105 protein-coding genes (2 of these 105 running past the window's edge) are annotated in these 115343 nt (G+C 50.9%); 79 read left to right on the top strand and 26 right to left on the bottom strand.

The genetic code is table 11. The features are described 5' to 3' along the window. Positions 1 to 198, top strand: the 3' end of a protein-coding gene (locus H6624_07060; protein ID MCB9084086.1) for a sodium:solute symporter family protein. It extends 1305 nt beyond the left edge of the window; 198 of the gene's 1503 nt are visible here — the last part of the coding sequence; its start codon lies beyond the left edge, outside the window; it ends in the stop codon at positions 196 to 198. A gap of 3 nt (positions 199 to 201) precedes the next feature. After that, on the top strand, positions 202 to 546 hold the full coding sequence (locus tag H6624_07055; GenBank protein ID MCB9084085.1) for a hypothetical protein: 345 nt from the start codon (positions 202 to 204) through the stop codon (positions 544 to 546). A 9-nt stretch (positions 547 to 555) separates the two neighbouring features. On the opposite strand, the gene H6624_07050 is transcribed toward H6624_07055, so the two are convergent. After that, the gene (locus H6624_07050) at positions 556 to 1893 is read right to left on the bottom strand and encodes a GAF domain-containing sensor histidine kinase (protein MCB9084084.1); all 1338 of its coding nucleotides are present in this window, start codon (positions 1891 to 1893) and stop codon (positions 556 to 558) included. Positions 1894 to 2107: 214 nt separating this feature from the next. On the opposite strand from H6624_07050, the gene H6624_07045 reads away from it, so the two are divergent. The 4 genes from H6624_07045 to H6624_07030 all read left to right on the top strand — a co-directional run bounded on the left by H6624_07045 (position 2108) and on the right by H6624_07030 (position 6511). Further along, positions 2108 to 3520, top strand: coding sequence for a hypothetical protein (locus tag H6624_07045; GenBank protein ID MCB9084083.1), 1413 nt, complete (start codon positions 2108 to 2110; stop codon positions 3518 to 3520). 147 nt (positions 3521 to 3667) lie between these two features. Continuing rightward, a complete protein-coding gene (gene arsS / locus H6624_07040) occupies positions 3668 to 4687 on the top strand; it encodes an arsenosugar biosynthesis radical SAM protein ArsS (GenBank protein MCB9084082.1) in 1020 nt (339 codons plus the stop codon). Between the two features lie 58 nt (positions 4688 to 4745). Further along, positions 4746 to 5795 (top strand): methyltransferase domain-containing protein, encoded by a 1050-nt coding sequence (locus H6624_07035; protein ID MCB9084081.1) that lies wholly within the window; start codon positions 4746 to 4748, stop codon positions 5793 to 5795. After that, on the top strand, positions 5795 to 6511 hold the full coding sequence (locus H6624_07030) for a DUF2064 domain-containing protein (GenBank protein MCB9084080.1): 717 nt from the start codon (positions 5795 to 5797) through the stop codon (positions 6509 to 6511). The genes H6624_07035 and H6624_07030 overlap by 1 nt, the downstream gene beginning before the upstream one ends. On the opposite strand, the gene H6624_07025 is transcribed toward H6624_07030, so the two are convergent. Beyond that, a complete protein-coding gene (locus tag H6624_07025) occupies positions 6469 to 6807 on the bottom strand; it encodes a histidine triad nucleotide-binding protein (GenBank protein ID MCB9084079.1) in 339 nt (112 codons plus the stop codon). The genes H6624_07030 and H6624_07025 overlap by 43 nt on opposite strands. 131 nt (positions 6808 to 6938) lie before the next feature. Here H6624_07025 and H6624_07020 point away from each other — a divergent pair, with 131 nt between their 5' ends. The 6 genes from H6624_07020 to H6624_06995 all read left to right on the top strand — a co-directional run bounded on the left by H6624_07020 (position 6939) and on the right by H6624_06995 (position 14483). Continuing rightward, positions 6939 to 7808 (top strand): alpha/beta hydrolase, encoded by an 870-nt coding sequence (locus tag H6624_07020; GenBank protein ID MCB9084078.1) that lies wholly within the window; start codon positions 6939 to 6941, stop codon positions 7806 to 7808. A gap of 161 nt (positions 7809 to 7969) precedes the next feature. Beyond that, positions 7970 to 8836, top strand: coding sequence for a hypothetical protein (locus H6624_07015; protein MCB9084077.1), 867 nt, complete (start codon positions 7970 to 7972; stop codon positions 8834 to 8836). 194 nt (positions 8837 to 9030) lie between these two features. Next, positions 9031 to 10287, top strand: a complete 1257-nt coding sequence (locus H6624_07010) for a hypothetical protein (GenBank protein ID MCB9084076.1) — start codon at positions 9031 to 9033, stop codon at positions 10285 to 10287. A gap of 529 nt (positions 10288 to 10816) precedes the next feature. Further along, entirely contained in the window at positions 10817 to 11893 is a 1077-nt protein-coding gene (locus tag H6624_07005; GenBank protein MCB9084075.1) for a hypothetical protein, read from the top strand. Positions 11894 to 11987: 94 nt separating this feature from the next. Then, complete coding sequence (locus H6624_07000; GenBank protein MCB9084074.1) at positions 11988 to 13838, top strand: hypothetical protein; 1851 nt, start codon at positions 11988 to 11990, stop codon at positions 13836 to 13838. Between the two features lie 18 nt (positions 13839 to 13856). Next, on the top strand, positions 13857 to 14483 hold the full coding sequence (locus tag H6624_06995; GenBank protein ID MCB9084073.1) for a hypothetical protein: 627 nt from the start codon (positions 13857 to 13859) through the stop codon (positions 14481 to 14483). Positions 14484 to 14732: 249 nt separating this feature from the next. Here the strand turns inward: H6624_06995 and H6624_06990 are convergent, their stop codons facing one another. Together H6624_06990 and H6624_06985 are read right to left on the bottom strand one after the other, a co-directional pair. Then, on the bottom strand, positions 14733 to 15740 hold the full coding sequence (locus H6624_06990; protein ID MCB9084072.1) for an IS110 family transposase: 1008 nt from the start codon (positions 15738 to 15740) through the stop codon (positions 14733 to 14735). Positions 15741 to 15913: 173 nt separating this feature from the next. Then, positions 15914 to 17566 carry a 4Fe-4S dicluster domain-containing protein gene (locus tag H6624_06985; GenBank protein ID MCB9084071.1) on the bottom strand — a complete coding sequence of 551 codons (1653 nt, stop codon included), beginning with the start codon at positions 17564 to 17566 and terminating at the stop codon, positions 15914 to 15916. A gap of 310 nt (positions 17567 to 17876) precedes the next feature. Between H6624_06985 and H6624_06980 the strand changes: the two genes are divergently transcribed. Then, positions 17877 to 18923, top strand: a complete 1047-nt coding sequence (locus H6624_06980; GenBank protein MCB9084070.1) for a hypothetical protein — start codon at positions 17877 to 17879, stop codon at positions 18921 to 18923. Between the two features lie 83 nt (positions 18924 to 19006). On the opposite strand, the gene H6624_06975 is transcribed toward H6624_06980, so the two are convergent. Together H6624_06975 and H6624_06970 are read right to left on the bottom strand one after the other, a co-directional pair. Next, positions 19007 to 20164 carry a patatin-like phospholipase family protein gene (locus H6624_06975; protein ID MCB9084069.1) on the bottom strand — a complete coding sequence of 386 codons (1158 nt, stop codon included), beginning with the start codon at positions 20162 to 20164 and terminating at the stop codon, positions 19007 to 19009. 22 nt (positions 20165 to 20186) lie between these two features. Then, a complete protein-coding gene (locus tag H6624_06970) occupies positions 20187 to 20696 on the bottom strand; it encodes a response regulator transcription factor (GenBank protein ID MCB9084068.1) in 510 nt (169 codons plus the stop codon). A gap of 136 nt (positions 20697 to 20832) precedes the next feature. Here H6624_06970 and H6624_06965 point away from each other — a divergent pair, with 136 nt between their 5' ends. Continuing rightward, entirely contained in the window at positions 20833 to 21375 is a 543-nt protein-coding gene (locus tag H6624_06965) for a hypothetical protein (GenBank protein MCB9084067.1), read from the top strand. Positions 21376 to 21460: 85 nt separating this feature from the next. Continuing rightward, complete coding sequence (locus H6624_06960; protein ID MCB9084066.1) at positions 21461 to 22123, top strand: peptidylprolyl isomerase; 663 nt, start codon at positions 21461 to 21463, stop codon at positions 22121 to 22123. Positions 22124 to 22140: 17 nt separating this feature from the next. On the opposite strand, the gene H6624_06955 is transcribed toward H6624_06960, so the two are convergent. The 3 genes from H6624_06955 to H6624_06945 all read right to left on the bottom strand — a co-directional run bounded on the left by H6624_06955 (position 22141) and on the right by H6624_06945 (position 25839). After that, a complete protein-coding gene (locus H6624_06955; GenBank protein ID MCB9084065.1) occupies positions 22141 to 22800 on the bottom strand; it encodes a hypothetical protein in 660 nt (219 codons plus the stop codon). 163 nt (positions 22801 to 22963) lie between these two features. Further along, positions 22964 to 24403, bottom strand: coding sequence for a HAMP domain-containing histidine kinase (locus H6624_06950; GenBank protein ID MCB9084064.1), 1440 nt, complete (start codon positions 24401 to 24403; stop codon positions 22964 to 22966). Positions 24404 to 24417: 14 nt separating this feature from the next. After that, entirely contained in the window at positions 24418 to 25839 is a 1422-nt protein-coding gene (locus tag H6624_06945; GenBank protein ID MCB9084063.1) for a response regulator, read from the bottom strand. Between the two features lie 477 nt (positions 25840 to 26316). Here H6624_06945 and H6624_06940 point away from each other — a divergent pair, with 477 nt between their 5' ends. From H6624_06940 to H6624_06925, 4 genes are all read left to right on the top strand, one after another. After that, complete coding sequence (locus H6624_06940) at positions 26317 to 27732, top strand: fibronectin type III domain-containing protein (GenBank protein ID MCB9084062.1); 1416 nt, start codon at positions 26317 to 26319, stop codon at positions 27730 to 27732. A gap of 117 nt (positions 27733 to 27849) precedes the next feature. Beyond that, positions 27850 to 28227: a hypothetical protein gene (locus tag H6624_06935; protein MCB9084061.1), complete on the top strand. Its 378-nt coding sequence runs from the start codon at positions 27850 to 27852 to the stop codon at positions 28225 to 28227. Positions 28228 to 28254: 27 nt separating this feature from the next. Continuing rightward, a complete protein-coding gene (locus H6624_06930) occupies positions 28255 to 29487 on the top strand; it encodes a hypothetical protein (GenBank protein MCB9084060.1) in 1233 nt (410 codons plus the stop codon). A 110-nt stretch (positions 29488 to 29597) separates the two neighbouring features. Next, positions 29598 to 30023 carry a hypothetical protein gene (locus tag H6624_06925; protein ID MCB9084059.1) on the top strand — a complete coding sequence of 142 codons (426 nt, stop codon included), beginning with the start codon at positions 29598 to 29600 and terminating at the stop codon, positions 30021 to 30023. On the opposite strand, the gene H6624_06920 is transcribed toward H6624_06925, so the two are convergent. Further along, on the bottom strand, positions 30020 to 30436 hold the full coding sequence (locus tag H6624_06920) for a CBS domain-containing protein (protein MCB9084058.1): 417 nt from the start codon (positions 30434 to 30436) through the stop codon (positions 30020 to 30022). The two genes, H6624_06925 and H6624_06920, sit on opposite strands and share 4 nt — an antisense overlap. Positions 30437 to 30538: 102 nt before the next feature. Between H6624_06920 and H6624_06915 the strand changes: the two genes are divergently transcribed. Then, positions 30539 to 31078: a hypothetical protein gene (locus tag H6624_06915; GenBank protein MCB9084057.1), complete on the top strand. Its 540-nt coding sequence runs from the start codon at positions 30539 to 30541 to the stop codon at positions 31076 to 31078. Positions 31079 to 31148: 70 nt separating this feature from the next. Here the strand turns inward: H6624_06915 and H6624_06910 are convergent, their stop codons facing one another. Further along, positions 31149 to 32366, bottom strand: a complete 1218-nt coding sequence (locus tag H6624_06910; GenBank protein MCB9084056.1) for a cation:proton antiporter — start codon at positions 32364 to 32366, stop codon at positions 31149 to 31151. A 151-nt stretch (positions 32367 to 32517) separates the two neighbouring features. On the opposite strand from H6624_06910, the gene H6624_06905 reads away from it, so the two are divergent. Continuing rightward, positions 32518 to 33399: an endonuclease gene (locus tag H6624_06905; protein MCB9084055.1), complete on the top strand. Its 882-nt coding sequence runs from the start codon at positions 32518 to 32520 to the stop codon at positions 33397 to 33399. 3 nt (positions 33400 to 33402) lie between these two features. Here the strand turns inward: H6624_06905 and H6624_06900 are convergent, their stop codons facing one another. Then, entirely contained in the window at positions 33403 to 34431 is a 1029-nt protein-coding gene (locus H6624_06900) for an alkaline phosphatase family protein (GenBank protein MCB9084054.1), read from the bottom strand. Between the two features lie 281 nt (positions 34432 to 34712). On the opposite strand from H6624_06900, the gene H6624_06895 reads away from it, so the two are divergent. The 19 genes from H6624_06895 to H6624_06805 all read left to right on the top strand — a co-directional run bounded on the left by H6624_06895 (position 34713) and on the right by H6624_06805 (position 59862). Beyond that, positions 34713 to 35882, top strand: a complete 1170-nt coding sequence (locus H6624_06895) for a hypothetical protein (GenBank protein ID MCB9084053.1) — start codon at positions 34713 to 34715, stop codon at positions 35880 to 35882. 221 nt (positions 35883 to 36103) lie between these two features. Next, positions 36104 to 39010, top strand: coding sequence for a fused MFS/spermidine synthase (locus tag H6624_06890; protein ID MCB9084052.1), 2907 nt, complete (start codon positions 36104 to 36106; stop codon positions 39008 to 39010). 418 nt (positions 39011 to 39428) lie between these two features. Next, complete coding sequence (locus tag H6624_06885) at positions 39429 to 40229, top strand: zf-TFIIB domain-containing protein (GenBank protein MCB9084051.1); 801 nt, start codon at positions 39429 to 39431, stop codon at positions 40227 to 40229. A 172-nt stretch (positions 40230 to 40401) separates the two neighbouring features. Next, positions 40402 to 41061, top strand: a complete 660-nt coding sequence (locus H6624_06880; protein ID MCB9084050.1) for a hypothetical protein — start codon at positions 40402 to 40404, stop codon at positions 41059 to 41061. A gap of 397 nt (positions 41062 to 41458) precedes the next feature. Then, positions 41459 to 41776, top strand: coding sequence for a four helix bundle protein (locus H6624_06875; GenBank protein ID MCB9084049.1), 318 nt, complete (start codon positions 41459 to 41461; stop codon positions 41774 to 41776). 662 nt (positions 41777 to 42438) lie between these two features. Continuing rightward, positions 42439 to 42966 (top strand): hypothetical protein, encoded by a 528-nt coding sequence (locus tag H6624_06870; protein MCB9084048.1) that lies wholly within the window; start codon positions 42439 to 42441, stop codon positions 42964 to 42966. A gap of 516 nt (positions 42967 to 43482) precedes the next feature. Next, positions 43483 to 44613, top strand: a complete 1131-nt coding sequence (locus H6624_06865; GenBank protein MCB9084047.1) for a hypothetical protein — start codon at positions 43483 to 43485, stop codon at positions 44611 to 44613. 12 nt (positions 44614 to 44625) lie between these two features. Continuing rightward, positions 44626 to 45510, top strand: a complete 885-nt coding sequence (locus H6624_06860; protein MCB9084046.1) for a DMT family transporter — start codon at positions 44626 to 44628, stop codon at positions 45508 to 45510. Between the two features lie 121 nt (positions 45511 to 45631). Next, the gene (locus H6624_06855) at positions 45632 to 46051 is read left to right on the top strand and encodes a helix-turn-helix transcriptional regulator (protein ID MCB9084045.1); all 420 of its coding nucleotides are present in this window, start codon (positions 45632 to 45634) and stop codon (positions 46049 to 46051) included. Beyond that, a complete protein-coding gene (locus H6624_06850) occupies positions 46048 to 46641 on the top strand; it encodes a DUF4423 domain-containing protein (GenBank protein MCB9084044.1) in 594 nt (197 codons plus the stop codon). Before H6624_06855 ends, H6624_06850 begins: the two co-directional genes overlap by 4 nt. After that, positions 46638 to 46916 (top strand): hypothetical protein, encoded by a 279-nt coding sequence (locus H6624_06845; GenBank protein ID MCB9084043.1) that lies wholly within the window; start codon positions 46638 to 46640, stop codon positions 46914 to 46916. Before H6624_06850 ends, H6624_06845 begins: the two co-directional genes overlap by 4 nt. Before the next feature lie 425 nt (positions 46917 to 47341). Beyond that, entirely contained in the window at positions 47342 to 47947 is a 606-nt protein-coding gene (locus H6624_06840) for a DUF4360 domain-containing protein (protein ID MCB9084042.1), read from the top strand. Positions 47948 to 48118: 171 nt separating this feature from the next. Further along, positions 48119 to 49003: a DUF4360 domain-containing protein gene (locus H6624_06835; GenBank protein ID MCB9084041.1), complete on the top strand. Its 885-nt coding sequence runs from the start codon at positions 48119 to 48121 to the stop codon at positions 49001 to 49003. Positions 49004 to 49171: 168 nt separating this feature from the next. Continuing rightward, positions 49172 to 50941: a hypothetical protein gene (locus H6624_06830; GenBank protein ID MCB9084040.1), complete on the top strand. Its 1770-nt coding sequence runs from the start codon at positions 49172 to 49174 to the stop codon at positions 50939 to 50941. A 13-nt stretch (positions 50942 to 50954) separates the two neighbouring features. Next, the gene (locus H6624_06825) at positions 50955 to 51935 is read left to right on the top strand and encodes a hypothetical protein (GenBank protein ID MCB9084039.1); all 981 of its coding nucleotides are present in this window, start codon (positions 50955 to 50957) and stop codon (positions 51933 to 51935) included. A gap of 20 nt (positions 51936 to 51955) precedes the next feature. Beyond that, positions 51956 to 55900 carry an FHA domain-containing protein gene (locus H6624_06820; protein ID MCB9084038.1) on the top strand — a complete coding sequence of 1315 codons (3945 nt, stop codon included), beginning with the start codon at positions 51956 to 51958 and terminating at the stop codon, positions 55898 to 55900. A 67-nt stretch (positions 55901 to 55967) separates the two neighbouring features. After that, entirely contained in the window at positions 55968 to 56879 is a 912-nt protein-coding gene (locus H6624_06815; GenBank protein ID MCB9084037.1) for an AAA family ATPase, read from the top strand. A gap of 2 nt (positions 56880 to 56881) precedes the next feature. After that, positions 56882 to 57820 (top strand): DUF58 domain-containing protein, encoded by a 939-nt coding sequence (locus H6624_06810; GenBank protein ID MCB9084036.1) that lies wholly within the window; start codon positions 56882 to 56884, stop codon positions 57818 to 57820. Continuing rightward, positions 57817 to 59862, top strand: coding sequence for a DUF3488 domain-containing transglutaminase family protein (locus H6624_06805; GenBank protein ID MCB9084035.1), 2046 nt, complete (start codon positions 57817 to 57819; stop codon positions 59860 to 59862). The genes H6624_06810 and H6624_06805 overlap by 4 nt, the downstream gene beginning before the upstream one ends. 10 nt (positions 59863 to 59872) lie before the next feature. Here H6624_06805 and H6624_06800 read toward each other — a convergent pair whose 3' ends face one another. Continuing rightward, the gene (locus H6624_06800; GenBank protein ID MCB9084034.1) at positions 59873 to 61267 is read right to left on the bottom strand and encodes an aldehyde dehydrogenase family protein; all 1395 of its coding nucleotides are present in this window, start codon (positions 61265 to 61267) and stop codon (positions 59873 to 59875) included. A 134-nt stretch (positions 61268 to 61401) separates the two neighbouring features. On the opposite strand from H6624_06800, the gene H6624_06795 reads away from it, so the two are divergent. Next, on the top strand, positions 61402 to 61827 hold the full coding sequence (locus H6624_06795; GenBank protein MCB9084033.1) for a TM2 domain-containing protein: 426 nt from the start codon (positions 61402 to 61404) through the stop codon (positions 61825 to 61827). Between the two features lie 308 nt (positions 61828 to 62135). Here the strand turns inward: H6624_06795 and H6624_06790 are convergent, their stop codons facing one another. Next, positions 62136 to 63098: a hypothetical protein gene (locus tag H6624_06790; protein MCB9084032.1), complete on the bottom strand. Its 963-nt coding sequence runs from the start codon at positions 63096 to 63098 to the stop codon at positions 62136 to 62138. Between the two features lie 212 nt (positions 63099 to 63310). On the opposite strand from H6624_06790, the gene H6624_06785 reads away from it, so the two are divergent. Continuing rightward, positions 63311 to 63712 carry an AgmX/PglI C-terminal domain-containing protein gene (locus H6624_06785; protein ID MCB9084031.1) on the top strand — a complete coding sequence of 134 codons (402 nt, stop codon included), beginning with the start codon at positions 63311 to 63313 and terminating at the stop codon, positions 63710 to 63712. Positions 63713 to 64038: 326 nt separating this feature from the next. Then, positions 64039 to 64719: a hypothetical protein gene (locus H6624_06780; GenBank protein ID MCB9084030.1), complete on the top strand. Its 681-nt coding sequence runs from the start codon at positions 64039 to 64041 to the stop codon at positions 64717 to 64719. Positions 64720 to 64817: 98 nt separating this feature from the next. On the opposite strand, the gene H6624_06775 is transcribed toward H6624_06780, so the two are convergent. Further along, entirely contained in the window at positions 64818 to 65408 is a 591-nt protein-coding gene (locus H6624_06775; protein ID MCB9084029.1) for a hypothetical protein, read from the bottom strand. Between the two features lie 243 nt (positions 65409 to 65651). Here H6624_06775 and H6624_06770 point away from each other — a divergent pair, with 243 nt between their 5' ends. The 4 genes from H6624_06770 to H6624_06755 all read left to right on the top strand — a co-directional run bounded on the left by H6624_06770 (position 65652) and on the right by H6624_06755 (position 69872). After that, complete coding sequence (locus H6624_06770) at positions 65652 to 66335, top strand: rhomboid family intramembrane serine protease (protein ID MCB9084028.1); 684 nt, start codon at positions 65652 to 65654, stop codon at positions 66333 to 66335. Positions 66336 to 66493: 158 nt separating this feature from the next. After that, complete coding sequence (locus H6624_06765; protein ID MCB9084027.1) at positions 66494 to 67648, top strand: FIST C-terminal domain-containing protein; 1155 nt, start codon at positions 66494 to 66496, stop codon at positions 67646 to 67648. A 275-nt stretch (positions 67649 to 67923) separates the two neighbouring features. Then, a complete protein-coding gene (locus H6624_06760) occupies positions 67924 to 68400 on the top strand; it encodes a DUF1499 domain-containing protein (GenBank protein MCB9084026.1) in 477 nt (158 codons plus the stop codon). 2 nt (positions 68401 to 68402) lie between these two features. Further along, complete coding sequence (locus H6624_06755) at positions 68403 to 69872, top strand: M20/M25/M40 family metallo-hydrolase (protein MCB9084025.1); 1470 nt, start codon at positions 68403 to 68405, stop codon at positions 69870 to 69872. A gap of 367 nt (positions 69873 to 70239) precedes the next feature. Here H6624_06755 and H6624_06750 read toward each other — a convergent pair whose 3' ends face one another. The 3 genes from H6624_06750 to H6624_06740 form a co-directional block, all read right to left on the bottom strand. Then, positions 70240 to 72018, bottom strand: a complete 1779-nt coding sequence (locus H6624_06750) for a DUF2207 domain-containing protein (GenBank protein MCB9084024.1) — start codon at positions 72016 to 72018, stop codon at positions 70240 to 70242. Positions 72019 to 72029: 11 nt separating this feature from the next. Beyond that, a complete protein-coding gene (locus H6624_06745) occupies positions 72030 to 72578 on the bottom strand; it encodes a LemA family protein (GenBank protein ID MCB9084023.1) in 549 nt (182 codons plus the stop codon). A gap of 95 nt (positions 72579 to 72673) precedes the next feature. After that, complete coding sequence (locus H6624_06740) at positions 72674 to 75085, bottom strand: PAS domain S-box protein (protein MCB9084022.1); 2412 nt, start codon at positions 75083 to 75085, stop codon at positions 72674 to 72676. Positions 75086 to 75341: 256 nt separating this feature from the next. Between H6624_06740 and H6624_06735 the strand changes: the two genes are divergently transcribed. From H6624_06735 to H6624_06645, 19 genes are all read left to right on the top strand, one after another. After that, positions 75342 to 76262, top strand: a complete 921-nt coding sequence (locus H6624_06735; GenBank protein MCB9084021.1) for a hypothetical protein — start codon at positions 75342 to 75344, stop codon at positions 76260 to 76262. A 114-nt stretch (positions 76263 to 76376) separates the two neighbouring features. Then, positions 76377 to 78545: an acetyl-CoA hydrolase gene (locus H6624_06730; GenBank protein MCB9084020.1), complete on the top strand. Its 2169-nt coding sequence runs from the start codon at positions 76377 to 76379 to the stop codon at positions 78543 to 78545. Continuing rightward, on the top strand, positions 78542 to 79669 hold the full coding sequence (locus H6624_06725; GenBank protein ID MCB9084019.1) for a 4Fe-4S dicluster domain-containing protein: 1128 nt from the start codon (positions 78542 to 78544) through the stop codon (positions 79667 to 79669). The genes H6624_06730 and H6624_06725 overlap by 4 nt, the downstream gene beginning before the upstream one ends. Next, positions 79666 to 80139, top strand: coding sequence for a cyclic nucleotide-binding domain-containing protein (locus tag H6624_06720; GenBank protein ID MCB9084018.1), 474 nt, complete (start codon positions 79666 to 79668; stop codon positions 80137 to 80139). Before H6624_06725 ends, H6624_06720 begins: the two co-directional genes overlap by 4 nt. Further along, a complete protein-coding gene (locus H6624_06715; protein MCB9084017.1) occupies positions 80126 to 80959 on the top strand; it encodes an FAD/NAD(P)-binding protein in 834 nt (277 codons plus the stop codon). Before H6624_06720 ends, H6624_06715 begins: the two co-directional genes overlap by 14 nt. A 3-nt stretch (positions 80960 to 80962) precedes the next feature. Continuing rightward, entirely contained in the window at positions 80963 to 81766 is an 804-nt protein-coding gene (locus tag H6624_06710; protein ID MCB9084016.1) for an oxidoreductase, read from the top strand. After that, positions 81738 to 83096, top strand: a complete 1359-nt coding sequence (locus H6624_06705) for a Ni/Fe hydrogenase subunit alpha (protein ID MCB9084015.1) — start codon at positions 81738 to 81740, stop codon at positions 83094 to 83096. Before H6624_06710 ends, H6624_06705 begins: the two co-directional genes overlap by 29 nt. After that, on the top strand, positions 83093 to 83560 hold the full coding sequence (locus tag H6624_06700) for a hydrogenase maturation protease (GenBank protein MCB9084014.1): 468 nt from the start codon (positions 83093 to 83095) through the stop codon (positions 83558 to 83560). The genes H6624_06705 and H6624_06700 overlap by 4 nt, the downstream gene beginning before the upstream one ends. Positions 83561 to 83567: 7 nt before the next feature. Beyond that, on the top strand, positions 83568 to 83822 hold the full coding sequence (locus H6624_06695) for a hydrogenase maturation nickel metallochaperone HypA (protein ID MCB9084013.1): 255 nt from the start codon (positions 83568 to 83570) through the stop codon (positions 83820 to 83822). Then, positions 83819 to 86128, top strand: a complete 2310-nt coding sequence (gene hypF, locus H6624_06690) for a carbamoyltransferase HypF (protein ID MCB9084012.1) — start codon at positions 83819 to 83821, stop codon at positions 86126 to 86128. Before H6624_06695 ends, hypF begins: the two co-directional genes overlap by 4 nt. Beyond that, the gene (locus H6624_06685; protein MCB9084011.1) at positions 86119 to 86364 is read left to right on the top strand and encodes a HypC/HybG/HupF family hydrogenase formation chaperone; all 246 of its coding nucleotides are present in this window, start codon (positions 86119 to 86121) and stop codon (positions 86362 to 86364) included. Before hypF ends, H6624_06685 begins: the two co-directional genes overlap by 10 nt. Then, positions 86348 to 87463, top strand: a complete 1116-nt coding sequence (hypD, locus tag H6624_06680; GenBank protein MCB9084010.1) for a hydrogenase formation protein HypD — start codon at positions 86348 to 86350, stop codon at positions 87461 to 87463. The genes H6624_06685 and hypD overlap by 17 nt, the downstream gene beginning before the upstream one ends. Continuing rightward, positions 87463 to 88479 (top strand): hydrogenase expression/formation protein HypE, encoded by a 1017-nt coding sequence (hypE, locus tag H6624_06675; GenBank protein MCB9084009.1) that lies wholly within the window; start codon positions 87463 to 87465, stop codon positions 88477 to 88479. The genes hypD and hypE overlap by 1 nt, the downstream gene beginning before the upstream one ends. 617 nt (positions 88480 to 89096) lie before the next feature. Next, a complete protein-coding gene (locus H6624_06670; GenBank protein ID MCB9084008.1) occupies positions 89097 to 89510 on the top strand; it encodes a response regulator in 414 nt (137 codons plus the stop codon). Positions 89511 to 89524: 14 nt separating this feature from the next. Beyond that, a complete protein-coding gene (locus H6624_06665; protein MCB9084007.1) occupies positions 89525 to 90025 on the top strand; it encodes a chemotaxis protein CheX in 501 nt (166 codons plus the stop codon). A gap of 151 nt (positions 90026 to 90176) precedes the next feature. Further along, positions 90177 to 91967 (top strand): chemotaxis protein CheW, encoded by a 1791-nt coding sequence (locus H6624_06660; GenBank protein MCB9084006.1) that lies wholly within the window; start codon positions 90177 to 90179, stop codon positions 91965 to 91967. Continuing rightward, positions 91964 to 92437 (top strand): purine-binding chemotaxis protein CheW, encoded by a 474-nt coding sequence (locus H6624_06655; protein ID MCB9084005.1) that lies wholly within the window; start codon positions 91964 to 91966, stop codon positions 92435 to 92437. Before H6624_06660 ends, H6624_06655 begins: the two co-directional genes overlap by 4 nt. An 8-nt stretch (positions 92438 to 92445) precedes the next feature. After that, positions 92446 to 94098: a hypothetical protein gene (locus H6624_06650; GenBank protein ID MCB9084004.1), complete on the top strand. Its 1653-nt coding sequence runs from the start codon at positions 92446 to 92448 to the stop codon at positions 94096 to 94098. After that, a complete protein-coding gene (locus H6624_06645; protein ID MCB9084003.1) occupies positions 94095 to 95945 on the top strand; it encodes a response regulator in 1851 nt (616 codons plus the stop codon). The genes H6624_06650 and H6624_06645 overlap by 4 nt, the downstream gene beginning before the upstream one ends. A 1-nt stretch (position 95946) precedes the next feature. Here H6624_06645 and H6624_06640 read toward each other — a convergent pair whose 3' ends face one another. Together H6624_06640 and H6624_06635 are read right to left on the bottom strand one after the other, a co-directional pair. Further along, a complete protein-coding gene (locus H6624_06640; protein ID MCB9084002.1) occupies positions 95947 to 97371 on the bottom strand; it encodes an adenylate/guanylate cyclase domain-containing protein in 1425 nt (474 codons plus the stop codon). A gap of 138 nt (positions 97372 to 97509) precedes the next feature. Beyond that, positions 97510 to 98733, bottom strand: a complete 1224-nt coding sequence (locus H6624_06635) for a hypothetical protein (GenBank protein MCB9084001.1) — start codon at positions 98731 to 98733, stop codon at positions 97510 to 97512. 129 nt (positions 98734 to 98862) lie between these two features. Here H6624_06635 and H6624_06630 point away from each other — a divergent pair, with 129 nt between their 5' ends. The 3 genes from H6624_06630 to H6624_06620 all read left to right on the top strand — a co-directional run bounded on the left by H6624_06630 (position 98863) and on the right by H6624_06620 (position 101076). After that, positions 98863 to 99828, top strand: a complete 966-nt coding sequence (locus tag H6624_06630) for a c-type cytochrome (protein ID MCB9084000.1) — start codon at positions 98863 to 98865, stop codon at positions 99826 to 99828. A gap of 140 nt (positions 99829 to 99968) precedes the next feature. Further along, the gene (locus H6624_06625; protein MCB9083999.1) at positions 99969 to 100664 is read left to right on the top strand and encodes an MIP family channel protein; all 696 of its coding nucleotides are present in this window, start codon (positions 99969 to 99971) and stop codon (positions 100662 to 100664) included. A gap of 1 nt (position 100665) precedes the next feature. Beyond that, positions 100666 to 101076 (top strand): arsenate reductase ArsC, encoded by a 411-nt coding sequence (locus tag H6624_06620; protein ID MCB9083998.1) that lies wholly within the window; start codon positions 100666 to 100668, stop codon positions 101074 to 101076. Here H6624_06620 and H6624_06615 read toward each other — a convergent pair. Together H6624_06615 and H6624_06610 are read right to left on the bottom strand one after the other, a co-directional pair. Beyond that, positions 101049 to 101843 carry a tRNA threonylcarbamoyladenosine dehydratase gene (locus tag H6624_06615; protein MCB9083997.1) on the bottom strand — a complete coding sequence of 265 codons (795 nt, stop codon included), beginning with the start codon at positions 101841 to 101843 and terminating at the stop codon, positions 101049 to 101051. The two genes, H6624_06620 and H6624_06615, sit on opposite strands and share 28 nt — an antisense overlap. 6 nt (positions 101844 to 101849) lie before the next feature. Then, entirely contained in the window at positions 101850 to 102608 is a 759-nt protein-coding gene (locus H6624_06610) for a TatD family hydrolase (GenBank protein MCB9083996.1), read from the bottom strand. Positions 102609 to 102745: 137 nt separating this feature from the next. On the opposite strand from H6624_06610, the gene H6624_06605 reads away from it, so the two are divergent. Next, entirely contained in the window at positions 102746 to 103717 is a 972-nt protein-coding gene (locus H6624_06605; GenBank protein MCB9083995.1) for a hypothetical protein, read from the top strand. A 14-nt stretch (positions 103718 to 103731) separates the two neighbouring features. Here the strand turns inward: H6624_06605 and H6624_06600 are convergent, their stop codons facing one another. After that, positions 103732 to 104559, bottom strand: a complete 828-nt coding sequence (locus tag H6624_06600; protein MCB9083994.1) for a hypothetical protein — start codon at positions 104557 to 104559, stop codon at positions 103732 to 103734. Here H6624_06600 and H6624_06595 point away from each other — a divergent pair. Further along, entirely contained in the window at positions 104558 to 104905 is a 348-nt protein-coding gene (locus H6624_06595) for a DUF3147 family protein (protein ID MCB9083993.1), read from the top strand. The two genes, H6624_06600 and H6624_06595, sit on opposite strands and share 2 nt — an antisense overlap. Before the next feature lie 59 nt (positions 104906 to 104964). Here H6624_06595 and H6624_06590 read toward each other — a convergent pair whose 3' ends face one another. The 3 genes from H6624_06590 to H6624_06580 are packed head-to-tail and all read right to left on the bottom strand — an operon-like array spanning position 104965 to position 107659. Then, complete coding sequence (locus H6624_06590) at positions 104965 to 105657, bottom strand: hypothetical protein (GenBank protein ID MCB9083992.1); 693 nt, start codon at positions 105655 to 105657, stop codon at positions 104965 to 104967. Between the two features lie 23 nt (positions 105658 to 105680). Beyond that, positions 105681 to 106541 carry a hypothetical protein gene (locus H6624_06585; protein MCB9083991.1) on the bottom strand — a complete coding sequence of 287 codons (861 nt, stop codon included), beginning with the start codon at positions 106539 to 106541 and terminating at the stop codon, positions 105681 to 105683. Continuing rightward, entirely contained in the window at positions 106541 to 107659 is a 1119-nt protein-coding gene (locus H6624_06580; protein MCB9083990.1) for a hypothetical protein, read from the bottom strand. The genes H6624_06585 and H6624_06580 overlap by 1 nt, the downstream gene beginning before the upstream one ends. A gap of 137 nt (positions 107660 to 107796) precedes the next feature. Here H6624_06580 and H6624_06575 point away from each other — a divergent pair, with 137 nt between their 5' ends. The 8 genes from H6624_06575 to H6624_06540 form a co-directional block, all read left to right on the top strand. Next, positions 107797 to 108615 (top strand): TIGR02147 family protein, encoded by an 819-nt coding sequence (locus tag H6624_06575; protein ID MCB9083989.1) that lies wholly within the window; start codon positions 107797 to 107799, stop codon positions 108613 to 108615. Between the two features lie 71 nt (positions 108616 to 108686). Then, positions 108687 to 111377: a hypothetical protein gene (locus H6624_06570; GenBank protein ID MCB9083988.1), complete on the top strand. Its 2691-nt coding sequence runs from the start codon at positions 108687 to 108689 to the stop codon at positions 111375 to 111377. Between the two features lie 38 nt (positions 111378 to 111415). Then, entirely contained in the window at positions 111416 to 112054 is a 639-nt protein-coding gene (locus H6624_06565) for a hypothetical protein (GenBank protein ID MCB9083987.1), read from the top strand. Positions 112055 to 112213: 159 nt separating this feature from the next. Beyond that, positions 112214 to 112864, top strand: coding sequence for an ATP-binding protein (locus H6624_06560; GenBank protein MCB9083986.1), 651 nt, complete (start codon positions 112214 to 112216; stop codon positions 112862 to 112864). Positions 112865 to 112982: 118 nt separating this feature from the next. Further along, entirely contained in the window at positions 112983 to 113315 is a 333-nt protein-coding gene (locus H6624_06555; protein MCB9083985.1) for a hypothetical protein, read from the top strand. After that, the gene (locus H6624_06550; protein MCB9083984.1) at positions 113312 to 114193 is read left to right on the top strand and encodes a hypothetical protein; all 882 of its coding nucleotides are present in this window, start codon (positions 113312 to 113314) and stop codon (positions 114191 to 114193) included. The genes H6624_06555 and H6624_06550 overlap by 4 nt, the downstream gene beginning before the upstream one ends. 84 nt (positions 114194 to 114277) lie before the next feature. Continuing rightward, positions 114278 to 115147 (top strand): transglycosylase domain-containing protein, encoded by an 870-nt coding sequence (locus tag H6624_06545; protein MCB9083983.1) that lies wholly within the window; start codon positions 114278 to 114280, stop codon positions 115145 to 115147. 166 nt (positions 115148 to 115313) lie between these two features. Continuing rightward, positions 115314 to 115343, top strand: partial view of a hypothetical protein gene (locus H6624_06540; GenBank protein ID MCB9083982.1) — the beginning only. 603 nt of this gene lie beyond the right edge of the window; the window shows 30 of its 633 coding nt (coding positions 1-30); it begins with the start codon at positions 115314 to 115316; its stop codon lies beyond the right edge, outside the window.

Here is a 115343-nt window from a genome sequence, read left to right as displayed (position 1 = left end):
GCCGCCGCAATCGTTGGTCCCTTGGTTCACTTTGGCTTTTATTTCTATCAGGTTCATTTGACCTCTCAGGTGTTTAATCCTGCTGTCTCTGCGTCGATTGGGATTGGTTGTTCAGTTGTTGTCTTGGTAGCTGGAAACTGGCTGCCGCAATTGGCAGGAGGGAAGGCTCCCCAAAGGGCGCGGGCCTTGCGAGGTTAATTTGTGAATTTTCGTCTTAAAGGTGGCGGGGCCCTGGGCTCCGCCCTGATCTTGATTTTTGGCTGGAGTATTTCCGCCGCTGGCTGGGCTGATGAGATGGAATCAGTGGTCGTGATCGGTGGGGCGGAGGCTTTTGACTCTTACAGATGTCCGGTCTTGACGACGGATCTCATTGAAAGGGCCAAGACGCAGAGTCTCGAAGAGGCGCGCAGGGCCTGCTTTTCCGACGAGGTCTACCCACTGCGCAGCTGGGAAGTGACCAGCACTTGTGAAAAGACTGAGTGCTGTTTTGGCGATATCACTTTCACTTTGAGGGTTTTGGCTGAAAGTGAATTCCTCTGTAAGTAAAGACAAGAACTAGGCGGCAGCCTGTTTGTGGTCTTTGGATCTCAGCCAGATAGTCATTTCAGTTCCAGACTTTGTTTCAACGTTCTGCTTCCAGGAACAGATGCCGAGTTCACCACCGAACTTTTTCAGGTAGTGACGGACCTGGATGATACCATAGCCCGTTCCCGACTCACTGAAGGTTCCTTCTTCACTTTGAATCCGAGTTTGGGAGTTGAGAAGGTCGCTGATTTTTTCGGGTGACATGCCGTCACCATAATCACGAACGACAAGCCCGATCATATCTTCGTTCTGCACCTGTTTGATTTCTAAGGTTGCATACTGGGGTGAGAACTTGATGGCGTTGGAGAGAATGTTGCAGACGACGGAGTGGAGGAGGGTCAGAGGTTCACCCAGCACCTGGGTTTCCCGACAGACAGAAGGGTCGATGACCACTTCAAGTCCTTTCATCCTCGCCTTGTCACCCAAGACAAAAAGGGCCTTGTCGAGAATGTCTGCCAGGTGCAAGGGCTGTTGAAAGGAGTGCTGGTCCTCAGCCTGTTTTTGCCCCCAGTCTGTGAAAAGACAGAAGGCTCTAGTTTGTTGCAGCATATTTTTGATCATATCGGCAGCAGTCTGGGCTTTGCCAATAAATCTCATGTCTCCGCGACGATGAATCAATTCACAGGTGGCGGTGATAACATTGACTGAGTTGGCAATGTCGTGGCAAATTCCGCGCAACAAAGCTTTTTGGTTTTCCAACACATCTTGTAGGTCCTGAGTTCGGGTTTTGACCCTCTCTTCCAAAATCTTGTTTTGCTTTTCCAGGGACGACAAAAGTCTGTTGCGCTCCCTGAGGGCATAGGTATTGCCGAGCAAGTCGGCCAGGACTCCCGTCAAATAGGTTTCAGCCTCGGTCCACTCCCGGGGTGCACCCGAATGTTCCAGGCCCAACACGCCAACAATTTCTGGACCGCAGTGGATCATGGAGTAGATGATGGCGCCAACTTGATTGGGCTGAAAGTAAGAGCGGTAGATCTCTGATTGGCCAAATAGTTGAGCCACATCACTGACCACGAGAGATCGACTCTGTAAAAGTTGGCTCAAAACGGGCTGGGCCAGGCCGAGGGGCAGAAACTCTTCCTGGCATCCCACTTGGGGAATTTGGCAGTTGCCACAGACGCGTTTGAGAACCCGGAGATCTGTATCAATCGTCCACACTCTGGCCCGCAACACTCCAAGCGTGGTGGAGGTACTGGCGCAGAGCTTGGCCGCAAAGGCATCAAAGTCTCCGCTGTAGAACTCAACAGACAAAGAGAGCTGTTGAAACAGATCAAAATGTGAACCCGAATCTGGTGTCGATGAAGGCATGATGTTTATGTATCGATCATTTCGCGCGGCGACTGGAGAATAAACATATTTATTTTATTTATCTTGATCCGAGTCACACTAGAAGGATTTTGTTTGAGGACTAAAGAGGGGCGTCTCATTTGGGAATTCTTCAGCATTTGGCTTTGCCGTCCCATTTTGAAACTCAATTTCAGTTAACGTCAAGTTTCCGCTGGCTTCCGACGACTAGGAAAGGATGGACTCTATTATGGATGCCCAGTTCGCCCTGGTTTGCCTTGCAAGCGCGGGTCTAGTTCTTTGTTTAAGGTGGCTGTTGCCCTACCTTAGAGTTCTGCATGTGATTTCCTGGGGAGAACATAAGGGTCGCATCGGGACCTTTGCTCTCCTGCTGGCCGTAGGTCTGCAGGGTCTGATGATGGGCAATGAACAAAATGCTTATTTGGTTTTTGCCTTTGCACCCTACCTGGCAACTCATTGGCTGCGAGAAAGGCGAGGCGAGTTTCCAGGTCAAAGTATTTTTTTGGCTCTGAGTTGGCTGTTGGCGGGGGTTGGTCTTCAGGGTGAAGTGAGTTTTCTCGATCGTCTTGCCCTGCCCGAAGTTCCTTCGGTTATGTTGACGGCTGGTTTGGTGGCCTTGGTGACGACAGGCTTTTCCCGACTGGTTTGTTTTCGTGGGGCAGCCTCCTGGTGGATGCTGGTGGGCCTGCTCAATCTTTCCTTCCTTTCTGGTTCGATTCAGAGCGCGGATCAGTATCTATGGTTTGCCTCTTTGGTTGTGGCCAATGGCTTGTGGTCCGTCGTGAAAAAGCAAGACGACGTGGATTCCTGGGGAGCTGGTTGGCTGGGGTTTTGGCTAGCGACCAATTCCCTGACACTGGAACTGAGTGGCTCAGGAGGACGGGACTTAATTCTGTGGGTGCTCCTCATGGCCATGCCTTTGGTTGAATCCATTTCCGGTTGGAATTGGTCGGGAGGATCGAGGCCTTCCACCGGAGTGTTCAGCTTTATTCCTCATTTGCGAGGAGTGGGCTTTCACCATCGTCAGGCCATTATGTATCTCTGCGGTTTGGGTTTATTCAGTGGATTGACCTCTTGGACTTTGTTGGAAGCCAGGGAAGATCTGCTGTATTCCTTGGTCGCCTGTATGGGGGTCACTGGATTAGGCTTGTTTGTCGGCTTTACCTATCTGATTCGCCACCACAAACAAAACCATGTGGAGAGAATGAGTCAGACTTTACTTCAGCGCTATTTGAACCTTGAGAAGAAGGTAGCGGTGGATATGGATAAGTTCCAGGCGGTGGCCTATGACTTGTTGCCCTATTACCGACGCCTGGAAGAGTTAGGGATTGGTGAAGTTCAGGGATTCCTTCATGATTTTGCGGAATTTCTGCGTCAGAGGCATCCCGAGTATCCTGCCTTGATGGTGGGTTCCTACACCGTATTGGTGGTGGAAGACCGCATTGAACCCCCGGGCCGGTACCTCACCGACCTCAATAGGGACTTCTTTGCCTTTTTGGAACAGCATAAGCTCAGTCCGGCAGCTTCTCCTTCCTATTTTTCCAGTCAATCCAAGCAGTCCCAGTTTTTGGAGCGCTTTGGACATTTGATTGACTCCCGACTCGAAGACCCAGATTCCGAAGTTGCATAAGGGGATTCGTCATGGCGCCCTTTTGGTTGACACGGGTCTGCCCAAGTCATTGAATGGGTGGGAGCCGGGGTGGAGATTTAATTTTTCAATTAATGTAACCATCCAATCGCATATCCGTATTGAGTGAAGAGGAAATTCGTTTCCGAAATGTCCTTGTTTCCAGGAGAATTTGTGGAAAATCAGTTCAGTACTTTGTCATCAGATTTTTCCTCTGTGATTCCTCCCTTTTGTGCGAAGGTAAGTGGGTTGAACCTCGAGCGGCGTCCGCTCAAAACCCTGCAAATCAACCTGGGTAAGCTGTGCAATCAAGCCTGTCTCCATTGTCACGTGGAAGCCGGCCCCAAGCGACCAGAGATTATGCCTTGGTCGGTGATGGCTCAAATCCTGGTGCTATTGGAAAATCAACCCGAGGTGGAAACAGTTGATCTTACGGGTGGTGCGCCGGAAATGAATCCCAACTTCAGGCAGTTTGTCGTGGCATTGCGGGAGATGGGCAAAGAGGTGATCGACCGCTGTAATCTCACCATATTGTTTGAGCCTGGACAAGAGGAGACAGCTCAGTTTTTAGCCAGCCAACGGGTCCAGGTGGTGGCCTCCTTGCCTTGTTACTCCAAAGACAATGTAGATAGGCAGCGAGGCCGAGGGGTTTTCGACAAGAGCATTGAAGGACTTCGCCTGCTCAATGGTTTGGGCTATGGTCAACCTGATTCGGATTTATTACTGAACCTGGTTTACAACCCAGGGGGAGCCTTTTTGCCACCTTCCCAGCAAAAGTTGGAAGTGGACTATAAGCGGGAGCTAAAGGAATTGTTCGGTATTCGCTTTAATCAGCTCTTTGCTCTTGCCAACATGCCCATTCGTCGCTTTTTGTGGGACTTGCAGAGGCAGGGGAAAGAGCAGGAATACATGAACCTTCTTTTGCAGAACTTCAATAGTGAGGCCGCCAAGGGGGTCATGTGCCGGGACCTTCTTTCCGTAGGGTGGGATGGTCAGCTCTTTGATTGTGATTTCAACCAGATGTTGGAATTGCCGGTCAAGGGCCAGGCCAAAACTGTATTTGAATTGGAGAGTTTGAGTCAGATCCACAATCAAGACATTGTTTTCGGCAATCATTGCTATGGTTGCACGGCTGGGGCGGGCAGTTCTTGCGGTGGGGCTTTGGATTGAGAAGGTTGATTTTTATAGCCGAATCTATAGGTGAATTTTTGCCATAAAGGAGCGCTTTGTGTCACAAGATCATACGACTTTGGAGTCAGTGAAGGATTACTACGGGAAGGTTCTAAAGACCAACAAGGACCTGAAGACCAGCGCATGTTGTGTGGGCGAAAGTGTGCCGAGCCATCTGCGTCCGATCATCAAGGAAATTCACAGCGAAGTGAAAGACCGGTTTTACGGCTGTGGTTCACCCATACCCTCACAGTTAGAGGGTTGCACGGTTTTAGACTTAGGCTCCGGTTCGGGGCGGGACTGTTACTTGTTGTCTAAACTTGTGGGCGAGTCGGGACGGGTCATTGGCGTGGACATGACCGATGAACAATTGGAAGTGGCCAGGCGTCACCAGCAATACCATGCGGACCAGTTTGGTTTTAAAAAGAGCAATGTGGAGTTTCATCAAGGTTACATTGAGGACCTGGAAGGAGTGGGGATTCCTTCTAACTCCGTCGACGTGGTGGTCTCCAACTGCGTGTTGAATCTATCGCCAAGCAAAGATCGGGTGTTTCGCGAGATCTTTCGCGTTCTCAAGCCGGGCGGGGAGCTTTATTTCTCTGATGTGTTTGCCGATCGGCGGATTGCCGAGCCTCTGACCAAAGATCCCGTACTTTTAGGCGAGTGCCTTGGCGGGGCCTTGTATATCGAAGACTTCCGGCGTCTGCTGCTGGAAGTTGGGTGTCCGGACTTTAGAGTGGTTTCTTCGAGCACAATGAGCCTTTCTGACCCAGAGGTGGAAGCCAAAATCGGCATGGTAAGATTTTATTCCATGACCATTCGCGCGTTCAAACTGGAGTTGGAAGACCGTTGTGAGGACTTCGGACAAATGGCCACCTACAAGGGGACACTTCCAGAGTTGCCCCACTTTTTTGATTTGGATAATCACCATCACTTTATCGCCGGCAAGCCGATGGCCGTTTGTAGCAATACCGCTCGGATGTTGAGCCAAACGCGACTGAAAAACCACTTCGAAGTGGTGGGCGATGAGTCTACTCATTTTGGTTTATTTGACTGTTCACCACCTGTTGCATTTGCAGGTGATGCAGCACCAGGGAGTTGCTGTTAATGGCAGCATGTGGTCTGGCCGTCTTTGTGAAGACTCCGGGATTTTCGCCACTGAAAACCCGTTTGGCTCGAACTCTTGGTTCGGCCCGGGCCGTGGAGTTTCATCTGCGCTCGGCCTTTGCCATGGAGGCCTTGCTTCACCGCCTGACCCGATTGGAAACGGACCTCAATGTGTTTTGGGCCGTGGCGGAAGCCGATGCCTTGGAGGACCCCTTGTGGCGGGGATTTCCCCGCTTGGGCCAAGGGGAAGGAAGTCTCGGCGCACGTTTGAGTCATGTGTTTGATCAGCTATGGCAAGAGCATGAGCAGGTGATCTTTGTCGGCAATGACTCTCCTCAGGTGAGTTTGGAGGTTTGGCAAGAACTTTTGCAGGAGAGTCAAAACTATTCCTATTACCTTGGCCTTACTGAGGATGGTGGGTTTTACTTTCTCAGTGCCCGGAAAAACATTCCTCCAAGTGTTTGGAATAAAATTTCCTACAGTCAATCAACCACTGCTCGAGCGCTGATGGGTGAGCTCAAGGTTTTGGGTAGCGTGGGTAGCGGATTCATGAGTTACGACGTGGACGAGGGCTCGGATCTTGCGCGCTTGGCACGGGAAAACCGCGTTGGCGGACTTTTGCCTGAGCAAATTGATCTCATCAATTGGGCGCAGGAGATGAGCGAGTTTCTGGCTCAGCCCGGGGGCCAGCCCAGCTGTCTTCCACCCAACAAATGAACATGAAGATGAAAGACAGTCTGGCCACCGTGCTTATTGGTATTGATGACCAGTCGATAGCCATCTTCCTTTAACCCTTCCTCTTGGGCAATATGGGCGGCTTTGATCATCAAGTGTCCCAAAATGGATTGGTCTTCTGCCGAAGCCTCAGCCATTGAAGGGATGGGCTTTTTGGGAATCACCAAAACATGCACCGGAGCTTGCGGAGTGATATCACGAAAGGCGAGGCAGACCTCGTCCTCATAGACGATATCAGCTGGAATTTCCCGATTGATGATCTTCATAAACAGACTCATAGGGCACCTCCAGATGTGTCGTTTAGGGACTCCATTTCAGCATAAGACATCGGGCGGAGTATTTGAAAATCCTCATAAAAATAAAAATGACGCACCGTCAAGAGTGAGCTGGACTAGACCGATAAAGGGGTATGAAATCATCCGGTCCCAATGCCCGTGGCTATATGTATTTTGGGGGTGGGCCGGGGTGGTCGAGTCTTCCCGACCAGAGCATGTTGGCGTCGGCCTTGGGCCGAGGGCAAGTGCGCATGGACTTTTGGGATGAACCTTCGCCCCTGCGACCCGATGGCGATACCTTTTTTACGGATCGCGCCTTTCACAATTGGATGTTTTCCGCCAGCCAGTTTCTCAATGACAGTTTGCCTCGGTACTCCAAAAGAGGGGTGGTGACTCACGGGTTTTCGACTTTGCCAATTCTGAAAATGGTGGAATCACAAAACCTGAAGGTGGATCGTCTGGTGTTGATTTCACCATTCGTAGATATCTATGCCTATCAAAGAAGATTGGTGGAACTGTCGGTTCAGGATTTTTTGCGCTTGAAAGACATCCCTGTGGCCAGTCAACTCAAGATCCTGTTTGAGCAAAGTCATGAGCTCTTTGATCACCCCATGCAGCAGGCTCTGCAGATCGCCTTTCACAACCCCTGCTTATTCGATCACTTTTGGCAGGATCTCAACCATCGCGACGTGTGGTTTATGAACATGGAGGAGAGGGAGTCTCAGCTGGATTTGGTTTCCTGGCAGGCGGTCAACCAGGATCTGGTTCAGGTGGTGGATCGCCTAAAGCTTTTGAACAAGGTGAGTATTCCTACCACCGTGATCCTTGGCGAAAGGGATCACATCGTCAAGGCCCGCGACATCGATGAGGCCTTGTCACCCCTGCTCGAGCATTTTGAAATTAAAATTTTTCCGCGGGCTGGCCACTTTCCTCATTTGGAGAGCCCGGATCGCTTCGTCAGCCATTTAATTGATAGAGCACCATCGGAACTGATGGCCAGCTAACCCCGCTCAGTGAGCCTCATGTCGACAATTGTTTAATATTAAGACAGGGGTGCCTGCTCAGAAGTGTCTCAATTTCAATCAAAATGCCTAGTCAGGGCACACCCATTGCAAATCCTAAAGTTGGGTTGGAGGAGAGTCATAAACGACTCTAGGAGTGTGACATGGGTGTTGAAGGCTTTGGTTGGGCCGAGGGTGATTCTATTGCCTCGGAGAACGCCTTTGAGTTTCTCGATTCATTAATGCCATTGGCAAAACCAAGAGAGCTGGTGCAACGACTGCGAAGTTTGCCTTCGTCAGTGTTGTGGGAGCTGCTTCTCGAAGTGAAGTCTCAGGTGCAGGCATCAGGAGAGCTCAGGTATCTATTTAATTCCCGTAGCTGGAATTATTCCGAGAAGATCTTAGAAGCCGGTTTTGGCTCTGAAATGGTGGCCGGTTCAGTCAGGTCCTACTTTACAGAGAAGAAGTTTTTGGAATTGGCATTTCCCTTCAGGGAATGGGAGCCCGACTACTGGGTGAGAGCCAATAAGGTTTTAGAAGGGGAAATCACCAAAGAACGGGTCTTTGATTTCATTTTGTTAAGGCTGACTCGGGAGTTGACCCATATTAACCCCCAAACTTTTGCTCGGATTTTGCCTTTGATCAAACGAGGTGGATTTCTGGCACTTATTGATCTTGATACCGCGACATTGGCATTTCCGGAGCGGAAACTCAATCTTCTTGAACAAGTGATTCGTCCGGTGATGCCCGGCCTTGAGGCTCACACACCTTTTGATACCAATTGGCTGGACCGGACACCTCTTTTTGTCATCGAAGACCGGCAGGAGAGAATTGAAATCTCAGATCAGGGAGACAAGGAAAACCTGCTCTTGTTTTTGATGTTGCGGATCGAGTGGCGCCGCCGAGCAGTGGGTGAACAGATTCAAGCAGACTTCCTCATCGAAAAACTTCAAGAGTGGTTAGGAACTGCAGGAGAATCAGCCCGCATGAACATCCGTGCCACCCTGCTCGGCCGTCCAAGTTCTCGCTAAGATCTGGTACCAGATGGGCACCATTCTAACACTGTCACTTCATTAAACAGCCTTCCCTCGGGTGAGATTGTTGTCTCACCCTGAGATTCCCATGTGATTGTGGCGCTTTGTCGCAGTTGAAATAGAAGACCCGCAAAAGATTCCTGGCCCTGGTGTTGCACCTTTAGGCCCTTAGGGGTCTTAAGGGGGCAGACATGGGGCAAGGTCATCGGGGGAAGACACAGCCAATATCTTGGGCGCAATTCATCGTCGCCGTCTGGGCGGCAGTTCTTTTTGTGCTTCTCATTCCATTCAATTCCTGTGGTGGTTCTTTCAACAACAAACTCGTCGAGCAAATGGGGAACAACAACTCCACTGGCGGCACCAACGGGCCACCCACAGGTGGCGTTGATCCTGTGTCAGGGGCGGGGATTGCCTCTCGCTATCCGGGAGACGTGGGTATCGAAGGTGACGCCCAAGTTATCTTCGCTGAGAGCTTTGACAACGGAACCTTGAGTGAGCTTCTCAATCGTTGGACGGATGTCAAAAACGAATCCGGAATGAGTCTGGCAGCCGACAGTCCTGGCGGAAGTGGAGGCACACGCGCACTAGAGATGACCCGACTGGGTGGAGGCAACACCGGAGGGCACGTGTCCAAAAGGCTGGATCGCATTGGGGCTGAGAACAACGATAAGCTTCATCTTCGCTATTACATCAAGCTCGACACTCCAGCTCTTGGGCAGAAGACCGGTGGTGGCGGCTCCTACACCAGCTACCTCTCTGGCTCCCATCACCACACAGGAGGGGGGCTTTCGGGTGTGAATCATAACTGCAGTTGGGGGATGGGTCGGGCTGGAATCCGTCCCACAGGTGGGAACTTCACACCCTCATGTCCTTCTGACAGCAACAGCCCCATTTATGACAATCGTTTCTCTGTGCGCCTGGAAATGCGAACAGAGGACAACTTAGACCAGTACGGCTTCCGCAATGACCGCATGGAGTTTTACAACTACTGGATGGGGATGCATCACAATGCCTCCAGTCCCGAATACTACGGCAATAGTTTTGTTGGTGACTATGGTATGCAATACAAGCGGCAAGAATGGGTCTGTGTGGAGATCATGGTCAAAATGAACAACCCGGTTTCATCCCGCAATGGTGAGCTAAAACTGTGGATCAACGGACAATTGATTTCTCATCACTACGAAGGCTATCCAGAGGGCAAATGGCTCCACAGCGCCTTTTTGCCAACGGGAAGCACGGCCTACGAGTGGAATCAGGCCAACTGGTCCTACTCCATGAACCAAATCGCCATCGCCCCCTTTGAAGGCTTTCAATGGCGCGACAACGAGGTGCTCAAACTCAACGTCATGTCCTTGGCCTACTACGTGACCAAAGACACCCAAGGCAATGGCCGAGTTTGGTATGACAACGTGGTGTTGGCCACAGATTACATTGGGCCGGTTCAGTAAAGGTGCCAGGTTCCGAATATGCGTCTCAGTGCGAAAAAAAAGAGGGATAGCTTCCCTCTTTTTTTTCGCACTGAGACGCATATTCGGAATTTGGCATGGTCGTATTTTGGTCTAGATTAAAAATATAGATGATTTATTGATGTATCTCCATAATTGGACCAACTAACATCATAGAATGAGGATCGCGAGTTTAGCGGTGAGGACCTTATCTGGGTTAATTTGCTGTTTCACCCTTCAAGCTGTCGGACAAAGCAGAGACATCGCTGCTAACGGCATGGTTCGCGATTACGAGGGTGAACTACATTCTTGTCGGCAACAGCTTAAGAACTTGGAAAGTCGAGAAGCAGAACGGTTTGACCGACATATGCTGAAAAGATGGGTGCAGGCTGGGTCGGAGGAAGACAGAGATATACCAGCATCGAAAATCCCGGACTCCTGCTTCCCGGTGGTGACTGATACCTTGGAATCGAAGATGGGAGAGCCAGGGAGGACCAGACGAAGAAGATCTCTGGAGTGTTCGTGGATTTCCATGGCGTCAATTTCAAAGATCGATATTGGACAGAGTCCCACTGAAATGTGGCTAACGGTATCGAAGACCCTTATGGTGTTTAACATCAGAGTGCCTCCAGGGTCCCGAGTGCTTCTGCGAGCGGGTCAACCCAAAGAACTCATTCCTTCCAGCACGGTTCAAGTGGAAGGTTTCATGGTAAAGCCTAAGACGCCTGTTCGCTTCGATGATCAAGGTGATGTTGTTGGCTTAAGTCTCGGGAAGGAATTTCGAACTTATGATGGTATGGTAGTTCCAGTTGGAAGTGAATTGATCAAGTCCCAAAGAGGATGGGCCGCCATACTCCCAGGAGGGAAGCCTGTGCGACTCTCGCTTAAACCACCTCGCGAAGATGAGTACGTTCCTCGCGCAGTTCCTAAGTTTGTTCGCATTTCGTCGGTAAATGGCGCTTATCTAAACTTTGATTTAGAGGCGATACGGAAGTGTCGTGAGAATCAATGGTTTGGCCCAATTTTAACTATTTTTGGCAAGAAGGGAATTTCCTATGCCAAATCTCTGGGATACTTTTTTGAATGTAAAACAATTGCACCATACGAAACCCAATGCACCAATTTCCTCCGGTTCGAACTGTTAGAGAACTCCATCCCCGTTGATGTGAACGATATAGTTGCGCACGGCATTTGGGAAAGAAGCCAGGTGAGCTATTCCCTAATTGATTGGCAGGCGGTCAAGGAGGTGCCCTCAGAAAAGCAACGGGTTTTTCAATGTCAGTTTTTTTACGACAGGGAGTCAACAATCAGCAATCTGACGAGACAACCCAAAGTGATGAGGAGACCTCAAACTCTCTTTGCATTTAATCGGCGGCAATCATATTCAGGGCGCTTGTCTCGCCTTAGTGGGGTTAAGGGTACAGATCTGTATGTTGTTGATGATAGGAAATGCCTACTCAATCCAATAACAGGGCAAATGGTAGTGAATGGAGTCGAACTATTCTTTGCTCGTGAGCCCGATTTGGGTGACCGGATGATTGTGTTACAAAAGGGCGATAACGGGTGGTTTTTTGACAAGTATGGTCAAATGAAGGGCTGTCATGATTAGGGTACTTCCGAGCTTCGTATTAGTGGTCTTGTTAGGGGTAGGCGTTCAGAGGACTGAGGCTCAAATTATGAAAAGGCCAGGGGATTGCATTCCCATGGCAAATACCCACTCTAGGGAGTTCGTGGAATCAGATTTTGAAAGCAAAGAGTCCCCTGTGACCTATACTATTTTGGCTCCATCGATGAAGGTTGGTATAGTGGATCTCCCAAAGGGAGTCCAAATCCGGTCTTGTGGATCTTTCGAACAATATTCTGAGTATGTTGGCCACTTTGTAGGAGGGGTACGTTTTAGCTTCGTCCAAGATGGTATCCGCCTCAAGAGTTACTTAGATAAGCCCGACGGGACTACCGAGGTTCTACCGGGAATGAGGTTTCATTCTACTGGTCGAGTTAGTTCGGGAGTGCTGGATCAAGACTTGGTATTGAACCATTTTCAAAGTTGGGAGCGAACTGAAAAGGGCATGGGCAAGGAAAAACCAGCCGTGTTAGCTATGAATACGCCGGTATACTTTGGTCCAGATGGCAAAGTCTATAAAGGTACACTCAAAGAAGATCGATACATCCTATCTCGGCATTTGACTATACTGAGAGCAGTTTTTCCCGGCAATTTATTTAATGATTCCAGATACCAAGATGAGGTTTCATTCTCCGAATATCGGTCTTACGAAAGTAGAGCGCCTTCATTTTTTGGTGATCACAAAGTGTCTGAAATGTTCCCTTTGAGCGGAGGAAAGGAGTTTGAACTCTATACAAGTGAGAAGGTTGCGAATGTCGTAGGACTTCGTTCGGGAACCAGTTTTAAAGATCTTAAAATTGGGAATATTGGAGTCCCAGCGAACAGCGAGTTTGGAGTTACCCCGGCGGGTTTTTTGGAATATGTGAGACCGAGCGCAGATTTGAAAGTTGGTGATAAGGTTTTAGTAAAGGGGACCAAATTTTGGTCAAATACTGGGTTAAATCTTTCCTCCACCTTGGCTGAGTATCCCGTTGATACAAGTAAGGTCTCAAAGATAACCTGCTCAAATGAGAACTGTCTTTTTTTGGTCGACAAGCCCATAGAGGTTGGTGGATTTTTCTTTAAGCCCGGGTGCAAGGTTCGGTATCGCATGTCTGATAAGATCGTCTCTCAGTTTGCTTGTAGTGAGCCCATTGAGTTTCGAAACTATTCTATTGTAAGCTATGGTGCTAGAGCTCATAGAGTTGACATCGAAGCCGTAGATCCCGAGGTTTGGGATACGAAGTTTGAAGGGCAAGTAAAAATCGAATTGAAACCTGCTTCATTTGAGCCAATGCAGATTTATGTTAGAAGTGGGTTTTGGAAATTCAACAAGGTATGGGTTCCAGAGAGTGGGGGCGAACGTCTTAAGAGGGAAAACCTGGTGAGTGCTGATGCTCTTAAGGCCATTGGATTTTTGACAGCTGAAAGGGAAGAGGCAAAGGCCTCTGATTACTTTCAGGTTGGGCACTGGTATCCAATATGTCATCCAGATCAAGAGGTGAGCTCCTTTGATCAGCCTGCTGGCAAGTCACTTTCTAAGTTTGTTTCCTGCGATCAGATCACTCTGCAGACGGACGGTTGGGCAAGTCTTGTTAAGGTGGAAAAGCGCCAGGATGGATGGATCGGAGTTCGCCGTTTTCGCGTCCGCCACGATGGTGAAATGGCGGGTGAAGAGAGACTTGAATGGCTTCAGGAAAAGAACTTGCTTTCTTCTTACTATTTAGAGGTTGGCAACTCGAAGATACCACTGCCGTTCACGAGTTACCCCCAGGTAAAGTCGATAAACGGTGATACAATTACGGTCACTGGAGAAGTGGGATTTTGCTTTGCCGCGATGCCAGCGATTGTCTTAATTACGATGAAGAAAGATGCCTTGAAATCCGTAGATCGCAGTCGAATTGTCATCAAGTTTCTATCTAGTGAGCAGAAGCTAATGTGCCGGACTTAGTCGAAAGGGTTACAAAAGATGATAGTCGGCCAATTCGACTGGATTACCTCTGAGTATTCACTCTTCCAGTATTTAACCAGCCTACTGTTCTTTGTTTCTTTTCCGCTGATATTTGCGAGTCGCCTAGATCGATGGCTAAAGGGAATCTGTGGTCTTGGGATGATATTTCTATCTGTCGATGAGCTGATGATGTTTCATGAATGCGTAAAAATGTCTCGGGTCAATCAAGGGTGTTTGAGATTTCTTCCGGATCCTGTGTTTACTCTCTACTTGCTTGGGGCACTATTTGTGTTTGTTGTTCTGTATTTTCAACTCAGGGATGTTACCGGAAAGGTAAAAGGGCACATCTTTGGAATCCTGGTTTGTGGTTTGGTGAGTCTTTCAATCGACTTTGATTGGTTGGCAATTGGGCCGATTGGCGATGTTATCGAGGAGGTCGGTGAGGCAGGAGTTGCCCTGGGATTGATTGGATTTTGGTGGCGAGTTTCTTCTCCTAGCAGACTTAGTGTGCGGAGGGTTTTTGTGCAGACTCTCGTCGGATTTGTGCTGTGGTTTTCTCTTGCCGCAGGCGTTCAAATGCTGCGGCAAGGTCTGTGCCCAAAGATCTATCTGATTCCGCGGTTACAACCCTTGGAGGTCTATTAGTAAAGGTGCCAGGTTCCGAATATGTCTATGGATCCAGCCTGTTGTGTCAACCGAAGATTGATAAGAAGTGAAGGCAACTTATGTCTATTCGGCTCTTATGGAAGGTAATTCCTAGCCCAGATAATTGATGTTGCTCCCGATCTCCTCATTGCGTCCCTGACCCTGGTTAGGCCTGCATGTTCGTTAGGTCCTTATCGGGAAGAGTCCGACTCTTTTTATCTTCCTTCTGTTGACACGGATTTTGTTTTTCTATGCACATTTATTCATAATCGCCCACATTTGCCTGGCATTTCGGTTAGCTAGGGCCACTGCCGCGACATTGAACCCCTTTTTCTCTACCCACATTAAAAGCTTACTTTGTTCCTGAGTGGGATATTGCTTTTTCACTAAGCTAGCGAGTCTGGCTCGCGCTCCCTGGATCAGCATAGTTCTTAAGCCAATGTCTCCATTTTTCGTTATGCCTCCAAGCCTTGTCCGTCCTCCACTCGAATATTGTCGTGGAACTAGACCTAGGTGAGCAGAGACCTGTCTTCCATTCCTAAAATTACTCGGGCTGCTTATTGTCGACAAAAATCTTGAGGCCACCAGAGGTCCCACGCCTGATATTTCTTCGATAGCCTTGCGGTAGAAATGGCTTTCACTACAGTAATCCCGGATCTTTTTTTCGAGCTCTTCAGCCTTTAGGTAATGGTTACGGCACTCAACGAAGAGTTCATAAATCTCATCTCTTATTATCCCACTGAGTGATGACTCGGCTTCTTCTAGGACCTTGGGAATAACTTTAAAGAATTTAGCCGAACTCGTAGGGACTAAAATGCCAAATTCAAACAGGAATCCCCGGATTTGGCTATTGAGAGCTTTGTAGTCCCTGAGTCTTCGATCTCGCATTTTGTGTAGACATTGTAACTCTTGTTGCCACGGGGATTTTACTCCTACAAAAAGAGCACCTGGCCTTCGGCTAGCCTCCAAAATAGCGCGAGCATCATTACGGTCATTCTTCTGGTGGCTCGCATAAGGCTTTACGTGCTGAGCTGAAATACGAGACGCATGATGTCCCATTTGATTGAGGCGCTGGCAAAGCCAATTTGAACCGGCACAAGACTCCATAAATATTTTCACCGGCTGATGGTTAGCCAAAAAAGAGAGGAGTTTCTTTCGATTAAAAACTTTGTCTATTATGACGCGATTTTGGCTATCTACGCCATAAACGTGGATTTTCTCCTTTGCAATATCAAGTGCGATCGTTGTAGTTGTCATTGTGGATCCTCCTGGTTTTGCATAACGGCTGTTTGGAGCCAAAAAATACCCGATTTATGCTTTTAAGGGTATTCCAGGCTGGATCCATTTATTGCGTCTCAGTGCGAAAAAAAGAGGGATAGCTTCCCTCTTTTTTCGCACTGAGACGCATATTCGGAACCTGGCACCTTTACTTACATCACGGTGTAGTTGGGGCCGCTGCCGCCTTCGCGGGGACGCCAGCGGGGACCGAGAACGTCGGTGGCCTTACAGTCCACACAGTTGGGAGCGTTCACGACCAATTGATCCCCCTGCATTTCATAGACGCCGGCTGGACACATGTGAGTGTAAAAGTCCGCCACGTGAGGGGGAACGTCTTTGCCCACCGCCAGGTGAGAGGGAATATCGTCCCGGGTTTTATTGGCCGAGAGATAAACTGCATCCACCTTGCTGAGGCCCGTTCCCTTTTGCCCTTCAGTCACATCTTTCCACTCTTCACCGTCTTCTTCCTTGTGACCACATCCGCCAGGGAAGGCGCCACCAGTCAGAGTCATCATCGCCGCTTTGGCGCCACCCACATAAAAACCAGATTTAAAGGCCTGGCGCATGTTGCGAACCTTGTAGAGATCTTTGTGAATAACGGAGTCTTTCACCAGTTGATCATAGCCCGCCAATTGAGTGGCACTGGTGTCTTTGGCTTTAAGAGCCTTAAAGGCCGAGCGGGCGGCATAGATACCGGAGAGCATGGCGTAGTGAATACCCTTAAGTGAAGGCACGTTGACCATGCCCACACAGTCGCCGGCCATCAAAAGGCCATTGCCGTGGAGACGCTTGGGAAGAGAGTGAAAGCCCCCTTCGGGAATGGTCTTGGCTCCCCACTCAACAATCTCGCCACCTTCGAAATAGGATTTAAACAGTGGGTGTTCTTTCATTTGCTGAAGCATCTTGTGCACGTCGAGCGCACTCTGGCGGTAATCAAGGCCCACCACCAGACCAAGAGCTGCCATGTCTTCGCCCATGGGGTAAAAGAAACTACCGCCAAAGGCATCTTTGGGGAGAGGCCAGCCCATGGTGTGAATGACAGAATCAGGTGCCTTCTTCAGCCGCCACACTTCTTTGACTCCCAAGGCATAAATCTGTGGTGACTCGGACTCAATGTCTTGCGCCTTCATGTAGGCTTGAGCCAAAGGGCCACGGGTGCCTTCGGTGAGCACCGTGACCTGGGCCATGATGTCCGTTGGCGGCATGTACTGGCCACCGGGCTGGCTGTCGCGATCAAGGCCGGCAGGTGTGGTGCGCACTCCTTCCACGGCCCCATCTCTCATCAACAGTGAATCAGCAGGAAAGCCCATGAGCATATTCACGCCCATCTCTTCCGCTTTTTCGCCCATCCAACGCACGATTTCACAAATGGAGGCCACATAGTTACCCGTATTGTGCATGGTGGGCGGAGTGGGAATGCGAGTCGAGCCGTTTTCGCTTAACATGTAAACCGCATCACCGGGAACGGGGATGCGAAAAGGAAAGTCTTTAGCGTCCATTTCCGGGAACAGCATTTTCAAAGCCATGGGGTTGACCACAGCACCTGAAAGATTGTGACCGCCAAGAGAGCCTGCTTTCTCTAAAACACCAATCTCCACATCGCCAATGCCGCCGCCATTTTCATTGTCTTCTTTGACCAGTTTGGCCAGTTCGATCGCGCCAGCCAATCCTGCAGGGCCAGCGCCGACAAAAACCACATCCATGGGGACGGCCTCGTCGTTTTCTGGAACATCGTGGAGAATCAGTTGATCCCAAGGCAGTTGGTTTTGAAATTTCGCTGGAACAAATCGAGATCCCTTGGCCATGGACGGTCTCCTCTGGGTGAACATCGGCTCATGTGTTGGTATTGGGTCGAATCAGATTCCGGCTAATGTAGGGAAAAGAGGGGGCTTTGTCCACTTTTGAGGCCGCCATTGGGCCATTTTTCCCCGCCTGTTTTGCAATGAGCCAGTTGACCTTTTCTTGGGCATTAAGCATTTGAAATTACAGGGAATCTCAATATGAGACGGTATTTTTTCGCAACTCCTGATGAGCCATGGGGTTTCCTTTCAAGCTGCACGTCAATTCCTGACCACTTCACAATCACGGACAAAATCTCTAACCAGGAGTCTTTAAATGCGTCAGTCCTATTTGCTTGTTCTTATGGCCGGCCTACTGGTCACTGGCTGTAAAGGGATCCAAAACGGATCGACTGGAAACAATGGTGACGAAGCCTTTGATTCTGAAACCTACGGAATTGAAGCCACAATTGATGTGATGAACAAAGCCCACGACGAGTTGGCTGACCAGGGTTCCACTGACGAGGGGAATTTTGTCGCTGCTGATAACAGCATTTCCGTGTTTGCCAACACGCCCGGAAATGAGCCGGCTGACCCGCGCATTCCACTTTGTGGACCGCCCGCCATTGCTCAGGAGTGTCGTTCATCTGATGATGGCCTTTCATTTAAATATAAGGAATACGCTGGCTGCCGAGTGCGTGGTACGCGCTTGATCTTGCGTGGCGCCGTGAAGCTTGAGTTCAACAACGACAGCTGCTCCTTGGATGAAGAGGGCAAAGAAGTGCATCGTACATTTGCCGTGGTGGCCAACCGCATTTTGGGCGGTGCTGCTTCCACTTCAAGTGCTGCTCACCAGAACTATCTTGAAGAGGAAATCGGTGGTGGCCAATTGCTCACCCGTGGGCCTGATTTGGAGAATGGTGAGGAAGAGCCCTCCAGTGTTGACGCCAATGAAAACGCCGCAACACCTACTTGGGCCTATCAGGTCTTGGGTAAGCATGTGCAGTTCTTCAACCGTCGCGCTCGCAAAGTGGCCGATGTGTCGATCTCGACTGAAGGTGCCATCGGCATTGCTGGTAATCGTCCTCGCAGTCCGAATCGGGTGGTCGACGGTGGAACTTTCCGCATTGATCACAACTTGGCCAAGTTCACTGCGCGCTACAGCCCTGAAAATATTGTTTACGAGGCCGACTGCCGTTGCCCCAAATCTGGCGTTCTAAAAGCCAGCTGGACTCGTGGCGATGCCGTTAAAGAGGGCTCCATCGAGTTCCTTGGCTGTGGCAAGATCAAAGTCACCAAGGCCGATGGCACTGTGAAAGAGCGTGAGATCCGCGCCTGCTTGAAGCCTTCCGCTGGCGATGGCGATCCCGCCGCCGGTGAATAAGTAAACTTGATCACGAATTGACAGAGACCAAAACGAGAGAACCTGTCCTTCCCCAACGGGCGTCCCAACCAGGCGCCCGTTTTTTATAAGAACAGGGCCAATTCGGCGGCTCGGGCTTTGGTGTCCTCATAACCGAGGTCCACCAATTCTGAACAGTAGACGGGGTCAAAGAGGAGAAAGCTCAACAGATCTGAAGTCTCTTCCTCGGATCCCAATCCACCCATCAGGTAGCGAATCACTTTAGGCAATCGGTGCCCGTGGCGATGGGCGATTTGCGCGATGTCTTTGGAGGGTCGCAGGTAAAACGGAATCACGGGTCGCAATCCGGCCGGTCCGCCTGGATCGGCGTTCTGCCCTAGGGCCTGATTAATAAAATGCAGGCGCTCCAGGTCGGATTCAATCGCATCCATAAAAATGGCATTCACCAACACACTGGCAATGCGACCTAAGGTGGCGCGCAGGGGTTTGGTGTTCTTGATGTGCACCCGTCTTGAGGTCCGCACTCCCACGACTAAAAGGCGATTAGCTCCCAAGTGGACGGCGGGACTCAATGGTGCCTGGTTTCTCAGGCAACCATCTCCATATTCGCGGCCATCGACAACCACGGGTGGGAAGAAAATGGGAATGGAGCTTGAGGCCATCACATGGTCCAAAGTTAATTCAGCTTGCACACTGTGACGCCGGGCCCGATGCCACATGGGGATTCCCTCTTCGCCTTGGACAAAGGTGATGCCCAAACTGGTGGAATAATCGGTGGCGGTGAGGCTCACGGCATGAAGAATTCCACTCTCAATATTTCTTTGGATCTGGGGAAAGGGAATGGCGTGACGAAGAAGATCTCTCAGAGGGGCTGTGTCCAACAGGGCCATGCTATCTGGGTTGAGCTTTTGGCTGATACCGCCAAAGGACAGGCCACGGATCACCCGGCTGGCATTGCGGGCAATAATGGAATATCGAGTGGAGAAAACCTCATCGGCCTTAAGATTTTGCCACAGGCGACACATGGCCGAGGTGGCCACGTCCAAGTCTTCCATGTGCGAGGCCAAAAAAGCGGCGTTGATGGCGCCGGCACTCACTCCCGAAACAATGCGAAACAAATCGGGCTTGTCCATCTCAATGGATAATTCATAGAGAGCACGAATAACGCCGGCCTGGTAGGCTCCGCGGGCACCACCGCCAGATAAAACCAAACCCACACAGTGTTCAGCGGGATCTTTAATGTGACCTCTGACGATTTCCATCTTGGAATTGATAATACCCTAATTAGTCGACTTGAGTAGATGGAGAGAGCAGGTCTTCAAGAAAAAAAGCCGCCAGATCGGCCCGGCCACCCAAATTGGATTTGCGATACACCTGGCTGCACTGCTGGCGGACGGTTTTCTCACTGGTCTGGCGTAGATCGGCGACCTCTTTGGTGGAAAAACCTTTGATCAACAGGTAGGCCACTTCCTTTTCTGCATCAGTCAATTTCCAGCGGTCCATTTGCCGATCAATGGTGGTTTGCAGGCCTAGGGCGTACTGCTTTGCCTCTTTCCGGTATTCCTCATTGAGCGAAGACAAGTGCTTCAAATCTTGGCGCAGTTGGCTGGCTTCCGTGCGAACCCGCAGCCATTGGCGGAGGATCAGGACAAATCCCAGACTGGTTCCGGCTAGGAGAAGGCTTTCCAAGGCAACGTGGAGTCCCCAGCCCGAGGATTGAAGGTCTTCATAAATGTCCCACCCGGCCAGCAGGGTCACCAGTCCCAAAGTGACAAGAAGCAGTGGTTTTTCCATATCCCACAAATGCCTCACGTCCGCATTTAAGTCACTGAAAATGTTAGGTTTTTTGTGTCAGGCAAAGGTCGGATAGCGAAAATCTGGAAAAGAGCCAATATGGAGGCACAGGGTCCATAAATAAAGGAGGGACACCATGTTTGACCTACCGCTTCACCCGATCATTGTCCATTTCCCCATCGTCTTGGGGCTTTTTCTACCCGTCGTCCTCGTTGCCATCCTTTGGTTGCAGAAAAAGGGTCGGGCAGAGAAGGGGAGCTGGTGGGGGGCGGTCGTCATCAGTTTTCTTTTTTTGGCCTCGGCCATTGTTGCCAACAAAACCGGGGAGGGGGACGAAGACCGGGTGGAAAAGGTCGTGGCCCACGACATCATTCATGAGCATGAAGAAGCCGCAGAGTCCTTAGTGGTCCTGGCCGGAGTGGTATTTCTGCTGACGGTTGGCGCCACCGCTTGGCCCAAGGGTGGCGAGCATTTGAAGTGGGTGGCCGTTTTGGGATCGCTGGTCGCAGCCGCAGCCCTGGTGCGCACAGCCCATTTGGGAGGTGAGTTGGTCTATAAACATGGAGCTGCCAATGCCCATGTCAAAGGCAGCGGGGCAGGGGCCACACCCTCATTGGAGCGCGAGGACCATAAGGATCATGAGGACAAATACGAAGAGTCCGAGGACCACCACGACTGAGGGGTGTGTCAAGTATTGGCCGACTGGTCAACAGTCGCTAAATTGTTTCCTTATCCATAAGTGAACTGGATGGAGGAGAGAAAACATGAAGCGACTACTTGTGAGTTGTTTGGCCGCTGCCGTGTTGGCAGCCCCGGCTTTTGCGGCAGATTCAGCAGCCAAGGACAAAAAAGCGGAAACAACAGAGACCAAGAAAAAAGACACTAAAGGAAAGGCGGCAAAAGTGGGACAAGCACCCGAGCAGTTTAAAGTGACGTTTGAAACAACCAAAGGCAAGTTCGTGGTGGAAGCCCATCGGGATTGGTCACCCAAGGGTGTGGACCGCTTCTACGAAATGGTCCAAGAAGGCTTCTTCAAGGACATCGCCTTTTTTCGCGTGGTGAAGGGCTTCGTGGTCCAGTTTGGTATTCACGGCAATCCGGATGAGTCTTCCAAGTGGAAACAAAAGGTCATCACCGACGATGCAGTGAAGGAATCCAACAAATCAGGGTATTTGACCTTCGCCACGGCTGGTCCCAACACCCGCACCACTCAGTTGTTCATTAATTTGAACGACAACACCAACCTGGATCGCATGGGGTTTTCTCCTTTTGCCAAAGTGGTGGAAGGCATGGATGTGGTGAACAACATCAACGGTGAGTATGGTGAGCGGCCCAACCAGGGTGCTATTCAGTCTGAGGGGAATTCCTATTTGAAGAAGACCTTCCCCAATATGGACTACATCAAGACAGCGAAGGTCGCCAAGTAATCGGCGTCGTCCAGGTTTTATTGAAGGCGGTAACGGGCACGGAGAGTTCTTCTCTCCACCAGCCCACCGCCTTTTTTTGTTTCGGCCATAAGAACAAACTCAAATTCCTCGGCTGAGATCTGAACCAAATAGAGGTCGCCTCCAGCCAGGCGGCGGTTGTCCATTTCGCGGCGAATTTGACTGACCGTCCAACTCTCAGGCTGGTCCAAACGGCCGCCCAAGTGGACGATGTCGTTTTGGTCCATTTCCACATTCAAGCCCCGTTTGCTGTCGATCACCCAGGTGAGGCGGGGGTCAATCTGCAGTTCCAGGGGAAAATCAATCTGTGCTTCCAGGTGGCCAGAGCCAAAGCCAAGAGAGCAGGTGAGAGCCGTTGTTGCGTTCCCAGTCTGGTCGACTTGGTCGGCAATGAGAACGCCTGAACGGGTTTTACCGTTTTCTTTCAACGACACCAACAGCTGGCTCCCTTGGTACTCGTAGCGGCCAGGACTGAGGTGATCTGGGAGAACTAAGCTTCCCCCGAGGGCTTCCATTTGCGTCAGTTCACTTTGGTTACAATCGCGGAATCGACTGCCGGCCGGCGATCGATCACTGGGCGATTCACTACATGAAAACAGGGCCAGGGCCGCCAAAGACAACACGAATCTCTTTATCCCCAAAGATTTGCTCAATTCCAAAAATTTTCCCCTCGAACAAGTGATCATCACGCCTACAGGAAGCATGGCCTATCATTGTTAAAAGCAAGGGGTCAAAGGGGCAACTGGAGGGTCTGGGTGAGACGCCATAATGCCTTGAATATAAACAGCAAAATCGGTGTGAAAAGATTTTTAGCGCATGAAGTCAGGAGGATTTGAGGAGGGCGTCCACATCCAGGGATTCGCTCTCGGGGGAGTCCAAATCCTCCGCTGGGCGCACGGGGAGTTGAAGGACAAAGCAAGGATTCTCGCCGGAATTCTCCAGCTTCAGACTGCCCTGGTGGCGCTGGATAATCATGCTGGCCATGATCAGCCCGGGGAATTGGTCCCGATGGTCGGAAGAGGTGGTAAAAAAGGAGTCATTGATATTGGCGATCATTTCGTCGCTCAGCCCTTCACCAGAAAATCTAATAAAGAGTTCGACCGAGTCTTGCTCGTCGGCCCAACTGACTTCAACGGTGGCACCCAGTTGACTCTTGGGTATCTTGGAGAGGGCAAATTCAAACAGGTGAAGGATGGCCTGAAATACCTGATACTTTCGGCAGTGGACAGGCAGTCTGGCTGAACTTGGGTCTTGAACCAAGGCCACCTCTTTTTTGTGCATTTGCGGTAGTACAATTGCGAGAACCTCGGCTAGGATTTCCTGAATAGAGGTCTCCTCAATCGGGTCGTTGCCGGAAGTGTAATGAAGATTGCGCAGCATTTGGGTGATGCTGGTGATTTTTTTGACGGCTGAGTCCGCCCGGTCGGTCATCTTTTTGAGTTTTTCCGGGTCCAACTTGTTTCTCTCCACCAACATATTGATCATCTCCATGGCACCCAGAATGGTGGTCAGTGGGGAGTTGATTTCATGGGCGAGTGTTCCAGCCATCTGGCCAATAGAAATATTCTTTTCCACCTCAAGGCGCTGCTGATTGGTGGAGTGAATCTCCTCTTCATAAGAACGCATGGAACGAAAGATCACCGCCACTGGCAGGACAAGAAGCAGCAATGAGGCACACTCGGTGAACACACCGATAATCTCGGCCGTGGTCGGCGAGAGATCATGGGGCCTGAGGTGATAAACCCATGCAATGGGTCCGGCTTGACAAAGAAAATAACCGAGGACGGCCAGGCCACTGGTGGCAACGAGGGAGCGCCTCTCGTGGAGGGTGAAAAGCAAAAATGGAATGACAGCCATCGGGAAATAGATCAGCTGAATGTTGTACTGAGGTCCCCACATCTGCACCGAGATGCCAATCAAAAACAGCGCATAGGTAAAAAACAAGTGGCGGGCCAAAAGATGGCGGCCACCGTGACTGAGGACCATGGAGGCCACGGCCACCAGGATTCCGGTTTCCGTAACAAAGGCGAGGACGTGAGCCCCAAAATAGGTGTAGAGCAATCCATAGGCCGTGCAGTAGAGGACCATGATCATGCATAGGAGATTCCCCATGCGGATGCGGCTCTTGAGTTGGGGGGATTTGGAGCCTTCAGTTCCAGTGGCTAGCAGCCATTGAAAAAGAGTCACAAAATCAGTTCCCCACTGGCTCAGGCGAGAGCGAAAGTCGAGAGGTTTAGGTGCATGGACAGAGGCTTCAATCATGGATTGTTCCCGTATCAAGTTCCTGTCAGTCCCAACTTACCCTGGCCGTACTTTTCAAACTCTTTAGGAATTTCCACACCAAAGGCCTTCATTAGGCCCGCCAATGCATGACGGTCGACTTCTTCCAACTGGTAATCCAATATCTCTTGAATGGCCTCTTTGGGCTCCATGGGAGCTTTGTGTTGGGGCCCTTTGACCACCAGGTTACTAAAGATGTTGGCCAAGGAAAGGACCTTAGCGAGTGGATGAATCTTGTGCACTGTCAACCGAGCTGGGTAGCCCTGGCCATTGCAGTATTCGTGGTGTTGAGAGACTGCCAGCACCACATCTGATGGCATTTTGGGCATCTGCAAGAGTATGTTTTTGCCCCGAACCACGTGGGTTTCCAAGGTCTTGATCTCATCTTCGGTCAGGCTCACTCGGTTTTTCTCCAACAGCTGCCTGGGGATTTCCTTTTTTCCGATGTCGTGAAAGAGCCCCGCCATCACCAGTTTTGATTTTGTCGGCAGCGAGGTCCACGCCATCTTTTGCGCAATCAGGGCTGAATACACACTCACCGCGATCGAGTGGGCATAAAGGGCATCTGAGTGGGTGTTGAGCATATCGAGTAAGCTATACAGATCGTCGTCTTCAGTCATCATGGACAAGGTTGAACCAACCAGAGTGTGGGCCACCTCAGCCAGCTCTTGGCTCACTCCATTGACATTGGTCTGCTCTAAAATGACTTCGGTGGAGTGCTTAAGGAGCTGCATCTTTTGCGCCTTTGAAATGCCCCCACCTGCTTTAGCAATGGCCGTGGTCACTTTAAGATTGAGGCCCACGTACTTGGCAAAATCCTCTTTGGGAATGTAAAGGTAATTGAGACCCCTTTGCTTGTAGGCCTCCACTCGTGGCCGATCCAAAGTGGTGCCGGTGCGGGCCACTTTTAAGTACTTCTTGGGCGACAGGCGCACATAAAGATCCGTCTGTAGGCTGGAGCCCGTGACAAAGTCTTCGAGCCACACTTTGCAGAATTCCGGGTCACGGCCCATTTCGTCATCTTCACCAGCTCCCTTATTGGCAGGGTTCAAAACAATATCAAGGGCCGCCAGGAGCTCAGAGGGCTTAAAGGGCTTGGCAATAAAGTCATCGCAACCGAGATCCACGGCCTTTTTGGTTTGAATGATCTCGGCAATACCTGTCATCAGAATAACGGGAGTGAAGTTGTCCTTGTTTTTCACGTGTTCGAGGACGGCAATTCCATCGGCTTTGGGCATACGAATGTCAGAAATAACCACCATAATGGAGCCGGCATTTTCATCGAACTTTTGCTTGGCCTCTTCCCCGTCCTGGGCGGCAATCACCGTGTAGTCTTCCATTTCCAGAGTTGCCTGAAGAATGTCTCTTAGGCCAGCGTCGTCGTCGACTAAAAGGACAGTCTTGCTGTTGTCGGACATGGCACGCTCCTCAAGTTAAGCTCTCTGTTAACTATCGGCATTTCCATCATTAATATGCTGTTAAAATCTCCTCAAGAATGGGGTGAAAAACTCCTGGGCGAAAGTCAATTGTTCGACGTACCAAAACGAACGACGGTTTTTGTTGAGACGTTTAGGGACTCCAGATGAGACAGTCGATGTGAGAATTGGCCTATGTTGACACAAAAGTGTTTTTTCTCTGGGACACCGGGAGAATTTTTTGCGCAACATAAAAGGCGGCCAGTTGGGGTTAAACCGCTCTAGAGGTGCAAATTCGTCTCAGAGTGGGAAGTTGTGAATAAATGTCCATCTCTTGGTGGTTTCCGAGACACTGGACTTTCGGCTATCCTGAAAGCGTCAAAGAGTTCGCAGTTGGTGTCCGGAATTACTTCCCTGTATGTAACCAGTGTCCGGCAATCAGGAATTTGTGGAAACGTTTGTTGTCCTGAGAGGGTCGGTATGCCATTACATACATTAGGGTTAAGGCTCCTAGTGAGCCTGTTGGCTGTTATTACCCTAACAGCCTGTGAGTTAACAGAAGACGAGCGCAATGCCATTGACAATGGGCTTAATCCCCCTGTCCATGTGCCTCCAGACCTTGTTCGTCCAGAACCCAAGCCATATTGCTTTGAGCAAAAGCACTATCAGCCGCCGGCTGAGGTGACCAAAAAGATCGACATCCTTTTTGTTGTCGATTCTTCCGGCTCACTCAATGCCGAGCGCGAAACGATTGGTGATGGGGTGGACGCCTTTATGGCTGAGCTCCCTGGTGATGCGGATGTGCGCATTGCGGTGATGCCAGCCCACGCGACCACCTGGTCAGGGCGCATTTACCGACGTCAGGCGGACAAGCCCTATGTGTTGGACAATCAGACTATGGAGATGGCCGACATCCGCAGCATCCTTCGCTACCGCATGCGCAATGTGGCGGGTGAGAGTGTCACCGATGGTGGAGAGACCGGAGTTTACTCTCTGAACCAAGCCATGGAAGCAGACAAGCTGGCCGAGTCCAGAGGTCATGGCTTCTTCCGCGAGGACGCGGCCCTCGCCGTGGTCTTTGTGGCCGATGAAAACGACATTTGTGCCCGTTACCCAGAGGGCGTTGTCCAGGTTCCAGATCCGAATGGTAAAGAGGACCCGGCATTTAATACTTACTGTCAGAGTGTGAGCTCTGAGAGTGTCTACACCCGTTTGCGCACCTTCCAGGGTGAGCGACCACTTTTGGTTTCAGGAATTGTCTACCACGAGGGAAGCGTGGTTCCCAGTGGTGGTGAAAATGAAATTGGCTACGGTTATTTGGAGATGATTCGTGCAGGTAATGGAGTCGCCATTGATCTTTCTGGTGGTCGCCTACATGAAGGTTTGGCCCAGATCGGCAGCTTGGTCACAAAAAAGCTTTCTCTTAAGACTGAGTTTGTTCTCGACAACCAGGGCGGTGAAATCGATGGAGAGTCGGTGGCTGTTGAGGTCGATGGCGTCGCCGCAGACTTTAACTATGTGAGTGAGGTGGAAGAGGTTCACTTGACCGGTAATGCGGGGCAGGAGAACTCAGAAGTGTACATCAATTACTGCGTCAAGCCAGACAATGGCGAGACCATTCCTGTGAAAATCACCAAGCTACAAATTGAGGAGATCACCTCGACGACAGCCGTGGTGACTTGGGAGACTGATACATTCTCCACTTCGCAGGTGGAACTGACAGATAAATTTACGGGTTGGATTTATACCGGTGCACTCTACCCGGAACTCGTGATGCACCATCGGGTCGAATTGACTGGGCTCACGCCTAACACTTTGTACAGTGTTCGGGTGTTTTCAGGGATTGAAGGCGAGCCTTCGGTCAGTCACCCAGTAGCCTTTCGTACAAGACGCTAGGAGCTTCCCCCGTTCCTAGGTCCAGTTGCTGAGAATGGGCCCGTGAGGGCCCATTCTTCTCTTATCATCTCCTCTGTTTTTCATTACACTTAGGGACACACCAGAGGGGGAGCATCTATGGCAGACCGTCGGAACCAGGGCCGAGACCGTCGTATCATCGAACGATTCTCCGATTCCCGTGTCAGGGATGGGATGATGCAGATTCGCTTTTGGATTCGCATTGTCTTTGGCATTCTGGTCGCCATCGCCATGGTTCGCCTTTCCTATGGAGTATACCGAGGCGTTCAGTACGTCACTCACGCCATTTTTGACGGAACTTTTCTCGCCATTTACGCTTCAACCATTTATCAGTATGACCGCTCCATTGGGATTTACCTGGAAAACGAGTCGGTGAATAATTTTGAAAAGACCGTCGATCGGCAGCGCACCATCTGGATGGTCTTCAGTATTCTTAGCGCCCTTTATTTGTTGGTATCGATTATTCTCAAAATGTAGGCATCACGTCGCGAGGAGGCAGGGGAGATGACAGCAGGATTAAAAAACACAATCAAGATGATGGCAATGCTCGGTCTGTCCAGTGCCCTGGTCCATTGCGGAAGTGGCAGCAAACAGGCGGATGCCCCCGGTGGGCAGTGGAAAGACAAAATGCAGGAGATGAGTCATGTCCTGGTCGGAATCTATCCTTATCTGGCCAGCCAAACGGAATTCAACGCTCCTGAGAACCGCCGTAAGATCCAGGACGATGCAGAACGTTTGGCGACATTGGCTCACAATGTGAACAGGCAACGAAGTGAAGATAAAATCAAAAAACTGGATAAAGATCCTTTCGTGGCGGTCATCTCCAATACTCTAGATCGCGAGCTGCATTTGGCGGTTGAGGGTCTTCGCACGGGCAAGCGCGACTATGCTCGGGCCGTCTTAAAGAATGCCACTTCGATGTGTGTGCGCTGTCATTCCCGGGGCACCTGGGGGCCGAGCTTTGTTGATTGGGAAAAAGATAAGACCTTTCAAAAACTGAAGCCAATTGAAAAGGGTGAGCTTTTGGCGGCGGTTCGTCGTTTTGATCAAGCAATCGGTCAATACGAAACCATTTTGGCAGATAAGGCTTTGGCATCCGACGAGAGCTATGTTTGGGTGAAGGCCGCCAATAGTGCATTGAATGTGGCCGTTCGTGCCAATCAGAATCCGACTCAGGCCGAGAAGATCGTCAATACTATCCTAGCCAACAAATCCTTGCCGACCTTTCAGAGGCAAAATGCCAAGGATTGGGCCAAGGCCATCGCCCGCTGGAAAACGGACAAGCCCAAAAAGTCCGATACTTTGCTCAAGCAAGCTGAGCGCATTCTCAGTGAGGCGCGCAAAGGCGAAGACTATTGGGGAGATCGGTCCTCTTACATTCACTATCTGAGAACATCGGCCCTTCTTCATGATTTCCTGCGCACCGAAGCCAGTGTGGATGATCAGGCCAAGGCGCTATTCTATCTAGGACAGAGCTATGAAGTGGTGGCTGACATGGGTATTGGCGATACCAATGAGTTCTACTACAAGGCCTGTATCAAGCGTTCGCCCCATTCGTCTATTGCTCTTAAATGCTACGAGAGGCTGGAGCAAAACATCTTTCTGGATTACTCCGGCGGCGGACAATTTAGTTTTCCTCCCGGAGCCATGGAATATCTGCGAGCTCTCCGAGAGTTGGCGACGCCCGTGGATCGGGAGTCCAACCTAGGTGGCAAGGAGATGTTCGATCGCCAGTGAGGTGATCCTTCTCTTCGAACGACTCAAATAGTCCCAAGAATTTGTTGAAAGAACATTTAAACAGAGGCCAATTGGCCTCTGTTTTGCTTTAATATGGGCAAGGGGGCTTCATGTACTTTTTTAAGGCCTTTGCCTTGCTCACCAGCTTCTTGTTTTCGGTCAGCCAGGGAGGTGACAAGTGGGCAGTGGATTGTCTTCCTCCTCTCGTGCGCGACGAAGGTCTAGCTGTGTCCTTGAGTTGGGAAAATTCCGGTAAAGTACTGAGTCATCTTTTTGATATGAGCTTTGTTGGCAGTGAAAAGCTGGCAGAGTACGAGTGTTTTCCCATCGAGGAAGAAGGTGGGAGATTTCGTAACAAGGTGGTGCTCATGGATTGCTATCGACCCCAGAGTTGGGACCACGGCTATGATATTTTGCTGACCGAGGACGAAGAGTCAGGGCACCGCACAGTTTATGTCCATGAACTCAATATTGCTGGCCCCATCTTGCGGGGCAACCTGGAGTGTGACGGCAACTGGGGCCCGATCGACAATTAGTCGACCTTCTTGGTGATGAACTCATCAATGGTTTCGTTCAGCACACATTCCAACAGATCGCGAATTCCCAACATGCCAATCGGTTTTTGAGTCTTGTCGACCACTGGTAAGTGGCGAATATGCTTTACGGTCATAATATAGAGAGCGTCGTTAGCTGTGGTTCCCGTATCAATGGTGATCACCGGAGAGGTCATCACTTCTTTTACTGGCGTGACATCCACATCCACTTTCTTGGCGACCACCCGATTGAGTAGGTCCCTCTCGGAGAACATCCCCTGGAGTTCGCCATTTTCCATAACAGCCGTGGCACCGACTTTAGCCTCGGCCATCATTGTTGCCACATCGCGAATGGTGGCATCGGGACGAACTGAAATAATTGATGTCGCCATGATTTCATCGACAGCTGTTTTCATCGGAGCACTCCTGCCAGGTTGTGTTTGGTCTTCAGTTTAGGATGAAGTGAAGTCACACTCCAACACTTTGTGTGGGGAACCAGACTATGGTAAAAGGGTCCTATGATTTGGGAGTCAGATATATCGACGTCACGTAGGGGTGCCCGTTGGCGCCTGTCACTCTTAGTGGCAGCGGCTTTGGCAGTGTTGATGGGCCTTTTTCAGAACTGTGGCCGGTGGCAGGGGACTATCGAAAGTCCTCAGCGAGTTTATGATGCTGAGACCTTGGACGCCCTCTCCGATCTATCAGATTCACAAAAGGCGAACATTTGTGGCTCGGCGGCGAATTATCAGTGTCAGCGGTTGCGCTTGGGGTCTCGGGTGTTGGATCGGGATTTGGCTGAAATGGTCTGCCTCGATCACGAGGCCTTCCCTCGGCGTGTCTGTATTCAGACGGACTATTTGGAACGTTCAGCGATTGATCCGGAGATTCCCTGCGAAATGTGCAAGGACATAAAATCTCTTAAAGGAAAGGGGCAGTGGGAGGAGTACTCTTGCTTCAATGCCGCTCTCAAGATTCGTACCTTGATTGAACACCGGCTCTTTGGGGGCACTCTGGAAGAAGCCCTTACCCGTGCCTATTTAGCCTGTCGGGCAATCTAGTAACCGACATCAGGCACTTTTAAGTTTGATGCTGATATTCGCTCCCATCTACAGATCAGAGTTGCAGGATTTAGACCTTGACCTTTGGGCCGTACTCAACGGGCGGTGCTTTGCGCAGAAAGAAGGCTGGCAAAATGCTTGAAACCAAGGTGTAAAGAATGAGCCCGGTAATAATGTAAGGTGGTGCCTTAAGGGTGCGCAAAATGCTGGCAATGACCAATCCAAATACCAATGTGGGAAGGAGAGACATGGAAATCTCAATGCGGTCTTTCCACGAGTCCCGTTGAAAAAACCGTAGGGAGAGCCCCACCATCACCACCCGCAAAGGAATAAAGAACAGTAGGAATGTAGATCCGGCAAGGATTCCCTTAAGTGAAATCCCCTTCAGATCCACCGCCATGCCAGCCTTGAAGAAGTAAAAGGGAATAAAAAAGGAAAAGAAGAGTTTAAGAACATACATGATGTCCTTGGATTTGTCGCGGCTCAGGAAGTGCTCGAATCTTCCTGCGGTAATTCCCACAATAAAGGCGCCGACCAGGTAATAGGCACCAATCTTACGGGTGATCACTCCACAGAGAAGGGCAATGAGGATGAGAAAAGCCACTTCCGAGTCCGGGGCAAAGGGGGCAACTCGGGCAAAGAAAAACTGAAACAACATGGGGAGAATGAATATAATGAGTACGATAATAGTAGTGGAAATGATCAGTCCCCAGGTCGAAGTAGACTGGAGGATCAAAAACATAATGATTAGAGCCACGATCTCGTTGGATATGGCCTTGGACCTGATCCATTTTTCCTGATTGGGCGTGTAGTGAAATCCAGGAAGGGAATCGAGAATAAACCCTGTCGAAGGCGTAAGAAGCCCCAGGGAAAGTAGCAGGGAGACTCTGGTGCTCAGATTGAACAGAAACCCCAGCACAACAGCACAGACAACTAGGATGACGACGGTGGTGACCAAATGCTTTGAGAGAAAGCCCGCATCCTTGCGCAATTCATCCACATCCACTTCGAGACCAGCAAAGAGGAACAGTGAGGTGATCCCCAAGGTGGCCAATAGGTTGACCGTGGAGTCGCCCTCAAAGGCTCCCGAGACCACACCGACCAAAACCCCTAACACCATGGCGGTGATGGCCGTTGGAATTCGAAAGCGCAAGAGAATCTTGGGTAACAGCAAAAGCAGGCTGAGTAGAACAAATAGTTGGAGCTCAAAAGACATATGGAAGTGATTGTAGCGCAGGAATGTGCCTTTTAGAAATAGAACCGTTTGAGCAAGCTCATCCTTGTCCAAACCGCCGCCCTGGACCTTTGGCCATTTTTGGATATTGCCGCAGAAGGGAGAATTTTTCGGTTTTCATTTTCCCAAACTCTGACTAGACTTTTTGTTAGGTGAAGAAGGAGCTTTTCACCGGTCAGGCCCACAAGCAACTAAGGAAGGTTTCTTGCCACTGGCCCGCCACATAGCCCGAGTTGGCTTTCTGCTTTGGACTTTTATTGCTGTAAAAGCCCTGGCTGCCCTTCCCCCTGAGCCCATCCAATACTACTACGGTGAGGAGCTGTATTCAGCACTGAGCGAAGACCGACTTCAGGATGAGAGTTTAAAGAAGATTTTACGGGATGTCCTGCGAGCTGTGCATCTGGCCGTGCCCAATCATTATGATGAAATTCACACGAGCTGCCCAATAAAGGGGCAATGCTACCAACACACCCTATTTTCCTACTATGCGGCTCGAAAGTTCATGTATGGGGAACTTCATCTGGAAGACAAACCAAAAGGTGGCTATCAAGTGAAGACCTTTTATTGTGGAGTTGATCTCAAACAAAGCGATTTTCCCAAGGGAAACGGGCCGGGTCCAGGGCGAATTCCCGATGCGGGCATCACCAATACCGAACATCTTTGGCCACAATCCAGGTTTAATCAGCGCGAATCGCTCGAACTGCAAAAGTCTGACCTTCATATTCTTCGCCCGGTGCTCTCCTGGGTGAATACAAATAGAAGCAATCATCCTTTTGGCGAAGTGAGGATTCCCTATAAACCCCCATGCAAAGGGGTCAACCGAGGATATTTGACCAAGGGTGGAGCCATTTATTTCGAACCCCCTGCTGAAAACAAGGGAAACGTGGCTCGGGCTCTGTTTTACTTTTCCGTTCGCTACGATATTGCGATCGATGCCACTCAGGAGGAATTTCTCCGTCTTTGGCACGAGGAAGATCCAGTGGATCAATGGGAAATCTGGCGTAACAACGAGGTTTTTGAATTTCAAAAAACACGCAACCCTTTTGTTGATCACCCAAGTCTCGTCAATCAAATCAAAGATTTTTAAGACCTATTGGCTCAGCTTCCAGATTCCGGAGGAATCCATTTGAAAGTTGCGCACCCAAGGGGGGCTGCCCGGGGATTTGTCCGTGTGGACCTCAAAGCTCATGGCGAGGGCGCCGCTGTTCCAATCAAGTCGAATGACGCCAAAGTTTCGTTCGAAGACCACATTGTTCTTGCCATAGATTTTGCGTAAAAGCGGTCTTAAGATGGGTTTAGCCACGTGAGTAAGGCCGCTGGCCATGAGTTCATAATAGGTGATGCCATTGGGGAGTTGCTTCTTGAGCATGCCTGCAAAATGGCGATCACCGGTTAAAATCACCAGTCCCGAGGGTTGGTAGGTTTCAATCAGTTCCTCTAGGCGGGCATTTGCCTTACCCCAGTCAATCCATTGTTCTCCACCGACCAGACGGGGAGAAAGCACCGAAAAGCTGGAAACCAAAAAATGAACCTTTGCCTTTGAGCCAGCTAGCTGTTCTTCCAGCCACTGCCACTGTTCTTCACCCAAAATGTCAGCATCAGTGGCAAAACTACTGGTCTTATGAAAGCGGGTGTCCAGCAGGATGACTTTTACCAGTTGATCCGGAGGACCCATGGTGTAGGCCGTGTAGATTCCCTTTTGGCTTCGTCTTGGCGAGATTGCCGGCTCACCGATAAAGTCGAGAAATTGAGATTGGGAAAAATCTTTGATGAGAAATCCAATGCCGCCGTTGTCTTCTCCGTAGTCGTGGTCGTCCCAAGTGCCAATGATGGGAGTCTGTCGGCGCAGATCCTGGTAGTCGGGATTGTCGAGGAGAACCAGATATTCCTTCTTCATGACATCTGGATCGCTGGAGTTAATGTAGACATTGTCTCCCCCCCAAAGAAAAAATTGGGGTCGTTGGGCGATAATGTCTTTCCACAGGGGCTGTGGGTTGTGCTGGCGGTTGCAGGAGGCAAAGACGAAATGTTGAACCGGATCATCGATGCGAACAGTGCTACTTGCTGCAGCCTGCAGGCCCAAAACCAAAAGCAAAAGTGCGAATGTACCCCGAAACATATTGTCCCCCTACAAAAGGTTCCAGGTCCTCAAGTGATATGCGTAGTTCCAATATCGGCCTCCCAAGGGAGGTCGATATTGGAACTACGCATATCACTTGAGGACCTGGAACCTTTTTGGGGCGCTGCGCGACATATTTTCGTGGAGAGTGACCTCATGCGGGAGATCTGGCTCTGAAATGTCGGGGTTCTTAGGCAAATGTGAAGAATCCTTGTAAAAGCCGTTGCGGTCGCAATGCGAAAACCCCTACTGTCCGGGCAAGTTTTACAGGGGGGAATCATATGTTACGGATGATGCTAACTGTTTTCTTAGCTACTACAACCTTGTCTGTTTGGGCCGCAGGCGGCGACTTCCAAAATGGAACGCCAGGTCGGAGCGATCTGGTTTGGGGTGCCAAGTTTCCCAATTCACCCGATGAAGGTGTGGATCCGGTTGTCACTTCGGTGATGGCGCCCATGGCGGGGGTCAAAAAGCTGGGCGGCTTTGACGAATTGGTTCCTTACGTTATGCCTTCGCCTAATCAGGAGGATGCGGGCAGTTGTCTCTACATGTCCCTCACCGGAATGGCTGAGTGGTGGATGGCCAGACTGAATCCTGCCATGTCCCGTGTTCCCGGTGGACCTTTGGATTTTAGTGAACGTTACATGATGAATATGGCTGGCCTTGATGAGGCTACCTTGCCAGTCAAAAACTGGAAAACGGACTCCATGTTGGTGTTCAACGAAACCGGCCAAACGGTTCATAATGATGTCTACCGTTTCACCAAGGGTTGGTACAAGTCGGACGAAAAGGGTGATTACGTTCAGGCTCAACCAGAAGGTGTGGATGCCGAGTATGGGGCCCCCTATAACTGGATCCGTGAACTGGATAAAATCCAAAGTGGCTACATCGCACTCCCCAAGTTCGAGAGGGAAGTGTTGTTTGCCGATCCTGAATCCAACCAGTGGAATGTCGGTATTGCCCCCACTGACCTCGTCGATCGCATCAAGCAGGTACTTGTTGAGCGCAAGGCTCCGGTTCATGTTCTTTACAATCACTATGGCTATTGGCATGCGGTGAACATTATTGGTTTTAATGATCAGATGGACTCCCAGGGCTGTCGCTTTGTGGAAGGCATGAGGGATTACATGTCCGAACAGCCAACCAAACTCCGTCAGAGAGCGGCTGGGGCTAAAGACGCCAAAGAGAAAGAGCGGCTGCTGAAGCTGGCAGAGAAGTGGGACAAGACGAGTCGTCGGTTGGAGGACTCATACAGCGCCCAGGGGGGATGCCATGCCAAGGGAATGTTCTACGTGAGGGATTCACTCTATGAAGACCCCATGGGGCCTATGTACGACTATGACCCTTCCCGTGTGGGAGAGGAAGCTCCATACACCAAGCCGATTATTTTCCACGAATATGATTGGGTTCGCTACCTGGTCAATCACGCGACTCAAATCTACGTAAAGTAATCGACTCTTTGATCGAGAGTTAAGAAAAAAGGAAGGTCCTAAGGGTCTTCCTTTTTTTGTAGCTGGATGCAAACAACTGACATCTTTTATTGTTGCTCCACAAAACCAGGGGCCAGTTTTCAGACGTTAGGCCGGGTCAGGTTGAGTGTAGGGCCCCCTGTCCTCCATAATTAAGATCTCACCTGGAGGACCCTACGAAATCCCACCGCTGGCTTTATGTGATGTTTTTTCTCTCTGGGGCCACCAGTCTGGTGTTGGAAATCGCCTGGTCCAAAGAGTTGTCCTATATATTGGGGAATTCTCTCTATAGCAGTGCCACGGTGGTGGCGGCATTTATGTGTGGACTGGCCTTGGGGAGTTGGATATTGCCCAAGCTCACTTGGGGTTTGCGCCACCCGATGAAGACCTATGCCCTTCTGCAGCTGGGTATTGGGGTCTTGGGTTTTGTTTCTATTCCTTTGTTTCGCTCAACCACGCCCTTGTTTGCCGGCCTCTACGGATTGGGAGTGGAACATCCCCAACTGTTTTTGATTCTTCGTTTTGCTGTGACTTTTGTCATGATGATTCTTCCTGTCTTGCTGATGGGGATGACCCTGCCGGCAGTCGTTGGTTCACTGGCCCAACAACAAGGGGATTCCAGTGCTGTGGCCGGTAGGCTTTATGGCATCAACACCATTGGAGCTTTGACAGGGACCTTCTTGGCTGGATTTGTTTTGATTCCGGGGCTTGGCTTGCTTAGGACTTGCCTGATGATTGGGGTCATCGACTTTGCTCTAGGTCTTTGGCTCCTGAAGTTTGGCGGGGGAATGATTTCAGCCTCACACGAACAAGCCAACAAGACCGCGGTGATCGGAGTTTCAAGCCGGGCCACACGGCTGTTTGAGCTGCTGTTTTTTGTTTCTGGTGGTCTGTCCATTGTGTTGGAGTTGGCCTGGTTTCGTCTCTTGGCCAATGTTTTGGGAGCCACCGTTCATGCTTTCACCAATATGTTGGTGCTCTTTTTGTTAGGTGTGGGTCTGGGAAGCGTGGTCGGAGCCTCTTTGTTGAAACAGTCGAAGAACTGGCGGGTGGAAATCTTTTTTTTACAGGCCATGATTGGCTTGTGTGCTCTGGTGACCATTACCTTTTATAATGAACTTCCTTATTGGTATGGTCATTTGTATTGGCTGCTCTCAGGTGGGGAGTCCGGAGCTGGATACATTGTGGCCCAACTCGTGATATCGGGTTTGGTGATCTTTCCCTCGACCTTTTTCATGGGCGCCTTTTTCCCCTATGCCCTTCACCTTTATCAAGAGTTGCGCAGTCAAGAATCCCTGCCTGTTGCCACAGGTCGAATTTATGCCTTCAATACCGTAGGTGGAGTGATCGGTAGTCTGGCCGCAGGCTTTTTAGTGATTCCAGCCTTGGGGATATCCGGCACCATCGCCATCAGTGCTCTCTGTGGATGGTTGGTGGCCTTGGGTTTTTTGCTCCTGCTCATCCCTGGAATAGGAAAAGTGGAAAAGCTCAATTACCTAGTGATCGTTTCTGTGTTGACCTTGGGAGGTCTGTTAGTCGTTCCTCCCCATGATCCCTTACTCACCAGTCAGGGACTTTATTTGTCCATGACCACCGAAGGCGTTCTGTCAGCCGTGGAAGAGCAGCGGGAGCAAAATCCATCCCAGCTTCTGTACTATCAGGAAGGCATTCACGGCAGTGTTGCGGTTGTGGCCAACGAATTCGGAACGGGCAAAGTGGGCCTTCGAGTTTCAGGAAAACCCGTGGCCGGAGCTGGCCACAGTGATCGCAAACACTTGGTGATGCTGGGGCAAATCCCACTACTTCTTCACCCCAATCCCAAAAGGGTAGCCGTCGTTGGCCTGGGGACGGGAATCACCGCTGGACATGTCCTGTCCCATGAGTCTGTCGAGAAGGTCGACATTCTGGAATTGGAAAGGGGAGTCGTTGAGGGGAGCCGATTTTTCAACCACATCAACGGCCAGCCCTTGCAGGACCCCAGGACCCGGGTGGTTCTTGAAGACGGGCGGATCTTTCTCAAATACACCGATCAAACCTACGACGTCATCACTTCCGATCCCATCAGTCCATTGGTGTCCGGAGGCGGAAACCTCTATTCCCGTGAGTACTACCAAGAGGCTGCCGGCAAACTCAATGATCATGGTGTCTTTTGCCAGTGGATCCAAAACGAAGGGCTGTCCGAGAACTCCTACCGTATGGCCCTTAAAGCCATGGATGAAGCCTTTGAGTATGTTTACCTCTTTGCTTACGGTTTTGACTCCGTGGTGGTGGGCAGTCGGCAGCCCATTCAGGTGGACTGGCAGAAGCTGGTACAAACTTACCAGTCACCTAAGGTGCAGGAGCTTTTGGTGCCGGAGGGGCTAACGTCCATTTATGAGTTCCTGACTTACTTCTATGGTGGCAAAGAGCAGGTTCAGACCTTTTTGTCTTCTGAAGATGTGGCCAATACCGATGACAACGTGAAGCTTGAGCATCATATCCCCTTCGAGTTTTACAAGAGGGAGCACAATGGTGCCTCTGAAAAATTACTGGTGCAAACGGCGAGTGGGCGTCTGAAAGCCTTGAAGGAGTTGATTCCTGGGATCGACCTTAAAGTGTTTGTTGAACAGAGTTTGCGCCATCCCCCTCTGCAGTTTACCTCTGCTCACAATCATTTGTTTGCCTCACTCAAAGAGGAGATCCAGGAGTTAAACCTTGGCTTGGACTCAGCCACTCTCCTGGAGTGGCACATGGCGCGAAAAACCAAAGAGGATGTGGCTCGCCAGTACCAGAACCTCTTGAACTCGGTCAAAACAGCATTGAAGGAAAAGGATCAAGAAACACTCCGGCCATTACTTGAAGAAGCCCTGACCTATCGCTATGGTTCGGGCTATTACACCGCCGGGATCATGTTGGGGGAAATTCTTCTCAAACAGGCCAGACTTGAGGAAACAATTCAGGTTGCGCAAAAAATCCGCATGGATCACCCAGCCTTTATCGAGGCCTATCAATTGGAAATCCAGGCTCGCCTTAAAGGCAATGACAAGGAAAAGGCCCGGCAGGCATTGGCTTTAGGACTCACGTATCTTCCCAACGACCCGCGACTAATGGAGCTGAGTAAATCCCTCTAGGTTGGGCTGGTGAAAAGGGCCCGTCTTCGGCGTTGAACGGCCCTTCTCTCGTTCCAACGTGCATCGAAGCACGCCCTCCACTCGCTCATGGCCGTTCGCCTTGAATCCGTGCCCTTTTGACCAGCCCAAGAGAAATAGAATATCAGGTGAAAAGGGTCCGTCTTCGGCGTTGAACGGCCTATAGGCGCCTGCCAAAAAAACCCACTTACGGCGAAGCCCTTTTCGTATTAGGATAGTGGTAATGTCTCATCTTCCAAATAACCAAGCGAAGTCCGATCTTCCCTGTCCCAAATGCAGGGGTAAACTCATTGGAACACAGGCCACGACAGGTGCCTTTTATCACTGGTGCAATCTTTGTAAAGGTCAGTGGATATCGAGTCGCGACTTATCGATTGTTTTCAAGAGGGACTCTTTTGTAATGAGTCTCATTCAGAGTGAGCTCACCAGGGCTCAGGCGACGGCTTTCAAATGCCCAACCTGCAAAGTTCCACTGAAAAATGGGAAGGTTTTTGAAACAGACCTGGAGTTGGATAATTGTGGCCAGTGCCAGCACTATTTTTTTGACGACAAAGAAATGGTGCGGCTATTTCATTTGCTCAAGGAGCAGCACCTACCCAAGGCTGAGACTCCGCAGATTGACGGTCGAAAACTCACATTTACTTCACGTCCTTGCCCGGTCTGCCCGGGAGAGAGCCTTTTTGGCGTCGAAGGTAAGGGACAAGAGATTCTTCTTTGCCTTAAATGCGAAGGAATGGAGACAACGGTAGAGAATCTGCAAAAGGCGGCGGGCCGCTCGATCTTTCATCCGACAATGTTTAACTTTCGCCAGGAGCAGGGCTTCTATGCGGTCTGCAGGTTTTGTCACCAACAGCAGGACCTGAAGAACGAGCATTGTATCAAGTGTGGTAAGGGTCTGCAGAGGATCACCTGTCAGCCATGTAATGCGGTGATGAGTGAGTATGACTTAAATGACATCATCATCGAGCGCTGCCAAGTTTGTAGCCGGGTTTGGCTGGACCACGGTGAGTTTGAAAAAGTTCTGACGGCGCTCCCAGATCTCAACCGCCGCTATCAAGACCTTAAGAGAAAGTCTGAATTGGAAGGGCTGCGAAAAGAGCTGACCTCCAAAATTGACAACTACAACGAATACACCCATCGGCAACGATTGACCGATGACATCTGGTTTTGGGGAACGATCGCCATTCTCCTGACGGACTAGGTCCCCTGTAGAACTGTCCCATTTTGTGTCAAATCTGTGGCCACCTGACTAGCTTCCTACGGTGGAGCTTGAGGCAGGAGTCCCCCTCAGGGAATGGCCATTGCACTCTAGAGGGCACACAGTCTTCTTGGCACAAAGACATATATAGATAAGGGTCGATTGAGGAGGGGAAATGCGGTTGAGTATTTTCAATACTTTAAGTCTAGGTCTTCGCGGCAGTCTTCTGCTGGCGGCGAGCCTATTGGCCCTTGGGGCTGGAGCCTGCATGGATGTGCCCAAGGCTTTGACTTTGTCTGGAGCCTCCTTCGACGGCAAGATTGACCTTGAGGTGAAATCCAACTGCCAGGCCACCATCAATGTGGACGATGCCCGCTGGGTGAGGCGACTCAGTCGAAACTCCGATTCCGGCCAGGTCTGCCTTCACGTTCGCAGTGTGAATTACGATTACAATATCGAACGCAAATACTGTGATCAGGAACTGGAGAACTTCGAGCAGCAGCCCCTTCAGGACGACCTTATCTTACGAGACAAGGAAGGCCAAGCCGTTGGCGAGCTGCGATTCAAGAATGGCAAAATGCGGATTTTGTCTTTGGTCGAAAATGAAATCAATCTCAGCAAACCCTTTATCGAAGTGACCACCAAATCGGACCAGCTTTTTCTAGTTTCGGCCTTTGAAGGCCAGGGAAAAAAGATTGGTCATTTCCCCATTGAATCCCGCGGATGTACCAGAGCCTTTGGCGATACGGGATTTGGGACGGTGGATTTGAGAGGGAAAAAGATTCGGCTGGGGACGGGGGCTTGTAAGAGCCGCCTTGAAGTCGCTAATTGGTGACTGGGCTGGTGAAAAGGGTTCGTCTTCTGCGTTGAACAGCCCTTCACTCACTTCGACGTACCAACTGGTACGCCTCCGCTCGCTCAGGACAGTTCGCCTTGAATCCGCACCCTTTTGACCAGCCCAGGGATATCAAGCTTGGAGAAACGGGCCCGTCTTCTGCGTTGAATGGACTTTCTCGGTAAGCCGTAACCTGTAATCCGTAATCCGTAACCCGTAACCCGTAACCCGTAACCCGTAAACGTTTCCGTGTGTGTGTCGGTTTACCGTCACGGATTCGGAGGCTGTCACTGTCACGTTTACTGGTTACGGGTAACGTTCACAGGACTTGTTCCTTTGTGGCAGTGGTTGGCCCACCTTGGGGTGATGGCCAACACACTTTACAAAGGAAGTTAAAATGACACAGAGAAAACACGAATACAGATTTCGATCCTTGGATTTGGCGGTGGAGTTTTGTCAGAAGGTGAAGCTTTTGAAGCTGCCAATTCATCTGCGGGATCAGATGCTTCGGGCATCCTCCTCGGTGGCGTTGAACCTTGCTGAGGGGAGTGGTAAACCCAGTGCAAAGGACAAAAGGCGGTTTTACTCTATTGCTCTTGGTTCTCTTCGCGAATGTCAGGCAATTTTGAGAGTCGAAGGAATCGAAGACCTTAAGCTTCTGGATCTTGCGGACCATCTAGGCGCCTCTATCTACAAGCTAATCCTCGCGACCTAGCGGGGAGAGTGCTCGGCCAGGCTCCGGAAATGACTGATCTCAATCAAAATTGAGTGGAAATCCTGGGCTTACTCCAAGCGAGCTTTCCAATATTGAAACAAGGCCACAAGAAAATCTTCAGATCCCGTCAATTCCCTAATCTGATTGGGTTTGGTCGTTTTCATTGGAGCCTGAAGGGCCGCTAAGTTCTTAATATCAACAGATCTCATTTTGGCGGGGTATTGGAAACCTTGAGTTGCTCCCTTAAGATGGAGTCTTCACAAAATAAGAACGACTTCCCGTGTTTTAAAGTGGCACGTTGACGGGATAAAAAGGGAGAAGTCATGGCTTTTGGAGTTGAGAGAGCTTGCAGTCGTAGCGGTCGGTGGTTTGGTTTTACTTCAATTTCCTTAAGAGCCTTTTTAGTGCTCTTAGCTTTAGGACTTTGTTGGGTGTAACAAAAGTCTTTCCGCATTCTGCGGTGTAGCTTAGATCAAAATTAGCCACCTCTTGATGGGAATTTTTTATCACCGGGAGCGACGGTTAGGATCTCGGACGGCTCGCACTATAAGAATTATTTTGAATCTTCGCTAGCCTCCATTTCTGGGGCGTCGGCATCGATCGCAGACAAATCCATCGAGAAGGCCATCAAGGAAGGGCTGTGGCCAGATGGGTCAAGAATCATGGTGGACGGCGTTTGGATTAAACAGTGTGGAGACACGAGCAATGTGGCGGATCGGGCAAAGATTGACAATGCCTATTGTAGCTTAAACAATGTTAATTTCTGGAATGTCAATTTCCATGGGGAGCTGGTAGCGTTAGCCGATGTGAGGGTTGAATTTATGGGTAATTATGATTTCCCTAGAGGCACAAAACTCACCTTTAAGAAGGGAGTATTGGTTAAGGCGGAGGCTGATCCGAAAAGTGTGAGGGAGATTCGCCTGTATTATCTTCTTATCTCTCAGGGGTACCCAGTGCTGTTTTCGGAACTCTACGGGACGCCGACTGAATTTACAGTCGCAGATCAGAGCATGCTCTATGGTCACGTTGTTGAAGGTGAATTGAAAGTCTACTGGAGCCCCAATTACCTAGAAGGGGCTCAGAAGATCGAGGTTTTGAAAGACGGATCTTGGGGTGGGAGACATTTATTTCCAAATCTCAAAAAAGGCCAAGTCATTGTCTTTGAGGGCGGAGTGCCTAAGCTCAAGTGAGGCATGGAGCCTGAAATTTTAGGCTTGAGTCAGCCTTCTGTCGTCTTTTTTGTTTTGGTTTTAAGTCCTATTTATCGATGAAGGGAATAATTTCCGTAACCAGTAAACCGTAAACGTTTCCGAGACGGTTTCCGTGGACGTGTTTGTTTGCGGTGTGCAACCCGAAACATAGTTTACATTTTGTACCGGGAACATAGTTTACAGTGACTGAAAGGGTGACTGTCGCTGTCACGTTAGCGGGTTACTGGTTACGGGTTACGCAGTCGGAAATCCTCTCCTTTGTTACGCTCGTTGGTCCACTTTTTCCTGTAACCCGTGATCCGTAACCCGTAAACGTTTCCGTGTGTGTGTCGGTTTACAGTCACGGATTCGGAGGCTGTCGCTGTCACGTTTACTGGTTACGGGTAACGTTCACAGGACTTGTTCCTTTGTGGCAGTGGTTGAATGGAGCTCGCGCATGGTCTCCTTTTTGCTCTCTTGGTGGGCTTTTGCCTTTTGACCGAGAGAGAGTGGGATTTGCCGAGACGAAGAATCCTTTTTTATTTCAATAGTTTGAGCTTGAAGGTCGGGGTCCTATGCCTGGCCTTGTTGGTGGCTTTGGGCCCAGCTGCGGCTCAGGGGGCGGCCGGAGTTTGTCGCCATCATGCGAGGGATCCTCAGCCTTTGGCGGCGATGCCCTTGGAGGCTCCGCGGCCGGTCTCATCCCTGCGCAAGGCGATTCTGATGACCTACAATATGAAAAACGTTTTCATGTCGGTGGGTAAGTATGAAGTGGAGGCCATTGAAGGGGGAGATAAGGCTGCGCCGACACTTAAGCGGGTGAAGAAGAGCGAGGGAAAATTCAAATCCCCTGAAGAAGTGCGGGGTGTACAGGATGTGCTCCTTGATGTGCGGCCCGATTTCGTTGTGGTTCAAGAGGTTGAGAGTTTGGTTTCACTGAAAGCCCTGGTGGGCAACCGGTACAAAGCCTTTTTGCTCGAAGGTAATGATTCGCGGGGAATCGACATTGGATTTTTAGTTAGAGCCGACATCAAGGCCGATGTGGAAATCCGTACCCATAAATCTCGTACCTGGTTTGATCCGGTTCAACAGCGGCAGGTTCCAGTGTTTTCGCGGGATTTGCCGGTGTTGATCTTGCGTGATCACGCTGGAGGTAAGCCGGTTCTCATTTTGGTGGGCAACCATGGAAAATCCAAACGGGATCGGCCCAATGATCCTGAGTCGAGAAAACTCAGGACCGCTCAATACGAAGAGGCTGCTGAGATTGTCAAAGAACTGGAAAAAGAGTTTGGGTCTGATGTGCCCTTAGCCCTGGCCGGAGACTTCAACACCGATGTGGTGTCGGCTCCTGAGATGAATCCCCTGCGGCGAATACTCAAAAGTGCTTTTGATCGCGCAAGATTGAGAGTCACTCCGGAAGGAAAGCGCATCACCCACAGCTACTTTCCCTTTGAAGGCCAACCAAAATACACCCAAATGGATGATATTCTGGTTAATGGCAGCCTGGCTGATCGAATCATTAAAACTCTGGTTTATCGCTATCGCTTTGGGGATGGCAGTGAAAGGCCCTTGCCGCGGTCTTATCGAGAGCGAGAAAAACTCCCTTCCGATCACTATCCGGTGTGGACATTACTTGATCTTAGTTGATACTAGCACCCTATGTCCGTTCTCCACCAAAGTCTGCTGCTCGCTCTGTTGGCCAACCTGTGTTTTTCCTCGGCCAGCTTGGTGTTTGCCACCTTTTCCCGGCGGGTGTCGCCCTATTGGATGAATGGCTTTAAGGCGGCCTTAGCCTTTTGTGCCCTGCTGATCAGTGTCCCCTTCCTCAGTGGCTTTCATGAAACCCAATGGTCCTCATTTGCCGCTTTCTTTGCCAGTGGGCTGATGGGCTTGAATGTGGGGGATCTGTTTTTGCTCAGTGCTTTTGCCCGCATCGGGGCCGCTCGTACTTTGATATTGTTTGGCTTTCAGCCTCTGGCTCTGGGTTTGGCTTCTTTGATTGTTTTTGCCCAACCACTGGGATCAATGCGGCTCTTGGCCATTGTGTTTTTGATCGGCTGTTTGTTTCTCTTCAGTTGGGAAGGCAAAAGGCGCCACGGCCACTGGGAACTGAAGGGGCTCTTGTTTGCGCTATGCGGCGTAGGAATGGACACCATTGGGATTCTTCTTACCCGCTGGGGCTTTGACCAGTCGCCAATGGTCACTCCCATGGAGGGACATCTATATAGATGTCTGGGGGCGGTGGTGGGTTTTGCTCTGATGTCTCGCTTTTGGCGACTCGATTTGTTGGGGACCTTCCAGCGTCTGGAGGTTCGGGGGCGTTGGTTGGTGGTTGGAGCCTCCCTTGGTGGAACCTATTTGTCTTTGCTTCTCTATCTTTGGGCTCTGCAGATAGGTCACTTGGCTTCGCTTTCCGCCATTGCCATTACCGGCCCCCTGTTCGCCGCTCTTCTGGAGTCATTGGTCCACCGGCATAAGCCGTCGCGTCAAATGTGGTGGGCCCTTCTTCTCTTTGTCTGTGGCTTCTATTTGCTCCTTCAGTGATTTTTGATCCTCATCGCAGGAACCTTTTGACCCTAAAACATTGGGTACGTCGATTGCACAAGCCAACTGCTGGTGAACAACTGCACCAGTTCTGAATCATTAGGGTAGGTAGGGGATCAGGATGGCGTGTGAAATAGATGGAGAATTCGGGTTGTCGTCAAAGCTCGCACTTCTTGCGGGCATGATGAAAATCTCACAAGTTGAAATGGCCAACCGCTGTGGTCTTTCTCGGATTACGGTGAATCGGTTTTTTCGCGGTCGAACCCAGATCAAAGCATCTGATCTGATGGAATTGATGGATGTTTTGGGGATCGACTTGGAACAGCTGGTGGATCGTCGTATCGGCGAGGTCATGGAAGGTGGGCCAGAAACCAACGAAGATGTCTTTGTTGACGTCGCTCGCGTTTTGGCCGGACTTGATTCCCAGGTTAAGCGCACTCTTTTGGAGCAGATTCACTGGTGGGGGAGATCCGCCATAGAGAAATCAACACGAGGAGCAGCAGAACGGATTCAGTCCTACTTGCAGGGAGTGCAGGCGTGAAGGTTGAAAGGGTATTGGGGAAGGTTTCCTACGAAAAACAAGAAGAAACGGAATTAGGATTTGAAACTTCGGCCGAATTGAAGCGGCACCAGGAGTTGCAGAAGAAGTACACAGGGAACTGGCTGTGGAGAACACTGGCCGGTTTGGTGAGTACCGCTGATTTTGATCCATCACTGAGTAAACTGGCGGCACGTTTGCGAGTCAGTGTGAATGAGGTGGTGGAAGCCTTTGAGGGCTTGGAACAATTGGGAATTATTCGGCGCACAGCCGAGGGGTATGAGAGAGTTTTAAAGTATGTTTACTTTTCGGATCGGGATTTGGACCCGGGCCAGGTTTTAGCAGATCACGTGTTGATCAGCACACAGGTCTTAGGCCGATTGGATCCACTCAATCCGGAACTGAATAGTTTTTACCGAACGGGATTTATTGCATCAAATGAGAAAGCGGTTAGAAAGTTCTGTCGGCAAATGGAAGAGATCATGAAGGCCTTTTTGATGGAGTCCGCAGCGGAATCCGCAGACGGGGTTTATGGTTTCACATTTTCCAGTGTCGAAGTCTCGGGTCGGGGGGAAAAAGGAGAAGTACAATGAGGATGGTAAAAAAGTTGTTGGTTGGTTCCTTAGTGATGGTGATGCTCAGTCCTCTGGCTTTTGCCCGGGGAGGAGACATTGGCGGCGGCGGCATGGCCCGCGATATGGAAAGAGCTGTTCGCATGGCACCACAAAAAATCAATCGCCTGAAGCAAATGGCGACAGAAGATGCGGCTTTTTCGGCCTGGATGAACACCCTGTCACCCAACGAGAGAGACCAGGTGATGAAAATTGTATTTGAATACCACATCCTTCCACAGTTGGAAGGTCGATAGTCCAGTCGGGTCCCAGGATCTGACAACGAGGTTACCCTTAAAGCCCATCCCTTAGCGGGATGGGCTTTTTTGTGCTATTTGGTTCCAGGTCCTCAAACGGGATGCGCGGAGACAAAGTTAGCTCTCAAACAAGAGTCTACTTTGTCTCCGCGCATCCCGTTTGAGGACCTGGAACCAAATAGCACCGGCCATGCGAGAGGCTGGTACCAAAAGTGAACCAACAAATTGCTACAAAACAGACGGGTTCTGAGGCTGATGTATCAGTTCTGATACAAATGTTCAAATTTGACCGAGTGACAAAAGTATCCTCTGTTTCGGTTAAAACAAATTTAAAACTAGAAAAAGGTTGGTACGCCCTTTGCTCATACCCTCCTTGTGTGCAGCAAGCACAACGAAAACAAACAAAGCACTAAAGGAGTGGGGAAATGAAAAAAGCACTAACACTAATGATCGCAACTCTGGCTTCTGCAATGATGATGGGACAGGCACAGGCTGATGACATTCGCTTAGGTACACCTGGATATGGTGGTAGCGGTTGTCCTGCAGGTTCAGCATCAGTCACTCTGAGCCCTGACCAAAAGGCTCTCAGTATTCTGTTTGATGAATATATTGCAGAAGCTGGTGGTGATTCCGGCAAGCGCATTGACCGCAAGAGTTGTAACATCGCCATTCCGGTCCACGTGCCCCAGGGATTTAGCGTCAGCATTTTCCAGGTCGACTACCGTGGATACACTTTTGTTCCCCGTGGCGGGCAGGCTCGATTCAATGTTGAGTACTTCTTTGCCGGTCAGCAGGGGCCGCGTGTGACCAAGACTTTCCGTGGCTTCGTTGATGATGAATACACGCTCACCAACAACCTGGCTGCTCATGCCCTGGTTTGGTCTGCCTGCGGTGCCGACGTGAATCTGCGCGTAAACACCTCCATGTTGGCGCGCTCCAACCGCTGGGGAGAAGACACTCTGGCCACTGTTGATTCGGCAGACATTAAGTCTGGTCTTGTGTACCACCTGCAGTGGAGACGTTGTCGTTAATTGAAATTGAAGGGCCGGTCCCTACCACCGGCTCTCTTGAAGAAGAGGACGCAGTGGGGACTGCGTCCTCTTTTGCCTGAGAAATCGTACTTTCAAAAAGTCAGCTAACAAGTAAGAAAGCAAGTAAGTAGCAAGTCAGTAAAAGCGTGAATGTTTTTGGGGGATAAAGAAATGAAAACCAAGTCTAAGAACAAGAAATCGAACCGCCCTGGGTGTTGGACCCTCGCGGTACTGGCCCTGATCGGATTGAGTTTATTGCCATCCAGCAATCAGGCGCAGGCGCAAACGGATGTGGATGATTTTGTGCATGGACAAGGGGCACCTGCGGACAATGGGGACTCGGTATTTGTACCGGGAGTAAAAATGGGAAGACCCAGCCACGGGGGAAGCGGCTGCACAAGCGGCACAGTGGCTGCGGTTCTGAGTCCGGACCAGAAAACCTTGTCCATGCTTTTTGATAATTACATTGTGGAAGCTGGCGATAGCTTTGGTAATCGTCGCGGTCTGAAGAGCTGCCAGATTTCCGTGCCCTTTAAGGTGCCCTCTGGGTACCAGGTCAGTGTGGTGAAGCTCGATTACCGGGGGTTTCATAGCATTCCCGTGAATGGCTTTGCCCATTACGATGCCACCTATTACATGTCAGATGCCCAAACAGGGCAAATTTCTAGGAGGCGGATCAGACGGAAGCTCAATGTGCGTGGTCCTGAAGATGGAGATTTTGTTATCAATAGCCAGGTTCGCGGCCGCCAGATGTGGTCGAACTGTGGCAGAGATTTCAATTTGCACATAAATACCAATATTACGGCCATGTCGAACAACTCAGGTGACGACACCATGGCGATTTTAGACTCTATAGATGCCCGGGCTGAACAAACCGTGGATTACCACTTGGTTTGGAAGCCATGCCGAGACAGCGGTCCTGGGCGACCGCCGGTCGTGAATCCTGGACGTCCGCCCCGCCCTCCGGTGATCAATCCGGGACGGCCGGGTGGTCCTGGTCGACCAAATCCCCCTGGACGTCCGCCTAGATTTGGTGGTCGAGGACGCCATGGTTAATGGCGGAAAGGGATTGAATCGGCTCTGAATTGTGTGAGACCCCAATAACGCTTACTTGCTTCGGCTTTCCCGACCTTGGTCTTATATTAAGTCAAGGTCGCGGAAAGCCGAAATTTTCTTTGAGAAGTTGTGTGATTTTCCAACCTTTTCAAAGGGCTTTTAGGCAGTATGGGCTTCGATTACGACAAACTCAAGGCGAAGCAAGAAGGGGGTGAAAATCACTGGGCATCCTACTCCGACTTGTTCATGATGCTTTCAGTGGTATTTCTACTCCTTTACGTGGTGACCAGTCTCCGCACGGGAACTTTTGGGATTCAAAAGAACATGGAGTACCAAAGGATTACCTACGAAAACGAAGATCTCAAACAACAGATCAAGGTTTACGAAACCCTCAAAGAAGAACATCTCCAGCAGTCGAGCCAAAAAGACATGCAGGTCTACCAGGAGCTGATGGGACAGCTGAATCTTCTCTCTGAAGAGTCAAAAGAGGAAAAAGATCAGCTCCGAAAACAGGCCCAGGAAAACGAAAAGAAAGAACGGGCCCTCAACAAGTACCAGCAGATTGTTCGCAACATCATTAACTCCAATGTTCTCGCCCAGGCTAGGGTAAAGCGACGAGATAATATCATTTCCGAGCGGGAAGAAGAGATTCTGGAGAAAAAGCAGGAAATCAAAGGGCTCAAGAAGTCTGTTCAGGAAAAGCAGAAGTCCATCGCCCAGGGTGAGGAAGAAGTCTCGCGTTTGAACAAGCAGCTTGAGCGTAAGGTCAAGGAGATGAAGAAGGCCTACGCTAAGAAGAAGATCACTGAGCAGAAGATGAATCGGGCCATCGCGGAGCTTCGTCGCGACACGGCTTCCAAGATCACTGATTTACAACAGCTCAAGCGCAATGTCGAGGCTGAGTTGAAAGAGGTTTCAGATCAGTTGGAAAGTGCGAGCACCGACCTTCAAACCGCCAAGTCCACGATCGAAATGAAGGATCAGGAAAAGGCCAAGTTGGTCAGCGAACTCTCCTACGTCAAATCCAATTACAAGGATCAAATGGAGAAATTGAAATCCGACTTTCAAGCTAAGCAAGCCCGTGAGCGTGAGCAAATGGAGAACGAGCTGTCACAAGCCAAGGCTTCAGCAGCGGAGATCGCCCAGCGTGAGGGGGAGTTTCGCAAGAAGATGGCCCAGGAGCAGGATGCACTTAACCGGCAGTTGGGATCTCTTCAGGGTAAAGTTCAGGAGACCGAAGGCAAACTGGCCGCAGCCCAGGCGGGAAAGGCCGCCCTGGCTCAGGAAGTTTCCGGCATGAAAGAGAAAGTGGCCGGGATGAAACAGCAGACTCAGACCTTGAAGAAGGATCTGAAGCAGATGAAAGAGTTGGCTGACGCCCGGAAGAATCTGGCCAATCGGATCAAGAACAACTTTGCCAAAGCAGGGATCAAAGTGGATGTAGATCCTAACACTGGCGACGTGATTCTCTCATTTGGTAAAGAGTACTTTGATACGGGAAAGTCCAATTTAAAGCCTGGGATGACCCAGATTCTCGAAAAGTTCATCCCTGTCTACTCCAAGAGCTTGTTTGAGGACAAGCGAACCGCAGATAAGATTGCTGGTGTGGAGATTGTCGGATTTGCTTCGCCGACATACAAGGGACAGTTTGTCGACCCCAACAGCTTGGAAGAAACGAATAAGGCGGCAATCAATTACAATTTGGATCTAAGCTACTATCGTGCGAGATCGATCTTTTCGCACATATTTGACACTAAAAAGATGACCTACAAACACCAAAAAGATCTGCTACCGCTGGTTAAGGTGACGGGACGAAGCTTTTTGGCAGAAAAGATCCCAGGTCGTGATGTGGCTTCGGGCACTTCACGTAAGAACTTCTGCGCTGAGTACGACTGTAAAAAAGCCCAGCGTGTGATCATTCGATTTGAGTTGGAATAGAAGGAGTAGAAAAATGGTATCCCACTATGTACAAGTTTTTCTCGACTGGATGGTCAGCTTTGCGACGGACCTCCTGATTCCGGCCATGATCATGGCATTCTTTGCCGGGATAGGTCTTCGTGTGCTGATCTATTATACGATCAAACGCGAGGAATGGTTTGCCAAGGAGTTTGATCGCCGGGTTGACAATCATCTGGAGGTCCCCCACGTCAAGGATCACCTGTCCTTCTTTATCACCACCAAAAAACTCTTGGAGAAGACCTACTACGAGATGTTTGAGGTGAGAGCTTTGATGAAAAGACGAAAGCCTGACGCCATTATGCATTGGAGCGATCGGGTGTTCTTGGTGAAGCAGGGAACGGCCTGGATGGTTAAGGACCTGTTGAAGCATCTTAGGCACTTGCGTTACACCAAAGAGAGCCGACCAAAGCTCATGCAGATATCTAAGAACAGCTTTCAGCGCAATCCCTGTTTCTCGAAAGTGTTTGGGGTGTTGCCTGCCTCCGTGTTCAATGACTTTCTCAATATTCTTCCGGGAATGTTTATTGTCGGTGGTATTTTTGGAACCTTTTTAGGAATTATGAAGGCTCTTCCAGACCTGGGCACCATGGATCTCAATGATGTCGAGGGAACGAAGCTGATCATGGATCAGTTTCTTTTAAAGGTGTCTTTCTCAATGAGCACCTCGCTGGTGGGAATTTTGCTTTCCGTGGTCGGCAGTTTCGTCAATACCTTCTTTTCTCCTGAGAAGACCTTTGTTGAAACCGTGGATCGATTGGAAAGTTCCCTCGATAAACTTTGGAATATTAGCACTAATAATGACCTTCCCCAGGATGTCCCCCAATTTGATGAGCACCGGGATCCTCTCGACGCCTTGGCCGAACAGGCGGTGGAACTTGAGTTCACAAAGGCTCAGCGCCGCTCCGGTCTGACTGGTCAGCATATGTCCAGCAACAAAGCGAGTGAGGAAGCGGAGGTCAAGCACACGGGATAAGGGGTTGAAATAGACGGTATATGTCAAAAGAGAAGGCCGTATTTATCATTGAGGAGCTTCTGGGGCGAAGCTCCAAATTTCATTATCTGACCACCGAGTCCTTTTCCATTGGGCGCTCGGATGAGGCGGTGTTGCGCCTTCAGGACGCGGGAATCAGCCGCGTCCATCTTGTTATTTGGCTCCAAGACGGACAAATCTGGATTGAGGATCAAGACTCCAAAAACGGAACAAGAGTCAACGATGTTCCCGTCCCCCCGGATCGGCCTTACCCGGTTCAGGAAGGGGATACACTTCAATTAGGTAATCACAAACAAGTACGCATTGCACTGGGGCCAGCGGCCACCAAAGGCAAGGAAAAGGCGCCAAAGTCAGCGGCCGACTTTGAGCGAGAATCCGAAGAGGCCTTTGATGACCTGATGGAAAAAACCTTAATTGAGCCCGGAGAGGTGCCCCAACCTCCCACCGGAACTCAATCACGGGCGGTGCGACTAAATGATCTGGGAGAGGAGGCTCCCCCTCTTGAGGGTAGGCACTTTAACGACGAGAGTACCAATCCAAGAGATCAGGCACTGGGTGGAGAAGAAGAAGAGGATGTGGATGCGGTCAGAGATGAGTCTCAGGCAGCCCTGCAGTTCGCTCAGGCCAACGCCGTTGCTGAAGAGGGCTTGGAGCGCACCCGAATTCTACCCAAACACAAACAATACACCCCTCCAAAAGTGACCACGCAAATTGAAAAAACGGTGGTGGACGTCCATCATGCGCAAAAAGTTCTTGCTGAGGCGGACATCATTCGCGGAGATGCTCAGCGCGACTCGGTAGAGGTTCTAGAGAAAGCAAAAGACCAGGCCAAGCGCATTCGCGACATTGCCGAATCTGAAGCTGGTGATATCCGTCGCAAAATGTTGGATTTGTTTGATAGGGAAACGGGCCGGGCCAAAAAAGAAGCAAGTAATTTGGTTCGCGAAGCGGAACGGGCCGCCGACAACCTTCGGGCCGAAGCCGAAAAGGTAGTTAAAGAGGCAGAAGCCGTTGGCAAACAATCGGCCAGGGAAATAATTGCTAAGGCGGAAAAAGAAGCCTCGGAAGTGGCTCAGAAATCCGAGATGGCCAAGAGCTATGCTCGTCGAGAGCTTGAGGACATTAACATTCAGAAAGATCAGGCCAGTGTTGCCTTAGATCACCTGCGACAAGAGATTCACCAGGCTGAGGAGCAAAAGGAGCAGATCCTCCAAGAGTTGGCTCAGGCTCGGGATGAGATGTCCCAAACACAGGAAGAATACGAAGCGCGGAAAAAGGAGTTAGTTGCAGATCGTCTGTCCATTGAGTCGGTTCTTGAAGCACTTAAGGAAGAGCTAAAGAATAAAGAGGAAGAACTGCGGCAGACCATGCTGGAAAATGAAAAGACCCAGCGGGCAACCGGACAGTCCATCGAGCGCGAAAAGCAGGCTGTGGAAGCACAAAAAAATGCCCAGATTCTTGCCGCTGATGCCGAACGCCGGCGCAATGATGCTGCGGAAGAGTGCCACAAGCTGACGGTGAACCAAAAGAAGCTTGAATCTGCAATAGAAAAGCTGAAGGCGGAAAAGAAACTGCAAGTCGAGGAGCTCCGCCAGGCAAAAAACCAGGCAGATGAAGACCTGCGTGGTGTGCGTACGGCGGCTGTTGAAGAAATTCAGGTCTTTAAAGAAACCGTAGAGAAAGAGGCTTTTTCGCTGCTTGAAGAGGCTGAGGCCGAAGTTCGAAAAATCAGCGAAGGTCTTGAACGGGCTCTGGAGGGCAAGCGAGAGTCGCTTCGTCAGGATAAAGAAGAGTTTGAGCGGCAGCGGCAGGACTTCGAAATGAACGCCGAGAATAGGGCGAGGGAAGTCGTCGCTGAGGCACAAAGACAGGCTGAGATTGTTCTTAAAAATGCTGAGAAGTGGGCAGAAGAGAATTTTGAGAGTTCGCGGCGCAAGGCAGAGCAAGAGTTGGAGCGCATTCGACTGGAAAAGCGTTCAACAGTCGAAAAGGCTGAAGAAGACCTGCTCAGAGCCCAAAAGGATGCTCGCCGGCTGGCGGAAGAAAGCCAAAGCCAGTCTGAACACTTGTTGCGATCCGCAAAGGATCAAGCCCAGGAGGAACTTCAGTCGGCTCACAACATGGCTGAAAACGAAGTGGCCACCGCCAAAGAACAAGTGCGTGAACTACTGGAGGCTGCTGAAAATCAAGCGGAAAGCAAGCGTCGGGAGGCACAGAGAAGCTACGAGGAGGCTCAACTCAGGGCCCAGGAACAAGTGGCCTCTGCTCGCAAGAAGGCGGATGAGGCTCGTCTCAAGGCCAAAGAAGAGGTTGATGAGTTGATGCTCAATGCAGAGAATAAAGCGGCCTTTCTGGTTTCAGAGGCTGAAAAGAAGGTCGCTCAGGAGACCACTGCCTGGGAGGAGAAAAAGCGCAAAATTGCCGAGGAAGTCACCCGTATGCGCGAAGAAACCGACGCGCGAACACGGGATCTGGTGGAATCAGCCCAGGCCAAAGCCGATGCCATTATTCGCAAGGCTCAGGCCGACTATGATGCACGCATGGCTGACATCGAAGGCGATCGCATCAAGGCACGGGAGGAGATGCAGGCACAACGTGAAAAGTTCGATGTCGATTTGCAGAATCAAGCAGATCAGATGCGTAAGAGGGCCAAGTCTGAGTACGACGAACAAAGGCGAAAGGACACACTCGAACTGAGTGCCTTTAAGCTTAAACAGATTGACGAGACCAAGGCCGCTCGCGCCGAAGAAGAAAAGATGGCCCGCATCCGTCGACAAGAGGAAACCGCTGAGATTGCAGCTAATATCGATAGAGCCATCATGGTGCGCATTGATAAGATTGCACCAAAGGGGCTGGCTCCAAATATTCAGGAGGAATTGTCCAAGGAAGTCCAACTGGTGGTGCGGCGAATTCTCCACGATGAGGCCGTCAATGATGAAGATGAATTGAAACGAATCCTCGATTTTGACCACAAAAAGGACAGTTGGCAGGCTCGGCGCATGCGCAGGCACATGACCTATGGAGCGAGCGCCGTGGCGGCAGTCTTTGTATTGGTTTTTGTTCTCCCCATGATGTTCCCGGGATTGAAAGACTCGGTAAGGGAGATCGCTTCGACTGAGAAATCGGCCCACGACCTGTTTATCGAGGAGATTCAGCGGCGACGGGACAGTCGGCCAAAGTTTAGTCCCACCCAAACCGAAGACTTCAAGAACTCCTATGTGGAAAACGTTTTGTACACTCAGGGGTTTGTTGAAAGAAAGATGAATAAGGACTACCAGGCCGACTGGATTTTACATCTCAACAAGTTCTTCCTCGACGAATTAAGGCTCGGAGAGAATGTTATTGTTAATTTTATTTCTCGCGAGAACACCCTAATCAAGGATCTCATGCAGGTTCGCCAAACTCTTCAGCCGGCAACGGCCGAAGAGGGTATTAAACGTATGCGCGAAATGGAAAAGGCGGCATCAGAGGACATGAAGCAGATTTTGGGTGGGCGACTGAAGTTGAAGAAGTTCAATGAGTTTGCTCGCAACTATTATTCCAACTATCGAGGCACGGCATCAGTCCCAGAGGAAGAGGCCCCGATTCCCACTCCGGAGCCGCCTAAGCAGGAAAGAAAGCCCGCTCTGCCTCCTGAGGCCAGAGTGGAGCCCAAAAAGCAGGAAGTTCGGGCGGCAAAGCCAGAGGTAAGAAAGACGGAGAAAAGAGAATCAGTAAAATCCAAGAGCAAATCAGCTGCTGAGATATTGGCTGAGGAGAGCAAAGCCAGAGCAAAATCCGCTCGCTCCCCTAGTAGTGCAAAGCCTTCTTTGTCCCGTCCGGCAGAAAAGGCGAAAGCGGCACCTCGCCGGGAGGCCTCACCGAAGGTTAATGATGATCGGGATTTGAACGCAGTACCAGAATCTGAGTTGGATTTAATTGATGAGATCGAAGACGAAATTCAATAGGAATTGAGAAAACGAAGGAGACAGGAACGTGACGGCAGCTCTAAAGTTGGATTTTTCTGAATACCACCTGTCCGTTATTCGTGTATTGGATAAAGCTGATCAAGTCATTCTCGGCAAAAGACCCCAGCTAAAGTTGTCCCTCTGCTGCCTACTGGCCCAGGGTCATCTGTTGATTGAGGACATACCTGGTGTCGGCAAGACCACTTTGGTTCGCCTATTGGCAAAGAGTTTGGGGCTCAATTCCACGCGAATTCAGTTCACCAACGACCTTTTGCCCGCTGATATTCTGGGAACGACAGTCTTTGATCCAGAGAGAAAGTCCTTTCACTTTCATAAGGGTCCCATCTTTGGGCAAATGGTCATTGCAGATGAGCTCAACCGCGCGACTCCGAAAACCCAAAGTGCCTGTCTTCAGGCTATGGAGGAAAGACGGGTGACAGTGGATGGGGTGACTCACCCCTTGCCCGAGCCATTTTTTGTTGTCGCTACCCAAAATCCCTTGGAGCAGGCGGGGACCTATCCACTGCCGGAGAGTCAGCTCGATCGGTTCCTCATGCGTATTGAAATCGGCTATCCAAATGAGGGAGCAGAGAAGCAGCTTCTCAAGGGCGAAAAGCGGGATCGATTGATTGAAAATATGGAGCCGGTCATGAGTCCCGAAGACATCCTCAAGGTCCAGTTGGTGGTCGAGGACATTCATTGTTCGGACGCAATTATTGATTACATTCAGAGAATTCTTCAACACACTCGCAACCAGTCGGCCGACCAGTGGGGGCTTTCTCCCCGTGCTGGACTCGCTCTTTTGAAGGCCGCCAAAGCCTGGGCCTTTATAGAGGGGCGCAGCATGGTGCTGCCTGAAGATGTCCAGGAAGTGGGTGTGAGTGTGATTTCTCATCGCCTCAACCGTGGTGAGGGATTTCAGGGTGGCGTGGCCAATCAAAAGGCACTGGAAGTTCTTCAATCCGTACAGGTGGACTAGCCATGAAGGAATGGGTGCAGCGCCTTCCCGGGATGAAGCAAGGGAAGGTCTATATTGTTCCCACCCAAAATGGTCTGATCTTTTTGGCCGGTACGGCCGTGGTGATCGTGGCCGGTGCCACCTACAATAACAATCTAGTTTTTTTGCTTGGATTTTTCCTTTTCGCCATTTTTGTCATTAGCATGGTGGAGACCCACAATAACCTGCGGGATCTGATGATCGAGGCACTGCCGATCGGTGATCAGCATGCGGGCGAACCTGTTTCAATTCCCCTTCGCCTTGTTAATAAGGGCTATGCTCGTCGGCAAATGATAGAGCTGTCTCCCCTCAAAAAGGAACTGGTCTATGGCCAGGTCTTGTGCATTGAGGACGTGGCGAGTAGTCAGCAGGTGGTGCGCAACCTTGTCTGCGGCCCCATGGTTCGCGGGGTTCATCAGGTGCCGGCGATGTCCCTGTCGACAGTGTTTCCCTTAGGGTTGTTCCGGGCCTGGAAGGTTCTACGCGCTGATGGGGAGTTCTTTCTCTATCCCAATCCTTCAGGCCATTTGCCCTTGCGTTTGGTCGCCGAGGAGAACAAGTTTCCCAAGTCTGAGGCCATCGCGGGTCATCAACGGGGAGATGAGTTCCGTGAACACCGCAAATATGAACGAGGCGAAAGCTACCACCGGGTGGACTGGAAGATCTTTGCCCGCCGCAGACGATTGATGATCAAAGAGTACGAGGGCACAACCGACAGGTGTTTTTCTGTGCGCTTTCAGGACGTTCCCAATCGGGATGTGGAAAAGGTTTTGAGTCAAATGTCCCGTTGGTTGGATCAGGCCCGCGAACGGGGTGCGCCCTTTGAACTGGTCTTGCCTGGAAAGCGTTTAAACTTCGGTTACGGACCCCATCACTATCAAAAGTGCCAGCGGGAGTTGGCTCGCTACGGAGAGGTCGGATGAGGTTTGACGACAGCAAACAACGCCTCGTGTATCTCCTTGTGGGCATTAACCTATTACCTCACATTTTGACAGTGCCCTATTGGGTGATCGGAGTGTCCTTCTTTTTTCTTTTTTGGCGAGTGCTTCACAACCTTCGCTCGTGGCCCCTCCCGCAGCCATGGTTTCTGCGTGGATTGGTAGTTCTTGGTGCTGTGGGGATTTTCTTTCAGTTTGGTACAGTGATGGGCCAAGAGCCGGCAACAGCCCTGCTCGTACTCATGGCGGCATCCAAGCTCTTTGAGTTGAGAAAAGTCAGAGACACCATCATCGTGATCTTTTTGTGCTATCTACTTTTGATGGCTAAGCTCATCGACTCCCAGTCCATGGAAATGACTTTGTTTCTGGTGTTCGATGTGCTCCTGATTACGGCGGTGTTGGCCATGTACCACTCGCCACCAGAGAGGGGAAACATGCGCTTTTTGTTGCGCCGTTCTCTTTTGCTGGCATTGCAGTCTGTCCCTTTGGCCTTGGTGTTGTTTTTTCTTTTTCCACGCTTCAACATTAGTTTGTGGAGTCAAACCCGAAAAAATGCGGGGCAAACCGGATTTTCCGAAAAACTGCGTCCTGGCTCTGTGGCTCAGCTTGCCCAGTCGGACAAGGTGGCTTTTCGGGTATCCTTTCCCGAGCGCCAGGTGAGTTCAGTTCAGGAGTTTTACTGGCGGGGGTTGGTCCTGACTGTTGCCAATGGATTGGATTGGGACAAGGGAACCTACCAAAAAAGTATTCCAGTCTTGGAAAGACCGATGACAGGACAGGAGGTGGTGCAGGAAATCTTTCTTGAGCCTTCGCCCGAGCGATTTCTGTTTGCCCTCGATTGGCCCACTTTAGTCATGTTTTCAGGTGATCCTAACCTACGACTTGTGCGCACTTCTGAGGGGCGGGTGTTCGAAGCACGCATGAATTTGTTCTCACGCCAGTACTATCGGGCATTCTCCAACCTCTCGGCTCAGGCCACCAGTTGGGAACGACCCGACCCCGAGATATATTTGAAAGTGACGAAACAGGTGAGTGATCGGGTTCGGCAAGTAGCTAAGAGCTGGCGGCGGCCGGGCGAGGGAGCCCACGAGGTTGCCACCCGGGCCATGGATTATTTGCTTAAGAACAGATTCACCTACACTCTACAGCCTGGGACCATGTCAGGATTGGATGAGTTTCTATTTGAAAAGAAGCAAGGTTTTTGTGAGCACTATGCAGGGGCTGTGGCCACCATGATGAGACTTGCCGGGATTCCCACCCGGGTTATTGTTGGCTTTCAAGGTGGCACGTCAAGCTTGCTCAAGGATTACTTTTTAGTGCGTTATCTCGACGCTCACGCCTGGTTGGAGTATTGGGATGATCGGTTAAATTCTTGGCAGAGATTGGACCCTGTGGAAAGCATTGCCCCCCAACGCCTGGCCCTGGGTGGAGCTGGTTATCGGGAACTCTTGGCAAATCTGGATGACGAAGAGACTGGCGGAGGTGGTGCTCTCCCCAAATGGATTCGAGGTGGCCTTGGTGAAATGGGCGAACGCATCCGCTTGATTTGGGACCAGACGGAGGCCCTTTGGGTCAACTTTCTCTTGCGCTACGACCTATCTTTTCAAAAAGATATCTTGAAACAGTTGGGCGTTGGCAGTTATGGCCGTTGGCTGTTAGCACTGGCCGCGGTTCTTTTGTCAATTGTGCTGATCGTTGTTGCCTTTCTCTTTTTACGCAAAAGTCGGGAAAAGGTCGACCCGGTATTGGGCATCTATCGGGCTCTTTGCCAGCGCCTTAAATTGGCGGGGCTGGAACGTCAACCCATCGAGGGACCCTACGCCTATTGGCAGAGGGCTCGGGAATTCTTTCCCGATCGGGAACGGGAGCTACAAGGAGTGTTTCAACCTCTCATCGATTCTCGCTACGGATCCAAAAAGCTGGACCGTACAGAGCGCCGGGAATTGCGTCGGCGGGTGAAGCATCTGCGCCTCTCTCGTGTGGGTGGAGGGACGAGGGTACGTCAGGCACCACCACCGGCCGCCTAGTCTTAATTCGTTAGAGTTCCGGAGAACGAAGGACCGCTAATTTTTCGAAGGTCATTTCCTTCATGGTATAGGGGATACCTCCGACTCCGGCGCCTGATTGACGTCTTCCACCAAATGGCATCCAGTCGACACGAAAGGCCGTGTGGTCATTGACCATCACCGCCGTGGCATCCAGCTCTCGCAGACATTTAAATGCGGTATCCATGTTTTTGGTAAACACCGCACTTTGGAAAACAAAGGGAAGTTGGTTGGCTCGTTCAATGGCTTCGTCCAAAGTCTTATAGGGATACACGCAAACCACTGGGCCAAAGATTTCCTGGCGAGAAACTCGGACGGCATCAGGAGGATTAAACAAAACTGTCGGCTCATAGCAAGAGGGCGATAGCGCCTTGCCACCAGTTAATAATTTGGCTCCGCTCTGCACGGCTTCGTCGACCCACTCCTTAACCCGATTGACTTCATTATGATGGATCAACGGGCCAACTTGAGTCGCCGGGTGAGTCGGATCACCGACGGTCAGAGTTTTCGCGGCTTGGGCCATCTGTTCAGCCAGTTTTTGGGCGATGGACTGATGGGCGAAGACCCGTTGCACTGAAACGCACACTTGGCCAGCATGATAGAATCCGCCTTTCACCAATAGGGGCAAGGCATCTTCAAGGTCGGCGTCCTCAGTGACGATGACCGGCGCGGCCCCTCCATGTTCAAGAGCACTGGTCACTCCGGGAGCCAGCTTACTTCGCAGTTTCCAGCCGACTTCACTTGAGCCAATAAAACTGAAGTAACTGAGGCGCGGGTCTTTTACCAAAAAATCCACCGTCTCGTGATCACACAAAACCATCTGGCACCATTCTTTGGGAAGACCTGCTTCGTACAAGGAGTGGACAAGATTTTGGCAACTCAAAGGTGTCTGTCGGGCTGGTTTCACCAACACTGGGCAGCCGACTGCAATGGCCGGAATGACTTGATGGACAATGAGATTGAAAGGGTGATTAAAGGCGCTGATCGCAAAGACAACTCCCACCGGCTCTCTTTTGGTAAAGGCCCAGCGGTTTTGTGATGGCACAGTCAGCCCCATGGGTATTTCTTCTCCAGCCATGGATTTTAGATGTTCCATGGCTACCTGAATTCCCTGCAGGGCTCGGTCGATCTCCACCCGGGAGTCAGCATAAGGCTTTCCCCCCTCTTGGGCGGCCATGAGTAAAAACTTTTCGTCATTGTGACGAATGATCTCCTGGGTTTTAGCCAATATTTCCAATCTATGGGGAACAGAAATTCGGGCTTTTGGACGGCGGCTCAGGGCATGGGCTCCACTGAGCATTTTTTTAACCTCGTCAAGGCTGTGAAGAGGTAAGGTGGCGATTTCTTTGCCATCGAATGGGGCTTTGATGGTGAGCTGATGGGCCATCCGGTCACTCCTTTGGAAAGTGGTCTATTGAAGCATGGGGAAAGAAACTGAGCAAGAGATCGCAGGTGGTGAGGTTGACAGCTTGCACGAGCGGACCTAGATTGTGCCCATGTTGGAACCTGGAGGTCAAAAACATGGGAACTAGAGCGACCTATGGCAATTGGGGGTCACGAGTGGAAAATAACTCACACAGTCTTTTGATTGGCTATTTGACTTGGATCTTCGGCTTTATGGGAGCCCATCGCTTTTACTACGGCAAACCGCTTTCTGGGACCTTGTACTTTTTCACCCTCGGTTTTTTGGGAATCGGTTGGATCATCGATTTGTTTCTCATTCCCGGAATGGACGCTCAAGCGGATCGTCGCTACTCCGAAGGGCATTTGGATTACAACCTCGCCTGGATTCTCTTGGTGTTTTTAGGAGCCTTTGGAGTACACCGCTTTTACATGGGTAAAATCATCAGTGGACTCATTTGGCTGCTGACTGCAGGTTTGTTTGGCTTGGGGTGGCTCTATGACCTATGGACCCTTAACGAACAAATCCACGAATGTAATAGATAGGCTGGTGAAAAGGGCCCAACTGCTGCGTTGGAGGCGTCTCGATCTCATTCCAACGTTTTATCACGGGTCTGCGACCCGGTCAGTTGAGCAGCTTACTCCCTTCGGTCGCTCAACTGACTGCCGCCTCTCGTCGAGCCCCCTCCGCCTCGGATTTGAACCCTTTTGACCAGCCTTGGAAATGGCCAACCTACCTTTTGGTCCGCAGAACTGTGGCTCGCCAATCGGACCGCTTTCCCGGACAAAGGTGGCCCCGAGTTTTGCAAATCAGCAATCAAGGGGCCAGGCTGTTTGGCTTTGGTGGAGCCGGTCTAGAGGACGGAGAAGACGGTGGAGAAGGCGACGGTGGTGGTTCCCCAGTGAAACTTTGACGGGTAGAAGCTGAGGTAGGGATAAATGTACACCGTGCGTGAATGGGAGTAGCCCACACCTAGCCACTGAGACACCAGTCGTCTCTGCATCTCCCACTCATCACTAGATGACCGTGGGTTGTAGAAGCCAAACCCAAATGAAGTTTTGAGAGAGTACTTTTGGGCAAAGCCATACTCGGCAAATGGATAGACACCCAAGTAATAGCGAGAGACCGAGCCATCTTTCGGCTGATATTCACGGGTGTAGTTGTAAAGGCTAAGTGAAGCCGAGGCACCCATGGTGAATTTGGTGTCCGGAACATTATAGGCCAGGCCCTGACTCAGGCTAACGCTAGCGTTTTGACCACGCTTTGTGTAGTTCTCGACTGTCGTGGCCGAGATGCTAGCCGAATTGCGCAACTGAAACTCACCGGCTTTGTAATTGTAGTCGATGCTGACATAGGGGTTCTTCGTATCCACCCTCTTGACGCCGTGAAAAGGAGTCAAGGCGGTCAAGCCTGATCCCAAACTCACCGCACTCTTTTTGTTGAGGCGGTATCGAAGTGACAAACTTCCGCTCAATGCTGTGCTGGGGTCAATTGGCGAATTGTCCGGGTTTGGACCTTCTTTAGAGAAGGGGCGTTCAATTGGGGCACCGTAGTAGGAAACATTGAACTTCACACTGTACTGGGAGCGTGATCCCGCCTGAGCAGCCATCTCTGCATTGGTGATGTCAGTGTTGACCTCGTGCTTTTTGTTGAACTTCTTGAGCTTCATGCGCAGAGAATCTGAAGAAGCCGAATCGCTGCTTGAAGAAGCACTTGTCGATGAAGCACTGACTGATGTGCTCGACTCTGCCGCCAAAGCGCAAGTTGCCCCACCTGCTGCGAGGGCAGCACCCAAAAGAAAAGACCACAATTTCATTATTTCCCCCGTTTCCTATCCCCAAATGATCCGGAGATTTCGTAACAGAGTGGGGGGGAACTTGAAACCGAAAACGGCTGGCGACGTGATATTGACAGTGAGCGCCAGTTGCCAATCAATTCAGGGGGCTGTTGGGATCTGGTCTGGACTCAGAGTGGGGGATGGATTTAGGCTGGTGGGAATTGTGAAGTGTAGGTGAAGGAGAAGGCAAGGTGGACTTGAGGCTTCTATTGGCAATCGTTCCGTTATGTTTGACATCATGCGCTACAGTAGGCGAGAAGATTGCGCGGAGGAGGGGGGCTGATCCCAATATCGCCATTCGCCATTTTGAAGAGAACCTTGGGCCGGCTAAGTCTTGTGCGGACCATGCGGTCGAGCAACTGACCGACCAGGAGGGCCACGTCACCATCCAGTGGACCGTGAACGATAAGGGCGATGTGCTGGAGCCCATGATAACTGAAAACACTCTAGGTGATGGTGCGGTTGGTGATTGCTTCCTCAACCTCTTGCGTAGCTTGAAGTTTCCACCCACACCGACATTGACCAAAACCACCGTACTCTACACGTTTAAGTACAACGCTGTGGAAGAAGTCACCCCATCGTCCGGACAATAACCACTCCTCGACCAAGGGCTGTGAGAATTTCTTCGACATTCAGTCTGTGGTTTGTGCAGGCTGCGGGTTTCCGTCGATTGCATTTTTGTTTCACCCCGACACAGATGGGATGAATGCGAACAGCAAAAGATGACGATTTCTCCCCAATGTTGAACAAACTGTCTAGCGACACCAACAGTCAACTTGGAACAAGATGAACAACAACTTCGCGATAGGTACCCGATTGACAATTTGTTGGTGGTTTTCTGCCATTTTTTTCCCTCCCCAAGTGGAACCGCGCTTGCTTTACATAATTCCCGAGGGACGTTTTTACAGGGGTAAGGAAAATGGGTTGGATGAAACGCGTGATCATGGCGCAAGCAATGTTGCTCGCCATATCAATGGGATTGATGTCCTGTGGACAGGACATGAAGGCAAGAGGGCTGGCAAATGCGACCAAGGTGGGTGACACCACCAACAATCCGCCGCCAGCAGAATTACCAGTGCAAATGGATGAAGTGGACAAGGCCGCACGTGAGGCAGAGAAGGCCTTACGGGATGCCACTGAGCTATTAGATGGATTGGTGGACAGCGAAGGCAATCTCACCATCGAGTTCAGCACCGGGCAGGCTTCCACACAGTTTTTACCAGATGTCACGGGAGCTCTCAAAAAGGTATTTGATCGAATTTTGACCGCCATATCAAAGGTCAAACAGAACATTGATAACGTTAGGGCCAAGATTGAAGCGGAGAAAGCCAAGCTTGATCCCTTTAATCCCGCTCATGCAGCACTCCTAATCCAGTTGGACGCCTTGTTGGCAAAACTGGATTTGGTCGAAGCTCGCTTAGATGACTTGTTACTCAAATTGGCAGATCGGGTGGATTTCCTATTGGGCAAGCTGGACCAGTTAAAGGCGAAACTGGATCCTTTAAATCCCCTGCACTTTATTCCTTTGATCCTGCTTGAGCAGGTGAAAAGCACAGTGCTGGATTTCAAGACCAAGCTTGTTCAGATTATTAACTCTTGAGAATAGCTCCTAAGATATGACGTCTTAAGGTAGACCACACCAACACGAAATCCCTTTGGCCCGCGGCTCACCCCGCGGGCTGAATTTTTTGGCAACAGTTAAGAACAGCGATTGTTGAACTTGGCCCGGCAGCGCAGGTCGATGACGATGTCTTCGGTCTTGTCCTTGCTGCGCTTCTTTTTCACCGTCTTGTTGAGGCGAAAGGTCATCACCAAATCTCCATTGGAGCTGGTCTGTACGATTTTTGAGTTGCGCGGATCAATATTGCCCTCATGGTCGGCCATGTAAACCCGCATGTGCTTGGTCTTGCCGTCTTCGCCTTTGAGTTCAACGTGAAGCTTGCCGTAGCGATCGGCAAAGATCCACCAACCATCTTCCAGATTAACAGAGGTTTTAATATAGCCCTCGTCATCAAAGTTTTGGCATTTGTAATCAAAGGGCAGCTTTTTCAATAGCTGCTTGGGCGTGTCGTGATCATCAGCCACAACGGCACGAAAGGGCGTACACTGCCAGCGCACGGGGCTGGAAATCACCGGTGGCTTTTTAGGTGTGTCGGGTCGGGCATGGCCATAGTCATCCCGGTCTCCACCGCCGCCATCGCCTCGCGAATCAGCAACTTCAGCGCCGGCGGCCAACGAAATTGCAACTGCGACAACAGTTAAAATTGATTTTGCTTTTGCAAAAGACATAAAACCCTCTCCTTCGTGTTCTCCATACGATGGGTCTAATTTCATTCAAAAATAGTGAGCTTACGGACAGCGGGGTGCCCAATAGGGGCACTGGAGGACAAATAGGGGCCCTTAGGAGGCACCTCAGATCCTCTGAATTCGATTTGGGACGGGATTTTACGTTCGCTACCTTGAGATAAGGCAAGGGAGGTGCCAGATGATTCCCGGTACAGTGTGAGAATGGGATCTGCTAGGATGGGTGTGATGAAAGACGGCTCCATCCCCCCATCTCTAGAACCAAGTGAGCCCAGGCGGGTCTTACGCCAAACACTTCTCACCCGGCGGCCGCGATTTTTTGACGCCCAGTTGGTGTTATTGTGGTTGGGCCTGATGATCGTCAGTTCATGGTCTGCCTGGAGCGATGCCCGTTTGATTGAGTGGGGAGCCACAATCGGCCCCAGGATTTTGGAAAGTGGTGAAGTATGGAGGCTGATCACAGCCCAGTTTCTCCATTCGGATTTAGGGCATTTGCTCAGCAACGGTTATATGATCTTTATCCTCGGCCTTTTTGTTCACGCCTACTTTGGCTGGCAGGTGTTCCCACTCGCAGCCCTGGGTGGTGGTGCTTTAGTGAATCTGCTGACGATTGCCTCTTATCCTCCTGAAGCGCGACTTCTGGGCGCCTCAGGCGTGGTCTACTGGTTAGCTGGGTTTTGGCTGGTGCTTTTTTTGTTGATCGAAAGACAAAGAAGCTGGCCCCGTCGTCTGTTGCGCGTGGCGGGAGTTGGATTGCTCATTCTTTTTCCCAGTGAATTCCAACCCAATGTCAGCTACCTGGCTCACAGCTGGGGTCTCATTTTGGGAGTCCTCAGCGGAGTGATCTTCTTTGTTTTGCGCTTCAAATGGATTCGTTCTTTTGAGGTCTTTGATATCGAATATGGCGGGTGAGCTCAATCCTATTTGCGGCGGATTCCTGATTCAAATCAAACTGTGAAGATATCCAGTTATCTCAGAATAAGGCTCGAACCAACAGGTTAAGAGACCGATAACTCTATGTTAATTTGCGAAAAATCTTGGCCCGTATGTAACATGAAAGGCGATCGGTCATGAAAGTAAAGAGCTTTGGCTACCAAAAAGGGAAAGGCTGGTCCGACAAAAACCCCTTTGAAATGGAAGACCACGAACGAAATCTCATCCTCGTTTTTGGTGTGAAGGACGAGGATTGGGCGAGAGATGCGGTTAAAGAGTTGGCCGAACACTATCCCACCTCTCACATTGTGGGATGCTCCACCTCAGGTGAAATCCAAAACGCCGAAGTTAATGACGAAAGCCTCGCGGTGGCAATGACTCACTTTCAACACACCAAACTTAAAACCATGAGGGTCAACATCAAGGAGTATTCCTCGTCCGTTGAGGCCGGGAAAGCCTTGGTGGAAAGTCTTAAGGCTCCTGATTTGAGTGCCGTCTTCATTCTTTCAGACGGTCTCTGTGTCAACGGCACTCAGCTTTTGCAGGGAGTGTCCAGCGTCCTTGATCCCAAAGTGGTGGTGACCGGTGGCTTGGCCGGAGATGGAGATCGTTTTACATCTACCTATGTACTCTGCCCTAAAGGGGAGATTTGTCAGGATCGGGTGGTGGCTGTTGGCTTTTATGGCGACAGGGTCCATGTCCATCACGGCTCCAAAGGGGGATGGGATATTTTTGGACCTGAGCGCATGGTGACCAAATCAGAGGGCAATGTGCTGTACGAGTTGGATCATCGCCCCGCACTTGAACTCTACAAGCAGTACCTGGGAGAAAGAGCTAAAGAACTCCCTGCCTCGGCCCTGCTCTTTCCCCTCAATGTGCGCGATCCGAAAGACCCTGAAACTCAGTATGTGAGGACGATTTTGGCCATTGACGAAGAGAAACAATCCATGACCTTTGCCGGAGACATTCCTGAGGGCATGACGGCCCAGTTGATGAGCGCCAATTTTGATCGACTCATCGACGGAGCCGGGGAAGCGGCTTCAGACATTACCAGCTTAAAGCAGGATCTGCCGACCTTGAGTATTGCCATTAGCTGTGTGGGGCGGAGATTGGTGTTGGGTGACCGCACTGAAGAAGAGGTGGAAGCCGTCCTCGAGATTCTTCCCCAGGGTTCTCACCAGGTGGGCTTTTACTCCTATGGGGAGATTTCGCCTTTGATCGAAGGGCGGCACTGCGACCTGCACAATCAAACCATGACTTTGACTGTTATTCAGGAGGACGAGGCGGCTTAATCGAAGCCGGCTCAAGCTCAAGAATTCAGGAAAAAAATTGGGCCGGATGCCTCCGGCCCGGGGTCAACAAATTCCCCCCTTAACTTGGGGCGCAGAGAGGAACTTGAGGAGTGCATATTTAATTTTTGCCTCGATCCGAGTAAACTCTTCACCAGGCAATGCCAATCTACCAAGGGCCAGCAAAAAAGGCCCGAAAAGCCCTGGACACATTCGCCAGAAATCTGTCAAATCTAGCCTGAACGCAAGCTTATTAACTCTGAGAAGAAGGCTGGGCTATGGGACTTTATCCACCGTTGATTAACGACATCTCGACCGATTTGCAGAATCCGCCAGCCTTTTACTATCACGCCAAGGAAGAGCCCAAGCGCAGCTGGGTCTACCCACAAGGACAGGCAGCCCAACAAAAGGAGCACTATCCTCAAGTTCGGCCTTTAGATGGACCGCCGGGGATTTCTCCTCAGGTGGTTTTCGAGCAAGTGCAGGAATTGGCCAAGGGGCAAAAGGACTGGACGATCCTGTTTGTGGACGAGAAAGCTCTTCGTTTGGAGGGGATGGCGACAACGGCCATCTTGCGTTTCCGCGATGACTTTGTCATCGAGGTGAGAACTGTCGGCGAAGGCGGGGATTCAGCGCATGCCCAGGTTCATATGCGATCTAAATCCCGCTTGGGCCGATCAGATTTTGGGGCCAATGCTAAGCGCATTGTGGGCTTCTTCAATCAAATAAAAGATCGTCTCTCTAAAGGACAGTGATTGTGGTAAAGGCAGCTGGCTTTCTATTGGCGGTGATTATTGGTGGGCTCACAGTTGTGACAGTTGGGAATACCCTTTTTAGTGGAGAGTCAGCTTCAAAGGGCGCGGTACCGGCGGTCGAAATCCCGGGCTGGACGATTGATAGTGAGCAAGCGGAGAAGAGTCTTCGCTTGTTCCTGCAGATTCCCACCATTTCTCCAGAAGACATTTCGCAAAGAAATCGGCCAGCCTTTGAACAGGCCTTGGCTTTTTTGCGCGCCAACTTTCCCCTGGTACATGAACAACTGGAAACCGAGATTGTTTCTGAGTTGAGTTTGGTCATCCGCTGGCCCGGAGCCAACAGTGATCTCAAGCCGGTTTTGATGATGGCCCACTACGACGTGGTCCCCGTTGAAGGACAGGAATGGAGCAAAGATCCCTTTGCAGGTGAGGTCGATGGGGATTTTATCTATGGACGAGGCGCGGTTGATGACAAATCCTCGGTGATGGCCCTTCTTGAAGCCACTGAGCTGGGTCTCAAAAATGGCTTTAAGCCTCAACGGGATTTGTACTTTGTCTTTGGTCACGACGAGGAAGTGGGAGGTACTCAAGGGGCCCAGGTGGTTGCCCAGACCTTCAAAGACCGGGGACTGGAGTTTGAGTTTATTCTTGATGAGGGTGGAATTATCACCGAAGGCTCAAAGCTCGGAATCCCCCGCAATGTGGCCCTGATTGGTATTGCCGAAAAAGGCTATTCGGATCTGGAGTTGGCCATCACGGGAACACCAGGGCACTCCTCGATGCCACCATCAAGTACGACGATTGGACGCCTGGCTCAGGCGATCCGTAAAGTTGAAAGCCATCCTTTTCCTGCTTCAGTGGATGGGGTTTTTAGTCAAACCCTTGAAGCTCTCATTCCCCACGCCTCTCTTTTTCAGAAGTGGGCCCTGAGTAATTTGTGGTTAACGGCTCCTTTGGTGGAATCTAAATTGGCCAAAAACTCCACCACCAATGCCTTTATTCGCACGGCCCAGTCTGTGACCATGATCAAGGGAGGGACAAAAGCCAATGTTCTTCCAGCCGAAGCCAAAGCCAACGTCAACTTGCGTCTGCTACCAGGAGATCGGGCCGAGTGGGCGAAGCAGAGAATTTCGACGTTGCTGACCGAGTTACCCGAAGTCGAGGTTCGTCAGGCCAATCCTGAGTTTGTCAACGAGGCCTCGGCGGTGAGTTCCACCGAGTCGATGGGGTATAGTCTCATTAGTGCGGCCATTAGCAAGCTGGATTCATCGGTGGTGCCGATTCCCTATTTGGTCCTAGGGGCAACGGACTCAAGGCACTACCGGGAACTAAGCCCCAACACCTATCGGTTTTTATTTGCCTCGCTCTTTGCTGAGGAGGTGAGTCGCCTGCACGGAATCGATGAACGCATCCGCCGCAAGGACTACCAGCGGGCCATCCAGTTTTACGCCACCCTCATCCACAACCTTTAAGGTTTTTTTCAGCAAACGACCTGGCTGGCGGCAAAATCTTCTAAGATCTGAGATAACTTAACTTTGATATCTACTATCAAGATTATATTTTACCTAGCTCCACAGAATCCCGGTCTACATGGTATCTGATCCACAAAACTACAGGTCGCCTTTATCTGAGGAAGTCGTCCGACCGACGAGCCATTCCCGCAAACCCGAATCCTCCGCCGTCGCGCGGGGCATATCCGAGTCGCGGCAGAATAACTGACGCGACCCGAAGATGAGCCCGCGGCCGAAAGGCGCGTGAGGGTTTGTGGAGGATGGTCGTCAAAGGACCTACTTTGATGATAAAGGATTTTGTGGATCAACTCACTCAGGTGGGCAGGATTTACCAACTGCCGCCCCCGCCGCCGCCGAAGCCGCCGCCGCTAAAGCCCCCGCCACTGCTAAAGCCGCTACTGCCACTGCCGCCTGAACTCTGGGGTTGGGACTTAAAGGTGTTGGCCATGGAGTTCATTCCCTGTCCCAGGTCGCGTACCAAAAGACCGGTGCGAAAAGACCCAGGTGAATAGGGGTGATGGGAAACATACCAATCAGGGGGTTCAGTCAAAAGACCTTCAAATTTCTCGGCCCACTCATCGGCGCAGCCCAAGACCACGGCGTAAGGGAGAAGGCGGCCAAAAATCTGCGGGTCCTTCTCGGCCATGCGCTTGATGCGGTCTTTCTCCACCCGCGAAAGAAACTCCTCAAATCCCCGGCAGTGGCGGACAGCTTGGGAGCCCTTGAGGGACTTTCGTGGCATCACTCGTGAGAACAATATGGCAATACCGACACTGAGGGCACAGGAAACAAACACGAATGGAACATGGGATTCCTGATTGAGGTGAATGCCGACCACCACCAAAAGTACGCCCAGTAAAACAATCAAAATCGAGGTGACCACGGCATAGGAGGTGCGCACACTACTCGGTTTTCGTGGGAACATCTTCTTTTTGACCAAGGCCGCGTAGAGTTCGTCCTGCAGGTCTGAAAGGTGAACATAAAACTTATTCTTGAGTTCAGAGAGTTTTTTAGAATCCTTTGCCCCGAGCAGATGTCTGAGAAACTTCTTCTCAAAAGAGTTTAATTGATTGTCGGCTTCTTTGACCTTGATAAATTCGTAATCCGTATTGGTAAAAAACAACAGGGTTTTAGTTTCGATCTCCTTGATCTTAATATAGCCACGGGCGGCCAAGTCGAGAACGGTGGAAACAATATCAGAGGTGTGGGCCACTTCATCGAGAAGAGTACCCACTTCTGCTGGGTTTAAGTCTTTAGGAGCTTCGTATTGCACCATCACGGGCAGGTGGCTGTCGGGATCTCGCCCCCGCTTCCAGTAGAGAAGCCCCATGGCGAGCAAGATAAAAAGCGGCAAGCCAATTGATATCAGCAATATAATATTGTCGGCCAAAAACCACATGAGTTTTTGACGTTTCCCCGGCTCCTGCAGCTGTCCCTTTTGCAGGGCCAGGACTAGGGTGACTCCTTGAGAGGGGGAAAGGTTCTCGGCCGTCAGCTCATAGGAAAAGCCAGGCTGTTCCGTGGCCAGGACGGAGTCCGTGCTTCCTAAGTAACCGACAAAGTTAGCTGCTTTCACCAGAGGTGCTGGGTCTTTCCCTGGCAGGACAACTTTCACCTGGGCCTTGCGAATGGGGACGTTCCACTGATGGCCGGTGGCATTCCAGTAGAACTCATCCCACTCTGCAAAATAATTGATCGCTCTTTGCACCACGTAGCGTATCTTGTAGATTTGGGTTCCGGTCACCGTGGTCTCGGGGCTGCCAATGCGAATGCGCACCCCATCTCCCTGATGGATGACCTTAAAAAGGCGGCCTTCGCCCCTTTCGTTGCCGACGCCGAGAACATGGAGGCGGACGTTGTAGGCACCTTTGATTTGCCCATATCCTGTGTCCACGTCCCGATGGTGCCTAAGGGGAATGTCCCGATAGATGCCATGCTTATAGTTATCACCAAATTCGTAAACAATGGTTTCGGTCACCACAAAGGAACTGTCTGGTTGGAGATCCACCTGGATATCAAATAGATCAATGGCCTCGGCCCCGCTCGCAGGAGAGAGCCCGAGGAAAAAGGCTCCCAAAAGAGCCAAGCCTAAGATGTAATTTCGCACGGAGAAACTCCTTAGAAGGAAACCTGGGGGGTGGCTTTGGCGGCCTCTTCCACTTCAAAGAATTTTTTGGTGGAAAAGCCAAACATTCCGGCAATGAGAGAGGCCGGAAATAGCTGTTGTTTGGTGTTAAAGTCTCTGACCACGGCATTGTAGTAGCGCCGGGAGTTGGCAATCTCTGATTCAAGGGCCGTCAGTTGAGTCTGCAGGTCCAAGAACTGGGTGTTGGCCTTCAAATCGGGATAGGCTTCAGCCAGGGCAAAGATCTTAGGAATCAAAGCGCTGAGTGCACTCTCCGCCTCCATTTGGCTCTCTTGATTGGGTGCTTGAACCGCCTGATTACGAGCTTGGATCACTTTTTCAAGGGTTGCCTGTTCATGTTTGGCGTAGCCTTTGACTGTGTTCACCAGGTTAGGAATGAGATCATGGCGCTTCTTCAAATTGACATCAATGTCCGACCAACTGTTCTCGGTGAGAATGCGCAGCTGAATCAGTCCGTTATAGGTGGCAATCACCCATAGGACTACGACACCAAGTACTCCCAACACAATCCATAGCACCATTGACTCCTCCTAAACCGGGCGGGCTGTCTAAATTCGCTTTCAGCTTGTCACAGGAGTCCGGTATTGGCAACTAGGCTAAGAAACCTTACCAGTTCTTAGGCAGCGGTCTTTGCGGCCTTTTCCACTTGAGTGGGGTCTTTAGGGAGTGACAGAACGAAGGCGTTTTGGCCAGATGTGCCATCGTAGTACAAGGTTCCCTTATGGGATTCAGCAATGCCCTTGGAGATGCTTAAGCCCAGTCCGCTGCCAGCGCCCACCTCTTTGGTGGTGAAAAAGGGTTGAAAGATCAAATAGCGGTGTTCGGTGGAAACTCCCGGTCCTGAATCGCGCACGCGAAATTCCACCGTGTCGCCATCATCAACACAGGAGATTTCCACCCAGCGCTCGGGGACTCCTGAATCCAAGACAGCGTCATGGGCGTTAGATAAAAGATTGAGCAAGACTTGGGAGATCTGAACTTCCCGGCAGGAAAGGGTAGGGGAGTGTTCAGCTAGCTTCACTCTCAACTCCACTTCGTGACTGGCAAAGCGGGTGCGGCAGAGTTCAAGGGTTTCTTCAACCACCTTGTTGGCCGGGACTTCCTTCATGCGGTCTCCTTCGCCGTCGCGGGCGAAGGTGCGCAGGCCATCGACAATCTTTTTAATCCGCATCACCTGGTTGCCGATTTTTTCTGAACTGTCGGTGACCTTGTCGATGTCCAAGGTGCCCTTGCCGGCCAGAGCCAGGAGTTGGTCAGAGAACCCACGAATGATGGCCAAAGGATTATTAATTTCATGGGCCACGCCACTGGCCATTTCACCGAGAGTGGCCATTTTGGCTGCTTGGATGAGGCGGTTCTTCTCTTGCTCCAGTCTGGCTTCCATCTCGCGCACATCGGTAATGTCCTGACAGGTTCCCTGGAGGGTCAGGAGCTTGCCATTGCGGGAAAAGGTGGCACCAGCGCGGGAGTGAATGTAGGCCACCTGGCCATTTCTTCGCAGGATGCGGAACTCAACAACCTGGAATGCGCCTGTTTCCATTCCCACTTCAAAGGCCTTGTCGTAGATGGCTACGTCCTCTGGATGCACTCGACTGTGAATCTCTGTTAGCGAGGGAGCTGTTCCTGTTGCGTCCAGGTCAAAGTCGAAGACCTGATACATTTGCCTGGACCAGGTGATCTTATTATTTTCAACGTCAAATGAGTAGGAGCCCATTTTAGCACTGGCCTGGGCGTCTTCCAGCATACGGTGGGCCTTTTCAATTGCCCGTCGTTCCCTTAGCGCGTGAATGACCAGGGCACAGGCTTCCAGGTAGGGGTGGATTTCATCCACCAGGGCCATGTCGTAGCCGCCTTCCCGGTTGGCCACACCAATACTACCTACCAATTCGTCACCAAAGCGAATGGGAATTCCCAAATAGGCATTGAGTGGCGGGTGTCCTGGGGGAATCCCGCCGGCTCTTTCGTCCTGGGCAGGATCATTGGCAATCACGAACTCATTGTTTGTGATCACGTGGCCAAAAAGAGTGTCCATGTTGTGAAATTCCAGGCCGTATTCTTCCTTCGCTGTCAAAAGTGCTTTGGTCTCTTCGTTCCATGAAATATCGGTGATGGCATGGGTCTTCAAAAAGGGTTTATCTCCCGAATAGAAGACTTCACCAATATAGCCATATTCGCTTCCTGTGGCCCGCAAGAGAACACTCAACAAATAGTCAAAAGTCTCCCGTGCCGAGCCTCCTTCGAGGAAGGAGCGTTGAATCTGGCCAATGGAATCGATCACGGCCCGGTGATGTTGGGTTTTTTCCTCGGCCAATTTTCTTTCTGTGATGTCATGGCGAATGGCGATGTACTCCACAACGTTACCCAAGGAGTCCTTTTGCGGAATGACCTGGGTTTCCACCCAGTAAATACTGCCATCCTTAGCCCGATTGCAGACCTCCCCTTGAAAAACCTGGCCGGCCTTAAGGGTGTTCCAAAAATTCTGCCAAAAACTGGGCGGGTGGTAGTCGGAGTTAATGATGCGATGGTTTTTGCCAATCACCTCGTCGCGGCTGAAACCGCTGATTTTTTCAAATGCCTGATTGGCGTCGGTGATGCGCCCGTGCAGGTCCGTGGTGGTGATGATCGCGGCTTGATCTAAGGTGCGGCGAAATCTTCGCGCCTGCCACTTGGCGGTTTTGATTTCACCTTCTTTGCGGCGAACTCGCAAAGCGAGGACGTAGCCAGCCACCATCATTCCTGTTAATAGCAGAATGGCCGCCAATCCCTGGAGGGATTCGTAAGCACCTAGCCTCTCTGCTGTGGCCTGAGCTTGTGACCGTCGTTGTTCAAACTCGCTACTGTTGCGGTTCGAAACATCTGCCAGGGAGTGTAGGATTTCGTGATTGAAGTAAAGACTGCCTGCCAGGATCAGGATATTAGCCAAAGCCATAGTAAAAAAGATGATGAGCAGTGGTCGGTTGCCGCCACTTGGTTTGCTCTCAACCTTTTCGCCATTTGTCTTTTCAATTTGTGGAATTTCCTGATTCAAAACCGCACCTTCCCAACGAAAACCTATCGGCGAAATGCGCTTCGAGGCTGAGAAAAGCTTGATTAAAGTTCACATTAAGGCAGCGCGAAACTTCGGTCTCAAAAAGGGAATGATCAGGACGGATGGCTAGATGTCCGCAAAACTTTTTGACTGAATAAAAAACCTAAACAGGAAAGAGGCCTGTAAGCCCCGCTTTGGTGCATCTGAAATTGGAATACCAGTTGCAAATTAGACCTGCGTCAACGGGGGTTGTGTGATGAACCAAGTGTTTCAAAATGTGACATGGAAAGTCCTTCTCTTTACCGGGGTTTTCTCACTCTTATTTTTTAGCTATCAAAACTGCTCCGAAGTCGGGTTTCAATCCACCCAGGAGAACATGGTCAAAAAAATTGGTGATGTGGACCATCCAGATGAGGAGTTGGAAGTCCCAGCCCCTCCTGCAGGAAGCGAAGGTTCCCAGCCTCCTCCAATTGAGAACGGTGGCGGCGGTGGAGACGACGATGACGGAGATGGTTCAGAGGGCGGTCGCTGGTTGCGCGCCAACTGTAGGATCTTTGGCTCTCCCCGTGAGGAGTGGCAGGTTTCCAGCCAGGCCCAGGACATGAATGTGAATGGTCATTTGGGTCGCCTGGTTATTGACGAAGTCAATCGCCTGAGTGTGGAGCGCCTCTTTGGCGCCCTAGTTGTGGGGGCCGCCAACGAAACCACGCTGAGGAACATCTTTGGAATTGTTCGCATCAACAGCTTTGACATTCCCTCGGCCGACCATATGTTGACCCACATGAGGGCCAATGCCGTGACCATGGGTGAAGTGCGCGATCTATTTGGCGCTCTTTGTCTGAGCACTCATTCTTTAGGTTCGCTGTCCAATGCTCTGACTGCAGTTAAAATCCGTGGTTGGGATCACCAAGGCCAAAAGGGTCATGTGGATCTGATTGAACGAGTGGCGGGCAATATCCGTCTGAAAGACATGGATGTGGGCCGGATTGAGCGAGTGGGCGGCTATGTCAGTGTCCACAATGGTCACGTGGATGAGATCCGTCATGTGCGGGGAGTGGTCAAGATTGTGGGCTCGGTGCGCCGCCTAGAAGACGTGCTGGGACCTATACACATTTTTGGCCCCCATCCTCCAGAAGAAGTGGTGAATAGTGGCCACCTTTTTTTCCACCAACGGTGATCTTTTTTGCCCGAGGCAATTTGTCTCTTGGCACTTTGAAAGCAGCGCATGATGGGCTCTTGAACAAATAAAAACCTGACCTGAAGGGCCTTATGGGCATAGACTCAAGGCCCTATGAAAAACACAAAAGCCGAATTTCTCACCAGCCCTGAAGACTGTGTCGATCGCATTTTGGCCCAAGTGGGTAATGATCTCCGGGTCGCCACCCCCTTGGCAGCCGGAAAGCCCAACCAATTGCTCAATGCCTTATACCAAAGGGCCAAGGCCGATCCCCAAATACAACTCACCCTTTACACCGCTTTGTCCCTGGAAAAGCCCAAGGGCCGATCGGATTTGGAAAAAAGGTTTGTCGAGCCCATGGCGGCCCGGTTGTTTAAGGACTATCCGGACTTGGACTACGAAGTGGATCGGGTGGATGGCAAGCTCCCCAAAAACGTGCGGGTGATTGAGTTTTATTTTCCCGCCGGCAAGTTCATGCAGAATCCGGTGGCTCAACAGGATTATATTAGCGCCAATTACACCCATGTGGCTCGGGATCTTTTGGACCGCAAGGTCAATGTGCTTTGTCAGATGGTGGCTCTCCGTCGGGATGAGGCCGGTCAGGTGTCTCTCAGTTTAGGCAGTAACCCGGATGTGGCTCCTGATCTCATGGCGCAGATGAAGGCTTCAGGTGAGCCAGTGGCCTTTGCGGCCCAGGTGAATAGCCACATGCCCTTTATGTATGGGGATGCGCTTAAAGGGGCCGATGATTTTCATTTTGTGGTGGAAAATTCGGAGTTGGATTACCCCATGTTCGCCCCGCCAAAAACCTCTGTGCCCGAAGCCGAGTTTATTGTCGGTGCCTACTGCAGCTCTTTGGTGAGAGATGGCGGGGAACTCCAAGTGGGTATTGGCGCCCTCGGTGATGCTGTGGTGTACTCCTTGCTTTTGCGCCACCAGCGCAATCACCAGTACTGTGAGTTATTGCGTGATCTGGGTGCCTTTGACCGCTTTGGTGACCTTATTGACCGGGTCGGCGGTGCGGAACCCTTTAGCGAGGGGCTCTTTGGTGCCAGTGAAATGGTGGTCGATGGTTTTTATCATCTGTTTAAGGCCGGCGTAATCAAACGTCGGGTTTACGATGATCTTCATCTGCAAAGACTGCTGAATGAAAAGAAAATCACCGAAGAGGTGAATGAAAATACTTTGCTTCAGCTTTTGGCCAGGAGGGCGATCCAGGCCAAACTCACCTACGCAGACTTTAAGTACTTGCGCCACTGGGGTGTGTTAAATGAGCGTGTGGATTGGGACGATGATCAACTGGTCCTTCCCAATGGACAAAGGCAAAAGCCAGACCTGGAAGATCCCACATCCCGGGATTGGGTTCTCAAGAATTGTCTGGGCACAAGCCTTCAACATGGGGCTGTCATTCACGGCGGATTCTTTCTCGGTCCCCGGGATTTTTACGAGGGCTTACACAAACTCACCGAGGCCGAAAGGCGATCTATACAGATGCGCTCGGTGAGAAGGATCAATCAACTTTACGGTCATGAGGACTTGGACCGGCTCCATCGCAAAGATGCTCGCTTCATTAACACTTGTCTGAAGGTCACTCTCTTAGGTCATGCGGTGTCCGATGCCCTGGAAGACGGCCGGGTGGTGAGTGGGGTGGGGGGACAGTACAATTTTGTCTCCATGGCCCATGCTCTCCCCGATGGGCGCAGCGTGATGAATTTACGCAGCACTCGTGGTGGGGGCTCAAGCTTGGCTTCCAATATTGTCTTTAAGTATGGTCACGTGACGATACCCCGCCACTTGCGGGACTTTGTGGTCACTGAATACGGGATAGCCGACCTCAGAGGCAAAACTGATTCGGAAGTGATCGCGGCCCTGCTCAATATTGCCGATTCACGTTTTCAAGAGAGCCTCAGGCAAGAGGCCGTACGGGCCGGTAAGCTCTCCGCAGATTATCAAATCCCGGAGGTCTTTCGCCAGAATCTCCCTGAAAAGTACAAATCTGTGCTCAATCACTTCCGCCATCAGGGGTTATTCCCGGCTTTTCCCTTTGGTACCGATCTGACCGAACAGGAGATCATTGTCGGTCGGGCCTTGAAAGTACTTAAGAAAAAGCTTCATGACAAAAAAGAGCTGGCCAAAGTTTTGCTGAAGGGCATGGGAGAAAGCGCCCAGGAAGAACATTATATTATTCCTCTCAGGCGCATGGGCCTTGAGCATCCAAAAAATATGAAGGAGCGCATCTATCAGCGTCTGCTTTTGGGCGCCATGGCCGGGAGTCGAGGTTGAGCGAGGTCAGGAGAGCCTCCTTAGAGGACTTAGACCGCTTGTTTCAACTCCTCCATCGAGGCCGCTATCAGATCATCGGACCTCGCCTTGAATCCCAGGCCATTGGCTATGGCGAATTGCGGTCCCGTGAGGATTTACCCATCGGCTGGACAGAAGAGCAATCGCCGGGTCGCTATCGACTCAAGAAAAGAACGGACCAGGCCCATTTTGGTTTTACCGTCGGCCCAGGAGGCTTTCGTCGATTTTTGCAAAAACCTCGGGAGAGTTTATTTCAGGCCAACAAAAAGAATAACAAATGGAAAGTCCATCCCACTGAATCTCCAGCCCAGAAACTAGCCTTCTTGGGCGTTCGCGGTTGCGAGTGGAAAGCCATTCAGATTCAAGATCAGGTTTTTGTCGAGGGCACCTATCAAGATCAGCACTACCAATCTCGCCGGTCTCAGCTCTTGGTCATTGGTGTGGACTGTGTCACCAGTGCTACCACCTGTTTTTGCACCAGTTTTGATTCGGGGCCTTCAGTTGGAGAGGGGACGGATCTTAGGCTGACCGAGATTGTCGGAGATGCCCACCATTATTTTTTGGTTCGAGCGGGAGGCAAAGCTGGCTCTCGACTACTTGAAAAGTGGAATCTGGACTTGGCCACTGATAAAGATATAAAACAAGGTGAAGAGCTGGTAACAGCCAATCGGCAGAGAATTGAGTCCCATTCTCAAATTGCGACCAAAGGTCTAAAAGAGGGTCTGGTGAAAGAGTGGAACCACCCCCAGTGGGAGGTTTTGGGCCAGAAGTGTTTGGCCTGTGCCAATTGTACTCTGGTTTGCCCCACCTGTTTTTGTTCCAACTCCGTCGAAGAGGTGAGTCTTGAGGGCGACCGAGTGGAACGATTTCGCCAGTGGGACAGTTGCTTCACGGGAGACCACGCTTATCTTCATGGTGGGGGCGTCCGACCTGATGTGAAGTCGCGCTATCGTCAATGGCTCACGCACAAGTTGAGTTCCTGGCAAGATCAGTTTGGTGAGGTCGGCTGCACAGGTTGCGGTAGATGCATTGTCTGGTGTCCGGTGGGGATTGATCTGCGTGAAGAGGTTCAGATCTTACGGCAAAATTCTGAGGAGGAGAAATGAACCAGGTCGATATGTACCAGATTTTGGCCCAACATCGGTTTTTCAAGGGCATGGAAGAAGAGCAGCTTCGCGCCCTGGTTGAGCAGGCAGAAGTAAAAGCCATCCGTAAAGGACAGTATTTGGCTGAAGAGGGAGAAGAGGCAGACGCCTTTTTTCTCCTGCTGGAGGGCAAAGTAGAAGTTTTGATCGATGGGGGTCACGGACAGGGGAGTATCCAAACCATCGGCCCCGGGGAAATCTTTGGCTGGTCGTGGATTTTCCCTCCCTATCGTTGGAACTTCGACGCCCGGGCGGCTGAGCCGGTGAAGGTCTTGGCTTTACACGGCAAGGCCTTGCGCGACCGGTGCGAACAGGATCCCCGCTTGGGTTATCAACTCATGAAACGCTTTGCCGAGATCATGGTGTCACGTTTGCGGGCGACCCGCCTCCAGGTCCTCGATGTCTACGGGAAAAAAAATGGCAAGTGTTGATTCGTCTTGCCTCGTGCCCCAGGTCTGGACGGTGGTGAGCAAGCGTCGGGACACCGAGGACATTTGGACGCTGACATTGGAGCGGAGAGGTGGAGAATGCCCTTTCGCTCCCGGCCAGTTCAACATGATGGGTGCCTTTGGCAATGGGGAGGTCCCCATTTCAGTGAGTGGGGGAACGGGCCGTAAGAATCAAGTCATCCACACCATTCGCAATGTGGGACTGGCCACTGAAGCCCTGGTCAATCTCAAAAAAGGTGATCAGTTGGGCTTGCGGGGTCCCTACGGCCGCGGCTGGCCTATGGAAAAGCTTGAAGGAAAGGATTTGGTCTTTGTGGCTGGTGGTTTGGGCCTGGCCCCATTGCGTCCGGCTATTGTTCATGCTCTCACTCACCGTAAGAAGTACGGTCAGATCTATTTGCTCTACGGAACGCGGGAGCCAAGTCAGATTTTGTTTCGTAGTGAACTCAATCGTTGGATCAAACGCAAAGATATTCACGTTGAGATCACTGTGGACCGGGGTGATCGTGAGTGGAAAGGCCATGTGGGTGTCGTCACGCCCTTGTTGGAGCGGGTGGTGGTCGATGGCGACTATGCACATGCTCTTATCTGTGGTCCTGAGATCATGATGCGTTTTGTGGCCGTGGAGTTGGAAGCCCGTGGGGTGGAACCTCAGCACATTTGGCTCTCCATGGAGCGCAACATGAAGTGTGCGGTGGGCTTTTGCGGGCACTGCCAGTACGGTCCTACCTTTATCTGCAAAGACGGGCCGGTGTATTCTTTGGATCAATTGGACGTGTGGCTCACACGCAAAGGAGTGTGAGAAATGAAGAGGTCAAAGAAAAAGCTGCGACTTGGGGTTTGGAAGCTCACTTCCTGCGATGGTTGCCAACTCAGTTTACTTGATTGTGAAGATGAGCTCCTCGCTATCACCCAGGCGGTGGAGGTGGCCTACTTTATGGAAGCCACCAGCCATGCCCAGCCGGGTCCCTATGATCTGTCTTTGGTTGAGGGCTCCATTTCCACCCCAGAACAACTGGAGCAGATCAAGGACATCCGTAAAGAGTCAGGTCTTTTGGTGGCCATCGGTGCCTGCGCCACCAGTGGGGGCATTCAGGCTCTGCGCAATTATGCTGACATTGAGGCCTATAAGAGTCTGGTCTATGCATCGCCTGAGCATATCGAAACCTTGTCCACTTCGACGGCCATTTCTCAACACGTGTCGGTGGATTTTGAACTCCAGGGTTGCCCAATTTCCAAAGAGCAATTGATTGAAGTGCTGGTGTCCTTGCTTCACGGCAAAAAACCGACCATTCCCAACTATGCTGTGTGCGTGGAGTGTAAGCTAAGAGGAACAGTTTGTTTGCCCGTCAGTCAGGGACGTGCCTGTCTGGGGCCCATCACCCAGGCTGGTTGTCAGGCACTGTGCCCCAGTTACAACCGCGGTTGTTTTGGTTGTTATGGTCCCAAGGAGTTGAGTCAGCCTTCGGCGCTGACCGAGTTTGTTCGGCAACATCGCCAGGCCGATGATCGCGAGTGGTTGCATCTTTTGCGTAACTATCAAACCGGGGCCCCTGAGTTTCATGAGGAAGGTCAAAGGCATGAAGAAGAAAACCTCAAAAAAAACTAAGCCAAAAAAGAAATCACCCGATCGCCGGCAGGCCGCCACCAAGGTGATTAAGGTCGATTATCTAGCCCGTGTGGAAGGCGAAGGTGCGCTTTATCTCAAATACAAAAAAGACCAGGTGGAAGAGGTAAGACTCAAAATCTTTGAGCCTCCGAGATTTTTTGAAGCCTTTATGCAGGGGCGAGACTTCAGCGAAGCGCCCGATATCACCGCCCGCATCTGCGGAATCTGCCCTGTGGCCTACCAAATGAGTGCCGTCCACGCCATGGAGAACGCTCTGGGAGTTCAAATCCCGGAACACATTCGTCTTTTGCGGCGACTTCTCTATTGTGGGGAATGGATTGAAAGTCATGTCTTGCATATTTATATGCTTCACGCCCCGGACTTTCTCGGTGTTCCTGACGTGATGACCATGGCCAAAACCCACAAAAAGGAAGTGGAGAGAGGGCTCAGGCAAAAAAAACGGGGCAATCAAATTGTCCGCGTGTTGGGGGGGAGGGAGATTCACCCCATCAATGTCAAAATCGGTGGTTTTTATCACCTGCCGTCGGCAGAGGAATTTGCACAACTGAAAGAAGAACTCAAGAAGGGCCGGGAAGAGGCTTGGGAGACACTCAAATTTGCCTCGCGCCTGGAATACCCCGATTTCGAACGCCAGGTGGAATTTGTCAGTCTCCTTCACGACAGCGATTACCCCATGAATGAGGGCCGCATTGCTTCTACGACAGATCTTAATATTGCCATGCAGGAGTATGAGGATCATTTTGAAGAGGAGCACATTGCATACAGCCACGCTCTGATGAGCAGAAGAAAAGGAAGAGGCAGTTATTTGGTCGGTCCTATGGCTCGGTTCAATCTCAATTATGATCGTTTGAGTTCCGTGGCTCAAGAGGGGGCTCGTGATGTGGGATTGGCGCCCATTTGCTTGAATCCCTTCAGAAGTCTTTTAGTGCGCGCAGTGGAAGTTCTCTATGCCTTTGATGAAGCCGTGCGTGTTTTGGAGTCTCTCTCCGGGTCGCTCGCACCATCGGTTCCTGTGGTGGTGGATAAATCTTGTCGTGGTTCCTGGGCCACTGAGGCTCCGCGTGGCCTTCTTTATCATCGCTATGAGCTCAATGTTGACGGCACCATTCGCACGGCGCAGATTATTCCTCCCACCAGCCAGAACCAGCGTACCATTGAAGAGGATCTGAGGGAGTTGGTCATGGCCAACCCAAAATGGAGCGATGAAAAAATGCGCCACCGCTGTGAACAGGCCATTCGCAACTACGACCCCTGTATTTCCTGTGCCACGCATTTTTTGAAAATCAAGAAAGAGCAGGTTGAGGAATGAAACCATTAATTGTCGGAGTGGGACAGCCCTTAAGAGGTGACGACAGCATTGGTCCGCTGATTGTGAGGGGGATCAGTCAAGAAATCGCAGGTGAGTTTGACACCCTGCTGGTTTCAGGTGATCCCTTGGAGCTTTTGGATGTTTGGCAGGAGCGATCACTGGTGGTGATCGTCGATGCTTATGCGGATGAGGCGAACACAAACAATCTTCGCCACTGGCAGTTTGGCAAGGGTGAGGGTGAAGCTCCTTTTGTCACCGGCGGCTTTTCCTCCCATATGATTGGTCTGGGTGAAACAATCGAGTTGGGGCGCAATTTGGAAAGGCTTCCTGAGAGTCTTCATCTGATCGGCATTCCCGGTCGTCGCTTTGTGGTCGGTGAAGATCCTGGAGAAGAAGTGCTGTCGCGCATATCTGAAGTTCGGGAATTGATCGGTAAGATCATTGAGGAGGCATTAGGTGCATGAGTCAGGAATGATTCGTTCTTTGGTGGAAAAGATGGAACAGGTCTCCCAGGCCAATGGTGGTGGACAGGTGGCGCGGGTGAAGGTGCGCATCGGTGCTTTGGCCAATATTTCCGCCAGCCATTTCCGCGAACACTTTGAGATTGAAACCAAAGGAACCATCGCCGAGGGGTCTGAATTGGAAATTGAGGAGTGTGGAGAATTCTCCCATCCTCAGGCCGGGCACATTTTGCTTGAAAGTGTTGAGTTGGAGACGGATGGATGAAGATCAGGCGCCAACTTGACATCTCGGGTTCAGTGCAAGGACTGGGTGTTCGCCCCTATGTCTACAACCTGGCGACGGAGTTGGGTTTACAGGGTTCGGTGATGAACACCAGCGGCGGCCTCACCATTGATATTCAGGGTGAGGATTCTGTCATTGAGGAGTTTAGTCGCCTCCTGGATTTGCGCAAACCGCCCTTGGTTGAGTTTCGCTCCAGCAAAACATCTGAGCGAAGTGTAGACGAAAATCTCAAAGAATTTGTTATTGCTCCGTCCGCAGTCGGAGAGGTGCTGACCAGTCATCTTCTTGCTGATTTGGCGACTTGTTCCAAGTGTGAAGTGGAGATTTTTGATTCACGCGAGCGCCGATACCGCTATCCCTTTACTAATTGCACCTATTGTGGGCCCAGATACTCGATCACTAAGAATCTGCCCTATGACCGGGCTCAAACCTCCATGGCTGGTTTTTCTATGTGTGAGTCCTGCCAAAGGGAATACGAAAACCCGGCAGATCGTCGCTTTCATGCTCAGCCCATTGCCTGTCCCCAATGTGGTCCCCAGCTGCAGCTGTGGGCCGCTGATGCTCAGGTTTTGACTTCAGGTGATGAGGCTCTCGGGCAAACTGTGACGGCCCTCCGCCAGGGGAAAATTATTGCCGTCAAAGGTTTAGGTGGCTTTCACCTGATGGTGGATGCCGAGAATAAGGTAGCGGTTAGCAAATTGCGAGAGCGCAAAGGTCGAGGGGATAAACCCTTTGCTGTGATGTTTGCCAACCTCGCTCAGGTCCAACAGGTGGCTGAAGTTGGCCCTAAAGAGAGTGATTGGCTCGAAGGCCCTTATCGCCCGATTGTGATTCTTAAGAAAACAGACGGCAAGTCATTTTGGCAGGTGGGACCAGAACAAAACACCCTGGGTGTTCTTCTCCCTTACACGCCCCTGCATCATTTATTGCTTCGAGACTTTGGCGGCCCTTTGGTTTGCACCAGTGGCAACCTTTCCGAAGAACCTATTTGTATCGACGAGCACCAGGCGCTAGAAAAACTGGCGAAGGTGGCGGATTTATTTTTGGTTCACAACCGGCCCATTTTGCGGCCGGTGGAGGATTCCGTTCTTCAGGTGGTGGAGGATAAACCCATGTTGATCCGCCGTGGGAGGGGCTTAGCCCCTCAGCTTTGGCCAGCAACAGCTGAAGGCGGCAAGGAGTTCACTGAGGCCCTGGCCCTGGGTGGAGATCTCAAACACGCCATGGGTTTGTGTCGGGAAGACGGCTATTTGCTTGCACCCCATGTGGGGGATCTGGAGGAGTCCGAAGCCTTTCGCCAAATGGTGAGTGAGGTCAACTCTTGGCAGAAGTTCTTCGGTCAGAAGTTCACCGAGGTGTTGGTGGACTCCCACCCTCACTATCATTCTCACCAGTGGGCAAAGGAGCAAGAGACTGTGAATGTGACTGGCCTTCAGCATCATCGCGCCCACGCCTGGGCCCTGTGGGCCGAACATGGCGGACCTCAGCGAGATTTTGTGGTCATTTGGGATGGTCTCGGCTTTGGTGACGACAAAACGATATGGGGCGGGGAGTTTTTTGTTGGGTCTCCAGCAGGAGAGCTGAGTCGCTGGGGAGCGATTAGACCTTTTGATCTCTATGGCGGGGACAAAGCCATCCGAGACACCAGGCGGAGCTGTCTGTCTTTACTTGATTCGGCATTGGGTCCCGAGCTTTGGGATGAAACCCAACACCAGGAGCTGTTGCAGACCCTTGGTCTTTCTCAAGACGTGCAGAATTTCTTTCGTCAGTTCCCGAGAAGTCACCGTCATCAAACCACCAGTATGGGGCGATTATTTGATGGTGTGGCCAGTTTATTGGGAATCTACTCGGGCAATTTGAGTTTTGAGGGCCAGGCAGCCATGAAACTTCAGGCTCTGGCTGAGCTAAGTCCAGTGGAGGAAACCTACAGCTGGGAGTGGGTGTTCGAAGATGGTATGTGGTGGGCCGATTGGCGGCCCGTGGTATTGGCAATGATGGAAGATCTAAAGCTGGGGTCAACGGCCGGGGGTTTGGCTCGCCGCTTTCATCAGTCCTTGGCCGACATGATTGTCGCTGGGTTCAAGCTGCAGTCACCTTGTCCTGAAAGGGTTCTCCTCGGCGGAGGCTGTATGCAGAACTCACTCCTTGTTTCCCTGGTGGCCAAGAGATTTTCTGAATTAGGAATCGAACTCAAGTGGCCTGAGCTCAATCCACCGGGAGACGGTGGTCTGGCCTTGGGGCAAATGGCGTGGTGGATGTTTCAACAAAGGAACGAAGCATGTGTTTAGGTGTGCCCGGAAGAGTCGAGTCTATTGAGGGCGAAGGCCTGTTGCGTAAAGGTAAAGTCAGTTTTTCCGGAATAGTTAAGGATGTGGCTTTGACCTATGTACCCGAAGCCCAGGTGGGAGATCATGTGGTGGTCCATGTAGGGGTGGCCATTTCTGTACTAAATGAAGCCGAAGCTGAAAGAGTTTTGGCCGCCTATCGAGAGCTGGAAGGGGATGAAGGTGAAATACACGACTGAGTTTCGCGACCGGGAATTAGTGGAGAAAGAAGCGCGGCACATTCATGAGATCACCCACCAGACATGGAGGATCATGGAGGTGTGCGGCGGGCAAACTCACGCTCTTTTGCGCTACGGTCTGATGGATCTTCTGCCGGAAAAAATCAAACTTGTTCACGGCCCAGGTTGCCCTGTCTGTGTGACCCCAGTAGAGGTTTTGGACAGTGCCATTGATTTGGCGGAGAACAAGAAGGCAATCTTATGCTCCTTTGGCGACATGCTGAAAGTTCCTGGAAGTCGTGGTAATCTTTTCGACTGCCGGGCCCGGGGTGGTGATGTGAGAGTGGTCTACAGCCCACTCGACTGCTTATCCATCGCCAAACAAAATCCCACTCGCGAAGTGGTGTTTTTGGCCGTGGGATTTGAAACCACGGCTCCCGCCCATGCTCTTGCCGTGCTTCAGGCTGAAACCCTGGGAATCAAAAACTTCTCTCTGTTAGTTTCTCATTACCTCGTGCCTCCCGCTTTGCGATTGATCTTGAGCAATCCCAAAACCCAGGTCGATGGTTTTTTAGCCGCAGGCCACGTATGCACCATTATGGGTGCTGAAGAGTATCGCCCCATTGTTGACGAGTTTCACGTTCCCATTGTTATCACTGGATTTGAGCCTTTGGATCTCATGCAGGGGATTCGCATGGTCGTAGAGCAGTTAGAAAGTGAAACAGCCAAGTTGCAAAATCAGTACACTCGAAGTGTGGTGGATTCAGGTAACCTTGTCGCCCGCCAAGCCATCGAAAAAGTTTTTCATTCGATCCGCCAAAGTTGGCGAGGACTTGGTGAATATGAGGGCAGTGGTTTGGGTCTAAGATCCGAGTACTCTCAGTATGATGCGTGGGCTAAATTTGGAATTCGCGTTCATCAGCAAGAGAGCACTTCTTGTCTGGCCGGTGACATTATGATGGGGATCAAACGACCCCAAGACTGCTCCCACTTTGGCAAGGACTGTCGCCCCGACCATCCCATGGGTGCTCCCATGGTCTCATCCGAAGGGGCTTGCGCCGCCTACTTCAAGTATCGCGTGGACAACCAGAGTTCTTCTCACCCAGAAAAGAGAGTTTAATGGAAAAGCGAATTCTTCTCGCTCACGGCAATGGCGGAAAACTCCAACAGGACCTTTTACATCAGGTGGTCTTTCCTGCTTGGCAGGAAGTGGTCATGTCTTCGGATCGTGACAGTCAGGTCCTTTCCTGGGCGCCAGAGGCTTTGGCCATTAGCACTGACTCTTACGTAGTCAACCCCTTGTTTTTTCCCGGCGGCAATATTGGCCACTTGGCCATTTGCGGAACCACCAATGATTTGGCCATGAGCGGAGCCCAACCTCTTTACCTAACGGTGGGTTTTATTCTTGAAGAAGGATTTCCGATTGAAGATTTTCAAAAGATCCTTACCAGCATGGGGGAAACCGCTCGATCTTTGGGACTCAAAATTGCCGCAGGAGATATCAAAGTGGTGGAAAAGGGCAAAGGTGATGGGCTTTTCATCAACACCACCGGCATTGGTCAACTCATGACCCCTGTCACTCCCGGTCCAGATCGAATTAGGCCGGGAAACAAAATCATTGTCAGTGGCGATCTGGCTCGCCACGGCCTGGTCATTATGATGTCCAGGGAAGGAATGGAGTTCTCATCGGATCTGGTTTCTGACTGTGCCCCCCTTTGGCCAATCGTCAAAGCTTTACAAGAAATCAATGTGGATCTTCTTTGTCTACGCGACCTCACCCGCGGTGGACTGGCCACGGCTCTGCATGAGTTAGCCCATTCTTCGGGCCACTCTTTTGTAATTGAAGAAGGTCAATTGCCGCTTTTAGACCCCACCCAGGGCGCTTGTGAAGTCCTCGGCATTGAGCCGATATACTTGGCGTGCGAGGGAACCATGTTGATCGCTGTTGCTCCTCAACAAGAAAAGAAAGTCCTTGAGCTTCTTCATTGTCTGCCTGGTCACCAAATGGCCGCCACCATCGGTGAAGTGGTGGCCACTCATGCAGAGGTGGGACCTGAGGTGAGGATGAGGGGGCAGTGGGGGGGGGAGAGGAGAGTTAGTTCCCTCCTTTATGAATCCCTCCCTCGCATTTGTTGAGGTTGGTGAAAAGGGATCATCTGCGGCGTTGGAGGTCCCTTTTCTCATTCCAACGTACCCTTCAAGTACGCCTTCATTCGAAAAGGAACCTCCGCCTTGCATCTAATCCCTTTTGACCAACCTCAAAGGCTGGAAGCTAAGTCCGTTCGCCTTGGATTCAGGCCTTTTTGACCAGCCTTCGGTGAGGAGAGCCACTCGCCTTGCATCTGGACTCTTTTGACCCGGATGCTGATGAGGTTGGTGAAAAGGGATCATCTGCGGCGTTGGAGATGATTTTTTCTTCCTCCGACGTACCCTTGCGGGTCTTTGACCCGGTCAGTTGAGCCTACTCCCTTCGGTCGCTCAACTGACTGCCTGCGGTCGAAAAAACCATCCCCGCCTTGCATCTAGACCCACCTCGGATATCTGATATCGGATATCGGATATCAGATATCTGTACCTAAATGGGACGGGGGGCGCGGGGTGGCAATGGATCAAAGGGGGACGGGCCAAAGAAAATAAATCGTGTGGATTTAAATAGGCAATCTGAATGGCAAATTTGGTCAAGTGGGGGGGCTGAATCTCCGATTATTTTATGTTGGTTTTTTCTGCCCAAAAAAAGACAGGGAGAAATAGGTATGGGGTTGGACCCTCAAGCGAAAATCTTGATCGTCGACGACTTTGAACTCATGCGCACCATGCTCAAACGGGCCCTCGGTGCCATCGGCTTTTCCAATTTTGCCGAGGCGGCTGACATCTCCGTTGCCGATCAGCTGATGATGGAAGCAACTGAGGCCAAACGTCCCTTCTCCATCGTTTTTCTGGATTGGAACCTCCCAGGAGGAACGGGCTACGATCTTCTTGTGAAATGGCGATCTAATTCCAAGCTAGATAGCGTATCAGTGGTGATGGTGACCAGTGAGTCGGATCGGGAAAAGGTGCAGGCCGCTTTAAAGGCTGGCGCCAATGATTACATTTGCAAACCAATTTCCATCGACAAGCTAAAGGAAAAACTCGAAGGCCTTCGATCGGGTTCAGCCCAATCGGCCTGAGGTGATGAGCGTTTATGGGTGCTGCTAAGAAGGCCACAACCAATTTTGAACTGACCGATCAGGTCGCTGACATTGTGGAAAGCAATGTTCGCGATGTGTTTCTAAGTATGTTCAATCTGGAAGCCAAAACCGGCGAGCATCGCTTTGAGCGCGACCATGTGGATCAGGGGGATGTGTCTGGTACAGTGGGCATGGTTCAACAGGAAATGGAAGGCACACTGACGGTGTCTTTTCCCAAGCAGACCATCTTCAACATCCTTCGCGATATTTACGGGCGCGACTTCGAAGAAGTGGATCAGACCGTTAAAGAGGGAGTGGGCGAGCTGACTAACGTCATTTACTCGATGGTGAAGCGTGGTCTTAATGAGCTGGGCTATGACTTCAAAATGGCCATTCCTGACATTGTTGTGGGTGAGAACCACCAGATTTTTAAGGTCCAGGTGGGCCAGACTCTTGTCCTGCCCTTTCAGTTGGGCGAAGAGAAGTTTGAGGTCTCCATTACCATCCGCTCCTGATTCCACCCCTAGGGCTGGGAGCCGTCAATTAATCAACAGGACAAATCGTTAGAATTGCGAGGACTTTCGAGCCTGGTCTGACCTGATTCCGCAGAATTTTCTATTATATAGAAAGGAATGCCCTTATTACTCATTAGGAATCAATCGGCCTATGTTTGATGATCTCATCGGTCAGTATGTCGTTGAAGGTTTAGAGAACCTGGAAAAGTGGGAAGAAGCCTGCTTGGAGTTGGGACGTGGTTTCAACGAGGAAAGTGCCAAGCTTCTCTATCGCATTGCCCACAATCTCAAAGGTGGCGCGCAAATTTTTGGTTTGGAAGAGCTGATTCGCTTCTGTCATCGCACAGAAGACCTCCTACGTCTGGTGGTGAATCAGGAACTGAGTGTTGATCCCAATTTGGTGGCCTTCCTCCTCGACTTGGAAACTTTGCTTAAGGACTGGTTGAATCAACTCAACAAGGACATGGCCTTTGTTCCCGCATTAGCCGAGCCCAAAAACCGGCTGGAAATCTTTATTGACCAGTCAAAGTCGGCTTCTGTTGTGAAAGTATCGACTGAGGACAGCAAGGGAGCTGAATCTCCAACTGAGGGAACGCCTACTGAAGAGAGTTCCTCCTCTCCAGAGCTGGAGGATCATCTTAAAGAGATGTTGGCATCTGGAGCCGACCCCCGCATGGGTCATGGAGGTGGCTCGGGCCGAACTGGGGGTGGAAAGCCCGGTGCAGCTGACTCGGGTGAAGGCAAAGGGGATTCTACAATCAGAGTCTCCGCGCAAAAACTGGACGAGTTGATTCAGTTGATCGGTGAATTGTCCCTCAATCAGTCGATTGTGAATCAGAGTGTGAATAAGGGACAAATGAACACAGAAGTCTTTGAAAACGCCCTAGGGGCCACCAACAAGATTGCCAAGGCCCTTCAGTCGGCAGCCCTGGATCTGAGGATGCAAACCCTTGGCGGGCTGTTTCAAAAGCTGCGCCGTACGGCCTGGGATGTGGCCCGCCAGCAGGACAAGGAAGTGGAAATTGAAGTTGTGGGCGATGAGGTGGCCTTGGATCGAACAGTGATCGAGAGGGTCTCAGAGCCTTTGGTTCATTGCATCCGCAATGCCGTCGATCATGGAATTGAAGATGTAGGAGGTCGGGAGTCCAAGGGCAAACCCAACCAGGCTCTTCTTCGCATTCAAGCGGTCAACGAGGCCGGTGGGGTGACGATTTCCATTAGTGATGACGGCAAAGGAATTAATCCTGAGGCTGTTATGACGAAGGCGGTAGCCAAGGGATTGATCGATGCCGACACTTATCTTACCGACCATGAAAAGATGGAGCTCATCTTTTTGCCCGGTTTTTCCACCGCTGAACAGGTGACCGACATTTCCGGCCGGGGCATTGGCATGGACATCGTTAAAACGGCCGTCGACTCCTTGGGTGGGGAAATCGCCATTGAGTCTGAAGTGGACATTGGCACCACCATTCGCATGAATCTTCCCATCAATCTCAGCATTATGGACGCTCTGGTGATCGAAATTGGTGGACTTGACTACGCCATCCCAACAAAGGACTTGTCAGAGGTCATTGACTTATCCGACTACACCATCGAGAGTACGGGAAAAACCCAAAAGATGATCAATATCAGAGGCAAGGTCGTGCCACTAAATCCCTTAAGGCGCTACCTTCCCAGCACGATCCAGGCCCGAAACCAGGAAGACGAGTTGAAGTGGGAAAAGTTTCCCGCCCTGATCTACGAGAACGAGGTGGGCAAGTTTGCCTTTTGGGTCGAATCAGTCAAACAGCAACAGCAAGTGTTTGTCCGGCCTCTGGCCGATCACCTGGCAAAGATACCCGGTGTGGGTGGGGCGACGATTCTGTCCAATGGCGAACCCAGTATGATTGTCAGTTTACCCAGTATTGCCAAAAAAATGTCATCAAAGGTAAGGCCAGCATGACCAGTTATCAGTTAGATGAAGAAGCGGATAAGGACAAGTTTCTGCTCTTTTACCTCGGCAAGGAACTCTATGGGGTGCCCCTGTTGGGAGTGAAAGAGGTGATTGAATTCCGTGAGGCAAAGCCCGTTCCCAATATGGTGGATTACTTTGACGGAGTCATTAATCTCCGTGGTGAAATCATTGGCGTAATGGACCTGAGGCGCAAATTGGGCATCGACCCTGACGATACCAAGTGCCAATTGATCTTTCAAACTCAGAGAGGCACCCTGGCTGCTACAGTAGACTCGGTTCAGTCAGTGGCCAGTATTCCAGGGGCCGCCATCGACCGGGAGCCCAATGTGGAATCCAAGATTGAACAAAAATATCTCATTGGCGTGGGCAATCTCAATGATCGTCTGATCACTTTGCTCGACTTCTCTCAATTGTTGACCGATGAACAGCTCGACCAAGTCTCGGACATGGTCGGCTAGTAGGGGGAATGATGAAAGTCACAGATCATCTCATGGCCAAAAATCGCTCCATTGGCAATCGTATCATCATCCCGGTGAATCTGTTTATTGCCATATTCCTGATTGTTGTCGGCTACGTTCAGGTTCGCAACCAAGCCATTGTCCTCAAAAATGGCGCTGACGTGAAAGTCGATTCCGTGGCCTCGGCCCTGGAAGTTCTGGCCTCAGTGGCGATCAAAAACCAGGACAAAATCAGTCTGGCCAAAGTGACCACTCAGCTGGTGCAAGATCACGTGGTGGATGGAATTGTCTTTTTGGATTCAACGGGAAGCGTTTTTTATGAATCCTCCCCAAAAGGCGAGGTCCCCAATCGGGCGCAGATTTCCAGAGACCTGTTCAATGAAGAGGGCACAGTTATTGGGCGTATGGACTTGGCCTACAACTACAACGGAGCCTTGTTTGAGGCCCGTCAGTCTATTGCAGTTGTCATTGCTGTAGTACTTGGAATTCAGGTCCTCATGTCTATTTTGATTCTCCTGCTGGTGAGAAGAATCGTCCAGCCTCTCAATCGCATGCGCCACCAGCTGGAAAAGGGGACGACAGTCAACGAGGAAACGAGTTTGACCTTGAAATCATCGGCCGAACAACTCTCCTCTTCCAGTGCCGCCCAGGCCTCTTCGGTTCAGGAATCCGTCTCGGCAATGGCAGAAATGAAAAGTATGATCAGCCAGACGGCCGGTCATGTGAACGAATGCCAAAGAATGTCGGAAACGGTCAGAGATCGCACACAGGACGGTAGCCGGATCATGGGGGACATGGCCAGCTCCATGGAATCCATTGAGGGTTCCAACCAACAACTGGCGGGTCTGGTGGAGATCATTGGTGAGATTCGCAACAAGACCAAAATTATCAATGACATTGTCTTCAAAACTCAGCTTCTGTCTTTCAATGCCTCCATCGAGGCAGCGCGAGCCGGGCAGCACGGGCGAGGATTTGCCGTGGTCGCCGAAGAAGTCGGGAATTTGGCTCAGATGTCAGGTAAGGCTTCAAAGGAAATTGAGAGTCTACTGGTCAACAGTCATCAGCAGGTTCACGGCATGATTGATGATGTGCAAAAAAAGGTCAAAGAAGGCAAAGAGGTGACGGAGGAGGCGCTCGGGACATTCAATAATATTTCCCAGCAAATTCTCTCGATCTCAGAAAAGATCCGTCAAATTGGTGATGCCACGAAAGAACAGGAGTTGGGGGTTGAGGAGACCTCCAAGTCCATGACGGAGCTAGACCGAACGGCACAGAACAACAACCAGGCCGCCCGCAACATGTCGGCCCTAGCTGAAAAGGCCAAGGTCCAAGGCGAAGAGTTGCGCAAGATCGCCCAAGGTTTACAGACTCTAGTGGTCGGTAAAAAGGGCTTGCGGGATCTAGGGAAAACCCCATTTCGCAACAAAGACTATTGGGGAGACAAGAAGGACGAAATTGATCCCGGAGCTCTGCCAAGCAAGGCTCAGTCAGGTGGGGATATGCTTTCCTTAGTGGATCGAATTCTGGTCCGTCACAAAGGGAAGACGAAACCCCAGGTGGGAACTAAAGAGGATCAGGTGGGACGCCTCGACCGCAAGGTGGTCAGCATGTCGGGCGTGAACGCCGATGACGAATCCTTCAAAAAGAAGAAGGCCAAATGAGATTGAGTCCCACCGAGGAGAGACTCCTCTTTGACATGATCTGCAATCTGACGGGGGCTGCCTATGAGGAAGACTTCCGTCGGGAAATGATCATGAACAACATTGGCTTTCGTATGCAAAATCTCAAGATACCCAACCTTAAGGGATATTTGGAGCGCATTGAAAGGGACGAAGGCGAATTTGATCATCTGATTTCCCTGTCCACCATTCACACCACAGCTTGGTTTCGGGAAAAGGGACACTTTGATTTTCTGTATAAGCTTGCCATGAGTTGTGACAACCATGCTCTCAGTCCCCTGAGACTGTGGTTTTCAGCCTGTTCGACGGGTCAGGAAGTTTACACGGCCGGTATGGTGCTGGAACGAGTCCGTCAGCATCGACCCAGCTTCGAATACCGCATCCTCGGCTCCGATATTGATGTGATTAGTTTAAATTATGCTCGCCAGGCGATCTACCCAACGCGCAAGATTTCTGAGGTCCCTAATGAGTTTCAGGAATTTGTGCTCGAAGGATCGGGCAAGACCGATGGACTATTCACCATTGCCAAGGAGATACGTGACCGCACGGCGTTTCGGCGTATTGATTTGAACCAGGTGGAAGAAGCCAACCTGGACAAATTTGATGTCATTGCCTGCCGCAATGTCCTGATTTATTTCAAATCGCCTAAAGTACACTCCATTGTTGGCAATCAGCAGAAGTACCTCAAGGAGGGTGGTCATTTTATCGTCGGTCACTGCGAGGCTGTGGAGGCTGGAGACTACGGATTGAAATCCCTCGGTGGTTCTGTGTACCGGCGGGAATCGGAAAAGAAAGAAAAGGAAAAGTGGGTACTGGTGGTGGACGATTCGCCCACCTACAGAAGGTTTCTTGTCAAACAATTGGAAGCATGGGGCTTTGGCACCGTGCAGGCTGCGAGTGCCGCAGAAGCCGAGGCGGCCATTCATCAGAGGAAATTCGACCTGATCACCCTTGATCTCCATATGCCCGACCGATCTGGCGGGGATTGGATTGAAGATGTCCGCAAGCGGAACATTCGCACCCCGGTTGTCATCGTTAGCGAAGCCCACCCTAAAGAGGCCTTTAAGGTGGTGGAAGTATTGGAGAGAGATTCAGTGGAATTCCTTGACAAGGTGACGGTGTCGGGGCGCCCAGACGTTTTAAAACTGACGGCCGAAGGTATCACTCGGCAGGCAGAGATGGTAAAAAAAGGCCGCACGGGCGACACCGGCCGAGTGTCCCTGGGCTTGCGCAAAAGTGCAGTGCCAGATGCTATTCTGATTGGCGCCAGCACGGGTGGGCCCCAGGCCTTGACGCGGATTTTGCGCAACTGGCCCAAGCCAAGTCCTCCTGTTGTCGTCGTCCAACACATTTCGAAGAACTTTTTGCAGGCCTTCGCTGAAAGGTTGGCTCAGGTCTCTGGACTAGAGTTGGGAGATCCGGCTCATGATCCGGTGCTGAAGGAAAACCATGTTTATCTCGCCCTTGACGACTACCATCTGCATATTGGGCGGGGCTCGGAGCAGCTGACTATCCGTCCCTATAAAGGAGACGCCAGGCATGGCCATCGCCCCTCAGTGGATGAATTGTTTTTGTCCAGTGTCCCTCATGGCCACCGGGTCTGTTCGGTAATCCTCACTGGCATGGGTGCTGACGGAGCTAAAGGAATGGTGGAGTTGCGCAAAGCCGGTGCTTTGACCTTTGGTCAAGATGAAGAGTCCTGTGTGGTCTACGGAATGCCCAAAGAAGCCTTCAACAATGGCGGTGTGGAGCACGTCGGTGATGTGGAATTTATTCGTCAGTCACTCCTCGACCTGATTGCCCTCCCCAGCAAAAAAGCCGCCGGCTAACTCAACCGGCTTTATCCACTTTCTCAATGACGGTGTGGCCGCAAGAGCGGCATTTGAAAATATTGGCGCCCGGAGCCGACAGATCGAGGCGGAGCATTCCGCCGCACAATTCGCAGTTGGATTCGGCCTGGGAGCTGCAGTAGGACTGGGCAGCTTCAATGGTCAGAATGTTTTTGCTGCCAAAGCCCTTAAGGTCTCGTTCACCTATAGCCTGAACGTCGAAGGTCTTTTGCGTATCACTGGAAACAACCCGGTCGACGAGCTCCTGATGAGTGGTGATTTGACCGGGCTCGGCGGCATCACATAGACGGTGGGCGAGATTGATCACCGATCCGATGGCCGTGTAGCTGTGGTAGGTCGAATTGGAGCCATAAAACCCAACGGAAGCGTGGCCAACAGCGATTCCTATGCGAATCTGAAAGGGGCGGCCAGCCAGGTGGTCCAAATCCTCTTGTTCGGCGGCAAAGGCCCTTTGCAGATCGAGGGAGGCCTTGATAGCCCGTTCAATGAAATCCTCGTATTCGAAAGGCACGTTGGAGAATGCCAGCACTCCGTCACCTAAAAATTTGTCGATGGTGATGTCAAAGCGCAAGAGAACATTGGAGCTGATCTCCATGAATTTGGTGATCAGCTGGTCAATGTCGTCACCAGACTGGGATTCAACCATTGTAGTTGAGCCGACAATATCTACGAACAAGGCGCAGATCTCCGTATTGTGGACTTTGGAGTCATAGCCCAACTTTGAAGACTGTAGGGCTTCCACTACTTGCGGCGAAAACTGACGACTTAAGTTCGTCAATTGCACATTTTCTTCAGTCTTATTTTCGATCACTTTTTGTCGGTTGTTGACCTCACCTTTGAGGTCCATGCGGACTTTGAGTTCGTTAATGCGAAAGCGCTCCATAAACTGGCGCATAAAGACCGAAATAGACAGGCCCGCGGCGACGTATAGAAGGTTAATGGCAATCTGGTCACTACTCTCAATAAAAAACAAGGTTGCGGTGACAAAGGGGGGCAGGAGAAGTGCGGTGGGAGCCCAAATAAAATACTTGCGATCAAAGGGCACAAAAGCCACGGTTGCTACCTGCATGAGGACCAGGCCCGTTACATAGGTGTAGCTGAAGGCACCGCCCACATACATCATGACCGAGGTGTGAACACCAGTGAGAAGCATAAAAACCAGTACGGCTCTTTGGATCTTTTTCCATGTGCGGAATTTCTTAGAAGCCAAATAAAGACTCAGTGCTAGAGGAACAATCCAACAGCGAACGAAGAGCAAGGTCCACTTTTGTTCTGGGAACAACAACCAATCGTTGATCCAAAACAGAAAGTAAAAAGGCACGACAAGATAGATGACGGCAATGCGAATGGCCATCTGCGTGTCCTTCATTCTTTCCAGGTCGTTGAGGATGCGAAAGCTAAACATGAGTTCCTAATTAGTCAGACATTTAAGTCAGTAGTTTCTCTCATGTTTTATCGGATTTTAAACCAGCCTCGTTGAGGTCTGGGGTCCTTTTCAGGACCCCGACAACTGGGTCTCATCTTGGCTTGAAGGGGGATGGAATTAAATAGAAAGCTGGAGGTAGGCCCAGGTGGCATCCAGGGCACCGGTTTCCGTGCCTTTATCCTCAGTGGGGTGGGTGGCTTCTGCCTTTTCTACACGAATCTGGGTGAAGAGGTTAGGACCAAAGTAATACTTGAAGCCAGCTCCGTGTCGAGTGTAGCTGTCAGCCGCAAACTTTCTGTCGGGGGTGAACTGATCGTACTTGTAAACAAAGCTCAATTTTTCCGTCAGATCCCAATTTAGAAAGGCATACCAACCCTCGGACTCACTGGACGCGACCGAGGTCTGATAGGCCGAGTCGGTGAAAAAATTATTGAGGGTGGAGTTCCAGCCCTGGGCAATCACATACTCAGCCAACAGAGAACCTTTGATGGTGTTGCCGGTGACTTTGTCGAGACTGAGCATCAGGTAGGCGGCTCCCGCCGAGGGAGAATCTTGATCTTTGACCTTTTCATAATGGAGACCGCTCAGGCCAAAGCCAAGAGGAAAGGAAGTGGAGAGAAAACGCAAATTGAGCACTCCCCCCCAAGTGGCCGCATTGCCAGCCGCCACTCCGGCCCCAGCGGTTTTTTGTCCATTTAACAGAGCTAAATCATAGTGCAGAAAACTTGCTGGATCTCCGGAAAACATGGCGCCCATATCCAGATCATTCCAAGTACTCTTAGTCTGAAGCTTGGTGTAGGTGCGGTGTTCGTCAGTCAAAATACCAAAAGGTGAAACAAAGCGGCCGAGGAGAGCATACTGAGGTAAGACCCCTCCTTCAGAATCCTCTTTTAATTCCCAACGGAGAAAGACTTCGCGGGGGCTGCCCGCGCCGGCAGGAAATCCGCCTAGATTGTGAGACAAAACCGCGCGGAGTTTGGTTTTACTTTCTTCGTCCACATGTACAGGAAGATTGGCACTGATGTTTCCGGCCATGACCCCCATCCCGCCTTTGCCGTTGGTGGGATTTTCCGGGTAGTAGTAAAGACCGCGCACATCTGCGGACCACAAATCTTGGGAATTGTAAGGGCCCGGAGAAAATCCTCTGAGCCCAAAAGCCTTGCCCATGACATTTCGAGGTCCACCGCCAGCGGGAGAAAGATGACAAGTCGTACATTTGGTAAAGCCATGGCGGACAGCATATCCAGGGCGAGCCTCACTCACCTGGGTGATCAGATTGAGGCCAATCAGGAGGAGCAAAAGGGACAAAAATGGACGGAAAATGGGCGCAAATGAAGGCATAACAGAAGTCTCCTAAGCAGGCAATATTGCCGGGCATTTTGTGACGTTGGCCACCCACTTTTGGCTTGAATGTTGCTTTTGTCAACTTGAACAATTTCAATCGGAACCTATAAAAGCTCTAGGTGTGACATGAGACCCAATTTGCCCCCATTCTTTTTTCGATTTTTCACAGTGGTGTCCCTTTTTGCGTTCTTGGCCTGTACCCCCGACGGCCGCCACAAGCCTGTGACTCCCACGGGATCACCCCAGGGGAAAACAGGTGATGCGAACTTCGAGACAGTTCGGCCCATATTTAAGAAAAACTGTGGATCCTGCCACCCTGGAAAATCGGCTCCGGACTGGACTGATGAAAAGCTGGCTCTCCAGTACATCCAAAATGGCAAACTTTGGAAGCGTGTTTTTGTGGACAATAATATGCCCCAGCCCGGCAGCCCCGAAAGTCAGTCCTTTTCCAAAGAGGAAAAGCAGGCCTTGCGTGATTGGATCGAGGCGGTGAGGTCTGGTGGCCAAGGGGGAGTTCCCATGCCTGAACCTCTTCCTCCTGGCCCTTACGCCGTGGTGGAAAGGTGTATTGGTTGTCACGGAATGTTTGGTGAAGGTGAAAATCCCTTGGTGCCCTATATCGGTGGTCAACAAAAACCTTATCTCCTCAAGCAGCTTGCTGATTTCAAAAGCGGGCAACGCCAGGATTTAGCCATGAAAGTGATGGACGGCTTTGCCGCCAACTTAACGGACGAGGAAATGGAACTGGTAGCCACCTATTACAGCCGACTGCGCTTTCAGGTTCCCTTTCCTCAGGAGGAAATCGAGGATCTGGAAAAGAAATTGGCTCGTGGTGAGGAAATTGTCACCAATGTGGCCTGCACAGGCTGTCATGCAGATGATGTATTCTTCCGCTCGCTTAATCCTGATTGGCCCAATTTGGCAGGTCAAAAACGCAGCTACATCTTTAGCCAGCTCAAGGCCTTTCGCGATGGGCAACGTCCTGGCATGTTAATGCCTAATCTCATTAAGTTTCAGGACCCAGCTCTGACGGATGAGGATTTGGACGCCCTCGCCATTTATTTCAGCCGCCTTGGCTTGACCCCTCAGTAGCCTAGGATTATCCCTTCCTGTGAGAGGAAGGGGAGTGTTTGACCTGGCACAAACTGTTTGGTTTTGGTTAGGTTTTCTTTTCTCAATTGGTCTAATTGATTTCTAGGATGATAGTACTCCAACAATCAGGGGAGTAAGTAGTGAGCTTAAGGGCGCACAAATTTTGGGCAGAGTTTATTGGCACCTTTTTTCTCGTCTTTGTTGGCTGTGGATCGGTTCGTATGGGCGAAATCTACGGTGTTGCCGACATTCCGGTGCCGGTGGTTTTTGGTTTAGTGGTGGCCATCATGATCTATGCCGTAGGTCACATTTCCGGTGCTCATTTTAACCCAGCGGTGACCTTGGCCTTTACGGTGGCTCGCCATTTCCCCCTGAAGCAACTTCCTATCTATTGGGTGGCCCAATACTCGGGTGCCATGGCAGCCTGTGGAGTGATGGCAGCCCTTATGCCCGGTTCTGAAAATTTCGCAGCCACTGTACCGGCCACTTCGTGGCTGATGGCCCTTGGCTGGGAGTTTGTCCTCACCTTTTTATTAATGTTTGTGATTATTGCTGTGGCGACCGACACCAGGGCGGTGGGTATGATGGCCGGTGTGGCCATTGGCAGTGCGGTGATGGTAGGTGCATGGCTGGGAGGGGCGGTGACTGGTGCATCTATGAACCCAGCGCGCAGTTTTGGTCCCAATTTGTTTCAAGGGGAAATGCTGGTTTGGTGGATTTATCTCTTGGGCCCTAGTTTAGGCGCAATGGCCGCAGCCTGGTGTTATGAGAAAATCCGCTGTGATCTGCCAAATACTGATTCAGAAGGGGGAGGACCCAAACATGGCTGCTGCTGAATTGAAACTCCTATTTTTATGTGTGGCCAACTCGGCACGCAGTCAAATGGCTGAGGCTCTGGCTCGCGATCTGTTGGGTGATCGGGGCGAGTGTTTTAGTGCGGGCTCGCAGCCCTCGGGAAAGGTTCATCCCTGTGCTCTTGAAGTTCTCAAAGAAAAGAATCTTCCCACGGACCTGCTCACGAGCAAATCCGTCGATGATTTCTCGCCTGAGTTTTTGTCCTCTTTGGACTATGTGATCACCCTTTGTGCTGAAGAGGTCTGTCCATTGGTGGTGAGCCCAGCGCAGCGTATTCACTGGCCACTTCCCGATCCGGCGGCGGCAAGCAGTGAAGAAATGTTGCTGTCTTTCCGCAAGATTCGCGATCAAATTCATCTGAAACTTCAGGAGTTTTTGTCGACTAAGATCTGAACGGCCACCGAGGCTGCAGCAAATCCGTAGGCTCCGGTGACAAATGTAGCCGTCCCATAGCCGGTGTTACAGTCCAAAGGACCTTTGGGCTTTTTGTCCTTGGCACTACTTTGTACCACACAGCCATCAGCCGTCGGGTAGTAAGGTCTTTCGGTGGAAAACACCGTAGGAACATGAAAAAGATCATCTTCGTTTTTTGAGTAGCCATACTCCTGCCGCAAAACCTTCCGCACCCGGGCAAGGAGGGGATCTTGAAAGGACTGGCTCAAATCAGCAATGCGAATCAAGGAAGGATCACGACGGCCGCCTGCTCCACCCGTCGTCACTAGTGAGATTTCCCGCTTTTGGCATTCCGCAATGAGGAGGCATTTATTGGGCAGATCATCAATAGCGTCTACAACCAAATTAAATCCACCATCAAAGAGGTCCGTGCAAGAGCTCGGGTCAAAACCTTTATCTTTAAGGTGGATCTTGAGCTCCGGATTGATGGACAGAAACCGATTCTTAAGAACATCAATTTTGAGTTTGCCTACTTGTTCCTGAGTGGCGGGGAGTTGACGATTGATATTGGAAAGACAAATATCGTCGTAATCAATCAGCGTGAGAGTGCCCACTCCACTACGCGCCAAGGCCTCAGCAGCCCAGGATCCCACACCGCCCAGGCCGACGACAGCCACGTGGCTTGCGGCCAAGGTCTGCAGGCTCTTAGTCCCATAGAGCCGTCCGATGCCACCAAAACGAAATGCATAGTCATCTGATACCATCATCGCTTCCTAAAGTCCTAAGTTGAGTAGGTTCTTCTGACTTTGATTGAGCACTTGTTCCGGAGCCATCTTCTTAAGGACGGCAATCTCCCGGGCCACGCGCAATACCAAGTCCACTTCCAACTCGGGATTCTCCGGATCATGGGGAGAATCGGATTCGACCACCATGTGTTTGGGATCGAGCTTTTCCACAGTCTGTTTAAGTTGTCTGTAGCCCTTTTTCAAGACTCCAGGGCCAATCGAGATTAAAAAACCTCTCTGGGTGTATTGATGGGCCACATCTGGGCTTCCGGAATAGGCATGAACAATGCCTTTGTTGCCGTTAAAGTGCTGATCGAGAATCTTAAGGGCCTGGCTGTGAGCGCGCACCATGTGTAGGACCACGGGCTTATTAAGATCTGTCGCCAGCTCCAGGTGACGAATAAAAAACTCTTCCTGAACTGCCATTGTCTCGGGATCAGTCGTGCGGTAGGAATCCAGCCCTGTTTCGCCAATGAGATGAGCCGCCGGGGCCATGGTTTTCAAAGTCTGCCATTCCTGTTCGCGGGTTTCCTCATCCATTTCAGCAAGAGCCCAGGGGTGAAGCCCATAGGCGGTGCGAAAGTGGTTGGGGAATTGCTGTTTGAGATTTTCCTGGCGCCGCCAGTCCTTGCTATCGTAGCCACCTTGAACCCAGGTTGAAAGACCCAGCAGGCGGCCTTGGCCAAAAATCTGCTCCAATTGAGAGTCGGAATAAAAGCCTAAATGGCTATGCGCGTCCCACCACATTTTTCCATGCTAACGGCAAAAGGGGGGATGGGGGTAGCGATTATTTTACAATACCGTCCTGGCTCCTATCCTCCCTTTGGGTCCACATCTAGATAGAAATGGTCCGTGAATTTGAATTTAATCTTGGGGGGATCCAGATGAAATTTGGCATTTTGCTGTCACTGCTGTTGTCGTTGTTTTGCGCGCAAACGGGCTGGGCTTATTCAGACGTGTCGGCCCGCAAGGTGTTCGTCACCGAGGATGATTCAGGAAACAAAAAATACCTGGCCTGGATGGATGACGATCGCTTTCATCCGGACGATTGGTTGATTGTATTTGGCTACAAGAGTGGAAAACTTCAGGTTCGCCATTTCGATGGCCAGTTCTTCATGTTCCGCAAAGGGGAAAAGCTGTCCCTCAAGGAGACATTTTACCAACTTGATCTAGCAGTGACTTCTGACAAAGAAGACATCACGGTAAAGCTCTCGTCGCTCCGTGACCCCGCCGATGCCCGCTACAAGAAGACGCTGAAGTACAAAAAGGTGGACTCCCAGAAGTTGTCGGACCTGGCGGAAAAAGCAGGGATGATGGTGATGGACGAGTTTGAAAGACAGCTCGACTACAAGCAGGTTGACTCCTTGGATCACCTCAAAAAGATCCTGGATCTTTATGAGCGAATGACGTCCAGCTATGACAATGAATTTGAGGGCATTCCCTTTCCAGTTGAGGATTTGCAGATTGAAGCCTATTTTGCCAAGACAGCTCCTGATGCGGAAATGGCCGCAGTTACCCGCATTGATACAGTCAACGGCACCGACGCCATCTCCAAGAAGTTTCGCGAAGGTAAGCGTTGGAGCCATCCTGATCACATCCCCTGGGATTCAGATTGGGAAAGATACACCATCGACGACGGGGAGTATCAGACGTTCACTTACTTCAACACCGGTCGCAAAATCGAAGGCTGGCAAGACAAGCTTATGGTTGAGGCAGCAAAAAAATATGTGAAGTATGAAGTCATCAACGTTACCGGCTTTGAGTGCGAGGATTCCTACATCAATAATCACAGCTACACCTGGATTTTTATTGATGGTTCAAGCTTCAGCTATAGCCCGGGACTTGAGTGCGATTGATTTCTCGCCAGCGATTAAAGTGGGCTGTCGAAGATCTCTTTGAGGCTGGAAAGATCATTGGACAGCTCGTTGGTGAGGAGAAAAGCAAAAGAATCGAGTATCAGCACGGCGTTCGATTTGGAATCGCCGTGCCCCACCTGACGGATCCTCTCAAGAATGCTGTGGTTCACCTTGGTGACGTTTTTATACAGCTCATCCAAATTTTTAAGTTCCATATCGGGGGAGATGCCCTTTTTGGCATCGTAGTATTGCTTCAAAAGATACATGGAAGTCACCCGCATCACCGTTTCATTAACTGTGGAAAAGGGCAAATGGAAACGGGCCATGGGGCGCAGAAAATCCATGTGGGGACAACCACTGGAGGCCATGATGAGACCAAATAAGCTGAAAAGACCCGTCTGCACGTCGGTTTCTTTTAAGTAGACTCTCTCTTTGGTGGTGACGGTGATCTTGGTTTCCCAAAAAGACTTCATATCCTGGAAAGATTGCACCATGTGGCCCAGGCCCACCGCTGCCGGGCAGCTGGGATGGTCATTGGAGTTTAATGGGCAATGGTCGCACTTATTGAAATCCAGGTCCGTCCATTCTTCGTTTTCCAGGTCACTGGGAAGGTTGAGACGGCCGGTTTCGGCATCCAGACACACATGAAATTCGAGAGGGAACATATCCGCGAACTCAAATTTATAGTTGAAGTCGATGGTCATATATTCAAGATAGAATCCACCGGGCAAAACCTCAAGGCCTATCGAAAATTGACTGGAATTCTGGCTGCTTGGGTGGATGGGCTCTCCAGTTGACTTCTCTGTGGCTGTACCTGAGTCTAGACGACAGGGGGAAGTCATGATTCAATATGCAGTCAAAATTCTCGTGACATCGGTCCTGGTAGTGGTGATTGCCGAGGCAGCGAAGCGGTGGACCCTGGCAGGCGCACTGTTGGCTTCACTGCCCGTGACCTCGATTCTTGCTATGGTTTGGCTCTATTGGGACACCAAAAGTGTGGAGCAGGTGAGCGAACTGTCCTATTCGATTTTTTGGGTGGTTGCGCCCAGCTTTTTGTTTTTCCTGGTTTTGCCACTTCTACTAAAGTCCGGGCTCAATTTCTGGCTGTCACTGACACTCTCCTGTGCCGTCATGGGTGGCGCTTACTTCGGCTTTGTCAAAATCCTCCGCAGCTTTGGAGTTGTTTAGGTTCCCTTTGGTACCAAAGGGAAAAAGGCCGGCAAGGCCTCTCGCTGACCGAGAGGCCTTTACCGACCGTGGGCATTGGTGTCGTCATCCGGATCATGGGACTGAGGGGGAGAAAGTCCCAGGGATTCGCTGACCTGGGTAACCCAGTGTTGGGGTTCGACCGAATCATAAGTTTTGGCGGAGTTTCGCCATTCACCGGATTGGATGAGAGCAATAATCAGTCTTTGGGTTTCAACATCAAAAGCAGGTAGGCACTGGCGGTAGTTGGCCCCTTTGTAGTAACGGCCGCCTTCCGCTGCCACACCGGATTGCCGCCACTTGCGGTAGTAAAGGCACTGGCAATCGGCGGTGAGAAGGTAGTGCCAACGTGCCCCTTCGCGCAGCACGCCCCGGGCACTCCAGCTGTCACCGTCGCTCACCCGTCGAGCGCAGGATCCGACCAGAGATCTCACTGCCGTGGCCACAAAATAGGAGCGGCAATTCTTAGAGGGGATCACATCAGGCTGGTGGGAGAACTCATCCAGTTCTTCTGACCGACTGAAAAAGTGCAGACATTGATTCATCACCGGATCGAAGCGCACCTGGTGATAGGAGCTGGGGGCAAATAGGCCACTTTGGTGCCCTTCCTTTTTCAGGTAGTAATCACCACCCTCAGTCATGTTGAATTCCTGCTGAAGACTGGAGCCTTGAGCAGAGTGGGCCACCAAGCTTAGCGCCGCTAAGCCTAACATAAGGATTTGACTTGTTTTCATTTTTTACTCCCGCGTTCGCAGCATCATCGGTCACCCCCGGATGAGCGTTCCCAATCCCAGGAGTTGTCTCGACTCCGGGAAGGTCTCTTTGGTGATTGAGGTTTTATGTAAGGAAGGGCCGCCCCCTCTGGGGATCCGCCTGTCACTTCATGAACCCGATTGAGGATTTCCAAGGATCGGCGTTCGACCTTATCCAAGTAATTTGCCGCATCCCATTCAATACGGATCACGTTGTTTCGATACTCCTGTTGAAAGATACCGTTCTCACCAGCCCGAGGGGCAAGAGTTGGCAGGCGGTGGGCGGCCATCTTTTGTTTGAACTCATCGGTGCAGATCTCGTTGACGTAGTCCTCGGGTTTTTCAGCCGGGAAGCCCTGACGAGGAGTGACCTTTTGCAGATAATCATTGTAGCTGCGCAGGTTCTCCATAAACCAGGGATAGGAAGAAGCCATCACCGGGGCGACAATGCCGCGGTTAGTGGCCAAATGCCCTTGCATTTTGATTTCCCCACGCACAAAGCGGATCTTTTCCAGAGCGGTGTGGGCACTCACGAGCCACCTGCCCTTGGCGCAAGAGAAACTAAAAAGGGCCAAATAGAGATCATCCGGATCCCCGAGGAGAAAAAAGTAGGAATTGCTGGCACTGTCTTGTTCAGAGGCCCGTTGTTTGCTGCCAAAGGGATCGCTGAAGTTAATGCAGAGGCCGATGCATCTGTTTCTCGCCGATGCTCCCGTTCCCACTCCGATGTTCATCAAGTGAGGCTCCACCCGAATCCATCCTTCGGAGAGGTCAAATTTCACCACAGCAGCGATGCCAAAGCCCCATGCCTGATGGGGCAAAAGCAAACTGGTGAGAATGAAAGAAAGGGCTGCAAGAGTTCTCATCACGGGCGCTTCCTGTCTTGGAACCAGCGCTCGGCTTCTTCATCAATGGCGCGCAGAAAGATCTCCTGGCGCTTCTTGTTCAGCGACAAATAGAATTCGTAGTTGCGTTCCAAGTTGGCAGTCAAAAAATCAATTCGCAGGTTAAGAACTTCAATCCACTTCATCTTCTCCTGAAGTCCCATACCTTTCTCAGCACCCTTGAAGACGCCACGAAGAGCTCTTTCCTGATTGGAGGGAAAGGGCATGGGGACAATCCCCATCGAGCCCACCATGTCGGCATAGGCGTTGCCCATTTCGGAAAAGGCTTTGCGGGCCTCATCCACCATGGGTCGACGTTCAGCCAATGTGGCCTTGAGGTCACTTTCGTCTTCGGAAAGCTCGCCCTTGAGACGGGTCTTTTCAGTTTCGATGGCATCAAAGATATGAGTGGGCAAGAAGTCTTCCACTCGGGTGGTGCGCTCGACCTGGTCAAATAGAGAAGCCGAGCTGATATCCAATTGGCGAACCAGGTTGTTCATAAAAGTCGCATCGTAAGTACGACCTGAGACATTGTAATGGTTTTCGCCAATGCCCATCACTCGCAAGTACTCGTGGTAGATGGTTCCAAGGGCAATGCGAACATTTTCCAATTCACCTCGAAAGCGAGCTTCATTCACTTTGATCATGCCGAACTCGAAATCGGTGCGGACCAGTTCAGTGGCTCGGTCAGGTGGAAATCCCTTTTCAATCAGAGCCCGTTTGACTTCATCAGGAAGCATGTAAACAGCCGTGACCTCATCACCGTGGCGGTCATAGACGGGCTCCTGGACCATCACCACTTTGGTGCGATCCACCGCCTGCAAAAAGCTTCCCGGGTTGATGCGGTCACGGACCTGGATTTGGCGCTCTTCGTAAGGCTCCATTAACATTTCCCGATGGAGGCGATAGGCCAAATGGCTGAAGGCAAGGGCGTAACCGTTACCGCCTGAACCTGTCCAATTGCCGGGGAGGTAAGTCTGATCCTTAATCGCCTTTTCCTTACCCTTGGTTTTAAACAGATAGGCCATGTTTTCTGCCTGACTCAGCGATGGAATCAGGGTGGTCATCACCAGTAACAGGGCCAGACTCAGGTTTTTCATCGGACGCTCCTTGCGCTACGTTCCAGACTTAAATTGACGTATCGCATTAATATCCAAATTGGCGTTCACTGTAAATAAATTTATTGGAAAATTTTCCCAAAAAAGTTTATTATTAAGAAACTTTTGAAGGCTCTTTGATGATCTTTGAATTCGATAATTACCGAGAATTTTTAAGGGCTTGGGTGCGTGAGCAACGGTCCCGCGGCCAGCCGGTGACCTTTCAAGCATTGGCCCAACAGGTGGGCATCCAAAAATCCTACTTCTCCAAGGTCCTCAATGGCGAAGCCGACCTGAGCAGCGACCAGGTCTTCCTGTTGGCTTCGAGCCTGGGTCTGAGCGAAGACGAGGCCCACTATTTAGAACTTTTGGTCGAACTGCAGAGAACCGGATTGGCTGATCGCAAGGACTTCTTGAGGCGCAAAGTCCAACAGATGCAGAAGCAGTTTTTGTTGAGCAGCTCTCACCTGAGTAAGTCTTTTTCCTCGGCGGAAGGGCTTGAGGATTACTATTTGAATCCACTACTTCAAGTTCTTCACATCGGAGCCACCCTGGAAGATGGGGAGAGTCCGCCCACCACCACTCGCCTGTCAAAGAGCATGGGTTTGGCCCCCGAACTCACTAAAGAGCTGATCGAGAGATTGGAAGAGTTGGGTGTTCTGCAAAAGGACAGAGAAAAGGGTTGGGTCAATCAAATGCCCGGTATTCATCTAAAGCGTGAGCATCCATTGACCAAGCTCAACCATTACTTGATGCGGGCGATGAGCCTTTTTCAGATCATGCGCCGGCCCTGGAACGAATCCTACACCCTGTCTGTGACCTTTTCTGCTGATGATCAGGCCGAGGAATCCATTCAAAAAGAGTTCCAGTATTTCTTGAAGAAAGTGGAAGGGATTGTCTCTCAGTCCAAAAACCAAAAGGCCTACCAAATAAATTTCGACCTCTACCCATGGAGCTAGATTTAACCAGATTAACCTGGAAACCCACCCCCAACCGTGCTAGCCAACACAGCTCAACCGGAGGGGGATTTATGACGACACTTGTCAATTGGTGTTTGGCTCTCGTATTGTCCGTTGTGGTTTTGGGCTGTGGAGGCGGCGGAAAATCAGGCGGCGGAGGCGGCGGCCCCCAAGGTCCAAAAACTCCTGAAGAGGCTTTGGCCAAACTTACTCCCGAAGATCGTCAGACATTCGAAAACTGGAAGCTGCAAGTCCTCAAAAGTTGCGATGCCACTCAGGCCTTCAATGGCCGTTCGGGTAGCGACATTCATGATATGGGAATTGATCCGGCCGCGTTGTTACATAAGAATTCATTGTCCATGGTGGTGAAGGGGCCTCAAGGCGAGATGGCCTTTTTGGGAAGAACGACGGGATACTCGGGAGAGTCCCAATCCAAGTTTGAATACACGGTTACGGTCAATGGCGACAGCTACACGGTTCAAGCAGAAGCCAAACGTAATGGTTCCAATTGCCAGGTGTTTCTCTTTGGCCAAAAAGTCTACGAATCAGTGATCGCACGTACGATGAATGTCGATAGCTACTGGCAGCCGGGCACCCAGGCGAAAAGCAGCATTGGTCGCGTGAGCCTTAAAGAGTATCGCGGCTCTGAGTTTGCTGAACTTAAAGGACATCGCTTTTTTGAACCACTTCATGACCTGCAGATGGCCCTTCAGGAGTCCTTGCCGATGATTGCTGGCCAACTGGGTTTAAGCCGTGAAGAAGCAGAAAAGTATTTTCGCCTGGCTACAGAACCGGGGATTGAAAGTGTGCGCATGATTGGCTGGCACAACTCCCTGTGGATGAACTCCGAGTATCCTCAATTAGTGGCTCCCACAGAAATGTTAGTGGAGCTGGTACGTGGCGCCAGTGGCAACTTTGCCCTTGAGTGGCACCGGCGGGCGCCGCGTGTTCAGTATGGTTCAGTGGTCAACACGAGCGATTCGGGCTCGTACAAGTGGGTGGCCAAGTTCCGCATTTCGTCTTTAGAGAACCAGCCGGAGCAAATGAATTTTGCTCTTGAGAGCGTTGCTTACCAAGGCTTGGTGGCCTTCGAGAATTCATCGGCCAGTCACTGCTTTCAAGAGCGGGTGGAGACTTTGAGTCGCCTGGATGATTCCACGGCCCGCCGCGATCGGGTGGTACCTTCGGTCGATGAGGCTCTTACTCCCTGTCGGGCCTTGGCTCAAGATTTGGATCAGGTGGTGCGGGAGAACGGCCGCCTTAAAGAAGTGCTTGCCACTGCCTTGGCCTTTGTTGTCCCTTCCCGTTATGCCGATTATGCCGGCTGGAATGAGGTGTTGACCGAGTACGCCCTCAAGGTCATGCGCTCGGGTCTGCACATCCAGGGCGAACTGGATCCTAGTGGCAGAGTTCCCGTCATTCAGGATGTGGCTCTAAACCTGGAGTACTTGCGGGCTGAATTAACCAAGGTATCCGGCCTGCAGAGCGCTCTTAGCGAGACTGTTTACCACATGGGCTTGTCATGGGCCTACACGGGCGAAAACGTCTCCCCCGTTCATATTACCCGTATCCTCATGGCCTTGGAGCGAGTTGTAGACGTCTTTCCGCAGTCTGTAGAGTCTGCCCTGTGGGCTTTGGCTCGTGAGCCCCGAAGCCATGAAGAAGAACTGGTTTTTGCCGAGCAGATGTCAGTTGAGTATAAAGCTGAGGCCCTGAACACTCTCAATGTGGCCCGGGCTCTAGATTATCCTGAGTGGGAGCGGGAAACTCACAATCAAATTCTGCAGAAGCGTCCCAGTCTATCTGAACTCAGACAATGGGGAGATCGTTTTCGAAATCTCCAGCACCAATTTCAAGCCTATCCTTTGTTAGTCAGTCAACGTGGCGCTTTGGTGGGAATGGTTCTGCAGTGGCTTAAAACCGGTGAAGCTGATGAACAGCAGATCAATTGGGTCCTGGCTGGCCTCAATAACTCAGTCGACCCTTTTCAAAAGAGTACTGAAAGATTGATTCAAGATCTTAAGAGATCTTTTGTGCAAAACCGCGATGCTGTGGCCTTCGCGCATAGCCTGACGGCTGAGTATAAGGATCTTGCTCGCGCCATTCTCGCTCACTCCCAGGCCATTGGCATGGAGAGGGTGGGCACCGAACTTTTTGAGTCGGTCCTTCAGGATCGTCTACCGATCGAAAGACTCCGTGAGATGGCCGACACCATGGCGGGGGCTTCCGAGTTCTCCACTCGCGAAAAGAACCGCACCGGTGGTGACAAGGACTTCTACAATGACAGGTACCTCAAAGATCTGGTGAAACGAGCAGTTAAAGAAGGATGGTCTCGTCAGGACTTTGTGACCCTCGAACAAATCACTGAACTGGGTCGTCTCCAGTCTTCCTGTGATTCCGACACCTTTTACAAAGGAGCCAGTTCGGTGGCTTTTTGCATTGGTGGGGATCGCTTTAGTCGTCGTGAAGGCCGCTACCTGGACCCCAGGTATGGTCATGTCTACGGTGCTCTCGCCCTGGATTTTTTGACTTATATGCACCGATTAAAGCCTGAGTTTGATTACTCCTCCGTCCGCGGGGATTTAATGAGTGCCTTTTTTAGTTCCTTTGATATGCTTTGGGGCAAGTGTGAACTGTCGGTGATTCAGTCTCGGCGGGCTCATTTGGCCCAGCAGATGGGTCAGTATTTGCGCGAGACCGATACCTTTAAGAAATGGGAGTGGGAAAAGGCCATCCGAGAGACTCTCGACAATTGTCGCTAGTCTGCCTTTTTTGAGCTCACTCAGCATGGAGGCAAGAAGTGAGGAATTGGCGTAATGCTCTTGTGTTGTTGATCTGCTCTCTGATTTGTTTGTCGGCTCAGGCGAAAAAAGGGGGCAGTTCAGGTCGAGGTGATGATGTCCTCGGACTTTACGTCACCAACAACGACCCCATCCCCGGACAAGTGGGGGCAGGTTTGGGGATCACTCTGGCGCCATTTTTGCGACTCAATGGCGGCGTGAGTTATGCTGACAATTCCAGCGACAACCCCAACGTCGACACCGGTTTTGCCGATCAAATGGTGGCCGCCATGTTTTGGATCATGGCAGCCGGCCTTATTGACTACGATGACATCGTGGAGTTTGTCAGCGAGAACAAATCTGAAACCACAATTCCTTTCACCAAGCGCAAGGTGACCACTAAATCCGCCTCCCTCGATTGGATCATCGTTCCGGGTTGGCAAGTTTCTCCCGTGATTGGTGCCGGCTGGTCTCAATATCGGTCGGAAAATTCTTTTAAGGATTTGGAGGAAAAGAAGGACATTGCCTATTACAAGTTTGGCTTTGATTGGCACCATCCCAGCGGTTTTTATTTTGCCTTTGGGGTAAATCATAGTCCGGATTTACCGAAGCCCATCCAAACCATTGGCTATGCGCGACTCGGCTACTTCCTTTTCTGAGAGCGCTGAATAGGGCCTGTCTCCGGCGTTGAACGGGTCCTCATTTGGTACCAAATGAAGGAGTTCGGTCCGTCAGTTTGCCGCAGTCGGACGCATATTCGGAACCTGGCACCTAAACTTATTGAATCAGGTGGGGGTGGGGAGTAGGGTTTTTGATCAATGGCCCATGCGTTTATTCATCTCACTAATAATTTTGTTCCCAATGCCGATGTTCGTTTGCGATTGGCTATTGTCGGTGCGCCTGGGTCGGGTAAGTCCACCCTGGCGGCGGGTCTTCTTTATTTTAGTAAGTTGTTTTTCTTTCGTACCGATGCCGTGCCAGAGGTGGCGAAGTGGCATTACTATAAGGGATCTGATTTTAAAGCACCTGATTTTGAGATCAAAAAGTTTTGGGAACAGAAAGAACTGGAAGAAATTTATCCAGACGAGTTGAATATTCTGATTTGTGAAGCTCCGCTTATTATGAGCGCCATTTATTCCAGTTACTATCTTGGTGACGACAGCCCGGTGGCTCAGGAGTTGTTCCAGCTGGCCGACAAACACAAGGACCGCTACACTCATTATATTCTTTCACGAAAACTGGTGCGCTTTGAAGAATTTGGGCGCAACGAAAGCCAGGAGCAGGCTGATAGCCTCCATCATAAAACCGTTGAAACTCTGGAACGTCTGGGCCTCAACTACATCGTTGTGAATCGTTACGACGACCATATCCCTTTGCAGATTTTGTCCATGGTGGGAGCTGTCTCACCCGAAAGGGAGGTCGAGAAAGGCAAGGGGCTTGCCTTTGAGGCCCCGCACCTAGATGTCTAACGAGAGTGGCCGTTCAAACCGTCGCTTAATCCCGAATACAGTGATTCTTGTTTTTGCCATTTTGTGTCTTACTCCGCTTTTCACCACTCGGCATATTTGGCCCTTTGGAAATTTCGAGATGTTTGCTCACAAGTGGGAGCCGGGAGTTCTCAAATACCTCTTATTGTATGATGTCAGTGCAGAAGGGGTGGAGAGTGAGTGGGGGATAGTCGACTATCGGCCCTTTCATGGTTATTTGATGAACTTGGTGCTCGCTAGAGTGGAAAAAGAAGGGGGCACCGATGGTTTGAGTATGGCGCTCAGCCAATTGTCTGTCAGGAGACGGGCAAGAGGGCGGGCCCAGACCTCCGTGGCTACTCGTCTCTATCGTGTGCGCCATCAAATATCGAACGAGATGGACCGGCCATCACAGAAAGCTCGGGAGCTGATCCTGGAGGTTCCGCTGAAATGAAAAAGTGGGATCAATTTTGGTTTAAAGCAGGAAGTGCCGAACAACTGGGCCTTATTCGCATTGCCGTGTTTTTGGGGGTGTTGTGGAATTTTGCCTATGTGAAGCCGGAAGGGATGGCTGCTTGGGTACCGCCCATTTGGGCCCCTCAGTTGCAGTTTGCCTGGTTGGGAATGAATTCATGGTCGCTGGAGGTTTGGAATACCATTGACCTGGTGTGGAAGGTCAGTCTTTTTCTCGCGGGTATAGGATTGTGGTACCGATGGACCTCAGTGGTGGCGGCAGTGCTGGGACTGGTGGTCTTAAGTTTGCGTGAGAGTATGGGAGTCGAGATGTACTCCAGCACCCTCCCGGCGATTTTTCCTCTGATTCTCATGACGGCGCCGGCTGCCGATCGCTTCTCGTTTCGGTGGAGAGGCTCCCCGGATCGTGAATCCTGGGACTATCATTGGCCTGTGCAACTCCTGCGCTTTGTTTTTGTCATGTCTTTTTTTGCCGCCGGAGTTGCCAAACTGCGCCTGGCCGGCTGGAGTTGGTGGTCAGAAGATCAGATTGTGGCGAAGATTCTGATCCAGAAGTATTGGAAGATGTACGGTAGCCCAGCCCTGTCCCTTGAGACAGTACTCGAATACAAAGCACTTTGGGGATTAGGCGCACTGGGTGTCATGATCATTCAATTGACGGCCCCCCTGGGACTGATTTGGCGGCGATTCACGCCGGTCACGGTGATCGGGCTTTTTGCCTTTCAGTTGCTGCTGATTCCTTTTTTTGGCTGGACCTTTTACGGGTTTCTGCCCCTTTACATGATTTGGTTTCCCAGGTCGTGGGCAGAGATTCTTCGCAAGTGGCAGGTCAAAAGCAGCTCATTGCCGGCCCAGTAAAGCTCCCACCTTTGTCGAGTCAGAAAACGATCTGAAAATGCCGATATTTCCCTATGGATTCATACCATATGTCCGGTGAGGAAAATGGCAAAGAACGGTCGAGTAAAAACCAACTATAAGCAACTGTGGCAGGATGGAGTGGCGAAAGCCAAATACATCGCCCTTAGTCCCTGGCGGTTGTTTAAGTTTCTTTGTTTCTCAGTCGGTCTGACGGTGATCGTCCTGTTTTCTGGTGTTGGCACAGGAACTTACTTTTTCCTAGAGGGCATTCCCCACATTGAGAAATATGGGTTTGGGAAATACCAGGAAATAGCCACGCAAAAGGTTCTTAGGCGTCTGCCCAAGGGAAAGAAGGATTTGACCTGGGTGCCCTTTGAAAAAATCAACCGGGACCTGGCTTACGCCATTGTCATGAGCGAGGACGCCCAGTTCTTTGATCACGACGGCATCAACTACGATGCGATTCTGAGGGCTATGGCACAAAACTGGAAGAACAAAAAAATTGTCAGTGGAGCCAGCACCATCACCCAGCAGGTGGTGAAAAATCTGTTTCTTCAGTCCAATCGTTCGCTGTTGCGCAAGGTGGAGGAGGCGATTCTGTCGGAGCGAATTGAATCGACGCTGCCCAAGAACAAGATCCTAGAGATTTATCTAAACATGGCAGAATTTGGTCCCAACATTTTCGGCATCCACGCAGCCAGCCAGTACTACTTTGGCAAACCCCCCAAAGAAATCGATGCCTATGAGGGAGCCGTGCTGGCCCTGATGCTCCCTTCTCCGCGCCGAAATCACCATCGGATCTACATCAAACAAAACCTCAGCGCCAAAAGAGTGCAAAAGATTAAGCGCATCCTTCGCTCCATGCTCTGGGCCGAGTTCATTTCCCCTGAAGAATACAAGAAGCACCTGAGGCGCAAAAACCCCTTCCCCAAGCGAGCCACCGCTTCTCAATAGACCAACTCAAAATGTACCGGATGTTTTTTCACAACACTCCTATTATTAAAGTGTTGCGTTAAAATCTAGTATTCACCCCGGAACCTATTGGTAATGCGGTATCCAATGAATTCATACCGGCAAATCCAGGTTGACCCAATGGCAAGGCGACAGGTAGCAGAGGCCTATGATGCGTTGGATATTGGCTCTATTGATG

It is taken from the genome of Pseudobdellovibrionaceae bacterium (assembly GCA_020635075.1).
GTDB lineage: Bacteria > Bdellovibrionota > Bdellovibrionia > Bdellovibrionales > UBA1609 > JADZEO01.
Note: the sequence above shows the minus strand (reverse complement) of the source record. Positions and strands in the feature narration are given on the sequence as shown.

Coding starts and splice junctions, on each gene's coding strand:
- H6624_07050 (MCB9084084.1), bottom strand. CDS start 1,893: ATGCCTTCATCGACACCAGATTCGGGTTCACATTTTGATCTGTTTCAA.
- H6624_07045 (MCB9084083.1), top strand. CDS start 2,108: ATGGACTCTATTATGGATGCCCAGTTCGCCCTGGTTTGCCTTGCAAGC.
- arsS (MCB9084082.1), top strand. CDS start 3,668: ATGTCCTTGTTTCCAGGAGAATTTGTGGAAAATCAGTTCAGTACTTTG.
- H6624_07030 (MCB9084080.1), top strand. CDS start 5,795: ATGGCAGCATGTGGTCTGGCCGTCTTTGTGAAGACTCCGGGATTTTCG.
- H6624_07025 (MCB9084079.1), bottom strand. CDS start 6,807: ATGAGTCTGTTTATGAAGATCATCAATCGGGAAATTCCAGCTGATATC.
- H6624_07020 (MCB9084078.1), top strand. CDS start 6,939: ATGAAATCATCCGGTCCCAATGCCCGTGGCTATATGTATTTTGGGGGT.
- H6624_07015 (MCB9084077.1), top strand. CDS start 7,970: ATGGGTGTTGAAGGCTTTGGTTGGGCCGAGGGTGATTCTATTGCCTCG.
- H6624_07010 (MCB9084076.1), top strand. CDS start 9,031: ATGGGGCAAGGTCATCGGGGGAAGACACAGCCAATATCTTGGGCGCAA.
- H6624_07005 (MCB9084075.1), top strand. CDS start 10,817: ATGGCGTCAATTTCAAAGATCGATATTGGACAGAGTCCCACTGAAATG.
- H6624_07000 (MCB9084074.1), top strand. CDS start 11,988: ATGGCAAATACCCACTCTAGGGAGTTCGTGGAATCAGATTTTGAAAGC.
- H6624_06995 (MCB9084073.1), top strand. CDS start 13,857: ATGATAGTCGGCCAATTCGACTGGATTACCTCTGAGTATTCACTCTTC.
- H6624_06990 (MCB9084072.1), bottom strand. CDS start 15,740: ATGACAACTACAACGATCGCACTTGATATTGCAAAGGAGAAAATCCAC.
- H6624_06985 (MCB9084071.1), bottom strand. CDS start 17,566: ATGGCCAAGGGATCTCGATTTGTTCCAGCGAAATTTCAAAACCAACTG.
- H6624_06980 (MCB9084070.1), top strand. CDS start 17,877: ATGCGTCAGTCCTATTTGCTTGTTCTTATGGCCGGCCTACTGGTCACT.
- H6624_06975 (MCB9084069.1), bottom strand. CDS start 20,164: ATGGAAATCGTCAGAGGTCACATTAAAGATCCCGCTGAACACTGTGTG.
- H6624_06970 (MCB9084068.1), bottom strand. CDS start 20,696: ATGGAAAAACCACTGCTTCTTGTCACTTTGGGACTGGTGACCCTGCTG.
- H6624_06965 (MCB9084067.1), top strand. CDS start 20,833: ATGTTTGACCTACCGCTTCACCCGATCATTGTCCATTTCCCCATCGTC.
- H6624_06960 (MCB9084066.1), top strand. CDS start 21,461: ATGAAGCGACTACTTGTGAGTTGTTTGGCCGCTGCCGTGTTGGCAGCC.
- H6624_06950 (MCB9084064.1), bottom strand. CDS start 24,403: ATGATTGAAGCCTCTGTCCATGCACCTAAACCTCTCGACTTTCGCTCT.
- H6624_06945 (MCB9084063.1), bottom strand. CDS start 25,839: ATGTCCGACAACAGCAAGACTGTCCTTTTAGTCGACGACGACGCTGGC.
- H6624_06940 (MCB9084062.1), top strand. CDS start 26,317: ATGCCATTACATACATTAGGGTTAAGGCTCCTAGTGAGCCTGTTGGCT.
- H6624_06935 (MCB9084061.1), top strand. CDS start 27,850: ATGGCAGACCGTCGGAACCAGGGCCGAGACCGTCGTATCATCGAACGA.
- H6624_06930 (MCB9084060.1), top strand. CDS start 28,255: ATGACAGCAGGATTAAAAAACACAATCAAGATGATGGCAATGCTCGGT.
- H6624_06925 (MCB9084059.1), top strand. CDS start 29,598: ATGTACTTTTTTAAGGCCTTTGCCTTGCTCACCAGCTTCTTGTTTTCG.
- H6624_06920 (MCB9084058.1), bottom strand. CDS start 30,436: ATGAAAACAGCTGTCGATGAAATCATGGCGACATCAATTATTTCAGTT.
- H6624_06915 (MCB9084057.1), top strand. CDS start 30,539: ATGATTTGGGAGTCAGATATATCGACGTCACGTAGGGGTGCCCGTTGG.
- H6624_06900 (MCB9084054.1), bottom strand. CDS start 34,431: ATGTTTCGGGGTACATTCGCACTTTTGCTTTTGGTTTTGGGCCTGCAG.
- H6624_06895 (MCB9084053.1), top strand. CDS start 34,713: ATGTTACGGATGATGCTAACTGTTTTCTTAGCTACTACAACCTTGTCT.
- H6624_06890 (MCB9084052.1), top strand. CDS start 36,104: ATGTTTTTTCTCTCTGGGGCCACCAGTCTGGTGTTGGAAATCGCCTGG.
- H6624_06885 (MCB9084051.1), top strand. CDS start 39,429: ATGAGTCTCATTCAGAGTGAGCTCACCAGGGCTCAGGCGACGGCTTTC.
- H6624_06880 (MCB9084050.1), top strand. CDS start 40,402: ATGCGGTTGAGTATTTTCAATACTTTAAGTCTAGGTCTTCGCGGCAGT.
- H6624_06875 (MCB9084049.1), top strand. CDS start 41,459: ATGACACAGAGAAAACACGAATACAGATTTCGATCCTTGGATTTGGCG.
- H6624_06870 (MCB9084048.1), top strand. CDS start 42,439: ATGGTGGACGGCGTTTGGATTAAACAGTGTGGAGACACGAGCAATGTG.
- H6624_06860 (MCB9084046.1), top strand. CDS start 44,626: ATGTCCGTTCTCCACCAAAGTCTGCTGCTCGCTCTGTTGGCCAACCTG.
- H6624_06855 (MCB9084045.1), top strand. CDS start 45,632: ATGGCGTGTGAAATAGATGGAGAATTCGGGTTGTCGTCAAAGCTCGCA.
- H6624_06845 (MCB9084043.1), top strand. CDS start 46,638: ATGAGGATGGTAAAAAAGTTGTTGGTTGGTTCCTTAGTGATGGTGATG.
- H6624_06840 (MCB9084042.1), top strand. CDS start 47,342: ATGAAAAAAGCACTAACACTAATGATCGCAACTCTGGCTTCTGCAATG.
- H6624_06835 (MCB9084041.1), top strand. CDS start 48,119: ATGAAAACCAAGTCTAAGAACAAGAAATCGAACCGCCCTGGGTGTTGG.
- H6624_06830 (MCB9084040.1), top strand. CDS start 49,172: ATGGGCTTCGATTACGACAAACTCAAGGCGAAGCAAGAAGGGGGTGAA.
- H6624_06825 (MCB9084039.1), top strand. CDS start 50,955: ATGGTATCCCACTATGTACAAGTTTTTCTCGACTGGATGGTCAGCTTT.
- H6624_06820 (MCB9084038.1), top strand. CDS start 51,956: ATGTCAAAAGAGAAGGCCGTATTTATCATTGAGGAGCTTCTGGGGCGA.
- H6624_06810 (MCB9084036.1), top strand. CDS start 56,882: ATGAAGGAATGGGTGCAGCGCCTTCCCGGGATGAAGCAAGGGAAGGTC.
- H6624_06805 (MCB9084035.1), top strand. CDS start 57,817: ATGAGGTTTGACGACAGCAAACAACGCCTCGTGTATCTCCTTGTGGGC.
- H6624_06800 (MCB9084034.1), bottom strand. CDS start 61,267: ATGGCCCATCAGCTCACCATCAAAGCCCCATTCGATGGCAAAGAAATC.
- H6624_06795 (MCB9084033.1), top strand. CDS start 61,402: ATGGGAACTAGAGCGACCTATGGCAATTGGGGGTCACGAGTGGAAAAT.
- H6624_06790 (MCB9084032.1), bottom strand. CDS start 63,098: ATGAAATTGTGGTCTTTTCTTTTGGGTGCTGCCCTCGCAGCAGGTGGG.
- H6624_06780 (MCB9084030.1), top strand. CDS start 64,039: ATGGGTTGGATGAAACGCGTGATCATGGCGCAAGCAATGTTGCTCGCC.
- H6624_06775 (MCB9084029.1), bottom strand. CDS start 65,408: ATGTCTTTTGCAAAAGCAAAATCAATTTTAACTGTTGTCGCAGTTGCA.
- H6624_06770 (MCB9084028.1), top strand. CDS start 65,652: ATGAAAGACGGCTCCATCCCCCCATCTCTAGAACCAAGTGAGCCCAGG.
- H6624_06765 (MCB9084027.1), top strand. CDS start 66,494: ATGAAAGTAAAGAGCTTTGGCTACCAAAAAGGGAAAGGCTGGTCCGAC.
- H6624_06760 (MCB9084026.1), top strand. CDS start 67,924: ATGGGACTTTATCCACCGTTGATTAACGACATCTCGACCGATTTGCAG.
- H6624_06745 (MCB9084023.1), bottom strand. CDS start 72,578: ATGGTGCTATGGATTGTGTTGGGAGTACTTGGTGTCGTAGTCCTATGG.
- H6624_06735 (MCB9084021.1), top strand. CDS start 75,342: ATGAACCAAGTGTTTCAAAATGTGACATGGAAAGTCCTTCTCTTTACC.
- H6624_06730 (MCB9084020.1), top strand. CDS start 76,377: ATGAAAAACACAAAAGCCGAATTTCTCACCAGCCCTGAAGACTGTGTC.
- H6624_06720 (MCB9084018.1), top strand. CDS start 79,666: ATGAACCAGGTCGATATGTACCAGATTTTGGCCCAACATCGGTTTTTC.
- H6624_06715 (MCB9084017.1), top strand. CDS start 80,126: ATGGCAAGTGTTGATTCGTCTTGCCTCGTGCCCCAGGTCTGGACGGTG.
- H6624_06710 (MCB9084016.1), top strand. CDS start 80,963: ATGAAGAGGTCAAAGAAAAAGCTGCGACTTGGGGTTTGGAAGCTCACT.
- H6624_06705 (MCB9084015.1), top strand. CDS start 81,738: ATGAAGAAGAAAACCTCAAAAAAAACTAAGCCAAAAAAGAAATCACCC.
- H6624_06700 (MCB9084014.1), top strand. CDS start 83,093: ATGAAACCATTAATTGTCGGAGTGGGACAGCCCTTAAGAGGTGACGAC.
- H6624_06695 (MCB9084013.1), top strand. CDS start 83,568: ATGATTCGTTCTTTGGTGGAAAAGATGGAACAGGTCTCCCAGGCCAAT.
- hypF (MCB9084012.1), top strand. CDS start 83,819: ATGAAGATCAGGCGCCAACTTGACATCTCGGGTTCAGTGCAAGGACTG.
- H6624_06685 (MCB9084011.1), top strand. CDS start 86,119: ATGTGTTTAGGTGTGCCCGGAAGAGTCGAGTCTATTGAGGGCGAAGGC.
- hypE (MCB9084009.1), top strand. CDS start 87,463: ATGGAAAAGCGAATTCTTCTCGCTCACGGCAATGGCGGAAAACTCCAA.
- H6624_06670 (MCB9084008.1), top strand. CDS start 89,097: ATGGGGTTGGACCCTCAAGCGAAAATCTTGATCGTCGACGACTTTGAA.
- H6624_06665 (MCB9084007.1), top strand. CDS start 89,525: ATGGGTGCTGCTAAGAAGGCCACAACCAATTTTGAACTGACCGATCAG.
- H6624_06660 (MCB9084006.1), top strand. CDS start 90,177: ATGTTTGATGATCTCATCGGTCAGTATGTCGTTGAAGGTTTAGAGAAC.
- H6624_06655 (MCB9084005.1), top strand. CDS start 91,964: ATGACCAGTTATCAGTTAGATGAAGAAGCGGATAAGGACAAGTTTCTG.
- H6624_06650 (MCB9084004.1), top strand. CDS start 92,446: ATGATGAAAGTCACAGATCATCTCATGGCCAAAAATCGCTCCATTGGC.
- H6624_06645 (MCB9084003.1), top strand. CDS start 94,095: ATGAGATTGAGTCCCACCGAGGAGAGACTCCTCTTTGACATGATCTGC.
- H6624_06640 (MCB9084002.1), bottom strand. CDS start 97,371: ATGTTTAGCTTTCGCATCCTCAACGACCTGGAAAGAATGAAGGACACG.
- H6624_06635 (MCB9084001.1), bottom strand. CDS start 98,733: ATGCCTTCATTTGCGCCCATTTTCCGTCCATTTTTGTCCCTTTTGCTC.
- H6624_06630 (MCB9084000.1), top strand. CDS start 98,863: ATGAGACCCAATTTGCCCCCATTCTTTTTTCGATTTTTCACAGTGGTG.
- H6624_06615 (MCB9083997.1), bottom strand. CDS start 101,843: ATGATGGTATCAGATGACTATGCATTTCGTTTTGGTGGCATCGGACGG.
- H6624_06610 (MCB9083996.1), bottom strand. CDS start 102,608: ATGTGGTGGGACGCGCATAGCCATTTAGGCTTTTATTCCGACTCTCAA.
- H6624_06605 (MCB9083995.1), top strand. CDS start 102,746: ATGAAATTTGGCATTTTGCTGTCACTGCTGTTGTCGTTGTTTTGCGCG.
- H6624_06595 (MCB9083993.1), top strand. CDS start 104,558: ATGATTCAATATGCAGTCAAAATTCTCGTGACATCGGTCCTGGTAGTG.
- H6624_06600 (MCB9083994.1), bottom strand. CDS start 104,559: ATGACTTCCCCCTGTCGTCTAGACTCAGGTACAGCCACAGAGAAGTCA.
- H6624_06590 (MCB9083992.1), bottom strand. CDS start 105,657: ATGAAAACAAGTCAAATCCTTATGTTAGGCTTAGCGGCGCTAAGCTTG.
- H6624_06585 (MCB9083991.1), bottom strand. CDS start 106,541: ATGAGAACTCTTGCAGCCCTTTCTTTCATTCTCACCAGTTTGCTTTTG.
- H6624_06580 (MCB9083990.1), bottom strand. CDS start 107,659: ATGAAAAACCTGAGTCTGGCCCTGTTACTGGTGATGACCACCCTGATT.
- H6624_06575 (MCB9083989.1), top strand. CDS start 107,797: ATGATCTTTGAATTCGATAATTACCGAGAATTTTTAAGGGCTTGGGTG.
- H6624_06570 (MCB9083988.1), top strand. CDS start 108,687: ATGACGACACTTGTCAATTGGTGTTTGGCTCTCGTATTGTCCGTTGTG.
- H6624_06560 (MCB9083986.1), top strand. CDS start 112,214: ATGGCCCATGCGTTTATTCATCTCACTAATAATTTTGTTCCCAATGCC.
- H6624_06555 (MCB9083985.1), top strand. CDS start 112,983: ATGTTTGCTCACAAGTGGGAGCCGGGAGTTCTCAAATACCTCTTATTG.
- H6624_06550 (MCB9083984.1), top strand. CDS start 113,312: ATGAAAAAGTGGGATCAATTTTGGTTTAAAGCAGGAAGTGCCGAACAA.
- H6624_06545 (MCB9083983.1), top strand. CDS start 114,278: ATGGCAAAGAACGGTCGAGTAAAAACCAACTATAAGCAACTGTGGCAG.